The 115,343-nt window shown below is 45.7% G+C and carries 98 protein-coding genes; 61 read left to right on the top strand and 37 right to left on the bottom strand.

The features are described 5' to 3' along the window. Positions 1 to 377: 377 nt before the first annotated feature. Positions 378 to 1,589 carry a purple acid phosphatase family protein gene (locus tag BLV62_RS16155; RefSeq protein WP_089763004.1) on the bottom strand — a complete coding sequence of 404 codons (1,212 nt, stop codon included), beginning with the start codon at positions 1,587 to 1,589 and terminating at the stop codon, positions 378 to 380. A gap of 323 nt (positions 1,590 to 1,912) precedes the next feature. Between BLV62_RS16155 and atpD the strand changes: the two genes are divergently transcribed. Then, positions 1,913 to 3,415: a F0F1 ATP synthase subunit beta gene (gene atpD, locus BLV62_RS16150; RefSeq protein ID WP_089763003.1), complete on the top strand. Its 1,503-nt coding sequence runs from the start codon at positions 1,913 to 1,915 to the stop codon at positions 3,413 to 3,415. Between the two features lie 60 nt (positions 3,416 to 3,475). Beyond that, positions 3,476 to 3,733 (top strand): ATP synthase F1 subunit epsilon, encoded by a 258-nt coding sequence (atpC, locus tag BLV62_RS16145; RefSeq protein WP_089763002.1) that lies wholly within the window; start codon positions 3,476 to 3,478, stop codon positions 3,731 to 3,733. A gap of 477 nt (positions 3,734 to 4,210) precedes the next feature. Here the strand turns inward: atpC and BLV62_RS16140 are convergent, their stop codons facing one another. After that, entirely contained in the window at positions 4,211 to 4,762 is a 552-nt protein-coding gene (locus BLV62_RS16140; protein WP_089763049.1) for a YqgE/AlgH family protein, read from the bottom strand. Positions 4,763 to 5,195: 433 nt separating this feature from the next. Here BLV62_RS16140 and BLV62_RS16135 point away from each other — a divergent pair, with 433 nt between their 5' ends. Next, entirely contained in the window at positions 5,196 to 6,554 is a 1,359-nt protein-coding gene (locus BLV62_RS16135; RefSeq protein ID WP_089763001.1) for a sensor histidine kinase, read from the top strand. 10 nt (positions 6,555 to 6,564) lie between these two features. Then, entirely contained in the window at positions 6,565 to 7,377 is an 813-nt protein-coding gene (locus tag BLV62_RS16130) for a HesA/MoeB/ThiF family protein (RefSeq protein ID WP_089763000.1), read from the top strand. Here BLV62_RS16130 and BLV62_RS16125 read toward each other — a convergent pair whose 3' ends face one another. Continuing rightward, the gene (locus BLV62_RS16125; protein ID WP_225889610.1) at positions 7,378 to 8,265 is read right to left on the bottom strand and encodes a S66 peptidase family protein; all 888 of its coding nucleotides are present in this window, start codon (positions 8,263 to 8,265) and stop codon (positions 7,378 to 7,380) included. A 153-nt stretch (positions 8,266 to 8,418) separates the two neighbouring features. Here BLV62_RS16125 and metG point away from each other — a divergent pair, with 153 nt between their 5' ends. Beyond that, positions 8,419 to 10,542, top strand: a complete 2,124-nt coding sequence (gene metG, locus BLV62_RS16120; protein ID WP_089762998.1) for a methionine--tRNA ligase — start codon at positions 8,419 to 8,421, stop codon at positions 10,540 to 10,542. A 77-nt stretch (positions 10,543 to 10,619) separates the two neighbouring features. On the opposite strand, the gene BLV62_RS16115 is transcribed toward metG, so the two are convergent. The 5 genes from BLV62_RS16115 to BLV62_RS16095 form a co-directional block, all read right to left on the bottom strand. Beyond that, the gene (locus tag BLV62_RS16115; protein WP_089762997.1) at positions 10,620 to 11,576 is read right to left on the bottom strand and encodes a DUF5017 domain-containing protein; all 957 of its coding nucleotides are present in this window, start codon (positions 11,574 to 11,576) and stop codon (positions 10,620 to 10,622) included. Positions 11,577 to 11,598: 22 nt separating this feature from the next. Then, complete coding sequence (locus BLV62_RS16110) at positions 11,599 to 13,200, bottom strand: RagB/SusD family nutrient uptake outer membrane protein (RefSeq protein WP_089762996.1); 1,602 nt, start codon at positions 13,198 to 13,200, stop codon at positions 11,599 to 11,601. Between the two features lie 17 nt (positions 13,201 to 13,217). Next, positions 13,218 to 16,418, bottom strand: a complete 3,201-nt coding sequence (locus BLV62_RS16105) for a SusC/RagA family TonB-linked outer membrane protein (RefSeq protein ID WP_089762995.1) — start codon at positions 16,416 to 16,418, stop codon at positions 13,218 to 13,220. Between the two features lie 71 nt (positions 16,419 to 16,489). After that, a complete protein-coding gene (locus BLV62_RS16100) occupies positions 16,490 to 17,515 on the bottom strand; it encodes a FecR family protein (RefSeq protein WP_089762994.1) in 1,026 nt (341 codons plus the stop codon). Positions 17,516 to 17,602: 87 nt separating this feature from the next. Then, positions 17,603 to 18,160 carry an RNA polymerase sigma factor gene (locus BLV62_RS16095; RefSeq protein ID WP_089762993.1) on the bottom strand — a complete coding sequence of 186 codons (558 nt, stop codon included), beginning with the start codon at positions 18,158 to 18,160 and terminating at the stop codon, positions 17,603 to 17,605. A gap of 356 nt (positions 18,161 to 18,516) precedes the next feature. On the opposite strand from BLV62_RS16095, the gene BLV62_RS16090 reads away from it, so the two are divergent. The 7 genes from BLV62_RS16090 (at position 18,517) to lpxB (ending at position 27,492) form a co-directional block, all read left to right on the top strand. Continuing rightward, entirely contained in the window at positions 18,517 to 20,856 is a 2,340-nt protein-coding gene (locus tag BLV62_RS16090; protein ID WP_089762992.1) for a glycoside hydrolase family 95 protein, read from the top strand. A 162-nt stretch (positions 20,857 to 21,018) separates the two neighbouring features. After that, positions 21,019 to 23,421, top strand: coding sequence for a 3-hydroxyacyl-CoA dehydrogenase/enoyl-CoA hydratase family protein (locus tag BLV62_RS16085; RefSeq protein ID WP_089762991.1), 2,403 nt, complete (start codon positions 21,019 to 21,021; stop codon positions 23,419 to 23,421). A 93-nt stretch (positions 23,422 to 23,514) separates the two neighbouring features. Beyond that, the gene (locus BLV62_RS16080; protein WP_089762990.1) at positions 23,515 to 24,411 is read left to right on the top strand and encodes an ABC transporter ATP-binding protein; all 897 of its coding nucleotides are present in this window, start codon (positions 23,515 to 23,517) and stop codon (positions 24,409 to 24,411) included. Next, the gene (locus BLV62_RS16075; RefSeq protein WP_089762989.1) at positions 24,408 to 25,181 is read left to right on the top strand and encodes an ABC transporter permease; all 774 of its coding nucleotides are present in this window, start codon (positions 24,408 to 24,410) and stop codon (positions 25,179 to 25,181) included. Before BLV62_RS16080 ends, BLV62_RS16075 begins: the two co-directional genes overlap by 4 nt. Positions 25,182 to 25,264: 83 nt before the next feature. After that, positions 25,265 to 26,041, top strand: a complete 777-nt coding sequence (surE, locus tag BLV62_RS16070; RefSeq protein WP_089762988.1) for a 5'/3'-nucleotidase SurE — start codon at positions 25,265 to 25,267, stop codon at positions 26,039 to 26,041. A 28-nt stretch (positions 26,042 to 26,069) separates the two neighbouring features. Further along, the gene (locus BLV62_RS16065; RefSeq protein ID WP_139170201.1) at positions 26,070 to 26,372 is read left to right on the top strand and encodes a hypothetical protein; all 303 of its coding nucleotides are present in this window, start codon (positions 26,070 to 26,072) and stop codon (positions 26,370 to 26,372) included. 16 nt (positions 26,373 to 26,388) lie between these two features. Then, the gene (lpxB, locus tag BLV62_RS16060) at positions 26,389 to 27,492 is read left to right on the top strand and encodes a lipid-A-disaccharide synthase (protein WP_089762986.1); all 1,104 of its coding nucleotides are present in this window, start codon (positions 26,389 to 26,391) and stop codon (positions 27,490 to 27,492) included. On the opposite strand, the gene BLV62_RS28350 is transcribed toward lpxB, so the two are convergent. Beyond that, positions 27,489 to 27,659, bottom strand: coding sequence for a DUF6728 family protein (locus BLV62_RS28350; protein ID WP_168927874.1), 171 nt, complete (start codon positions 27,657 to 27,659; stop codon positions 27,489 to 27,491). The genes lpxB and BLV62_RS28350 overlap by 4 nt on opposite strands. Before the next feature lie 582 nt (positions 27,660 to 28,241). On the opposite strand from BLV62_RS28350, the gene BLV62_RS16055 reads away from it, so the two are divergent. The 5 genes from BLV62_RS16055 (at position 28,242) to BLV62_RS16035 (ending at position 34,674) form a co-directional block, all read left to right on the top strand. After that, positions 28,242 to 28,985 (top strand): response regulator transcription factor, encoded by a 744-nt coding sequence (locus BLV62_RS16055; RefSeq protein ID WP_089762985.1) that lies wholly within the window; start codon positions 28,242 to 28,244, stop codon positions 28,983 to 28,985. Positions 28,986 to 29,141: 156 nt separating this feature from the next. Beyond that, the gene (locus BLV62_RS16050) at positions 29,142 to 31,385 is read left to right on the top strand and encodes a RelA/SpoT family protein (RefSeq protein WP_089762984.1); all 2,244 of its coding nucleotides are present in this window, start codon (positions 29,142 to 29,144) and stop codon (positions 31,383 to 31,385) included. Between the two features lie 166 nt (positions 31,386 to 31,551). Next, entirely contained in the window at positions 31,552 to 32,823 is a 1,272-nt protein-coding gene (locus BLV62_RS16045) for an adenylosuccinate synthase (RefSeq protein WP_089762983.1), read from the top strand. 93 nt (positions 32,824 to 32,916) lie between these two features. After that, positions 32,917 to 33,357 (top strand): hypothetical protein, encoded by a 441-nt coding sequence (locus BLV62_RS28345; RefSeq protein WP_168927873.1) that lies wholly within the window; start codon positions 32,917 to 32,919, stop codon positions 33,355 to 33,357. A 111-nt stretch (positions 33,358 to 33,468) separates the two neighbouring features. Then, the gene (locus tag BLV62_RS16035; RefSeq protein ID WP_225889609.1) at positions 33,469 to 34,674 is read left to right on the top strand and encodes an anthranilate synthase component I family protein; all 1,206 of its coding nucleotides are present in this window, start codon (positions 33,469 to 33,471) and stop codon (positions 34,672 to 34,674) included. On the opposite strand, the gene BLV62_RS16030 is transcribed toward BLV62_RS16035, so the two are convergent. Beyond that, a complete protein-coding gene (locus BLV62_RS16030; RefSeq protein WP_089762981.1) occupies positions 34,660 to 35,574 on the bottom strand; it encodes a TIGR01777 family oxidoreductase in 915 nt (304 codons plus the stop codon). The genes BLV62_RS16035 and BLV62_RS16030 overlap by 15 nt on opposite strands. Before the next feature lie 176 nt (positions 35,575 to 35,750). Between BLV62_RS16030 and BLV62_RS16025 the strand changes: the two genes are divergently transcribed. The 5 genes from BLV62_RS16025 (at position 35,751) to BLV62_RS16005 (ending at position 41,749) form a co-directional block, all read left to right on the top strand. After that, the gene (locus BLV62_RS16025; protein WP_139170199.1) at positions 35,751 to 37,280 is read left to right on the top strand and encodes a hypothetical protein; all 1,530 of its coding nucleotides are present in this window, start codon (positions 35,751 to 35,753) and stop codon (positions 37,278 to 37,280) included. A gap of 15 nt (positions 37,281 to 37,295) precedes the next feature. Beyond that, positions 37,296 to 38,273, top strand: a complete 978-nt coding sequence (locus BLV62_RS16020) for a hypothetical protein (RefSeq protein WP_139170197.1) — start codon at positions 37,296 to 37,298, stop codon at positions 38,271 to 38,273. A 178-nt stretch (positions 38,274 to 38,451) separates the two neighbouring features. Further along, a complete protein-coding gene (purQ, locus tag BLV62_RS16015; protein WP_089762978.1) occupies positions 38,452 to 39,144 on the top strand; it encodes a phosphoribosylformylglycinamidine synthase subunit PurQ in 693 nt (230 codons plus the stop codon). A 36-nt stretch (positions 39,145 to 39,180) separates the two neighbouring features. Then, entirely contained in the window at positions 39,181 to 39,636 is a 456-nt protein-coding gene (locus tag BLV62_RS16010; RefSeq protein WP_089762977.1) for a protein-disulfide reductase DsbD domain-containing protein, read from the top strand. A 106-nt stretch (positions 39,637 to 39,742) separates the two neighbouring features. Then, on the top strand, positions 39,743 to 41,749 hold the full coding sequence (locus tag BLV62_RS16005) for a protein-disulfide reductase DsbD family protein (protein ID WP_089762976.1): 2,007 nt from the start codon (positions 39,743 to 39,745) through the stop codon (positions 41,747 to 41,749). Between the two features lie 205 nt (positions 41,750 to 41,954). On the opposite strand, the gene hisS is transcribed toward BLV62_RS16005, so the two are convergent. Then, positions 41,955 to 43,304 (bottom strand): histidine--tRNA ligase, encoded by a 1,350-nt coding sequence (gene hisS, locus BLV62_RS16000; RefSeq protein WP_089762975.1) that lies wholly within the window; start codon positions 43,302 to 43,304, stop codon positions 41,955 to 41,957. A gap of 21 nt (positions 43,305 to 43,325) precedes the next feature. Continuing rightward, positions 43,326 to 43,760 (bottom strand): low molecular weight protein-tyrosine-phosphatase, encoded by a 435-nt coding sequence (locus tag BLV62_RS15995; protein ID WP_089762974.1) that lies wholly within the window; start codon positions 43,758 to 43,760, stop codon positions 43,326 to 43,328. Positions 43,761 to 44,355: 595 nt separating this feature from the next. On the opposite strand from BLV62_RS15995, the gene BLV62_RS15980 reads away from it, so the two are divergent. The 18 genes from BLV62_RS15980 to BLV62_RS15895 all read left to right on the top strand — a co-directional run bounded on the left by BLV62_RS15980 (position 44,356) and on the right by BLV62_RS15895 (position 61,163). Further along, positions 44,356 to 45,270, top strand: a complete 915-nt coding sequence (locus BLV62_RS15980; RefSeq protein WP_089762971.1) for a substrate-binding domain-containing protein — start codon at positions 44,356 to 44,358, stop codon at positions 45,268 to 45,270. Between the two features lie 36 nt (positions 45,271 to 45,306). Continuing rightward, positions 45,307 to 47,055 carry a tetratricopeptide repeat protein gene (locus tag BLV62_RS15975; protein WP_089762970.1) on the top strand — a complete coding sequence of 583 codons (1,749 nt, stop codon included), beginning with the start codon at positions 45,307 to 45,309 and terminating at the stop codon, positions 47,053 to 47,055. Positions 47,056 to 47,220: 165 nt separating this feature from the next. After that, on the top strand, positions 47,221 to 47,616 hold the full coding sequence (locus BLV62_RS15970; protein WP_089763048.1) for an NADH-quinone oxidoreductase subunit A: 396 nt from the start codon (positions 47,221 to 47,223) through the stop codon (positions 47,614 to 47,616). 27 nt (positions 47,617 to 47,643) lie between these two features. After that, entirely contained in the window at positions 47,644 to 48,207 is a 564-nt protein-coding gene (locus BLV62_RS15965) for an NADH-quinone oxidoreductase subunit B (RefSeq protein ID WP_089762969.1), read from the top strand. A 43-nt stretch (positions 48,208 to 48,250) separates the two neighbouring features. Beyond that, positions 48,251 to 48,766 (top strand): NADH-quinone oxidoreductase subunit C, encoded by a 516-nt coding sequence (locus tag BLV62_RS15960; protein ID WP_089762968.1) that lies wholly within the window; start codon positions 48,251 to 48,253, stop codon positions 48,764 to 48,766. A gap of 12 nt (positions 48,767 to 48,778) precedes the next feature. Further along, complete coding sequence (locus BLV62_RS15955; RefSeq protein ID WP_089762967.1) at positions 48,779 to 49,999, top strand: NADH-quinone oxidoreductase subunit D; 1,221 nt, start codon at positions 48,779 to 48,781, stop codon at positions 49,997 to 49,999. A gap of 30 nt (positions 50,000 to 50,029) precedes the next feature. After that, a complete protein-coding gene (locus BLV62_RS15950; protein ID WP_089762966.1) occupies positions 50,030 to 50,533 on the top strand; it encodes an NADH-quinone oxidoreductase subunit NuoE family protein in 504 nt (167 codons plus the stop codon). Beyond that, positions 50,533 to 50,739 (top strand): hypothetical protein, encoded by a 207-nt coding sequence (locus BLV62_RS15945; RefSeq protein ID WP_089762965.1) that lies wholly within the window; start codon positions 50,533 to 50,535, stop codon positions 50,737 to 50,739. The genes BLV62_RS15950 and BLV62_RS15945 overlap by 1 nt, the downstream gene beginning before the upstream one ends. 66 nt (positions 50,740 to 50,805) lie before the next feature. Then, a complete protein-coding gene (gene nuoF, locus BLV62_RS15940) occupies positions 50,806 to 52,164 on the top strand; it encodes an NADH-quinone oxidoreductase subunit NuoF (RefSeq protein WP_089762964.1) in 1,359 nt (452 codons plus the stop codon). Positions 52,165 to 52,243: 79 nt separating this feature from the next. Next, positions 52,244 to 52,621, top strand: coding sequence for a GxxExxY protein (locus BLV62_RS15935; protein ID WP_089762963.1), 378 nt, complete (start codon positions 52,244 to 52,246; stop codon positions 52,619 to 52,621). 78 nt (positions 52,622 to 52,699) lie between these two features. Continuing rightward, positions 52,700 to 53,779: an NADH-quinone oxidoreductase subunit G gene (locus tag BLV62_RS15930; RefSeq protein ID WP_258522432.1), complete on the top strand. Its 1,080-nt coding sequence runs from the start codon at positions 52,700 to 52,702 to the stop codon at positions 53,777 to 53,779. 26 nt (positions 53,780 to 53,805) lie between these two features. After that, positions 53,806 to 54,849, top strand: coding sequence for an NADH-quinone oxidoreductase subunit NuoH (gene nuoH, locus BLV62_RS15925; protein ID WP_211117804.1), 1,044 nt, complete (start codon positions 53,806 to 53,808; stop codon positions 54,847 to 54,849). Positions 54,850 to 54,890: 41 nt separating this feature from the next. Next, positions 54,891 to 55,397: an NADH-quinone oxidoreductase subunit NuoI gene (gene nuoI, locus BLV62_RS15920; protein WP_089762961.1), complete on the top strand. Its 507-nt coding sequence runs from the start codon at positions 54,891 to 54,893 to the stop codon at positions 55,395 to 55,397. A gap of 40 nt (positions 55,398 to 55,437) precedes the next feature. Next, the gene (locus BLV62_RS15915; protein WP_089762960.1) at positions 55,438 to 55,938 is read left to right on the top strand and encodes an NADH-quinone oxidoreductase subunit J family protein; all 501 of its coding nucleotides are present in this window, start codon (positions 55,438 to 55,440) and stop codon (positions 55,936 to 55,938) included. A gap of 41 nt (positions 55,939 to 55,979) precedes the next feature. Continuing rightward, positions 55,980 to 56,297 carry an NADH-quinone oxidoreductase subunit NuoK gene (gene nuoK / locus BLV62_RS15910; protein WP_089762959.1) on the top strand — a complete coding sequence of 106 codons (318 nt, stop codon included), beginning with the start codon at positions 55,980 to 55,982 and terminating at the stop codon, positions 56,295 to 56,297. Between the two features lie 55 nt (positions 56,298 to 56,352). Next, complete coding sequence (gene nuoL / locus BLV62_RS15905; protein WP_089762958.1) at positions 56,353 to 58,248, top strand: NADH-quinone oxidoreductase subunit L; 1,896 nt, start codon at positions 56,353 to 56,355, stop codon at positions 58,246 to 58,248. Positions 58,249 to 58,281: 33 nt separating this feature from the next. Then, positions 58,282 to 59,718, top strand: a complete 1,437-nt coding sequence (locus BLV62_RS15900) for a complex I subunit 4 family protein (RefSeq protein ID WP_089762957.1) — start codon at positions 58,282 to 58,284, stop codon at positions 59,716 to 59,718. A 71-nt stretch (positions 59,719 to 59,789) separates the two neighbouring features. Continuing rightward, a complete protein-coding gene (locus tag BLV62_RS15895) occupies positions 59,790 to 61,163 on the top strand; it encodes an NADH-quinone oxidoreductase subunit N (RefSeq protein ID WP_089762956.1) in 1,374 nt (457 codons plus the stop codon). Between the two features lie 232 nt (positions 61,164 to 61,395). Here the strand turns inward: BLV62_RS15895 and BLV62_RS15890 are convergent, their stop codons facing one another. Beyond that, complete coding sequence (locus tag BLV62_RS15890; protein WP_089762955.1) at positions 61,396 to 61,785, bottom strand: hypothetical protein; 390 nt, start codon at positions 61,783 to 61,785, stop codon at positions 61,396 to 61,398. A 40-nt stretch (positions 61,786 to 61,825) separates the two neighbouring features. After that, on the bottom strand, positions 61,826 to 62,083 hold the full coding sequence (locus BLV62_RS15885; RefSeq protein ID WP_089762954.1) for a hypothetical protein: 258 nt from the start codon (positions 62,081 to 62,083) through the stop codon (positions 61,826 to 61,828). A gap of 224 nt (positions 62,084 to 62,307) precedes the next feature. On the opposite strand from BLV62_RS15885, the gene BLV62_RS15880 reads away from it, so the two are divergent. The 4 genes from BLV62_RS15880 (at position 62,308) to BLV62_RS15865 (ending at position 67,938) form a co-directional block, all read left to right on the top strand. After that, positions 62,308 to 64,002, top strand: a complete 1,695-nt coding sequence (locus tag BLV62_RS15880) for an RICIN domain-containing protein (protein WP_089762953.1) — start codon at positions 62,308 to 62,310, stop codon at positions 64,000 to 64,002. Positions 64,003 to 64,174: 172 nt separating this feature from the next. Beyond that, the gene (locus BLV62_RS15875; protein WP_089762952.1) at positions 64,175 to 65,452 is read left to right on the top strand and encodes an ABC transporter permease; all 1,278 of its coding nucleotides are present in this window, start codon (positions 64,175 to 64,177) and stop codon (positions 65,450 to 65,452) included. A gap of 58 nt (positions 65,453 to 65,510) precedes the next feature. Next, positions 65,511 to 66,824 carry a gluconate:H+ symporter gene (locus tag BLV62_RS15870; RefSeq protein WP_089762951.1) on the top strand — a complete coding sequence of 438 codons (1,314 nt, stop codon included), beginning with the start codon at positions 65,511 to 65,513 and terminating at the stop codon, positions 66,822 to 66,824. Between the two features lie 13 nt (positions 66,825 to 66,837). Beyond that, positions 66,838 to 67,938, top strand: a complete 1,101-nt coding sequence (locus BLV62_RS15865; protein ID WP_089762950.1) for a D-TA family PLP-dependent enzyme — start codon at positions 66,838 to 66,840, stop codon at positions 67,936 to 67,938. Here the strand turns inward: BLV62_RS15865 and BLV62_RS15860 are convergent. From BLV62_RS15860 to BLV62_RS15825, 8 genes are all read right to left on the bottom strand, one after another. Beyond that, positions 67,935 to 68,327, bottom strand: coding sequence for a hypothetical protein (locus BLV62_RS15860; protein ID WP_139170195.1), 393 nt, complete (start codon positions 68,325 to 68,327; stop codon positions 67,935 to 67,937). The two genes, BLV62_RS15865 and BLV62_RS15860, sit on opposite strands and share 4 nt — an antisense overlap. Before the next feature lie 38 nt (positions 68,328 to 68,365). Further along, positions 68,366 to 69,091 (bottom strand): hypothetical protein, encoded by a 726-nt coding sequence (locus BLV62_RS15855; RefSeq protein WP_089762948.1) that lies wholly within the window; start codon positions 69,089 to 69,091, stop codon positions 68,366 to 68,368. Positions 69,092 to 69,142: 51 nt separating this feature from the next. Beyond that, positions 69,143 to 69,766: a rhomboid family intramembrane serine protease gene (locus tag BLV62_RS15850; RefSeq protein WP_089762947.1), complete on the bottom strand. Its 624-nt coding sequence runs from the start codon at positions 69,764 to 69,766 to the stop codon at positions 69,143 to 69,145. A gap of 34 nt (positions 69,767 to 69,800) precedes the next feature. Then, complete coding sequence (locus BLV62_RS15845) at positions 69,801 to 70,670, bottom strand: hypothetical protein (protein WP_089762946.1); 870 nt, start codon at positions 70,668 to 70,670, stop codon at positions 69,801 to 69,803. Between the two features lie 128 nt (positions 70,671 to 70,798). Beyond that, on the bottom strand, positions 70,799 to 71,245 hold the full coding sequence (rplI, locus tag BLV62_RS15840; protein WP_089762945.1) for a 50S ribosomal protein L9: 447 nt from the start codon (positions 71,243 to 71,245) through the stop codon (positions 70,799 to 70,801). A gap of 6 nt (positions 71,246 to 71,251) precedes the next feature. Beyond that, entirely contained in the window at positions 71,252 to 71,524 is a 273-nt protein-coding gene (rpsR, locus tag BLV62_RS15835) for a 30S ribosomal protein S18 (RefSeq protein ID WP_073077706.1), read from the bottom strand. Positions 71,525 to 71,529: 5 nt separating this feature from the next. After that, positions 71,530 to 71,880: a 30S ribosomal protein S6 gene (gene rpsF / locus BLV62_RS15830; RefSeq protein WP_089762944.1), complete on the bottom strand. Its 351-nt coding sequence runs from the start codon at positions 71,878 to 71,880 to the stop codon at positions 71,530 to 71,532. Positions 71,881 to 72,087: 207 nt separating this feature from the next. Further along, positions 72,088 to 75,174 (bottom strand): choice-of-anchor J domain-containing protein, encoded by a 3,087-nt coding sequence (locus BLV62_RS15825; RefSeq protein ID WP_089762943.1) that lies wholly within the window; start codon positions 75,172 to 75,174, stop codon positions 72,088 to 72,090. A gap of 140 nt (positions 75,175 to 75,314) precedes the next feature. Here BLV62_RS15825 and htpG point away from each other — a divergent pair, with 140 nt between their 5' ends. Beyond that, entirely contained in the window at positions 75,315 to 77,147 is a 1,833-nt protein-coding gene (gene htpG / locus BLV62_RS15820) for a molecular chaperone HtpG (protein ID WP_089762942.1), read from the top strand. Positions 77,148 to 77,323: 176 nt separating this feature from the next. Beyond that, positions 77,324 to 78,112: a carboxylesterase family protein gene (locus BLV62_RS15815; protein ID WP_139170193.1), complete on the top strand. Its 789-nt coding sequence runs from the start codon at positions 77,324 to 77,326 to the stop codon at positions 78,110 to 78,112. Between the two features lies 1 nt (position 78,113). On the opposite strand, the gene recJ is transcribed toward BLV62_RS15815, so the two are convergent. Next, on the bottom strand, positions 78,114 to 79,823 hold the full coding sequence (gene recJ, locus BLV62_RS15810; protein WP_089762940.1) for a single-stranded-DNA-specific exonuclease RecJ: 1,710 nt from the start codon (positions 79,821 to 79,823) through the stop codon (positions 78,114 to 78,116). Positions 79,824 to 79,869: 46 nt separating this feature from the next. Further along, positions 79,870 to 80,835: a polyprenyl synthetase family protein gene (locus BLV62_RS15805; protein WP_089762939.1), complete on the bottom strand. Its 966-nt coding sequence runs from the start codon at positions 80,833 to 80,835 to the stop codon at positions 79,870 to 79,872. A 313-nt stretch (positions 80,836 to 81,148) separates the two neighbouring features. On the opposite strand from BLV62_RS15805, the gene BLV62_RS15800 reads away from it, so the two are divergent. The 3 genes from BLV62_RS15800 (at position 81,149) to BLV62_RS15790 (ending at position 86,843) form a co-directional block, all read left to right on the top strand. Further along, positions 81,149 to 82,693, top strand: a complete 1,545-nt coding sequence (locus tag BLV62_RS15800; RefSeq protein ID WP_089762938.1) for an OmpA family protein — start codon at positions 81,149 to 81,151, stop codon at positions 82,691 to 82,693. A gap of 154 nt (positions 82,694 to 82,847) precedes the next feature. Further along, complete coding sequence (locus BLV62_RS15795) at positions 82,848 to 84,800, top strand: KUP/HAK/KT family potassium transporter (RefSeq protein ID WP_089762937.1); 1,953 nt, start codon at positions 82,848 to 82,850, stop codon at positions 84,798 to 84,800. A 294-nt stretch (positions 84,801 to 85,094) separates the two neighbouring features. Continuing rightward, positions 85,095 to 86,843 (top strand): DUF4091 domain-containing protein, encoded by a 1,749-nt coding sequence (locus BLV62_RS15790; RefSeq protein ID WP_089762936.1) that lies wholly within the window; start codon positions 85,095 to 85,097, stop codon positions 86,841 to 86,843. Positions 86,844 to 86,910: 67 nt separating this feature from the next. Here BLV62_RS15790 and ftsZ read toward each other — a convergent pair whose 3' ends face one another. The 13 genes from ftsZ to mraZ all read right to left on the bottom strand — a co-directional run bounded on the left by ftsZ (position 86,911) and on the right by mraZ (position 103,478). Continuing rightward, complete coding sequence (gene ftsZ / locus BLV62_RS15785; protein ID WP_089762935.1) at positions 86,911 to 88,704, bottom strand: cell division protein FtsZ; 1,794 nt, start codon at positions 88,702 to 88,704, stop codon at positions 86,911 to 86,913. Between the two features lie 166 nt (positions 88,705 to 88,870). Continuing rightward, a complete protein-coding gene (gene ftsA, locus BLV62_RS15780; RefSeq protein ID WP_089762934.1) occupies positions 88,871 to 90,271 on the bottom strand; it encodes a cell division protein FtsA in 1,401 nt (466 codons plus the stop codon). After that, the gene (locus BLV62_RS15775; protein WP_089762933.1) at positions 90,268 to 91,362 is read right to left on the bottom strand and encodes a cell division protein FtsQ/DivIB; all 1,095 of its coding nucleotides are present in this window, start codon (positions 91,360 to 91,362) and stop codon (positions 90,268 to 90,270) included. Before BLV62_RS15775 ends, ftsA begins: the two co-directional genes overlap by 4 nt. 4 nt (positions 91,363 to 91,366) lie before the next feature. Then, complete coding sequence (gene murC, locus BLV62_RS15770) at positions 91,367 to 92,722, bottom strand: UDP-N-acetylmuramate--L-alanine ligase (RefSeq protein ID WP_225889607.1); 1,356 nt, start codon at positions 92,720 to 92,722, stop codon at positions 91,367 to 91,369. 17 nt (positions 92,723 to 92,739) lie between these two features. Continuing rightward, positions 92,740 to 93,834: an undecaprenyldiphospho-muramoylpentapeptide beta-N-acetylglucosaminyltransferase gene (gene murG / locus BLV62_RS15765; RefSeq protein WP_089762932.1), complete on the bottom strand. Its 1,095-nt coding sequence runs from the start codon at positions 93,832 to 93,834 to the stop codon at positions 92,740 to 92,742. Between the two features lie 27 nt (positions 93,835 to 93,861). After that, positions 93,862 to 95,058 carry an FtsW/RodA/SpoVE family cell cycle protein gene (locus BLV62_RS15760; RefSeq protein ID WP_089762931.1) on the bottom strand — a complete coding sequence of 399 codons (1,197 nt, stop codon included), beginning with the start codon at positions 95,056 to 95,058 and terminating at the stop codon, positions 93,862 to 93,864. Positions 95,059 to 95,097: 39 nt separating this feature from the next. Then, complete coding sequence (gene murD, locus BLV62_RS15755) at positions 95,098 to 96,438, bottom strand: UDP-N-acetylmuramoyl-L-alanine--D-glutamate ligase (protein ID WP_089762930.1); 1,341 nt, start codon at positions 96,436 to 96,438, stop codon at positions 95,098 to 95,100. A 33-nt stretch (positions 96,439 to 96,471) separates the two neighbouring features. After that, on the bottom strand, positions 96,472 to 97,731 hold the full coding sequence (gene mraY / locus BLV62_RS15750) for a phospho-N-acetylmuramoyl-pentapeptide-transferase (RefSeq protein ID WP_089762929.1): 1,260 nt from the start codon (positions 97,729 to 97,731) through the stop codon (positions 96,472 to 96,474). Positions 97,732 to 97,818: 87 nt separating this feature from the next. Further along, complete coding sequence (locus tag BLV62_RS15745; protein WP_089762928.1) at positions 97,819 to 99,285, bottom strand: UDP-N-acetylmuramoyl-L-alanyl-D-glutamate--2,6-diaminopimelate ligase; 1,467 nt, start codon at positions 99,283 to 99,285, stop codon at positions 97,819 to 97,821. Further along, positions 99,286 to 101,361, bottom strand: coding sequence for a penicillin-binding protein (locus BLV62_RS15740; RefSeq protein WP_258522433.1), 2,076 nt, complete (start codon positions 101,359 to 101,361; stop codon positions 99,286 to 99,288). A gap of 211 nt (positions 101,362 to 101,572) precedes the next feature. After that, on the bottom strand, positions 101,573 to 101,953 hold the full coding sequence (locus BLV62_RS15735; protein WP_225889606.1) for an FtsL-like putative cell division protein: 381 nt from the start codon (positions 101,951 to 101,953) through the stop codon (positions 101,573 to 101,575). A 96-nt stretch (positions 101,954 to 102,049) separates the two neighbouring features. Further along, a complete protein-coding gene (gene rsmH / locus BLV62_RS15730; RefSeq protein ID WP_089762926.1) occupies positions 102,050 to 102,961 on the bottom strand; it encodes a 16S rRNA (cytosine(1402)-N(4))-methyltransferase RsmH in 912 nt (303 codons plus the stop codon). A gap of 10 nt (positions 102,962 to 102,971) precedes the next feature. Next, positions 102,972 to 103,478 (bottom strand): division/cell wall cluster transcriptional repressor MraZ, encoded by a 507-nt coding sequence (mraZ, locus tag BLV62_RS15725; protein ID WP_225889605.1) that lies wholly within the window; start codon positions 103,476 to 103,478, stop codon positions 102,972 to 102,974. Positions 103,479 to 103,909: 431 nt separating this feature from the next. On the opposite strand from mraZ, the gene BLV62_RS15720 reads away from it, so the two are divergent. The 12 genes from BLV62_RS15720 (at position 103,910) to BLV62_RS15660 (ending at position 114,955) form a co-directional block, all read left to right on the top strand. Beyond that, positions 103,910 to 104,740 (top strand): outer membrane protein assembly factor BamD, encoded by an 831-nt coding sequence (locus BLV62_RS15720; protein WP_089762924.1) that lies wholly within the window; start codon positions 103,910 to 103,912, stop codon positions 104,738 to 104,740. Next, positions 104,709 to 105,050 (top strand): DNA-directed RNA polymerase subunit omega, encoded by a 342-nt coding sequence (locus BLV62_RS15715; RefSeq protein ID WP_089762923.1) that lies wholly within the window; start codon positions 104,709 to 104,711, stop codon positions 105,048 to 105,050. The genes BLV62_RS15720 and BLV62_RS15715 overlap by 32 nt, the downstream gene beginning before the upstream one ends. Positions 105,051 to 105,147: 97 nt before the next feature. Then, complete coding sequence (gene coaBC / locus BLV62_RS15710; RefSeq protein WP_089762922.1) at positions 105,148 to 106,362, top strand: bifunctional phosphopantothenoylcysteine decarboxylase/phosphopantothenate--cysteine ligase CoaBC; 1,215 nt, start codon at positions 105,148 to 105,150, stop codon at positions 106,360 to 106,362. Continuing rightward, a complete protein-coding gene (porD, locus tag BLV62_RS15705; protein WP_089762921.1) occupies positions 106,355 to 107,275 on the top strand; it encodes a type IX secretion system protein PorD in 921 nt (306 codons plus the stop codon). The genes coaBC and porD overlap by 8 nt, the downstream gene beginning before the upstream one ends. An 8-nt stretch (positions 107,276 to 107,283) precedes the next feature. Further along, entirely contained in the window at positions 107,284 to 107,775 is a 492-nt protein-coding gene (locus BLV62_RS15700) for a DUF4296 domain-containing protein (protein ID WP_089762920.1), read from the top strand. An 11-nt stretch (positions 107,776 to 107,786) separates the two neighbouring features. Continuing rightward, a complete protein-coding gene (locus BLV62_RS15695; RefSeq protein ID WP_089762919.1) occupies positions 107,787 to 108,479 on the top strand; it encodes a CoA transferase subunit A in 693 nt (230 codons plus the stop codon). A 34-nt stretch (positions 108,480 to 108,513) separates the two neighbouring features. Then, entirely contained in the window at positions 108,514 to 109,170 is a 657-nt protein-coding gene (locus BLV62_RS15690) for a 3-oxoacid CoA-transferase subunit B (protein ID WP_089762918.1), read from the top strand. Between the two features lie 173 nt (positions 109,171 to 109,343). Next, the gene (locus BLV62_RS15685; protein WP_089762917.1) at positions 109,344 to 110,726 is read left to right on the top strand and encodes a DUF5723 family protein; all 1,383 of its coding nucleotides are present in this window, start codon (positions 109,344 to 109,346) and stop codon (positions 110,724 to 110,726) included. A gap of 223 nt (positions 110,727 to 110,949) precedes the next feature. Beyond that, a complete protein-coding gene (locus BLV62_RS15680) occupies positions 110,950 to 111,789 on the top strand; it encodes an aminotransferase class IV (protein ID WP_168927872.1) in 840 nt (279 codons plus the stop codon). 23 nt (positions 111,790 to 111,812) lie between these two features. Continuing rightward, a complete protein-coding gene (locus BLV62_RS15675; protein WP_089762915.1) occupies positions 111,813 to 113,120 on the top strand; it encodes a cryptochrome/photolyase family protein in 1,308 nt (435 codons plus the stop codon). A 135-nt stretch (positions 113,121 to 113,255) separates the two neighbouring features. After that, positions 113,256 to 113,828: a TerD family protein gene (locus tag BLV62_RS15670; protein WP_089762914.1), complete on the top strand. Its 573-nt coding sequence runs from the start codon at positions 113,256 to 113,258 to the stop codon at positions 113,826 to 113,828. 302 nt (positions 113,829 to 114,130) lie between these two features. Continuing rightward, complete coding sequence (locus BLV62_RS15660; protein ID WP_089762912.1) at positions 114,131 to 114,955, top strand: DUF475 domain-containing protein; 825 nt, start codon at positions 114,131 to 114,133, stop codon at positions 114,953 to 114,955. Positions 114,956 to 115,343 lie beyond the last annotated feature (388 nt).

The following is a 115,343-nucleotide window of genomic DNA, read 5'->3' as shown; positions in this document are numbered from 1 at the left end:
AACAATTGAAGAAAGTATAGCTGGTGGCATAATTGAAAATGTTAAAGGATTATGTTAAAATTTTTATAACGTGCTTTAAATTCTAGCGTTGTATTAATATAGGCAAAAATGATTCCAAAAACTTTATCTGCTTATCCAGTAAGGGTTTTGGCGTTTGAGGCGCGACTGAGCCGCACTTCTTTTTTTCTGTACATTCTATTTGAAACCCGGGGGAAAAGACGTAAAAATTGCTGGTATGATCTGCTTAGTGTACGCTTTGGTGTTATACTTATTTTCGCGTGTAAAAATACGTCTTATATTTAGTTAGGAATGCTAATGAATGTTAAAATTGAGTACGGATCAATAAAAAAACGTCCCGGCGCCAACCGGGACGTTTTCTATCTCAATGTGTATTCTCCAACTTTCACTCCGTCATCTCTTAGCATTTCCAGTTTAAACTGCTGCTGATCCGCCTTTATCTTTATCAGCGTTCTTTTGCCCTCCTGTGGGCCGCCGCCGATGATGAGCGGGTAATCATGTTCTCCTTTTACCGGCTCATGTATGCCGTATTTATGGGTATGGCCGCAGATCAGTATATCGATCTTATGTTTGTTGAATAAAGGACCAAACAACTGGCGGCAATGCATCACCCCGTGCCAGTCGCCGGAGTGGTAGTGAGGGATATGCATCATCACAACCTTATACCGGGCTTTCCTGAACGCCTTGCTTTGAAGCTGTTGTTCCAGCCATACCGCCTGTTGCTGGCGGTAGTTATCGAAATCCACGATCCCGGCGTAAACAGGCGTGTTATCTTCCTTATCCTCACCCGTGTCGAGCACGATAGCTGCTACCGGCCCTACCTGGAAAGAGAAATAGTAAGGGTTATCGAAATAGTCGTGCCATTGCCTGGCGTATTTTCCCCTGGTTTCGTGGTTGCCTCTTACATACATGAAAGGTTGGCGGGTAGAAAAGGTATCGCCGCAGGGGTTGAGCAGGTGATCGATGATCTGCTGCTCACCCGACTGGTAATCGAACATATCCCCGTTCAGGAAAACGAAATCATAGGGATCTTTGCCGTTCAGGTTTATAAGATGGGGGATAGACGCAGGCCGGTCGTGGATATCATTCAGGATGAGCCACGACACTTCTTTAGCCTGCGGATTGATAGCAGTAAAGCTGTAAACCGGGCTTTCGATGGTTTCGCCATAGGTGAGTTTATATGGCTCAAACGAGAGAATATCTTTGGATAACACCTTATATTGGTAAGTCAGACCTGGTTCCAGGTTATCGAGCCTGACCCGGTGGAAGCGACTGTTGGCGTCTACCAGTCCGTTGGTGACGTGATGCGCTTTCAGGTTCAGTTGCCCGTTTGTACCGTATTCGACCCAGCTGTAGCATGGACGGGCTGTCAGCCAGTTGATGCTGATGCTGCCGGGTGCGGGGTATTGCAGGTAGGGCTTGCAGCTGAATGTATGAGAGGCGGCTGGTTGAACCTGTTCTGGCGGCGGCAGGATAGCCGGGGCTTTGAGTCCTGCCATTCCCAGGATGCCGGCTTTGGAGATCTGGCCCAGGAACCGGCGCCTGGACTGTTCACTGTTAGTGCTGTTCATATTATAATATTGTATATATAGATAGATAGTTGGCTAAAAATAAGGAAGGGGAATAAAGAAATTTGTTTTTTTGTATGAATGGTGTCTGCATTTTATAGATAATCTTTTTAGGTAATATTATAGGCTCCTATTCATATTGCGGGCATGGTAATGTTTCTTAAGTAAAAAGAGGGTTGAAATTGGTATGGGAAAAGGTTTTTTTTCGTCGTAAGCGTTTTGATATTCTCCCTTTTCCACTTACCTTTGCGGCAAATTTCAGAAACCGCCTTGCGAGGCAAAAGGATCTGGGATAATTTTTAGTATTTTATAAACCACTTTAAAATATGCCTAACACAGGTAAGATCAAACAAGTAATCGGTCCCGTAGTGGACGTGCATTTTGATGAAAAACTGCCCGAAATCTACAGCGCATTGGAAGTTACCCGCGAAAATGGTCAAAAGGTAGTATTGGAAGTACAACAGCACCTGGGTGAAGACAGTGTACGTACAGTAGCGATGGACTCTACTGACGGTATGGTTCGTGGAATGACGGTGGTTGATAAAGGCGCGCCTATTAAGATGCCGATTGGCGACCAGGTTAAAGGTCGTTTGTTTAATGTGGTAGGCGAGGCTATTGATGGTTTAGGAGATATTGATACTTCTAACGGTTATCCTATTCACCGTGAACCGCCTAAATTCGAAGACCTGGCAACAGAAACAGAAGTACTGTTCACAGGTATTAAAGTAATTGACCTGATCGAGCCATATGCAAAAGGTGGTAAGATCGGTTTGTTCGGTGGCGCCGGTGTAGGTAAAACTGTATTGATCCAGGAATTGATCAATAACATCGCGAAAGGTTACGAAGGTCTGTCTGTATTTGCCGGAGTAGGTGAGCGTACCCGTGAAGGTAATGACCTGATGCGTGAGATGATCGAAGCTAACATCGTAAAATACGGTGATAAGTTTAAAGAGTCTATGGAGCATGGCGACTGGAACGTAACAGCGGTAGATAAAGAATTACTGAAACAATCACAGGCAACTTTCGTGTTCGGTCAGATGAACGAGCCTCCTGGAGCACGTGCCCGCGTGGCGTTATCTGGTCTGACGCTGGCAGAATATTTCCGTGACGGAGATGGTTCTGCAGGTGGTGGTCGTGATATCCTCTTCTTCGTTGATAACATCTTCCGTTTCACCCAGGCTGGTTCTGAAGTATCCGCTCTGTTAGGCCGTATGCCTTCAGCGGTAGGTTACCAACCAACCCTGGCTACTGAAATGGGTCTGATGCAGGAACGTATCACTTCAACCAAGAACGGTTCCATTACTTCCGTACAGGCGGTATACGTACCGGCGGATGACTTGACCGACCCTGCTCCTGCTACTACCTTCTCCCACCTGGATGCTACCACCGTATTGGATCGTAAGATCTCCGACCTTGGTATCTACCCTGCAGTGAGCCCGCTGGATTCTACTTCCCGTATCTTAACTCCTGCCGTTGTAGGTGAAGCACACTACAACTGTGCTCAACGCGTGAAAATGATCCTGCAACGCTATAAAGAACTGCAGGATATCATCGCGATCCTCGGTCTGGATGAGTTGAGCGACGAAGATAAATTAACAGTTGCCCGCGCTCGTCGTGTACAACGTTTCCTGTCACAACCTTTCCACGTGGCAGAACAGTTTACCGGTCTGAAAGGCGTACTCGTTCCAATCGAAGAAACTATCCGTGGTTTTAACATGATCATGGACGGAGAAGTGGACGAATATCCTGAAGCAGCGTTCAACCTGGTAGGAACTATCGATCAGGCTATCGAAAAAGGTAAGAAATTACTGGAAGCAGCTAATAACTAATTCTTTATATCATGATCCCGGCCCAGGCCGGGATCATTCTTCACCATTTACGATCATAACATGCTATTAGAAGTATTAACACCAGAAAGAAAACTATACGCCGGCGAAGTGTACGGAGTACAACTGCCAGGCGTTGACGGTTCTTTTGAAATACTGGATAAACATGCGCCATTAATTGCAGCACTCGGAAATGGTAAAATGAAAGTCCTGAAAGATAAAGCACATAACGAGTTCTTTACTATCAGCGGCGGTTTCGTGGAAGTCCTGCGCAATAAGGTTACCGTGCTTGTTGAAGGCGCCGTAGCAGTGGAAAAATAAGCATTACCAGCTATAAAGATAATAACCAGAGGCCGGGTAAGATTACCCGGCCTTCGTTTTTGTCCTAACTATTCCAATCTTAGATGAACCCGAATAGACATGACTATCCGCACGGGTCGCCCTTGATATACAAAACGTTACTGGCACGACTACACGCAGCAGCCGCAGCACATTTGCATACCCCAATAAACAGCCATGTCAAGGCTGCTATATTACCTAATGAATAATGCCTTTAACGATAATAATTTATTGGTATCCAGGTAAATAATATTCTGTCTATAGAAGGATCAACGTGTATTTCATAGGTTTGGCCTTCATAGGTATATTCGCTCGGTTTTTTTCTTTCTTACCTGAAAACGGGTTATGTAACTGGTTGTTTTTACCAATTACTTTAGCAAGATATTTAATTTGTTTTAATAAATAGCATCCGGCCGGGTCTTTTTGAGATTAAATTCTCGCCAACTCCGGTCACACACGCTAATTCAAAGAAGGGTCTATCGGGTAATTAGCCATCATGGCAAACGAACTGCCTAAATTCCTTAACGATTGCTGCCAGATCTGCTGCTCCTCCGCGTCAAAGATCAACCCGGCTCCCGTTTGAGACACGATCCAGGACTTTTCCTTGACTTCTTCATCCAACTGCCCTTCTGTCCACCCGGCATATCCCAGGAAGAATTTGACTTGACTGGAGTCCAGCAATCCACGGTTCAGCGCACTGATCACATCTTCGAACTGCCCTCCCCAGAACACGCCGGGCAGGATCTCCTGTCCCCCGCTGATCAACTCAGGGGTCCGGTGGATAAAATGTATGGTATCCATCTGAACAGGCCCTCCATAATACACGGGAATGTTATTCAACAGAACTTCAGGGATCAACTCGTTAAGCGGCTGGTCAAATAACCGGTTGATAACAAAACCTAAACTACCTTTCTCCTGGTGGTCACATAACAATACTACCGTTCGGGAAAAGTTTGGATCTTTTAAGAAAGGATCAGCTATTAGCAAGAGGCCGGGCGACAACGTAACCATAAGCATACAGTTTTATAGCTACTCAAATTTAACTAATTGATTGAATATAAAGGAAAAAAGAAGAGAAGAGATAGAAAATAAAAAAAGGAGGCTAGAAAACCTCCTTACCATTTTATCAACCAAAATCTAAATCGCTTATGGAACGAATCCACATCGATGTATGTAGAAAGTTTAATTACTTTGTCATGATCCTTTAACTAATCAAATTTAGTACCAGGATGCTGAAGCAAAGGTAAGGAAAGATGAAATAATAAAAACAGCAGTCGCCAGTTAAAATTACGTTAAAGCGATGGTCTATTGCTGAAATTACCAATGGCTGCGACTTTCAGCCATAATTTTGTATCATTGCTGCAGTGAATTAACACTTATTTTAACATTATTTAATACTACCACCAGCTTATCTTTGGTAGATACTAAGCCTGATCGATTATACATGATACCTTTAAAGCGAATTTTTCCTGTAATTGTAGTCCTCATTTCCCTGTCCCTGCTCGGGATCATCTACATTCAGTACAACTGGATCAAAAACGCAGTGCTGATCAAAAAAGACCAGCTGCTCCAACGATCCATCAGTATGTCAAATGATGTCTACAATGACATGATGTACCGTCGCCAGGCTGCCATTTTGTACAAGCTTGATGGGAAGGACCCTATGAACAAAGGTTTCAATTTCGATATTAACAGGCTGAATGTCAATCCTCCCGTAAGCGACTTTTTCACCGTACAGGAAGTGAAGCGTTGCATCCAGACCAATTTGAGGAAAAATCACCTCGATTCAACAAAATTCGAATTCGCTATCCTGGGCGTACTCCCCGGCTCCAACCTCGCCAACATCAAAATGCAGTCTGCAGGCTTCGTAAAGATGTACGAAAAGAACGAGGAAGACAGCGCCAAAGGAAATAAGGATTATCTCATCCAGGTTATTCCCCTGGCCGAGCAAAACGATTTCAGCGCAAGGGCCGAAAAACTGGTGATCATCATGCCTACAGACGATTCCGTTACCAAACAACTGGGTATCATGATCTCCGGCGGCGTATTGTTCACAATGATCATCATTACCGCCTTCGCACTGACGGTAAGAACTATGCTCAACCAGAAAAAACTCTCTGAAATCAAGTCAGACTTCATCAATAATATGACCCACGAGCTGAAAACGCCGCTGGCCACTATTTCCCTGGCTATCGACGCTATCCGCAACGAAAAGGTCCTGGCCGAGCCTAAAAAGATCGAATACTTCTCAGGCATCATCAAGGAAGAAAATAAAAGGATGAATAAACAGGTAGAAAGCATCCTGCAATCTGCCCTCCTGGAGAAAGATGAAATAGGCCTCAAATTGCAGGCAACCGACGTACATGCTGTCATCCGCAACACGACCGATAACCTGAGTTTACAACTGGCCGGAAAGAATGGAGTAGTAGATCTGCAGCTGGATGCCATCAATCCCGTTATCATGGCCGATGATGTGCATTTCTCCAATCTCATCTTCAACCTCATGGATAACGCCATCAAGTACTCCAACGATAACCTGGAAATCGTTATCCAGACCTATAACACCCGTAAAAGCCTCTTTATCGTGATCACAGATAACGGTATAGGAATGAGCAGGGACACCATTTCCCGTATCTTTGAGAAATTTTATCGTGCACATACAGGGAATGTTCACAACGTAAAAGGTTTCGGACTGGGACTTACCTATGTGAAAGCCATCGTAGATGCGCATAAAGGAAAGATCAAGGTAGAAAGTACCCTGGGCAAGGGTTCTAAGTTCACATTAGAGTTTCCTCAAGAATAAATAAGCAAGCATGATACTGAGCGAAAAAGAATTACAGCATTTCAAATATCCTATTGCTGTTCCGGGGATGGGAGTGGCAATGCAGGAGAAATTAAAAGAATCAAGAGTTTTGGTAGTAGGCGCAGGTGGCTTGGGAAGCCCTGTTGTTCAATATCTCAGCGCCAGTGGCGTAGGAGTGATAGGAATCGCAGATTACGGCGTGATCAACGATGAAGATATGCACCGCCAGCCTGTGTTCCAGATGCAGGACATCCGCAAGCATAAAGCTAAAATGGCAGCCAGCCGCTTATGGGCGCTGAACCCATACACCAAGCATTATCCCATCCTGTTGCAGGCAAAGCCTGAAACCATTGCGATGATGCTGATAGGATTCGACCTGGTGATCGATTGCACTCAGCACCTGCCGACTCACCTGTTGCTGAACGACGCCTGCATTGTGCATAACAAACCTTTTATAAGCGGGGAAGTACATAACTGGGTTTCCTGGTATGCCGGCTTTAATATGCCGGTATCAGAGAACACCAACAGCGCATCTTACCGTTGCGCCCTTGAGCTGGCAGAAAGCTACCGCAATTTCGACGCAGGCGCCTTGGGTATCACCCACGGGCTTACAGGCATGCATATGGCCTGCGAAGCCATCAAGTACCTGGTAGGAATTAAAGAGGGAATTGCGGGGAAATTCTATGGCAATGATTACCTGCATAACGAATCCAAAGTCTTTAACCTGGAAGCTGATAATGCTGCCATAGAAAACATCCGTACAGCAGGAGTATTAACAGCCGAAGAATATGGCCTGGAAATAGTGCCTGACGTGGAAGACTGATTACAGCTCTTTTAACAGGGTTTTGGCGCCGATCTTCAATTCGTGCTTCATACCCAGCTTCAGCGAATAGTTCGCATCCTGGTGGCCGGATGGAAACCCGAAACAAACAGGGTAATCGTATTCTTTTACCATGTTGGCGATGATCTCGTATTCCGTCTGGCCAAAAGGAGTAGCGGTTTCTTTACCATCTGTGAACGCCCCTACTACTAATCCCGCCAGTTTATCCAACCAGCCGGCCCTTTTCAGGTTATACATCATCCTGTCTACATTATACCTGTATTCGCCTATGTCTTCCAGCAATAATATTTTGTCTTTGGTCTGGATCTGCGACGGCGTACCCGACAAATTAGCAAGGATCGACAAATTGCCGCCTACCAGCACGCCGGTAGCTTTGCCTTCCCTGTTCAGCGGATGCGGTTCAGTGGTATACCGGTAAGTGGATTTGCCTTTCAGTACGTTAGCCAGGCTTTGGACATACTCGTTGTCTACCGTTTCCGGGGTAATGCCGCTGCACATCACCGAATGGATAGTAGGAATGCCATAACGCTGATGTATATGCGAATGCAGCGTAGTTACGTCGCTATAGCCGCACAACCATTTAGGATGCTTGCGGAATACGGAAAAGTCCAGCTTATCGATGATGCAAACCATCCCGTAGCCCCCGCGGCCAAAAATGATCGCCTTGATCTCCGGGTCGTCCAGCATATCCTGCAATTCTTCGAGCCGAAGTTCATCGGGCGCCGAAAAATTATGGAAACTGGTGCCAACCGTGATCCCCAAATGCACCCGGTAGCCCCAGGAAGCCAGTACCCCGGCTGCATATTCAGCCGCCTGCAAGTCCATTTTACTGCTGGAACAGGTAATTCCGATCAAATCACCCTTTTTCAAATATGGCGGAATTTTTACCATAATACCTTTTGTTTACCTTTGCAGATTAGTGAGTAAATTTTCGATTTTACTGAACTAAGATGATAAATTGTGCTGGTGATACCAAAAACAATCGTCTGATTTAAAGTTTATTTAAGCATTCTTCAAGAGAATATGGGAAAATTTAATAGATATTTAATAACTGCGGCATTACCGTATGCCAATGGCCCGGTGCACATCGGTCACCTGGCCGGATGCTATATTCCCGCAGATATTTACGTGCGCTACCTGCGCGCTAAAAAGGCCGACGTAAAGTTTGTTTGCGGTACGGACGAACATGGTGTTCCAATCACCATCAAAGCAATGAAAGAAGGGGTTACTCCCCAGGATGTGGTAGATAAATACCACAAGATCATCGGCGACAGCTTCGCCGCTATGGGTATCTCTTTCGATATCTTTTCCCGGACCAGTAACCAGATCCATCATAAAACTTCCCAGGAATTCTTCCTGAAAATGTATAACGATGGCCTGTTCGAAGAAAAAGAAAGCGAACAGTACTTCGATCCTGAGAAAAATGTTTTCCTGGCCGACAGGTATATCATCGGTACCTGCCCTAAATGCGGTAACGATAAAGCCTATGGCGACCAGTGCGAACGTTGCGGTACTTCCCTCAGCCCCGATGAGCTGATCAACCCGCATTCTGCCCTCAGCAATGCCGTTCCTGTCAAGAAAAAGACCAAACACTGGTACATGCCTTTGCAGAACTATGAGCCATGGCTGAAACAATGGGTGCTGGAAGAACACAAGGACTGGAAGAATAACGTGTACGGCCAGTGCAAAAGCTGGTTAGACAGCGGCCTGCAAAGCCGTGCAATGACCCGCGACAGCAACTGGGGCATACAGGTGCCGTTGCCGGATGCGGAAGGAAAAGTATTGTACGTATGGTTTGACGCCCCCATTGGGTATATTTCTGCAACCAAAGAACTGACAGACAACTGGGCGGATTACTGGTGTAAGGAAGATACCAAACTGGTACACTTCATAGGAAAAGACAATATCGTTTTCCACTGCATTATTTTCCCTGCAATGTTGAAGGCGCACGGCAACTTCGTATTGCCAGACAATGTGCCGGCAAACGAATTCCTGAACCTGGAAGGCGAAAAGATCTCTACTTCCCGCAACTGGGCAGTATGGGTAGATGAATTTGTAGCCGACTTCCCTGATCAGCAGGATGTACTGCGCTATGTATTATGCAGCACAGCGCCTGAAACAAAAGACAACGATTTTACCTGGAAAGATTTCCAGGATCGTAATAACAATGAGCTGGTAGCTGTTTTCGGCAACTTCGTAAACCGCGCTTTAGTGCTGATGCATAAACTATGCGGCGGAAAAGTGCCTAAACTGCATCCTGCACATATCGAGGAAGGAGACAGGGAAATTATCAGCGAGTTTGCCACTACGAAAGAAAGAATAGAGAAGAGCATAGAAAGCTACCGCTTCAGGGAAGCGTTGGCGGAAGTAATAGATTTTGCCCGGAAAGGAAATATCTATCTTCAGAAGAATGAACCGTGGAAGCTTGCCAGCGCTATTGAAAAGATCAATAAAGGCGAAACCCACGAGAAGTTTACCGCTGCAGATCTTGAGCTGTTGCAGGCCCGTATAGATATCTGCCTGCACATCTGCCTGCAGATGTCGGCTAACCTCGCCATCTTCTGCAATCCTTTCCTGCCGTTCACAGCTAAAAAGATCTGCCATTTGCTGAAAGTGGTAGACAGGATGCTGGAATGGGAGAATGCAGGAAAAACAGACCTGCTGAAAGTAGGTTACAGCCTGCGGGCTCCTGAACTGCTGTTCAAGAAGATCGAAGATGACCAGATAAAAGCACAACTGGATAAATTAAACAATAGTCGTAAGAAGATGGAAGAAGCGGCAAAAGCAGCGGAACTGGCGGCTCAACCGGCAGCTCCGCCAAAACCGGAAATCCAGTACGAAGATTTCGCGAAACTGGACCTCCGCGTTGGTACTATCATTAAAGCTGAAAAAGTAGAAAAGGCAGATAAACTGTTGAAGCTCCTGGTAGATATCGGAACAGAACAACGTACCGTTGTTTCAGGCATTGCAATGCACTTTGCACCTGAAGATATCATAGGCAAACAGGTAACGCTGGTAGCTAACCTTGCTCCCCGTAAGATGAGGGGTATTGAAAGCCAGGGTATGATCCTGATGGCGGAAGATAAAGGCAAGCTTGTATTTGTGAATCCTAACGAGGCTGTAACGCCTGGTAGTGGGGTAAGTTGATATTTATTTGACCAGTATAAAAGCAGGAAGCCTTCTCTGGTAACAGGGAAGGCTTCCGCTTTTTTATCACATCCTGCCTACTCATTCACCGTTATCTTCACAGATTGCACTGCCGACTTAACTCCACCCGCATTGGCGTTGGAAGCCTCGAAAGTTGCTTCGTAGCTGCCTGCTGCGGGGTATTGATATTTAAATGGAAATTTCTCCATATTCTCTGAGATCATCTTGATAGGAAGGCCCAGGTCAGGCGTTACCTTTCTTAGATCTATAGGCCCTATGATAGCCCAATTCTCTGAATCGTCTGTTGCCGTTGCCGGGCTGGTTGCCCCGGTGATCACCAGCGATTTACCGGCAGATATAACCCACTTGTACGGTCCTGTTACGGTAGCAGCTACAAACCCGGGGCTGTAAGTAGATACGCCGTAATTCAGTATTTCAGTTGTAGGAGCAGCCATATTGGCTATAAGATAAGAGGTATTATCCGGCAGGTTATTGGTAACCTCGAATTCAGTGATCGTCCATTTGCTGTAAGCAGAACCTTTATAACCGTTATGCCTGAACGCGATATATACCGGTTTGCCTGAGCCGGCAAAATCAGAAAGATCTATTTCGCCGGAGGGCTTTGCGCTCCCGGTAGAAAGTATTGCCCGGGAAGTGATGTCGGTCCAGTTGCCGGCCTGGATGGCAGCAACAGTGGCTGCAGTATCCTCTGTTTTAACGCCGGTAAAGCCGGATGAGATCATCAATTGCAGGGAATTACTCTGGTTGCCGTTAGCCCTGGCGGATGTAAAACTCAGTACTGGTTTGCCTTCCGCAGTTGTCCTGTTGCGGTAAGCATAACGATGCCCTGTTTCTCCTGAATAGAACGATATAAAATCCGGTTCGCCGGTAAAATTAAAAATAGCAGTATCGCCCAGTTGAAGTGTAGTGTTTGTTGCCGCAGCGGTGAACGACAGCGACTTCACTGGCAGATCTTTGGAACAGGCAGACAACAAGGCCAGTGAAACGATGAATGCCGGGATATTTTTCTTCATAACTAATTTTTTTGAATTAAGATTACCAACCAGGATTCTGTGTAGCAGCTTTGTTTACTGACATTTCACTACTAGGTATAGGGAATAGGAGATGTTTTTGTGCTACGTTCAGTCCTGCCAGGCTACCGTACGAATAGCTGCCGCCGTTGGCTTTTATTTCTGCGCCTACAGAATTCATTGTCTGCACAAATACTCCCCAACGGATCAGGTCTGGCCTGCGCTGTGTTTCGAAACAGAGTTCCCTGCTTCTTTCGTCCTGGATAAACTGCTGGAAATCCTGTTTGCTCAATCCTGCCGGCGCATCCGTGGTCGCATCGGGTGCTGTAAGCGATTTACCATAGCCCCTGCGGCGCACCTGGTTCAATGCATCATACGCTGTCTGGGTTGGCCCATTCACCTGGTTCTCTGCTTCTGCGATCATCAGCAGCACGTCAGAATACCGCAACAGCGGGAAGTTGGCAGGGGTAAAGTTTTTATCCTTAGGTACCAGCGTTTCATAAGTTCTTCTCCATTTGGCAGGATTGCGGTTGTAGATCTGGCTGGCGGTGAAGTAAGACCGTTTGCCCTGGGCATTGTACGAAAATGGACCAATAGCCCAGTCGCGGCGCAGGTCGCCCTGTTTATACAGGTTATACAGCCTCGCCATGATCCTTACGGAACCATAACAATATCCTGAATCTGCATAGTTAGCAGCCGTATAGCCGATACCGATATCATTACCAACGCGGCCGTTGGATGTATACCCGTCGGCACGGTTGCCTTTTTCTTCTGCTTCCCACATAGACTCGCGTATATCGTATTTGTCCTGCATCATGTTCACAAATACCTGGCTGAATCCACTGTTATTGTCGCCATCCGGGTTCACCGCTTCGGTGATCAGCGTATGCTCGCCGGAAGCCTGCACTTTTTGCGCCCACATCAGCGCATCTTTATATTTCGACTCGTCGCGCAGCGGGTAGCCGGCCATCGTAAGACAAACGCGGGCCAGTATACCTTGTGCAACTGTTTTGCTTGCACGGCTGGCATAACCGAAATGCGTGGAAGTGAACAGCAGCGGCTCTGCGGTGGTCATATCTTTCAGGATCTGGTCATACACTTCTTTGATGGAAGCGCGGGGAACGGAGATATCGCTTGGCGACGGCGTTGGCGCAATGCGCAGCGGCACGCCTCCGAAGTTGGTAACCAGCATGAAATAATAGTAACCACGCAGGAATAACGCTTCGCCCAATATGGCATTGCGATTCTTTGCTTCCATAGGCGCTTTGTTGATGTTGGCAATCAGCAGGTTGGCGCGTTCTATTCCCTGGTAAAGCTGCGTCCACAAGCCATTTACATATGGCTCGGTATAATCAAAGTTATACACCCAAACGCCGGTAGTGCTGCTGGCAACCGAACGGAAATATTCGTCGGTATTAGCTCCCAACTGGAAGAAGAGCGCATCGCCATACATGGCGGTAGTGCCAAGCGGTTGGTACACGCCGGCCAGCGCTTTCAGCATGTTCTCTTCCGTATTGTAATAGAATTCCGGTGCAAGGAAATCCGTTGGCTTCGTATCCAGGAACTTGCTACATCCGCTGCCGGCGGCTATAACAAGCGAAAGTAACAGTATGATATATCTTTTCATGGTGATGATTTTGCAGTTTAGAAATTAACATTGGCGCCTATTACATAAGTGCGGCCACGGGGATAAGATGAAAAGTCGAAACCCGGTGTTAATACAGAATTATAGGTGCTCACTTCCGGATCTAATCCTTTATAATGCGTAAGCGTGAAAATATTCTGAGCAGATACATATACCCTTAAGCGATTGATACCCGCACGGGCCAGCGATTTGGCTGGCAATGTATAACCTATCACCGCTGTTTTTAAACGCAGGTAAGAACCGTCTTCTACGTTGCGGGACGAATAACCGCCCCCGTAGAAGCCCCCGGCGCGATACAGGTCTGTGTTGGTATGTGTCGGCGTCCAGCGATCTTTATAGGAAGCAAACTGGTTGAGGTAAGACCTGTTGAAAGCATTTCCTTCATATACCAGGCGGTTGATATTGTAGATATCATTGCCGTAAGACCACTGAAAGAAGAGGTTCAGGTCAAAGTTCCTGTACTGGAACGTGTTGTTGAAGCCGCCTGTATGAATTGGCAACCCACGGCCAATTACCGTATAGTCGCCGGAGTTAACAACGCCATCGCCATTCAGATCCTTGTATTTGATATCTCCGGGCCGTATGTTTCCTCTCGTTTTTCCGTTGCCGGGTACGTTATCTTTCAATACATATGTTCCATCTGTTGCTACATTGAAATCTTCTGCCTGGTATACGCCATCCCATACATAGCCATACATATTGCCGATAGGCATGCCGATCTTGGAGATATAAGCCGGTAAGGTGGCCCAGTTGTTATCCCAGTTCAGTGAAGTGGTGATAGACTCCTGTCCTTCCGTTAAAGACAATACCTTGCTTTGGTTAAATGCAATGTTGAAGTTGGCGCTCCAGGTAAAATCTTTCGTTTGAACAGGGATGCCCTGGATGGTAAGTTCCAGCCCCTGGTTGCGGATACTTCCTATGTTTTTGAAAGCCCAGGAATAACCTGTAGATGTTGGCATAGCTGCGTTCAGCAGCAGGTCGTATGTTTTCTTGCGGTAAACATCTGCGGTAACCTGCAACCTGTTTTTAAAGAAGCCGAGGTCGAGACCCATATCCAATTGCGAAGTGGTTTCCCATTTCAGCTCCGGGTTGCCGATGGTCTGCGGGATTACGCTTTGGATATAACCATTGTTGAAGATATAGGTGCTTTGGATAGGAAGGCTATAGGTTGCCAGGTAGCTGAAATCTGTTACCCGGTTGTTACCGGTAACGCCATAGCTTATACGTAGTTTACCTTCGGAGAAGATGTTGGATTTTTTGATGAAATCTTCTTCGCTGAAACGCCAGGCCAGCGCGCCTGAAGGAAAGTAGCCCCAGCGGTTCTGTTTGCCGAATTTCGACGAACCATCAGCCCTGTAAGAGAAGGTAGCGAAATATTTCGAACGGTAGTCGTAGTTGATGCGGCCCAGGAAAGAGGCCATTCTCCAGTCGGAGGTTGAAGCCTGCGTCCTGATCGGCAGCGGACTCCCTTCTTCCAGGCCGCTGAGGCCCAGCGATTCGTTCGGCAGGTTGAAAGAACCATATGCGTAGTTGGAAGTTTTGTTGCCCTGTTCCGTTACCCCGCCAACTACATTGATACTATGGCCGTCGAAATGTTTATTCCAGGTCAATGTATTTTCATTCACCCAATAAGTAGTTCCATTGAAACCTATTGTTCCGTTTACGCCGTAGCTGGAACCCCATACCGTACGCTTGCTTCCGTAAAGCGTATTGGAATTGTTGAAGGCTTCGTTCCTGACGGAATTGTCGTTAACGCCGGCGGTTACACGAAGTACCAGGTTGGGCAGGAAGGAATATTCTGCATAGGCGTTGGCGTTCAATACCTTTGACTTCTTTTTACGCAACAGGTTTTGTTGGTTGATGATAGGATTGATACGATAATCTGAAGTCAGGTCTACAGCCGGATCGAACAGATCGCTGTTGATGATCGATGAATCATTTATTCCCTGCACCGGCCTGGAGCCGTACAGGCTGTAAAGCAAAGTGGTAGCTACGTTACCGCCGGATTCGGATGGACTGATACCATTTTTTTCCAGGTAGCTGTACCCAACATTCAATCCTACCTTTAAACGGTTATTAACTGTTTGATCTAGTGAAATACGGCCCTGGTAGCGGGAATAACCCGAGTTGATGATGGTTCCCTCCTGGTCAAGCACCGAACCGCTTACTGCGTATTTGGTTTTTGCATTGCCGCCGGTAAGGGAAAGGTTATAGTTCTGCATGGGCGCCGTATGGAACATTTGCGATTGCCAGTCGATGGGTTTCATATTCTTATAATCGTCCAACGTTCTTTTATCGCCCAGGTAAACCAGGTATGGCGCAGCCGAATCTGTCATATTCGGATTCAGTTCCAGCTGGTATTTCACAAACTCGTAAGGGTCCATCAGGTCTGCTTTTTTCAGGTTGCTTTGCAGGCCGTAAGAAACATTCAGGGCAACCTGGGGTGGGCCATCTTTACCGCGGATGGTATTGATGATCACTACGCCGTTCGAGCCCCTGGCGCCGTAGATGGCAGTAGCGGAAGCATCTTTCAGTACGGTAATACTCTCTATTTCGGAAGGACTGAGCATGTTCAGATCAGGATTCTCAATCGGTAATCCATCTATGATATACAAGGGCGAATTGTCTTGCGAGATGGAGTTATTACCCCTGATCACAATGTTAATAGGCGAGCCCGGTTGCCCGTCTGTGGAGCTTACCACTACGCCGGCGAGGCGGCCTTGCAGCGCTTCATCTACCGATCTTACAGGCGCTTTGTTCAGGTCGTTCATGTCCGCTTTGGCAACGGAACCTGTAAGGTCTTTACGTTTTACTGCGCCATAGCCCAATACAACTACGTCGTTCAGCGAAGTGGAAGATGCTTTCATCTCTACTGTCAGGCTAAGCTGGTCGCCTTTGTGATACACGTAGTTGTTGATTGTTTTGGTGTCGTACCCCAGGAAAGTGAATACAAGCGTATACACGTTTTCATGCAGGTTACGGAAAGTGAAAACTCCATTGTCGTCCGATGTTGTTCCTGTAACGAGCTTTTTGTCTTTGTCCAGGAGTTTTACATTAACGCCGATCATTCGCGCTCCTTTTTCATCTGAAACGATACCCCGTATAGAAGGGTTGTCGGAAGCAGCTTGTTGTGCATAGGCGAAAGGAGCAAGCAGCAGCAGGTACAATAGGATAAGTACACCGCGCGGGAATTGTTTCATATCGATAAATTTTAGACAATACATATCCTCCTCCAAAATGATGGAAGTAATAAAGAGGATAAAAAAGGTTGTTATTTACTCTGTATATAATAGATGGAATCCTTCCTTACAACGCTTAGATCGTTCAGATCCGTCAATGTTTTCAGTATGCTTTCAAGAGATTGACTCTTTTTAATGTCGCCGGTATATTTCATTCTTCTGAAGCTTCGGCCTGTTGGTGTTTTTATGCTTTCTCCATACGTTTCCGCCAGCGTTTTAAATACCTCTAATAATGGTGTGTTGTGAAATGCCAGTCCTTCTTCCGTATATTCTATCCCGTTGCTGATCTCCGGTGCTGTTATCTTTTTTGGTTCAACAACAGGTTGCATTTTTCCCGTGTTGCTGTTAAAGCTGTATTCATTACCCGGTTTAAGGTAAATGGTATTTGATCTGTCGCTTTCTTTATGTACAAGGATCTTTCCTGATATTAATTTAACATTGCCAACCTGCAGGCTGTCGTAGGCGCTTACGCGGAAAACCGTACCCAGCGTGGATATTACGAATCCCTTTGCATGCACGGAGAACGGGCGGTGCTGATCTTTGGATGTTTCAAATAACGCTTCTCCCCTTAATTTGATAACACGACTGCCGTTGGCCCATGGCAGGGCAACAGTGGCGGTACTGCCTGGAGAAAGGGTGAATACCGAACCATCAGGTAATTGATGGCGAACAGGTTTCCCGCTGTTATTAACGATCGCCGAATCGGTTGCCGGCCGCCAGCTGCTGGCCGCTATCGGGGAAGCGGGTGCGGAAGATGGTTGCTTATGCAGCAGGAAATAAAGTCCTGCCACCAGGCCAACCGCAACTGCGGCTACCCGCCATGCTACCGGGAATCTCACTACTTTGCCAGGCTCTGCTGGCCCTTGTTGTATTAATAATAATTGTTGCTGCCAGATCTCTTCTTTTGCTGCCTGTTTTTTTTCTTCAAATTCAGGATTTTCAGGTAGCGGCGCATACCCTAACTCGTCCAGCCATTTATTCAGCAGGGCCATTTCCTGTGGTGTGCAGGTTCCTTTTTTATAAGCATCAAGCAGTTTATGAAGCGATCGGCGGCGCATGTATGGTCCTTGTTTGCTATTAAGTCGTTTGTGAGAACCAGTTTAACTATCCGGAGGGGGCAATTAACAATTTGGTAATAGAAGAAATTATAACATGGTAAGAAGATAGCTGTTGCGCAGTTGGGCGCGCAACCGGGTAGTGGCGGTATTTAATTGATTCCTGACGGTTTGGGGAGATTTAGAGAACTGCGTGGATATTTCGTCGATCGATAGTGCTTCAAAGTAATGAAGGCGGAAAACCAGCTTCAGTTGCTCGGGGAGCTGGGCTACCAGGTGATGCAGTTTCGCCAGTTCTTCCCTGAAAATAACCGACTGTGAAGGACTATCACTATCCACTTCATTCAATAATGAACTATATACATCTGTATGCTTGCGCCGCACATGTTTTTTCCGGATCACATCTATGATACGGAATTTGAGCAGCGATACGAGGAAACTTTCCGGGTTGTCGGGTATGGGCAGCGTTTCACGGTTCATCCACAGCTTTGTAAAGAAATCCTGCAACAGGTCTTTACAGTCGTCATAATCCTGCAACACCTGGAAACTGTAGTTATACAGCTTGTCATAATGTTGTTCATAGATTTCACGATAAGCATGCGTATGGCCGTCTTTAAATAAGCTCCAGCATTCGCGATCATTCCTCATACCCTTTTTGTATTAATTTTTTTATTATGCGTACACGGGAAGTACATAAAAGAACGGAAGCACAAATCTAACATACAGTCTGGTTTCCCTTTTTTATTTTATTGTTATGAAAACGTGGAAATAGCTAAGCCCATAAAGTAACGTAACTTTTTCGCTTTTACCAATAGTCCCATCATTCTGCTCCGGAATCATATAATATTATCCTTGTATTGAGTCATGGAAAGTAAATAAAGTCAAAATACTGCTCGTTTAAGTCAATTTCCTATGCGACCCCGGTTGGTAGAGCAACTAACTTTGAAACCGTTTATCCGTGGTCTCTTCCCGATCCACAACAGGCATTCATCAAAAAAAGAAAAATGATCCGAAAACAATTTTCCCTCCCGTATTGGCTCCTGGCAGTATTTGCCGTCTTCTTCCGGCCGGCAACAAGCCAGGCGCAGGATAAGGCTCTGAAGCTCTGGTTCGACAAACCTGCAAAAGTATGGGAGGAAACACTTCCCCTTGGTAACGGCCGTTTAGGCATGACGCCTGATGGCGGTTGGAACAGGGAGAAGATTGTATTGAACGATATTACCCTCTGGTCGGGCGCTCCGCAGGATGCGAACAACTACGAGGCCTACAAATTGTTACCGCAGATCCGGCAATTGATCAGGGAAGGAAAGAACGATGAAGCCCAGGCGCTGATGGATAAGTCGTTTGTTTGTACCGGCAAAGGCTCCGCAGATGTTCCGTTCGGCTGCTTCCAGATGCTGGGAGAGCTGCACCTGGATTATTCGTACCCCGCGCCTGGTACGCCAACCAACTATAAGCGGACTTTATCGCTCAACCACGCGATTGCAGCAACCAACTACCAGCTAAATGGAGTGAATTACAGCAGGGAGTATTTCACAGATTTCAATGGCGATGTAGCGGTTGTGCGCCTGGCAGCAGATAAACCAGGTATGCTCAATGTAAAAGTAGCGATCAGCCGGCCGGAGAATGCAGCCACAAATATCGTGGGCAAAGAATTGCAGATGTCGGGCCAGTTGAAAAGCGGTAACGAAAATCCAGGGATGAAATACCTGTCGCGCGTACAGGCAAAACTGAAAGGCGGAAGCTTATCGACCAACGGAGATACGCTGGTTATCAAAGATGCATCAGAAGCTGTCATTTATGTTTCCACCGCTACAGATTTCAGGAACCCCGGGTATAAAGAACAAACACAGCGCCTGATGACTGCTGCCCTGAAACAGGATTATGCGCAACAGAAAAACAAACACATAGCCGCCTATAAGCGTTTATTCGATCGCGTTAGTGTGGATATCGTTGGTCCTGCCATTGATGTGCCTACAGATCAACGCCTGCTCAACTTCCACAATGCGCCGGCCAGCGACAACGGGTTGCCGGTACTGTTCTACCAGTTTGGCCGTTATCTCAGCATCAGCAGCACCCGGCTTGGCTTATTGCCGCCCAACCTGCAAGGGTTGTGGGCCAACCAGATCCAGACGCCATGGAACGGCGATTACCACCTCGATGTGAATGTGCAAATGAACCACTGGCCGGTAGAAGTAAGCAATCTTTCTGAACTGAACCTGCCGCTGGCAGAACTGGTGAAAGGACTGGTAAAACCCGGCGAAAGAACTGCCAAAGCATATTACAATGCAGAGGGCTGGGTAGCCCATGTGATCACCAACGTATGGGGCTTTACAGAGCCGGGAGAAAGCGCCTCCTGGGGCGTTACCAAATCAGGTTCTGGATGGTTGTGCAATAACCTCTGGGAACATTATGCGTTCACGAACGACAAAAAATACCTGGCGGATATCTATCCTGTGCTGAAAGGCTCCGCAGCCTTTTATAACAGCATCCTGGTAAAAGATGATAAAACCGGCTGGCTGGTAACATCTCCTTCTTCATCTCCCGAAAACTCATTCTATTTACCCAACGGCAAACATGCCAGCATCTGCAGCGGGCCAACCATCGACAACCAGATCATTCGCGAATTATTCATGAATGTGATCACGGCAGCTAAAACACTGGGTAAAGACGCCGGCTTCGTGGCAACGCTGGAAGAAAGGTTGAAGCAATTACCCCCGGCCGGCGTAGTAGGGAAAGACGGAAGACTGATGGAATGGCTGGAAGAGTATAAAGAAACAGAACCGACACACCGGCATATTTCTCACTTGTATGGTTTGTATCCTGCCTCCCTTATTACGCCTGAAGCAACGCCGGACCTGGCCGAAGCCTGCAGGAAAACGCTGGAAGTCAGAGGCGATGATGGCCCCAGCTGGTCTATCGCCTACAAACAACTTTTCTGGGCAAGGTTACATGACGGCAACCGCGCCTTCAAACTGTTTTCCGGCCTGATCAAACCAACTTACAATACGGAAATAAACTACGGACCAGGCGGCGGCATTTATCCAAACATGTTCTCTGCCGGCCCACCTTTCCAGATCGACGGGAACTTTGGCGGGGCCGCAGCTATAGCAGAAATGCTGTTGCAAAGCCATGCAGGCTTTATTGACCTGTTGCCCGCCCTCCCGGATGCCTGGAAGGCCGGCGGTGAGATCAAAGGCCTGAAAGCAAGAGGCAACTATACAGTGGATCTGGCATGGAAAGATGGAATAGTGACCAGTTATAGGATCAAAGGCCCCGACAGGAAGAAGGTGAAAGTGAAAGTCAACGGAACAATAAAGGATATAACCCCGGAACTGAAATAAATTTCTACAGGATGGAGCGGTTACTTATGTAATAAAAAATGTATATAAATAGCCGCTCCCTTCCTGCCCACTTTGCTCCTTTGGAAGAAACTTTAACCCTTTCTTTACTCTTTGCGTAGAAAAAAGTCCTAAATTCAAGGATAGGCAAAAATTCAAAAAGCTATGCAAAGACACATCAACAAAGTAGCCGTTTTAGGTTCGGGCGTAATGGGATCAAGAATAGCCTGTCATTTTGCAGGTATTGGTGTTCAGGTTTTATTGCTAGACATAGCACCTAAAGAGCTGAACGAGGCAGAAAAGAAGAAGAACCTGACTTTAGACAGCCCTGTCGTGAAGAACCGGATAGTGAACGATGCGTTGCAGGCAGCAATTAAATCAAATCCATCTCCAGTATATACCAAAGATGTTGTTAACCGTATAAAAACAGGCAACTTCACCGACGACATGAAACGTATCGCGGAAGTTGACTGGATCATAGAGGTAGTAGTAGAAAACCTCGATATAAAGAAATCAGTGTTTGAGCAGGTGGAAAAGTTCAGGAAGCCGGGAACACTGATCACTTCCAACACCTCGGGTATTCCTATTCACCTGATGGCGGAAGGCAGAAGCGAAGATTTTCAAAAACATTTCTGCGGCACCCACTTCTTCAACCCGCCCCGTTACCTCCGGTTATTAGAGATCATTCCTACTCCGCATACTGATAAAAGCGTTATTGATTTCCTGATGCACTACGGCGACCTGTACCTGGGTAAAACAACCGTATTATGTAAAGATACCCCCGCGTTTATCGCTAACCGCGTAGGAGTGTTTTCTATCATGGCCATCTTCCATATTATGCAGGAAATGGGATTAGGGATAGATGAGATCGACTCGTTGACAGGACCTGTCATTGGCCGTCCTAAATCCGCTACCTTCAGAACGGCGGATGTAGTAGGTATAGATACGCTTGTAAGAGTGGCAAAAGGCGTGATGGAAAACTGTCCGCAGGATGAAGCCATCAGTATATTTAAGATACCTCCGTTCCTGCAGAAAGTAGTAGAGAATAACTGGTTGGGAGATAAGACCGGCCAGGGATTTTATAAGAAAACAACGGGAGAAGGAGGCAGTAAAGAGATCCTGACACTTAACCTGCAGACGATGGAATACGGGCCAAAACAAAAAGCCCGTTTTGCAAGTATAGACGCCGCAAAACCGGTCGAAGACCTGAAAAAGCGGATCAAAATGCTGGCTGCAGCTACAGATAAAGCAGGCGAATTTTACCGCAGTTTTCATGCGTACCTGTTTTCGTACGTCTCTCACCGTATCCCTGAGATAGCAGACGATCTCTATAAAGTGGACGATGCTATGAAAGCCGGCTTCGGATGGGAGATCGGGCCCTTCGAAACCTGGGATCTGCTGGGAGTGGAAGCCGCTGTAAAACAGGTAGAAGAAAAAGGACTGACGGTTGCGCAATGGGTGAAAGATATGCTGGCAAAAGGCATCACTTCTTTCTATAAGATCGATAATGGTAAAAAACTATACTACGATATTGCTACCCAAACCTACAAACCGTTACCAGGTGAAGGTGAATTCATCATCCTTGAAAACTTTTCCAATAATGTTGTCTGGAAGAACAATGCCTGCAGCCTGATCGATATTGGCGACGGCGTAGTATGCTTCGACTGGAAAACAAAGATGAATACCATCGGAGGCGAGGTGTTGGAAGGATTGAACAAGGCAGTGGAAAGAGCGGAAAAGGATTTCAGGGGATTGGTAGTAGCAAATGAAGGCGCTAACTTCTCTGCGGGCGCTAATGTGGGTATGATCTTCATGCTGGCGGCCGAGCAGGAGTTTGACGAACTGGATATGGCAGTAAGGATGTTCCAGCGTACCACTATGCGTTTGCGCTATTCTTCCATACCGGTTGTTGTAGCGCCTCACGCGCTGACATTGGGAGGAGGTTGCGAAATGGCCCTGCATGCAGATAAAGTACAGGCTTCTGCCGAATCTTATATAGGGCTGGTAGAGCTGGGAGTAGGGCTGATCCCCGGCGGCGGCGGTACCAAGGAAATGACGCTGCGCGCCAGCCTTGAGTTCAAACCTGGCAGGATCGAGGAAGAGCCATTGAAAGACTACTTCATGACCGTTGCTATGGCCAAAGTATCCACCAGCGGTTTTGAAGCTTACGACCTGGGTATCTTGCGTAAAGGACATGATGAAATAACTATGAACCCGGGCAGGCTGATCGCAGATGCGAAAAGAAGCGTGATCGCGATAGCAGACGAAGGATATACCCGGCCGGTAGAAAGAACAGATATAAAGGTAATGGGTCGCAGCGCCCTGGGAGCCTTGTTGGCCGGCGTATATGCCATGAGGTTTGGTAACTATATTTCCGATCATGATCAGAAAGTAGCGAACAAACTGGCCTACGTAATGTGCGGAGGCGATTTGACAGAACCATCTTTTGTAAGCGAACAATACCTGCTGGACCTGGAGCGTGAAGCATTCCTCAGTTTATGTGGAGAACGTAAAACACTGGAGCGTTTGCAAAGCGTGATTAAAACAGGAAAACCTGTCAGGAACTAAATATTAATAGTATCATTACAGGGGAAATGTAGGATGGTAGAAGATCATTGCTGCATTTCCCTTTTTCATGCATAAGAAAAAACAGATAACCCAATGCCCGTTTTAACTCTCCAACATATTTCCAAAAGATACGGTAGCGTTCAGGCATTGTCGGATGTTTCCTTTACAGTTCCTGAAGGCAGCGTGTTTGGTGTACTGGGGCCGAATGGCAGTGGTAAAACCACGTTGCTGGGAATAGTAATGGATGTACTGAAAGCCGATTCGGGCAACTTCCGGTTGTTCGACAAAAGCCCGACAGCCAAAGAAAGGCAGCAGATAGGCACCCTGCTGGAAACGCCGAATTTTTATCATTACCTCAGCGGGTATAAGAACCTGGAAATTTCAGCTTCCATTAAGAAGCGGGGAAAAGATGATATTAACCGGGTGCTGGAAGTTACAGGACTTTCGCACAGGAAAGACTATGCTTTCAAAACCTATTCGCTGGGTATGAAGCAGCGCCTGGCCCTCGCGGGAGTGCTGCTGGGCGACCCCGACGTGCTGATCCTCGACGAGCCTACTAACGGGCTTGACCCGGCAGGCATCGCGGAAGTAAGGGCGCTGATCAGGCAATTATCCGCCAGCGGAAAAACTATCATCCTGGCCAGTCACCTGCTCGATGAAGTAGAAAAAGTATGTACCCATGTCGCTATCCTGCAAACAGGTAAACTGCTGGTATCCGGCGCAGTGAACGAAGTGATCGTAAGAAGCGATTTCGTGGAAGCGGGGGCGGAAAACCTCGACCTGTTAAGCAGGTTGCTGAACGAATTTCCCGGTGCTACGCTGGTGGAAATAAAAGACGGTATGGTAAGAGCGCAGTTCGACACAGCTCCTGATCCTGCCGCCATCAACAGGTATTGTGCAGAGCGGGGCTGCTGGCTTACCTTCCTGCAGGTCCGTAAAAAGAGCCTTGAATCAGCTTTCCTGGAAATCACAAACAACGCTACTTCATGAAATCAATTATCTATACAGAGTGGCTGAAAGTAAAGACCTACCGCACTTTCTGGCTAATGGCCCTGCTGATGCTGGTAGTGATCCCGGCCGGGAACATGATCCTGGTAAATGTCATATCTAATAACCTGAAGCAGGTATCAACGATGTTAGGCAATCCATTCAACTTCCCGGATCTCTGGCAGACAATGGCGTCGTTCGATAGTTATGTTTCCCCGTTACCGGGTTTCCTGTTAATCATCCTTATTACAAATGAATACACCTATCGCACCAACCGGCAGAATATTATAGACGGATGGGAGAGGAAGGAGTTTGTTATATCGAAGCTCTTTTGGTTGTTCCTGCTGGCATTGGCGAACCTGCTGGTGGCAACCATAAGCGCCCTGGTGGTGGGACTAACCAGTGGGGATAAGCCGCTGAACTTTGCAGGATATGAATACATGATCTACTACGGGTTGCAGGTATTGGTAACCCTCACGATCGCAATGGTGATAGCTGTTTTCGCGAAACGGGCGGGATTGTCTATCATCATTTTTGCAGCCTACCTGATGATGGGCGACCAGTTATTATCGTTCCTGGGTAAAAAATACCTGGGTAAAGTAGGAGGGTTGCTGCCTATCCAGAGCGGCGACGAATTGCTGCCGTTCCCTTTGGTTGGTAAGTTGACCACGGTAGAAAAATATGAAAGCATTGTATATATCATTGCAATACTGGTATATATTTTTCTGGGTATCTGGTTGGTGTTCAGGAAGGTGCTGAAGTCAGACCTATAAAATCTTTAATATATTTTACATTCTTTTAAAGCGAAATCTCTGAACTAGCCCTTAAATTTGTGTAGAATCATAATATCAGAGCGATGGCAAAAAAGGAACCGGTAATATTGGTAACGAATGATGATGGGATAACAGCTCCGGGGATCCGGGCGTTGATAGAGGCCGTGAAACCGTTGGGAAAGGTGGTTGTGGTGGCCCCTGATAGTCCGCAGTCCGGTAAAGGACACGCAATTACGATTGGCATACCTTTGCGGTTGAACGAGGTGGATATTTTCGGGGGTATTGAGGCCTGGCAATGTTCAGGCACCCCGGTAGATTGCGTAAAACTGGCAAGGGACAAGATCCTGCACGGCAAACCTGATATTTGTGTGAGTGGGATCAACCATGGCGCCAATCACTCGATCAATGTGATCTATTCAGGTACGATGTCGGCCGCTATGGAAGCGGCGATAGAAGGGATCCCATCAGTTGGGTTCTCGTACCTGGAATATAGTTATGATGCGGATTTCTCTTTACCAAAGGAAATTGCGCATGAGGTGACCAGGAAAATGCTGGCATCTCAGCTGCCTGAGGGATCATTGCTGAATGTCAATATTCCAGTGGTCAGCAAAAAAGAGTATAAAGGATTAAGATTATGCCGGCAGGCCGATGCCAAATGGGTAGAAGAGTTTGACGAACGTCGGGATCCGCATGGGAAGAAGTATTACTGGCTCACCGGTGAATTTAAAAACCGCGATTCGGGAGAAGATACCGATGTTTGGGCGCTGGAAAACAACTATGCATCTGTTGTACCTGTGCAATTTGATTTAACGAACTATACATTGAAAAAGAGATTGGAGCAGGAGTGGAGTAACCTATAATTCAACCGTTTCGCCTTATCGTAGCAACATGTTAAAAAAAGACAATCTTCAATTGGGAATTGTGCTGGGGTTATTAACACCTTTAGTGATGTTTTTGGGATATTATTATTTCGTTATTAAGCCGCATAATAATGTGTCGTTTGTGCAGTTTTTGGGTATCCTCAAAGATAACCGCCAGATGATCCCCAAATTGGTAAGTATATGCCTGTTGTTAAATGGGGTGGTTTTCTATCTCTATACCCGGGAAAGGTTGGATGTTACTGCCAAAGGCATCTTCCTGGTAACTATGTTGTATGCGATCTGCATTCTGCTACTGAAATTGATCAATTAATTTAAGCGTAAAGATTTTGAAATATTATATTATCGCGGGAGAAGCATCGGGCGATTTGCACGGAAGCAATCTGGTAAAACAGATCAGGCAGGTAGATACCGGTGCGCAGATACGTGGATGGGGCGGTGATCTTATGTCGCAGGCCGGGGCCGGGATCGTAAAGCATTATAAAGACCTTGCTTTCATGGGCTTCGTGGAAGTTGTAATGAACCTGCGTACTATTCTGAAGAATATAGAATTCTGTAAGAAAGATATCAGTGAATACAAGCCGGATGTACTGGTGCTGGTCGATTACCCGGGTTTTAACATGCGGATAGCCGAATGGGGAAAACAGCAGGGATACAAGATCGTTTATTACATTTCTCCGCAGGTTTGGGCCTGGAAAGAGAACAGGGTGAAGAAGATCAAGCAATCGGTAGATAAGCTGCTTTGTATCCTGCCATTCGAGCAGGAGTTTTATCATAAATGGGAATACGAGGTAGCCTATGTAGGCCATCCGTTGGTAGAGGTGATTAAGGAAGTGAAAGAACAACCTGTTACCGCTCCCTTGTCAGATAAACCTATTATTGCCATCCTGCCAGGCAGCCGTAAGCAGGAAGTAAGCGTAAAGCTGCCTATTATGCTGACGATGGCCAAACATTTTCCTGATCACCAGTTTATTGTAGCGCAGGCTCCCGGCCTGGATGATCATTTCCTGGAAGGGTTGACAGGACAGCATCCTAACGTAAGCATGGTAAAAGGGCAGACCTATAATCTCCTGCGCCAGGCTACCGCGGCGCTGGTAACGTCTGGTACGGCTACATTAGAAACCGCGTTATTCGGAGTGCCGGAAGTGGTATGTTATAAAGGAAATCCTATTTCTTATTTCTTCGCAAAGCGGCTGATCAAGGTCAAATATATTTCCCTGGTAAACCTCGTGATGGATAAGCCCGTAGTAACGGAGCTGATCCAGCACGATCTGACCGAAGCAAACCTGCTGAAAGAGCTTACGTTGTTGCTGAAAGACGAGGGAGTGAGATCGAGGGTGAAGAAGGATTATGCAGACCTCTGGCATAAACTGGGCGAAAGGAATGCTTCCCGCAGGGCGGCAGAGATCATTTATGAATTTGCCATCAGTTAGTGGCGCCTTACCAGCCTGACAATCATTATAATTACAGCAATCACAAACAGGATAACAGAGATCCTGTTCATGCCGTGCATCATTTTCACATAGGAAGTTTGCGGGGCGTTAGGATCTTTTTTGCCTATGTAGAAGTAGCGTAGTATTTGTTTCCAGATGCTTTTCATGAGATAAAGATCGGTAAAAAGAGGAAGTTCTTAAAACCATTTCTTTCACAGGATGAGACGGCATTTTTTAAGGCCCCGCTTATGATCACTCCTTATTTTTCGACTACGTATATCCGTAACCGGTAGTCGCTTGCTTATGGGGCTGGTTCATCTTCTTTCATTTCGGATAGAAAATGGCCGCCTTTCTTTCTCTCAACATTGGCCAAACGGTGGATTGGCTTAATGTTAAAATGATTGCAGGAGTATTGAAATTTAAATAACTGGCGCCGATTGGGATTTACGGCAAAAAAATCAGAAGTCCTTAATTTATTATATAACTCCCGGGTCGTTTAGTCTTTGAAATAGAGTTATTAACACTATGTGGATAACTGTTCCTGTTCATTGTCTTCTTTCCTTGTATAATGCTTGATGATATTGAATTTTAGAGCTATTGGTGTTTATGTTCCTTTATGTGGAAAATCATGTTAATAATACTGGTATAATGTGAATTTATGTTAGTAACGAAAAAAAGTTGAATTTCATTTACCCCGGGCTGCTTTTTTTCAGGTTTATATATGATGGAAACTAACAAATGGCCCTAATATGAATAGGAATCCCAAAGTACTATTAGTGGAAGACGACAAGCTTCTTGGAGACACCATTAAAGCTTTCCTGGAGAAATCCGGATTTACTGTGGAACATACGTTGGACGGCAGCGAAGCATGGCAACTGTATAACAGGAATCGCTATGACATTTGCCTGGTCGACATTGTTATTCCCAAAATGAACGGGTATGAACTGGTTAGGGAGATCCGGACCAAGAATATGGTGACTCCTATCTTCTTTCTTTCATCCGAGAAAGTACAGGATGAAGACAGGATCACCGGGTTTCATGCCGGAGGAGACGGGTACCTTATAAAACCTTTCAGCTTTGAGGAACTGCTGAAAAGAATGCAGGTGATCCTGAAATGGACCCGCCCCAACAAAACCGAGCTCCTGATCGGTCATCAGGTAGGCGAATACACGTTCCATTACAGGAAACTGAAAATTTACGAAACCAAAACCAAGATCGTAAGCGGCAAACTGTCGCCCATCGAAGCAAGGATGCTCCGCCATTTCATGAGCCGGCCAAATGTGATCATACAAAAAGAAGAAGTGCTGCTCCGTGTATGGAACAAAGACGATTTCTTCGCCAGCCGGAGCATGGATGTCTTTATCGGCCGGATCAGGAAGCAATTGCGGCAAATTCTGCCAAGCGTAGAACTGGAAACCGTTTATAACGTTGGTCTGCGCCTGAATGTGCCACCGGAGCTGATGCCGATAAAGCTGACTATTCCTTTGACTTGATTTACAATACCTTATATTTTCGAACCACTACTTTTTAGCTGCCTGAACCGTAGCGCATCACCGCCTGTTCCCGCTCTGAACGCAAAACAGGCGGTTTTGCGCTTCCCTGCCTTCTTCCCTGTTATTCAGATTAGATAAAATCGTAACTTTATACCGATGGAAACAGTGGTTGTTCAAAAATATAACTTAGACGAAGAGCAGGAAAAGAAAGAAATCGTTCGGCACTATCGCGCTTTACTACGAGCATTAAAGCCCCGTTTGAAAAAAGGCGACAGAGAGTTGGTACGTACTGCATTCGAAATGGCAGCAGATGCTCACAAGGAAATGAGACGCAAATCAGGCGAACCATATATCCTGCATCCGCTGGCAGTTGCCCAGATATGCGTGGAAGAAATCGGCCTCGGCGTTCGCTCCGCCATCTGTGCACTCTTACATGATACCGTAGAAGATACCGAAGTAACCTTAGAGGACGTTACCCGCGAGTTCGGTTCTGAAATCGCCCATATCGTAGATGGTCTTACCAAAATATCTACCGTAATCGATTCCAGCACCAGCACCGCCCAGGCAGAAAACTTTAAGAAAATACTCCTTACACTGGCAGACGATCCCAGAGTGATCCTTATCAAACTGGCCGACAGGATGCACAATATGCGCACCCTCGACAGCATGAGCAGGGAAAAACAACTCAAGATCGCCTCCGAAACCGTATTCATCTACGCGCCATTGGCTCACCGGCTCGGATTATACAATATCAAATCCGAAATGGAAGACCTGGCAATGAAATACACCGAGGAACAGCAATACCGTGAAATCGCACGCCGCCTCAAAGAAACGAAGCGCGAACGTACCCGGTATATCAACGAATTTATCAAGCCGATCAAAGAAGTTCTGCAGGAAGAAGGATTCACTTTCGAGATCTACGGACGCCCGAAATCTATCCATTCTATCCATAACAAGATCAAAACCAAGAACGTAGCCTTCGAAGAAGTATACGACCTCTTTGCGATCCGGATCATCCTGGATTCACCGCTGGAAAAGGAAAAAGCCGACTGCTGGAAGGTATATTCCATCATTACCGACTTTTACCATCCAAGCCCGGAAAGAACACGCGACTGGCTCAGTAACCCGAAATCAAACGGTTACGAAGCCCTGCACGTAACAGTAATGGGTCCCCAGGGTAAATGGGTGGAAGTACAGATCCGTTCCAAAAGGATGAACGATTATGCCGAAAAAGGAGTAGCCGCCCACTGGCGATACAAAGAAGGCAGCGCTTCTCCACAGCAGGAGTCGAAATTCGACCAATGGTTCACCCAGATCAGGGAAATCCTCAGTAACCCGGATTCCAATACCCTCGACTTCCTGGCCGACTTTAAAAGCAATCTCTTTACTGAAGAGATCTATGTTTATACGCCAAAAGGCGACCTTAAAATACTGCCTGTCAACTCTACCGCCCTGGATTTCGCTTATGCCATCCACAGTGCGGTTGGTAACAAATGTATTGGCGCCAAGGTGAACTATAAACTGGTGCCACTTAGCCATAAGCTCAGGAGCGGCGACCAGGTGGAGATCATTACCTCTAACAAACAGAAACCATCTGAAGACTGGCTGAATTTCGTACTTACAGCCAAAGCCAAGTCGAAGATCAAAGACGCGCTGAAGGAAGAGAAACGCAAAATAGCGATGGACGGAAAAGCGGCCCTGGAACGTAAACTGGGCCATATGAACATCTCGGCCAGCACACATAACATCAATGAGCTGACCCAGTTCTATAAACAGTCGTCGCCCCTGGATCTCTACTACCAGATCGCTATCAAGAACATCGACCTGAAGGAACTGAAACAGTTCACCGTACTGGGAGATAAGCTGGAGCCGCCAAAACCGGTAAAACAGCCGGAACATGTGCCGGAAGAACAGGTAAGGCACCAGATACCCTCTAAAAAAGACGCGGAACTGATCATCTTCGGCGAGAGCTCAGACAAGATCGCTTATAAACTGGCTAACTGCTGCAGGCCTATCCCGGGCGATGACGTATTCGGTTTTATTACAGCCAGCGAAGGACTGAAGATCCATCGTACCAACTGCCCGAATGCCGCCCAGTTGCTGGCGAACTATGGCCACCGCGTTGTAAAGACAAAATGGGTGAAAAACCGCGAGATCTCCTTCCTTACAGGGATGCGGATCATCGGTATGGACGATGTGGGGGTTATCCACAAGATCACCAATATCATCTCCGGTGAGCTGAAGATCAATATTTCCGCGCTCAGCATAGAATCCAAGGAAGGCCTGTTCGAAGGCCTGATCAAGGTATACGTGCACGACAAGGAAGAGCTGGACGAGCTGGTAGAAAGGCTTAAAAAGCTGGATGGTATTCAAACCGTACAACGCCTGGAAGAAAGCTAAGACTATCAGGATATATGAATAATGTGGCGCTGCAGGACAATTACCTTGTTGCGCCACAGTTATTTAAAACCGCTTCCTTTAGGGCGAAAATTTGTATTTGTAATTATTCGCCTTAATTTTGCGACTCTTTTTAATGCAACAACCTCCGATAATTAATTAAATCATTATGGTAGACGTTTTGTTAGGCCTGCAATGGGGCGACGAAGGCAAAGGTAAAATTGTGGACTATTTTGCCGGAAAATACGACATTATAGCCCGTTTCCAAGGTGGCCCGAATGCCGGTCATACACTCTACGTAAACGGCCAAAAAGTAGTATTACGTACAATTCCTTCAGGAGTGTTCCACGATAAAACCATTAACCTCATTGGTAATGGCGTGGTATTAGACCCTGTGGCTTTCAAAAAAGAAAGTGAAGATATCGCCGCTCTCGGTGTAGATCTGACCAAAAAGCTGTTTATCGCAGAAAAAACGCATATCATCGTTCCTACCCATCGGGCGCTGGACAAAGCGTCTGAAATCGCAAAAGGCAATGATAAGATCGGTTCTACCTTAAAAGGTATCGGCCCTGCATATATGGATAAAACCGGCAGGAACGGTTTAAGGGTTGGAGATGTGCTGGCGCCGGATTTTAAAGAGCGCTATGAGAAACTGAAGAAAAAACACTTAGATTTACTGTGCCAGTACGATATCAGCGAATTTGAAGCGGATATCGCTGCCTGGGAAGCTGAATTCTTTGATGCAATTCCTTTCCTGCGCACCATGAATATCGTAAATGGCGAATACTGGATCAACAATAAACTGAAAAACGGCAGCAAGATCCTGGCGGAAGGCGCACAGGGAAGCATGCTGGATGTCGACTTTGGAACCTATCCATTCGTAACTTCTTCCAACACTATCTCCGCCGGCGTTTGCACCGGCTTGGGTATTGCTCCTAAATGGATCAAGGAAGTGATTGGCGTTACCAAAGCTTATTGTACACGTGTTGGTAGCGGTCCATTCCCTACCGAATTGCACGATGAAACAGGCGAAAAATTAAGAGCAGCCGGCCACGAATTCGGCGCTGTAACCGGCCGTCCACGCCGTTGCGGATGGATTGACCTGGTTGCACTGAACTATACCTGCATGTTGAGCGGCGTTACCCAACTGGTAATGACAAAAAGCGATGTACTGGACGAATTCGACCAGGTACTGGCTTGTACCGCATACGAAGTTGAAGGACAACAAACGAAAGAAATGCCATTCCAACTGAACGGACTGGACGTAAAACCTGTTTGGGAAACGTTTAACGGATGGTCAGAGAAAACAGCTACTTGCAAGCATTTCAATGAGTTACCAGTTGAAATGAAATCATTTGTTACTGCTGTGGAAACATACCTGGGCATTCCCGTGAAATACGTTTCCAACGGACCTGGACGCGATCAGATCCTGGATAAGTAGGAACAAAAAAGTAAGGAAAAAAAACGGCAAAAAAAATTTGGCGAATAAAAAAAACTATTAAAACTTTACGGCAAAGAAATAAGGTAACCTATTATGAAATCAAAATCTGATAAAGAGAAAGAGACCAAAAAAACTACTTCTCCCAAGCCCGCAAAAGACGCTCCAAAAGCCGCGGCCAAGCGTAAGAAAGAGGAGGATGATGACGATGATGATGAAGATAGTGAAGATCTGAAACCTTCTAAATCTTCAAAAAAATCAGATAAATCTGCATCAAAGTCTAAAAGTCGTGATGATGACGACGATGACGATTTCGATGACGAGGATGATGATATAGAAGACGCATGGGAAAAAGGAGAAGATGAGGATGACTATGATCCTGATTTTGAGGAATTTGATATGCCAAAATCTAAAGGGAAACGTGGTCGCCCAAGCAGCAAGAAAAGCGATGACGACGATGACCTGGGCCTGGACGATGAATTCAAAGATATGGATCTGTTCAATGATCGCTTTGATGACGACGATGACGATTTTTAAGCATTAAACTCGATTATTATCAGGATTTTTCACACTTTCCCGGTTGATGATCGGAGGATATTTAAACAGCAAATGTTGAATTGGGCTAACCAGTTCAACATTTGTTGTTTTTTGGACAATAACAACTATTCCTCTCAATGGCGCCAATACGAAGCGGTATTGGCCGTCAACGCCCTGCAAGCTATCAGCCTTCCCGCCGGAAATGCCCTCCAGGCATTGCATGACTTCCACCAAAACAATAACGATTGGCTTTTCGGACACCTGGCCTATGACCTGAAGAACGAAACCGCCTCTCTTGAATCCCGGCATTTCGATGGCGTGGGTTTTCCCGATCTTTTCTTTTTTAAGCCCGAATTTGTCCTGTTGCTGACTGAAACAGGGGTAGCCATAGGAGGAGTTGATTTGAGCCGGAATAACGCCCTGGAAATCTTTAATGCCTGCATGTCGGCGCCGGCATCTGATCCCGTCATCAGCCGCCAACCTTTGCCCGCCGTCCGGCACCGCCTCTCCAAACAGGAATACCTGGATGCCGTTGCCGCGCTGCAACATCACATACAACAAGGCGATTGCTACGAAGTTAATTTCTGCAGGGAGAATTTTATCCCCGGCGCAGTCGTATATCCGCCTGCGTTATTTCAGCGGCTGAACAGCTATTCTCCCGCTCCCTTCGCCGCCTATTACAGGCTGAACGACAAATACATGGCCTGCTCCAGCCCGGAACGTTACCTGCAGAAAAAAGGAGAACATGTCATCTCCCAGCCCATCAAAGGCACCAGCCGCAAAGATCCTGATCCGGTTGTTGATCAGCAATTGCAACAACAGCTATACAACGATCCCAAAGAAAGGGCGGAAAATGTAATGGTAGTGGACCTCGTACGCAACGACCTGGCACATACCGCCAGGCAGGGCTCTGTAGAAGTCAGCGAATTATTCGGGATCTATGGCTTCGCCCATGTGCATCACATGATCTCGACCATTTCTGCAAAAGTGCCGGCAAACGTGCCTTTTACTGAGATCATACGTACCACTTTCCCCATGGGGTCTATGACCGGGGCCCCAAAGCTGCGCGTAATGCAACTGATCGAACGATACGAGAAAACAAGGAGAGGGCTTTACTCCGGGGCGCTTGGTTACATTACCCCAGAAGGAGATTTTGATTTCAATGTGGTGATCCGGAGCATTCTTTATAACGCCACAGCGCAGTACCTGTCCTATTCTACAGGTTCTGCGATCACTTTCTACAGCGATCCGGAAAAGGAATATGAAGAATGCCTGTTAAAAGCCGCCGCGCTGCACAAGGTATTATCGGCTGAATAACTGCTGTATAGCCGCTTCAATGGTGGGATACGAAAACTGGAAACCAGACTGCATCAGCTTATTTGGAGATGCTTTTACGCTTTTCAGAACTTCTACGCTCATTTCTCCCAGTGCCGTTTTCAGCACAAATGCCGGTACGTGAGTGGTCATGAAACTACGGCCCTTCGCCACTTTTGCCATCGTGAGGATCAGTTCCTTGTTGGTAACAGGATTAGGGCTCACGGCATTGAAAGTCCCTTCCATCTTATCGTCTACAATGGCGCTGAAGTAAATACGCACCAGGTCATGTATGTGAATCCATGGCACAAACTGTTCTCCCGAACCCAGTATGGTCGCGAAACCAAATCTCAAAGGCTTATAAAATTCCTTCAACGCGCCGCCTTCCGTACTTAACACAATGCCTGTACGCAGTATCACCAGCTTTTTATCTAGTGAGGCAACTTTGGAAATATGCTGTTCCCATAACACCGTTGTATTGCCCAGGTAATCTGTGGCCGGCGGGTCTTTTTCTGTGAATGCATGATCAGTATATTCGCCATAGTAGCCCGTAGCCGAGGCGCTGATCACCTTTTTTACTTTATTGGGGATGGTCTTTAACGCGGTATAAATCAGTTCGCTGCTTTGGGTACGGCTCTCTACGATCTCGCGCTTTCTTGCCTCTGTCCATCGCTTTTCCCCAACATTTGCGCCAGCCAGGTGCACGATATAATCGGCCTGCTGAACAGCAGATTCGTCTATCGCCTGGGTCCTGAGGTCCCAATGCGCATATGTTACAGCTTTGTTCCTTCCGGCTTCCGGCTTGCGGGTCAATACGATCACCCTGTAACCACGTTCAAGCAGCAATGCTGTTAACGCTCTCCCTACAAGCCCCGTTCCGCCGGTTATAATGACAGTTTCCATCCTGATATCCTGCGATTAAAAAATTTTAATAAAAGTACACAATAAAACAGTCGTTTTGGAATTTAAGTAAAAGCAACAGGCAACTGATCCAAATTGACAAATTTTGATGTAAGTTTGAAAAAGGTCCATATTCTATGTGCCAACATTCTTCATAGCTCTGAAATTCATATTTATACATGCATATGCTATACCGTTTATCGCTGTCACTGTTCTTTTTGATGCTAATGGCAGGAACTGCGGCCACAGCGCAGAAAATAACTTATTCTGAGCCCGATAAAGACGATTATAAAAGCACCGAATTCGAAATTATTGGCAAGGTAGCAGGTAATATTTTGGTTTATAAGTCAGATAAAGGCGACTATGTTGTATCTGTATACGATAATAGCATGACAATGACCGACCGCGTAAAGCTCGACTTCCTTCCACGCAAGGTCATCTCTATGGATTTTGTAGCCTATCCCAACAAGGTGCTTATGTTCTACCAGTTCCAGCGTAAAGACGCCGTATTCAGCTTCTGCGCCACCATGACGCCGGATGCCAAGTTCTACGACGCCCCTGTTATGATAGACTCCACCCGCATCGGCATGTACACAAAAGAAAATAAAGTCTATTCCCTGGAAGTTTCAGAAGATAAGAACCGAATCATGGTTTACAAGATCAACCAGGATAAGGAAGATAATAACGTGTTTTATACTTTCCTCTACGACAGCTCAATGAACCTGGTGAACAACAGCCGCCTTTCACTGCCTATGCAGTCCAGGAAACAGTTCCTGAGCAATTTTAACCTGTCAAATGCCGGCGACCTGATCTTCAACAAACTGGAACGCACTTCAAACAAGGATTATGTTATAAGCGGCAATATGGTTGTAAAACGTCCGTTGGTCGACAGTTTTGAAATATCGCCAATGACCTTTAAATCCCAGCTGATCGACGAGGTGAAGATGAAACTGGATAACGCCCGGAATACTGCGTTGGTAACCGCTTTCTATTATAAACAGAAGAGAGGCAACGTGGATGGGTTATATCTCTATAAATACGATTACAGTACCCATACGCCTGTATACGAGAAATCGATTCCCTTTTCCGATGAGCTGAAAGGGAACGCCAAAGGAGAATCAAGCACCAGCGCGGCATTTAACGACTATTTTATCCGCAAGATCATAAATACCGCAAACGGGGGTTTCCTGCTCACGGCCGAATCTTTCTCCACTTCTTCCCGGTACCAGCCATGGAACCGCTGGAATTATATGTATGGAAGCCCATACGGCGGATTCTATTCTCCCTACTACTATTCCCCATATTCTTCCATGTACTACAACCCTTACTACTGGAATAATTCCCAGGGTTTGCGGTACCATTACGACAATGTAGCCGTATTGTCTTTCGATGATGAAGGCAATATGCAGTGGAGCAATTTTGTGCGCAAGAGCCAGTACGACGATAATGCCGATCTATACCTTTCTTATATGATGGTGAATGTAGGCAGCGAATTGCGTTTCCTGTTCAATGAGCTGGACAGGAGAAATTATATGCTTACCGATGTAAGCCTGGCCCCTGGCGGAAAAGTTAACCGCATGCCTACACTGCGAAACCTCGACAAAGGATTTACCTGGATGCCAAGATATGGAAAGCAAATCAGCAGCCGCACGGTAGTAGTGCCTTGTATTTACAGGAATTATATTTGCTTTGCTAAAATTGACTTTTAATCACACCTTTGCACTGTGATACGCTTTTTTCGTTCAGGCAATCCGTTAACGGTATTGCTGCTGTTATTATACACGCTGCTGGTTAAGTTTTTTTATCTCCTGCATCCATCTACCTTCCTGGCAGATGGATCGGAAGGTCTGTTATATCACCTGTTGGTACAATGGCTGCAATCAGTGGTAGGGCCAAGCCCTCTTTTCTTCACCTTCCTGGCAGTGTCGCTACTGTTGTTGCAATCGCTGTTCTTCACCCGGATCGTGAATCACCATCGCCTGTTTTCAAAGCCTACCTACCTGCCGGCTATGTGTTACCTGCTCTTTACTTCCATGTTGGGAAGCTGGAACATATTTTCTCCGGCCTTGCTGGTAAACCTGATCATGTTATGGGTATTTTCCAGTATAACTGAACTCTATACACGAACTTCAGCCAGGGATGTGGTATTTAATATCGGATTTGCCCTGGGCATCTGCGGGTTGATCTATTTCCCTGCCGTGATCTTCTGCCTGTTGCTGCTGATCTCTATGCTGATCATGAGGGCGTTCAGGCTGGCCGAATGGATCATTGCCATACTGGGACTGATCTGTCCTCTCTATCTTATGGGCACTTACCTGTTCCTTACCAACCAGACAGCGTTGTTGATAAAGATCCCGAACATAGGCTTTTCCCTGCCCCTGATAACCGATTATAAGGTGTGGGGGGCGATGATCGCCTGCATATTCTTTTTCGTGGTAGGATGGCTGTTGTTGCAAAGACCTTTGAAGAAGATGCTGATCCAGGGCAGAAAGATATGGGCGGCATTGATCATTTACGTACTGGTAGCCATATTGGTCCCGTTCTTCAATATTCATTTTTCACCTGCTTACTGGGTATTGGCAGTATTGCCGCTGAGTATGTTTGCAGGAAACGTGTTCTGGTCGATCACCAGCGATACATTTGCCAACATAATTCATTTTATTGCACTTGCATATGTAATTATTATGCAATATTTCAGCTGATACTCCTTTTTTAACCTGCTGATTACCAGTAAATTGTTAAAACAGGACAAACGGCACTGGAAAATTGCGAACGGCTAAGTAATTTTGTCCTTTCCCCGTAGCTTTGTCGGGCTTGTCAAATATGCGGGAAAAGATCAATTTAAAGCATTATTTACACACATAAACAAAACATTTTCAGATGAAATTTGGCGTTGTCACCTTTCCCGGTTCTAATTGTGATCATGATATGATTGATTCCCTGCGCAATGATCTGGGGCAGGAAGTAATAGAACTCTGGCATAAGGACAAAGACCTGAGCGCATTTAGCACAACCGACTGTATTGTATTGCCGGGAGGATTTTCATATGGCGATTACCTGCGTTGCGGCGCTATTGCCAGGTTTAGCCCAATGATGCAAAGCGTTATAGAATTTGCCAATAAAGGCGGCAGGGTGATAGGTGTATGTAATGGATTCCAGGTGCTGTGCGAAGCCGGTCTGTTACCGGGCGTATTATTACAGAACCGCCACCAGCAATTTATCTGCAAAAATGTTTACCTGAAAAGCGAAAACACTTCTGCTTCCCTGACAAAGGATGTAGTAGGCCGTCCGTTGATGATCCCGGTTGCGCATGGCGAAGGCCGTTATTATGCCGACGATGCCACCCTGGAAGAACTTTTCAATAACAACCAGATCCTCTTCCGCTATTGCGATGAGTTTGGCAATATTATTGAACCTGCTAACCCTAACGGCGCCATCCATAACATCGCAGGTATCTGCAACAAACAAAGAAACGTGTTTGGTATGATGCCTCACCCTGAACGTGCTACCAGCACAGCCCTGGGAAATACGGATGGACAGCTGATACTGCAAAGTCTTATTAATAACAATTAATAGATTAAATCAACCAACCAATTAAAAAAGAAAAGTATGAAAAGATTATTAACCGCGCTGGCTTTGTTCGCTCTGCCTATCCTGGCAAGTGCGCAGATAGAGAATCCGGTAAAATGGAGCTTTACTGCTAAGAAAGTGAATGCCACCACCTACGAAGTGCATGCCACTGCTACCATCGATAAAGGATGGCATCTGTACGCCCAGGAGGCTGGAGAAGGACCTGTTCCTACCTCGTTTAAATTCACTAAAAATCCCCTGGTCGTAACGCAGGGTAAAGTGGAAGAAGTAGGTAAACTGCATAAGAACTTCGACAAAAACTTCAATTCTGAACTGAAATACTACGAATCAACAGTTGATTTCGTACAAAAAGTGACTGTAAAAGGGAAAGCAGCTACGAAGGTGAAAGGTTCCGTTGAATTCATGGTTTGCGACGATCACCAATGCTTACCTCCAAAAGAAGTAGAGTTTGCGGTGAGCGTAGGAGGAAAGTAATTTTGAATCCGCAGCAAAATAACGATAATGGTAGAAACGAGTTCCTCCCGACAGGAACTCGTTTCTCTTTTACTCTTCATGATATTATTTAAAGCCTATTGACTTTATGAAGCATTTGCTTTCTTTTATAATAGCCGTCTTTGCCTGCTTTACCGTATCTGCACAGGCAACAGACAACAGCCCAAAGCCTGTGAAATGGCAGTTCTCCGCTGAAAAGAAAACTGATAAAGAATACATTTTACATCTTAAGGGAGCCGTAGATAAAGACTGGGTGCTTTTTTCCACTACCATGAGCGACGACGATCCCAACACCCGCGTAGTGTTAGACAGCGCCTCAGCCGCTGTGGCTCATATTACCGGCATTAAGGAAACCGGGAACCTGGAGCAAAGAAAAGAAGCGCTTTTCGATAACCTTGAGATCAGGTTTTTCCGGAACACGGTAGACCTGGAAGTTACAGTAGAGCTGACAGCTCCGCTGACCGGCGCTTTAAAGGGAAGCGTGAACTACATGGCCCTGAAAGGCGATGAAGTGGTTGGGCCGGAAGAAGAAGCCTTCAAATTCCAGCCGGATAATTCAGGTAACCTGGCCAGCGTAGCAGCCGGATTGCAGGAATCTTCCGACCAGGCTCAGTCTCTTAAAAGATCGTCTATCGATCTTAAACACCCGGTAAATGATTGCGGTACCAGCAGCGGTACGCAGGACGATAAAAAACAAAGCCTCTGGGGTCTGTTCATCCTCGGTATGCTGGGCGGTTTTATCGCTTTATTCACTCCGTGCGTATTCCCAATGATCCCGTTAACGGTATCATTCTTTACGAAGCAATCCAAAGACCGTAAGAAAGGAGTAGCAAACGCTATTCTTTACGGCTTCTTTATCTTCCTTATCTACGTATTATTAAGTTTGCCTTTCCATTTCCTGGATTCGATCAACCCGGAAATCCTTAATAATATTTCTACCAACGTATGGCTGAACCTTATCTTCTTTGCCATCTTCATTGTATTCGCTTTATCCTTCTTCGGGTTGTTTGAAATAACCCTCCCTGCAGGATTGGCCAACAGCGTGGATTCGAAGAGCAGTGTAAGCGGCCTGGTAGGTATCTTCTTTATGGCCCTCACGCTGGCGTTAGTGTCCTTCTCCTGTACTGGTCCTATTCTCGGATCCCTGCTGGCAGGATCGCTGTCGACCAATGGCGGCGCCATACAGTTAACAGTTGGTATGGCCGGTTTCGGTTTCGCGCTGGCATTACCATTCGCTATTTTTGCCCTTTTCCCAGGATGGCTGAATTCCCTGCCTAAATCAGGCGGCTGGCTCACTTCAGTGAAAGTAGTATTAGGCTTCCTGGAACTGGCGATGGCAATGAAATTCTTGTCAAACGCCGACCTGGTTATGCACTGGGGTATCCTGAAGAGAGAAGTTTTCTTTGCTGTATGGATCATCATCGGTATCTGCATCACGCTGTATCTCTTTGGTATACTGCGTTTCCCGCACGATTCCCCTATCAAGAAACTGAGTAAGGGAAGGATCGGGCTGGCGCTGTTTTTCCTGGCATTCACCCTTTACCTGGTGCCGGGCGTTACCAACACCAAATATGCTAACAGGGCGCTGATCAGCGGTTTTCCTCCGCCTTTGCACTACAGCATCTACGGAACGGATGCCGCTAAAGGTGTGGAAGCAAACGTGGTGAACGACTACGAGAAAGCGCTGAAAATGGCTAAGGAACAAAACAAACCGATCCTGATCGACTTTACAGGATGGGCCTGCGTTAACTGTCGTAAGATGGAAGAAAATGTTTGGCCTACTGAAGAAGTTAAAACTTTGATCGAGAAAGAATATATCCTGGTGTCTTTGTATGTAGATGACCGGAAACTGCTGCCTGAAAATGAGCAATTCCTGTTCACTACCGGCAATGGTTTCAAGAAAGAGATCAAAACTATCGGCGATAAATACGCTACCATGCAAACAGAGAATTTCAGTAACAACTCCCAGCCTTATTACGTATTAATAAGCCCTGACGAAAAATTACTGACCCATCCTGTTGGCTACACACCAAACGCCCACGAATACGCCGAATGGCTTAAATGCGGCCTGGAAGCCTTCAAAAAACTCAAGTAGGGTTCACGCAGAGAGGCATAAGAAGCAAAGCCCGCAAAGGATTTTTTTTAAGTGAAATAAGAAAGCAAAGGGAGCGAATATGTTATATAACATTATCGCTCCCTTTGCTTTCTTATTATTTTCTTAATAATCTTAATTCTTCTTAAAAAATTTCTTTGCGGGCTTTGCTTCTTATGCCTCTCTGCGTGAACCCTCTGCGTGCAATCTAAAAAGCGTAGTGCAGTAGCGCATCCAGGCTGATCTTCTCCTGTTTGCCGTTTTTAAGGTCTTTAATGCTGATGCTGTTCTCCGCCAGTTCGGATTCGCCCAGGATGGCCACAAACGGGATGCTGCGTTTATCAGCATATTTCATTTGTTTATCCATTTTGCTGCTTTCGTGGTAGAGTTCTGCCGGAATACCTTTCTGCCGCAGCTGCATTACGTAACTAAAAGCCTTTATAGAACTATCTAGTCCCAGGTTCAGGAACAATACGCGGGTGGATTGCTGGGCGGTTTCAGGGAAAAGGTTTAATTCTTCCAGCACATCGTAAATACGGTCTACCCCGAAAGAAATACCGACGCCTGAGATGCCCGGAAGACCAAACAGGCCGGTGAGGTCGTCGTATCTTCCTCCTCCGCCGATGCTGCCCATTTTCACGGTTGCCGGCGCTTTTACTTCCACGATCAGGCCGGTGTAATAGTTCAGACCCCTGGCCAGGGTAAGATCGAGAATTGGGGTGGTATTGTACGAAGTATACTCAGAATCGAGCACGAAATCAAGTTCCTCTATCCCTCTCAGGCCGGTGGCCGAGTCGGCGAAGAGTTCGCGGAGTTGCTCAAGAACGGATTGGTTATCGCCTTTGATATTGAGGAAGTTCTCAATTATTTTAATATCTCCTTCTGTCAGCCCTCTTTCCTGCAACTCTTTCCGAACGCCGTCTATACCGATCTTGTCCAGTTTGTCAATTGAAATGGTGATATCTGTCAATAATTCGGGTTTTCCTACTAAATCAGCAAGTGCCGCTAATATTTTACGGTTGTTGATACGCAATTCATAGCCTTGCATGCCCAATTTGGTGAAAACAGTATCGTAGATGAGGAGGAGTTCTACTTCGTTAAGCAGGGAATTGCTGCCTACCACATCGGCGTCGCATTGATAAAATTCCCGGTACCGGCCTTTTGCGGGTCTGTCGCCCCTCCAGACAGGTTGCATCTGGTAGCGTTTAAAAGGCAGTGCCAGTTCGTGTTGGTTCATCACCACGTAACGGGCAAAGGGGATGGTAAGATCGTACCTGAGGGCTTTTTCTGTGATGCTGTTCACCAGTTCGCGGTTATCTTTTGCTTCACGGGCGCGGTCGAAGATCTCGCCGTTATCCAGTATTCTGAATATGAGTTTATCGCCTTCTTCCCCGTATTTACCGGTAAGGGTACTCAGGTTCTCCATGGCTGGAGTTTCAAGTGGTTGGAAACCAAATACTTCGAAAGTTTCACGAATGGTTTGAAAGATATAATTCCGTTTTCTAACCACTACAGGGCCAAAATCACGTGTGCCTTTGGGAATGCTGGGCTTTATCATTTCGACAATTTTATGCTTTTTTTATTTTTTGTCTGCAATCTCTTTGCAGGCGTTATAGATCAGTTTGTATACAGGTGCAAATAAAGCGTCGTCGAACCATGGATCCGGTACTTCCTGGTCCTGGGGCAGCAGGAAGGCTACTTTAGCTTTATCGGCTTCATTCCGGGCCTGGCGGATGACATCCCTGTAATTATTACGGTCCATTACCAGGATTTTATCAAAGGCGTCAAAATCGGAAGGTTGGAACTGCCGGCCTCTGAGGCTGCTGATGTCTACGCCGTTCTTCCTGGCTTCTTTAATCGCCCTGTGGTCGGGGGCCTGGCCAACGTGCCAGTTGCCGGTGCCGGCAGAGTCGATCACCCAATCTAATCCCTTTTCTTCGGCCAGGTGCCTCATAATGCCTTCCGCGAGGGGAGAGCGGCAGATGTTACCCAGGCAGACCATCAAAATTTTCATGTGTCAGGTATATTTGAATCCGGGCGCAAACCTACAAGATATTATGGAAATCTGCACCCCTTTGCATCTTTATAGTGTTGATAAACTACGAAGAGTGTTCATAACCGGCCTGTTTCTCCCCTTTTGGAAATTAACATGGATTTACCGGTAAATGGCATGTTAAATGCAAATATGTCAAAATGCTGCAGTTGCGAATGAAATTTTTCGACAATGTTGAAAAAATACCTCAAATTGCGTCTGGTGGCGGAAAAAGACATGGTTTTGCCGTACTTTTTTAACATTCTTCTAAAAATCACATTTCCAGATTAAAAATATTTTTTTTGTATAATTGTAATTTAACAATGGAAACACACGACGAACACACGTATAGCAGAAGGGAGAATAGGTATCGGCCTATCAGCGAAGTGGTAAGGGGAGTATTATTTATTCTCTTTGGTTTATATGCGCTATTTGCAGAGAAACTGGGATTGGGGCAATTCCGCATATCTCACACAGCCATGTTGATAGTAGGAGTGGTTTTATTAATTTACGGCCTCTTTAGAGTAGTCAACGGTGTCAGAAAAATTTTTTTTCACAGGAACTAAAGAGGAGCTATATGTTTTTCACTTTTAGTAAGATGAATGCTGTATATTTAGCAGCAATTACTTTGTTGTTCGCCGCTTGTGGTACCAATCCTAATGCTAAGAAATTAGATACAGCAACTGAAGGAACAATTCGCATCAGCGTTGATGAAACCTATAAACCGCTGATAGATTCAGAGATCAAGGTTTTTGAATCATTGTATCCGAAGGCGCACATTATTCCGTCTTACAAACCGGAAGCAGAGTGTTTTAAAGATCTTTTAAACGATAGTGCCAGAATGATTATTGTGACTCGTGATCTCAATCAGGAGGAACGTGATTATATTAAAAAATCTACTGTCACACCCAATAGTTTATTGTTAGCCTGGGATGCTTTAGCATTAATAGTGAACAAAGCAAATCCGGATTCTATCTTAACAATGGACCAGGTGAGAGGGATCATGGCTGGTACAGATACGCAGAGAAAATGGCAACTGGTGTTTGATAATGCCAACTCAAGCACCGTGCGTTATATCATGGACTCCATCAATAAGGGTAAACCTTTGCCGGCCAATACCATGGCTGCCAAAACAAATCCTGAGGTGGTGGACTATGTGTCTAAGAACAAAGATGCGATCGGGGTAATAGGAGTCAGCTGGATCTCAGATCCTAACGATTCTTTATCCATCGCATTTACTGAGAAGGTATCGGTAGTGCGGTTAAGGGCCGATTATGGTTCTGACTTTGTGAAACCTTATCAGGCCTATATTGGCATTGGTTCTTATCCATTAAAACGTGGCTTCTATTTTTGCCTGAAAGAGCCTTATCACGGCTTGGGCACAGGATTTGCAACTTTCCTCGGCAGTTATGAAGGACAACTTGTTGTTAAACAGTTCCGTCTATTCCCTGCGAGATTGAATGTAGTATTCAGGGAAGCCAACCTTAAGTAAGAAAAAAACACAACTAAAACTAAAAAACCAGATTGCATGAACAAACGGAAAAGTTTAATCGTAGCATTGCTGTGCGCTGCTTCCAGCAGTGTGATGGCTCAATCTGTGGAAGACGGAGTGAAAGACCTGTATTATGGTAAATATCTGTCTGCCAAACAGAATTTAGAGAAAGTGATTGCAGCAAAACCTACTGATGACAAAGCTTACTACTATCTCGGTATAGCTCAACTGGCCCTGGAAGACGTGGCAGGTGCAACTGCAACTTTCCAGAAAGGCTTACAGTCAGTTCCTAATTCTGCATTACTGCAGGTAGCAATGGGCCGTATAGATCTGATCAACGGTAATGCTGCAGCCGCAAAACAAAAATTTGAAGCTGCCAGCACTGCTACTGAAGGCCGCAATGGCGATGTTGCCCGCGCAATCGCTGATGCGAACACCGAAGTGAAAGGTGGTGACCGTGCTTACGCGCTTTCTGTAATGGAAAAACTCCTGAACAACGAAGGACGTAAGAAAAAAGAAGTGTATACAGCTACGCCTGCCGACTATATCGAATTAGGTGATGCTTATCGCTTCCTCGGTGGTGAAAACGGTGGTAAAGCTATTTCCAGCTATGAAAAAGCTTTGGATCTCGACGCTAACAACGCCGAAGCTGTAATGAAACAAGGATTGGTGAACTATAACGCCCGCCTGAAAGCTGAAGCAGTAGCCGATTATGTGAAAGCTACCACAATGGACCCTAAATATGGTCCTGCGTATTTCGAGCTGTTTAACTTTTATATCACTCCTAAGAAAGATCAACTGTCTTGGGACGAAGCAGCTAAATACCTCCAGAAATACATGGAAGTAGCTGATCCGGCCGACAAAACCAAAAACGAATACCTCGCTGCTTATATCTCTTTCTTTAAGAAAGACTATGACGATGCGATCGCTAAAGGTAAAGCCGCATTGCCAGCTGCTAATGAGTTCTATGCCAACAAGTTAAACCTGCTGGTTGGGGATGCTTACCTGCAAAAAGGCGATTCCCTGAACGCGCAGAAAACTATGGATGAATATGTAGCTAAAGTGGGCGAAAGCAAACTGGACTCTAACGACTACAAACTGTTGAGTAATATCTACATGCGTTTGAAATCCAGCGATTCTGCCACCCAGGCGCAATATTCAGACAAAGCGCTGGATTACCTGCAGAAATACGCTAACTCTATCACGTCTAAAGATGCTGAAACTTACAGCCAGATCGCTGACGCATTGAAAAATGCCAAGAAATACGCTGCTGCAGGTGAATGGTATCAGAAAGCGATTGATATGATGATCGCGAATAAAGAACAGCCAAGCGCACTGGATTACTACAACGTAGGGCTGTACACCTATTACGGCGCTATCTCTTCCAAACCAGCCGACGAAGCTTTACTGACCAAAGCTGATTCAGCTTTCGCTAAAGTGATCGAAATTAAACCAGACCTGGGTAGCGGTTACTATTGGAGAGGTATGTCTAACTACGCAAAAGACCAACAGGCTCAAAACGGATTGGCTAAGCCTTATTTCGATAAATACATCGAGATCTCCGGCAACGATCCTAAAACGAGCAAAAACACCCTGGTAACTGCGTATACTTACGAATTGCTGTACTACTACTATAAGGAAGATAAAGAGAATATCAAGCTGTATGCTGATAAACTCGCAGCAATCGATCCTTCTAACATCACTGTTAAAGAGATCACCGAAAACATGGCAGCTCGTGAAAAAGCAGCTAAACCAGCAGCAAAACCTGCTCAGAATAAGAAATAGGTAATTTACTGTATTACAAATACATCAAAAACCTCCTGTACGCACAGGAGGTTTTTTAGTTTCCGGTTGGTAAAAAAAGATAATATTTTAACTTCTAATAGATTTGATATTTGGTTTACTTACAGTATTTTTGCGCATTCGGACAATGTTTTTATCGGGAAGCTTATGTATACAGAAACTGTATTTTTGTCAGCAACGACTACTCCTTTCAGCTATTTCCCTATAGTACTGCAATTAATTGCTGCGCTGGGTTTTGTGGGGATAACCATGCTAGCCACGCACTTTTTAGGGCCAAAACGCAAAACCAGCGATAAACTTATCAACTTCGAAAGTGGAATTGAACAACGAGGTAATGCCCGTCAGCCTGTCGCTATCAAGTACTTCCTGACTGCTATTCTTTTCGTGTTATTCGATGTGGAAGTGATCTTTTTCTACCCTTATGCAGTCAACTTCAGAGAATTGGGACCTGAAGGATTTGTTGCTGTTTTAATGTTTGTGGGCTTCTTTTTGTGTGGATTTATCTATATCCTGAAGAAAGGTGCATTGAAATGGGAAGACTAAACTTTTTAAACCTTTAAACTTAATCCAATGGCTCGTCCGGTTCAATATAATACAAAAGTGAAAATGGTGGAAATCCCAGAGGGATATTCCGGTGAAGGATTTTATGCCACTAACTTTGATAAAGCGATAGGCCTGGCGCGGAAGAATTCTATCTGGCCTTTGCCTTTTGCAACATCCTGCTGTGGTATTGAATTCATGGCTACAATGGCTGCAACCTACGACCTGGCGCGTTTCGGCGCTGAACGTATGGCATTTACACCCCGCCAGTGCGATCTGCTGATGGTAATGGGTACTATTTCCAAGAAAATGGGCCCTGTCGTCCGCCAGGTATACCTGCAAATGGCAGAACCTCGCTGGGTAATGGCCGTAGGCGCCTGCGCTTCCAGCGGCGGTATTTTCGATACTTATTCCGTATTACAGGGTATAGACCAGGTGATCCCGGTAGATGTTTATGTGCCAGGATGCCCGCCAAGACCAGAAGGAATTATCGACGGTTTCATGAAGATCCAGGAACTGGTTGGTAATGAAAGTCTCAGACGCCGCAACTCCGATAAGTACAAAGAACTGATGGAGTCTTACGGTATCAGGTAAGAAAGGGATTGGAGAATTGTAAACCGTAAATTTCAAATTGTTAATGTCTTTAACAAACGAACGCATACAGCAACGCCTGACAGAAAAGTTTGGAGATGTTTTAACTGGCTTTGAAGAGCCGTTCGGACTTCTAACTTTTACTGCGCAGAAAGATTATAACCTGAAAGTAATGCAATTCCTGTTCGATGATGAGGAATTGCGTTTTCGTTTTTTAACGGATATTACTGCGGTGCATTATCCTGACAGGAAAAATGAAGAATTAGCAGTGGTTTATCACCTGCATAATTTCCAGGATAATATCAGATTGCGAATGAAAGTATTTGTACCGGTAGCTTCACCAAAAGTATTTACTGCTACAAAACTTTTCGAATCTGCCAACTGGATGGAACGTGAAACATACGACTTCTTCGGAATTGAATTCGTTGGCCATCCAAACCTGATCCGGGTGCTGAATGTGGATGAAATGACTTATTTCCCCATGAGAAAGGAATTCCCACTGGAAGATAGTTCCCGTATAGATAAAGATGATGAAATGTTCGGAAGGGGAGGAACCTTTTAATACTACCAGGTTATGCTAGATCAGAAACAACACGTAAAACTGCCGGAAGGCTCTTTAGAGAAGGATACAACAACACTGAACCTGGGTCCTACCCACCCGGCCACCCATGGTGTATTCCAAAACATTCTTGAAATCGACGGTGAACGCATTGTCAGCGCAGTTCCTACCGTAGGATATATTCACAGGGCTTTTGAAAAGATCGCAGAACGCCGCCCTTATTACCAGATCACTCCACTTACCGACCGTCTTAACTATTGTTCCGCTCCTATCAACAACATGGGATGGCTGATGACCGTAGAAAAACTCCTGGGTATTGAAACGCCTAAAAGAGTCGACTACCTGCGCGTGATCATCATGGAACTGGCCAGGATCGCAGATCACCTGATCTGCAGCTCTGTAATGGGTGTTGATACCGGCGCATTAACCGGTTTCGTGTATGTGATGACCTACCGCGAACTGATCTACGAGATCTATGAAGAGATCTGCGGTTCCCGCCTGACTACCAACATCGGCAGGATCGGTGGTTTTGAAAGGAATTTCACTCCCGCCGCCTTCGCAAAAATTCAACGGTTCCTCGACGAATATCCTGCAGTTCTGAAAGAATTTGAAACCCTCCTTACCCGTAACCGCATCTTCATGGAACGTACACAGGGTATTGGCGGTATCAGCGCAGAAAGAGCCATGAGCTACGGCTTCACCGGTCCTAACCTGCGGGCAGCAGGAGTAGATTACGACCTGAGAGTAGCCAATCCTTACTGTTCATACGAAGATTTTGATTTCTCCATTCCTGTAGGTACCACCGGCGACTGTTACGACCGTTTCCAGGTAAGGAACGCAGAAATGTGGGAAAGTATCAGCATTATCCGCCAGGCCATGGAAAAGCTGAAAGGCTTGCCAGACGATGTATACCATGCTGATGTTCCGGCATACTACCTGCCCGACAAGAAGGATGTATACACGAAAATGGAAGCCCTCATCTATCACTTCAAGATAGTAATGGGAGAAGCAGATATTTTACCTGGAGAAGTGTATAACGCAGTGGAAGGCGCAAACGGGGAATTAGGCTTTTACCTGATCAGCGATGGTGGCCGTAGCCCTTATCGCCTGCATTTCCGTCGCCCTTGCTTTATCTATTACCAGGCATACCCTGAACTGATCCAGGGCGCTATGCTGAGCGACGCGATCATTGTGATGAGTAGCCTGAACCTGATTGCAGGGGAACTGGATGCGTAATTATTTGAGATTTAAGCTGATTAAAATATAATGGCTGTGGTTCAATTTTCTGAAGAGAAACTGAATAAAGTAAAAGAAATCGTTGCACGCTATCCCCAGGGAAAGCAGAAAAGTGCCCTGATCCCGGTGTTACACCTGGCCCAGGAGGCGTTTGGCGGATGGTTAAGCGCTGAAACGATGGATTATGTTGCTTCATTATTGCAACTGGAACCTATTGAAGTGTATGAAGTAGCTACTTTCTATAGCATGTTTAACTTAAAACCAGTGGGTACTTACATGTTTGAAGTATGCCAGACTGGCCCATGCATGGTGAGTGGCTCCGATCAGATCATTGAATATATTAAAAGCAAACTGGGTATAGGAGTAGGTGAAACCACCCCTGATGGACTCTTTACCCTGAAAACAGTTGAATGCCTGGGCGCTTGCGGGTATGCTCCTATGATGCAGTTAGGCAAGCATTACAGGGAACACCTTACCCCCGCTAAAGTAGATGAGATCATTGCTGAATGCAGGGCTAAAGCAAACGCTAACTAATGGTATTCAACATTCTCACCCGCTTGAAGGGAATGTATCAGCGCAATAAGCTTCAGGCAATAGAAGCTTTGCTGCTCATCGGATCACTCTCCGCTTTGTGGCGCATTGATAATTCTTTTGTTTCCTTTATCTGTGGAGTGAGTGCCGGAGTTTTATTCTATCGTTTGGCAGAAAGGATCTCTAAGCACGGCATTAGTAAGGCATAAAAGATATACACAAAAATCTGTTGGTAGTAAGGATTTCCCAAGCTGCTATACACCATAAGGAAGAAAATGGGACGAAAATTATTGTTAGATAAAGCTCATATCGAAGGTATCCGCTATTACGATACCTATCGGAGCAACGGCGGTTATACTGCCGCTGAAAAAGCGCTTAAAACGCTCGGCCCTGACGGCGTATTGGATGAAGTAAAGAAAAGTGGGCTGAGAGGCCGTGGTGGTGCAGGTTTCCCCACCGGTATGAAATGGAGCTTCATTGCCAAACCGGAAGGCGTACCTCGTTACCTTGTATGCAATGCCGACGAATCTGAACCAGGTACGTTCAAAGACCGCTACCTGATGGAACATATCCCTCACCTGCTGATAGAAGGCCTGCTTATCTCCAGCTTCGCCCTCGGCGCTAACAGTTGCTACATCTATATCCGCGGTGAATATGCCTGGATTCCTGAAATTCTCGAACAGGCCATTGCGGAAGCAAAAAATAAAGGCTGGTTAGGAAAGAACATCCTCGGAACCGGTTACGATCTAGAAATTTACGTTCAACGCGGCGCCGGCGCCTATATCTGCGGAGAAGAAACCGCGCTGATAGAATCGCTGGAAGGTAAACGCGGCAACCCCCGTATTAAACCTCCTTTCCCTGCAGTAAAAGGATTATGGCAATGCCCAACCGTTGTTAACAACGTGGAAACACTGGCTGCCGTAGTACCTATCATTAACATCGGGGGAGATGAATATATTAAATTCGGTACAGGCAAATCTACCGGTACCAAACTGATCTCCGCCTGCGGTAACATCAACAAACCAGGCGTCTACGAGATCGAAATGAACATCTCTGTAGAAGAATTTATTTTCTCTGACGAATATTGCGGCGGTATTAAGAATAACAAACGCCTGAAAGCCTGCATTCCGGGCGGATCTTCCGTTCCTGTACTGCCTGCTAACCTGCTGCTGAAAACAGCAAAAGGCGAAACCCGTATGATGACGTACGAAAGTTTGGCTGACGGCGGCTTCGCAACCGGTTCAATGCTGGGTTCCGGCGGTTTTATTGTCATGGATGAAGACCAGTGTATCGTTAGAAACACCCTCACCTTCGCCCGTTTCTATCACCACGAAAGCTGCGGCCAATGCAGCCCTTGCCGTGAAGGAACTGGCTGGATGAAAAAAGTATTGCACAATATCGAGTACGGAAAAGGAAAAATGAGTGATATCGACCTGCTGTGGGATATCCAACGCAAGATCGAAGGAAATACCATTTGCCCGCTGGGAGACGCTGCAGCATGGCCAGTTGCCGCTGCTATCCGTCACTTCCGCGACGAATTCGAGTGGCATGTGCTGAACCCGGATGAGTCTCAGAAACGGAATTACGGTATCGCGCATTACGCGGATCCGATCCCTGTTCCTGCCGGCGCGTAATTGCACGCAGAGGGGCAAAGAAGCAAAGAAGCAAAGATTTTTTATTTTCTAATATTGTTAACCTTATAAAATTTCATCCATGATAGAAAATGTTATCTCGAAGGAGATAGTTGATGCTTGCTATGCTATACATGTTAAATTTGGACCTGGGTTATTTGAATCAGTGTACGAAGAACTCTTAAGTTATGAGCTTATAAAAAGAGGACGTGAGGTTAAAAGACAGGAAGCTTTTAATGTTGTATACGATAACACAGTTCTTCAAAAGGTATTTAGAGCAGATCTTTTGGTAGACAATAAAGTGATCGTTGAAATAAAGTCAGTGGAAGAATTAAAGGATATGCATTTTAAACAAGTACGTACCTACTTAAAACTGACAAATATAAAGTTGGGATTACTGGTCAATTTCAACGTTTCGCTTATTAAAGACGGAATAAAAAGAATAGTAAATCAAATATAAAACATAAAACTTTGCTGCTTTGCTTCTTTGCGGCTTTGCGGGCAAAAGAAAACATATAATATGGCGGAGGATAAAAAAATGTTTAAGGTTAAAATCGATAACATCTCAGTAGAGGTGGAACCCGGTACAACCATATTGAATGCGGCCCGGTTGATTGGGGGAGAGGTAGTGCCGCCGGCCATGTGTTACTATTCCAAACTGGAAGGCAGCGGCGGTAAATGCCGTACCTGCCTGGTGAAAGTAACCAAAGGCTCTGAGGCTGATCCACGCCCGATGCCTAAACTGGTAGCCAGTTGCCGTACCACTGTAATGGATGGTATGGAAGTAGCTAACATCACTTCCCCGGAAGTATTGGATGCACGCAAAGGCGTAGTAGAATTCCTGTTGCTTAATCACCCGCTGGATTGCCCGATCTGCGACCAGGCGGGCGAATGTCACCTGCAGGACCTGAGCTATGAGCACGGCGCCGATGCAACCCGTTACGAATTTAAACGCAGAACTTTTGATAAAGTAGACCTGGGAGACAAGATCAAATTGCACATGACGCGTTGCATCCTTTGCTACCGTTGCGTGTTTACCGCTGATCAGCTGACCGAGAAAAGAGAACATGGCGTATTGGGAAGAGGAGACGCGGCGGAAATAGGTACTTATATCAAACAGTCTTTAGATAACGATTTCATAGGAAACGTAATTGATGTTTGCCCTGTAGGCGCTTTAACAGATAATACTTTCCGTTTCAAAAACAGGGTTTGGTTCCTGAAACCTGTGGATGCACACCGTAATTGCAGCAATCCTAAATGCTGTGGTAAAGTAGTATTGTGGATGCGTGGTGATGAAGTGTTCAGGGTTACTGCAAGAAAAGATAAATACGGCGAGGTGGAAAACTTCATCTGCGACGAATGCCGCTTCGAAAAGAAAGAGAAGAGCGATTGGACAATTGAAGGACCAAGGAAAATCGACCGCCATAGCGTTATCTCACAGGGCCATTACGTAAATACAGTGAAACCCAAAGATGCGCTGGTGGAAGTATTGGATGGAAGACAACCAAAACTCTTGTTTGATATTCACTCTGAAAGCCAGGTGAACAGGCCGGAAATAGATTTGTCGAAGATCGACGGACCTGCTCATTCTGATGATTTTATTATAAAGAAATCGTAATTCGTAATTGTAATTCGTAAAAGGAGATGACCTTATTAAGCATAGATTGGTTCTTTTTAATTGAGAAATTATTGCTGATTTCAGTAGTGCTGGTGCTTTCCCTGGTGGTAGCGATGTATGCTACCTGGGGCGAAAGGAAAGTGGCTGCCTGGATCCAGGATCGTTTAGGCCCTAACCGCGCCGGTCCGGCTGGTCTGCTGCAGCCGTTGGCAGATGGTGGTAAACTCTTCTTCAAGGAAGAGATCATTCCTACCAACTCCAACCGCTTCCTCTTCATTTTAGGTCCTTCCATTGCCATGGTGGTGGCTTGTATGACCAGCGCTGTAATTCCATGGGGCGACACCCTGACCATAGCCGGTCGCGAGATCTCTCTCCAGGTGGCAGATGTGAACATCGGTATCCTTTACATCTTCGCAGTTGTAAGTATGGGTGTTTACGGTATCATGCTGGGTGGATGGGCATCCAATAACAAATATTCCCTCCTGGCCTCTGTTCGTGCCGCTTCCCAGATCATCTCCTACGAGCTGCCTATGGGATTGGCCCTGATCGCATTGCTGATGCTGACAGGTACCCTGAGCCTGAAAGAGATCGTTGAACAGCAACGTCATGGTCTCTGGAACATTTGCTACCAACCTTTAGGCTTCTTCATTTTCCTGGTATGTGCGTTTGCAGAATGTAACCGTGCACCGTTCGACTTACCGGAAGCGGAGAACGAATTGAATGGTGGTTATCACCTGGAATATTCTTCCATGAAACTGGGTTTCTTCCTGTTTGCGGAATACATCAATATGTTTATCAGCTCGGCTTTAATGGCTACCATGTATTTCGGAGGTTATGCCTTCCCATGGATGGATAAACTGGGGCTATCTCCTAATATGGTAACTATACTGGGCTTTGTGGCATTGTTCATAAAAACGCTGCTCTTCATCTTCTTCTTTATGTGGGTGCGCTGGACAGTTCCGAGATTCCGTTACGACCAGCTGATGCGCCTGGGTTGGAGAGTGTTAATTCCATTGGCGTTGGTGAATATGCTGGGTACAGGAGCAGTAGAATTGTTCAAACATCATTAATTATTAATTCATTCCACTCAGGTGGTTTAAATAAAGCATTTATGCAAGCATTAACTAACAGGGCAAAACAGGTCGATCGCCGGCCGATGACTTTCGCAGAGAAGTTATACATTCCTGCTATTGCAAAAGGAATGGGTATCACTTTCAAGCACATCTTCCAGCGTAAGGCTACAGTGAGCTACCCGGATCAAAAACGTGAGTTTAGCCCGGTGTTCCGTGGATTACACATTCTGAACCGCGATGAAGAAGGACGTGAAAGATGTACAGCATGCGGTTTATGCGCCGTAGCTTGTCCGGCTGAAGCTATCACGATGGAGGCAGCTGAAAGAAAACCGGGAGAAGAGCATCTCTACAGGGAAGAAAAATATGCAGCAAGGTACGAGATCAACATGTTACGTTGCATTTTCTGCGGTTTCTGTGAAGAAGCCTGCCCTAAAGATGCAATTTACCTGTCAGAAACCTTTGCACCTGCAAACTATCAACGTAAAGGATTTATTTACGGGAAAGACGATTTGCTGATTCCAGATCCGAAAGCACAGAACAAATAAATTATTTATAGCACACATTAGCTAAAAAACAAAAGCAGAGATGGGAAGTATCCAACAAATAATTTTCATGGTGCTGTCGGTGATTGCGCTGGCTTCAGCGTTAGGGGTTGTGTTGAGTAAAAATCCTGTGACCAGCGTATTATGCCTGATCGTCACATTTTTTGCCATAGCAGGCCACTATGTAATGATGAATGCTCAATTCCTTGCTGTAGTACATATCATTGTTTATGCAGGCGCCATCATGGTATTGTTCCTGTATGTATTGATGCTGATGAACCTGAACGCAGAATTGGAGCCACAGAAACGTAACTGGCTGAAGTATGCGGGAGCCATCAGCGGAGGCGCGTTACTGGTTGTACTGGTAGCTGCATTGCGCGATGCAAGCATGCCTGCAATGAGTACAGCAAACAACGACATAGGTCTTGTACATAACCTGGGTATGGTGCTGTTCAGACAATATGTAGTTCCATTTGAAGTGAGCAGTATCCTGTTCCTGAGCGCCATGATCGGAGCTGTAGTAATCGGTAGGAAAGAAGACTAGCTTATACAGTCATTCGTAATTCGTAAATCGTAACTTATTTTATGCCTGTTCAATATTATATATTTCTGAGTATCGCCTTATTCTGTATAGGTGTGATGGGTGTATTGATGCGCAGAAATGCGATCATAATCTTTATGTGCATTGAGCTGATGCTGAATGCAGTAAACCTTTTAATGGTTGCTTTCTCAAAAATGTGGGCTGATGCCGGCAGAGTAGATGCTTCCTCAGCGCAACTGTTCGTATTTTTTATAATGGTGGTAGCCGCAGCTGAAGTTGCAATCGGCCTGGCTATTATTACTATGGTCTACAGAAACACACACTCAGTAGATATTAACATTCTTAACAGGTTGAAAAATTAATATTTCGGATTCCCTGATCTATTGAATTTTTCGTCGTCGTAAATAGAATTGATAAATGATTAATCTAGTTTGGCTGGTACCATTTTTACCATTATTAGGTTTCCTGGTGAATGGATTAGGACGCAGATCTTTATCCAAGTCCTTGGTTGGAATAGTTGGAAGTGGCGTTCTCCTGGCGTCCTTTGTGATTAGCTTATTAATATTCTTTGAGGTTAAAGCCCCGGGATTCTCTGCGCAGGTTGTGCAGTTGTTTGATTTTATTCATGTAGGTTCCCTGCATATTCCTTTTGCCTTCCAGGTAGATCAACTCAGTGCATTGTTCCTCCTGATCATCACTGGTGTTGGTTCTCTCATTCATATTTACTCTACTTCTTACATGCATGAAGAAAGCAGCGAAAGTTTCGCCAGGTATTTTGCATACCTGAACCTTTTCGTGTTCTCCATGCTGATCCTTGTTTTAGGCGCCAACTACGTGATGATGTTCATCGGTTGGGAAGGAGTAGGTTTGTGTTCTTACCTGCTGATCGGGTTCTGGTTTAAGAACAACGATTATACAAATGCAGCCAAGAAAGCGTTTGTTATGAACAGGATCGGCGACCTGGGTTTCCTGATCGCTATCTTCTTCATGATCACACAATTCGGCTCTGTTACCTTCCCTGAAGTTTTTGCAAAAGCAGCTTCCCTGGGTATGAACAACAGCGTGATCACTGCAATTGCTTTATTACTCTTTGTAGGCGCAACCGGTAAATCAGCCCAGTTGCCGCTCTATACCTGGTTGCCGGATGCGATGGCGGGTCCTACTCCTGTTTCTGCCCTCATCCACGCCGCTACAATGGTTACCGCCGGTATCTATATGATTGCAAGAAGCAATATCTTGTACACGCTGGCGCCGCATATTCAAACCGTAGTAGCTGTAATTGGCCTGGCAACTGCCCTGTTTGCAGCTTCCATTGCACTCAAACAGAACGATATTAAAAAAGTACTGGCTTATTCCACTGTAAGCCAGTTAGGTTATATGTTCCTGGCATTAGGTGTTGGCGCTTATGGCGCTGCCGTTTTCCACGTAATGACGCACGCTTTCTTCAAAGCGTTGTTGTTCCTTGGTTCCGGTTCCGTGATCCATGCAATGGGCGGCGAGCAGGATATCCGTAAAATGGGCGGCCTGAAAAAATATATGCCAACCACGAACTGGACTTTCCTCGTTGGATGCCTTGCAATTGCTGGTATTCCCGGCCTTTCAGGTTTCTTCTCCAAAGATGAGATCCTTGCTTCAGCTTTCGGGCATAACCCGGTATTCTATGTGTTAGGCCTGGCCGGCGCATTAATGACCGCTTTCTATATGTTCCGCTTGTATTACATCACGTTTGCCGGTAAGTTCCGTGGTACCCACGAACAGGAACATCATCTTCATGAAAGCCCGGCTGCTATTACCATTCCGCTGGTAATCCTGGCAGTGCTTTCCATCATCGGCGGGTATGTAGGCTTGCCGGAAGTATTTGGTAAAAACTTGCTGGCAGAATATCTCGCGCCTGTTTTTGCACCTTCTGTTCCATTTGCCGTTCCTCATCACCTTTCACATAGCCTCGAATGGATATTGATGGGTATCAGCAGCGCCCTCGTGATCGTTTTCATTTTACTGGCCCGTCAGAAATTTGCCAATTATGAAGATACCGGCAAAGAATCTACAGGTCTGGGCAAGGCGCTGGAAAACAAATGGTATGTAGATGAGATCTATGATGCGATCATTGTAAAACCATTATATGAGTTGTCACGTTTCTTCCGCGATACAATCGAAAAAGCGGGTATCGATCGCCTGGTAAACGGCATCGGACGTGGCGTTCAATGGGGAGGACAACAAGTTCGCCTGATCCAGAGCGGACAGGTAGGATTTTACATCTTCGCCATGGTGATCGGTATGATCGTTTTATTTGTGATCGGATTCTTATTATAAATCAATAGCTGAAGTTACAAGCGCAGATAAATTATGTTGACAGTTTTATTAATATTGATTCCTCTCATCGCGGGCCTTATTACATTTGGCCTGAAGGGATCCGGACCAAAAGTGCTAAGCATGATCTCATCGCTGGCAACAGTGGTGTTGGCAATCGGTGCCTGGTGCCGTTTTCGTACTGCTCCCGACAGTCTGAATGTTGTAGCTAACTGGATCCCGCAACTGGGAAGTCAGTTTCGCGTGGGGTTAGATGGAATGGGGGTGATGCTTTGCCTGCTTACAGCGATTGCCTCTCTGCTTGTTTTTATTACGATCAATGGTCGTAGTTTTGAAAAACCAGGTAGTTTCTATGGTTTGATGTTACTGGCGCAAGCCGGATTGACGGGCGTTTTTACCGCATTCGATGCCTTGCAGTTCTATATTTTCTGGGAACTGGCCCTCATCCCTGTTTATTTCCTCTGCTCTATCTGGGGGAATGAAAAACGTATAGCCGTTACCTTTAAGTTCTTCGTTTATACTTTCCTGGGTTCGCTGCTGATGATGGTAGGTATTATCTACCTTTATTTCCAGACGCCTGACCACTCTTTCAGCTGGGCATCTTTTTCAGCCCTGCAACTGTCGCAGGATCAGCAATCCTGGCTCTTCTGGTTATTCTTTGTAGCATTCGCTATCAAGATGCCGATCTTCCCATTCCATACCTGGCAGCCAGATACCTACGAACAATCTCCAACCCCTGTTACCATGATCCTTTCTGGCGTAATGGTTAAAATGGGTTTATTCGGGTTGTTGCGCTGGTTGCTGCCGGTACTGCCTCATGGCGTAATGGTATGGTCTGATGTTGCCATTGTACTGTGCATCATCGGTATCATCTACGGTTCCTGCATTGCTATGGTACAAAGCGATCTGAAACGGTTGATCGCTTACTCTTCCATCGCTCACATCGGCCTGATGGCTGCCGCTGTTTTCGCTAACAACGAACAAAGCTTACAGGGCGCCCTGATCCAGATGTTCAACCACGGTATCAACATCATTGGATTGTGGATCATTGTTGAAGTGATAGAACAACGCCTGGGTATCCGGAACATGGCGCAACTGGGAGGTATGGCACGCAAAGCCCCTCGTATGGCGATCTTCTTCGTTATTATCAGTATGGCTAACATCGGCTTACCACTCACCAACGGTTTCATTGGCGAGTTCCTGATGTTCAGCGGGCTGTTTCAATATAATCACTGGATGATGGCTTTCGCCGGATTAGGTATTATCCTTTCTGCAGTATATACCCTGGGTATGATCCAGAAAGTAATATTTGGTCAGGAAAATGAGCTGACAACAACTACTACAGATCTTAAAGCCGGTGAAATGCTGGCATTGAGCCTGATCGTGATCATGATCTTTGTGCTTGGTGTTTACCCGCAACCAATGTTGGAGCTGGTAAGCAATACCACTGAAGTAGTGAATAAATTATTTTGATCATCAGTTTAGTATCAAACCGGTCTGATCAAAACAAAAAAATTTGTAACGGGGTTTTGTAACGCAAAAATATGAATGCACTAATTTCTACTGCTTTGTCGGGCGTTGTAATGATGTTTGTTGGATTACTTGTACGCAATAAGCAGCATATTAAATTTTTTGCCATCGCGGCCATCATCATAGCATTTATTGCTAACCTGGCCTTATATCCTTCTGTTGAACATGGCGGATATATCCTTTATGGCATGATTGAAGTGACTAAATTCGGTGTAATATTCAATGCTGTAGCCATAGGCGCTACTTTGTTATATTTCCTCTTATCAGGTAGCGAGTTTGAAAAAGTGGGAGTGCATGTAGCAGATTATTTTGCATTGATATTTTTTATACTCGCAGGTATCACGCTGGCTTCCAGCTTCAGCAACCTCCTGATGCTGTTCCTGGCGATCGAGATCTTATCTATCCCGCAATACATCCTGGCGGGCGCAGATAAAAAGAACCTGAAGAGCAATGAAGCATCGCTGAAATACTTCCTCATGGGTTCTTTCTCTACAGGTATCCTCCTGATGGGAATCACCCTCATCTACGGTTCTGCAGGCTCTTTCAATATTTCTGAATTAGGCCTGGGCGCAGATCCGATCCATCCGCTGGCTCTCTGCGGTATCATCCTGCTGGTATTTGCATTGTCTTTCAAAGTATCTGCTGTACCATTCCACTTCTGGACACCGGATGTTTACGACGGTTCTCCTACCGTTTTCACTTCCTTCATGTCTACAGTTGTGAAGGCAGGTGGATTTATCGCGTTTCTCCGTTTGTTCCATGTAAGTTTTACCGGTGGCAACATCAGCGAGCATTGGACACTGATCCTTTCTATCATTACTGCGGCAACCCTCATCCTGGGTAACTTAAGCGCCGTATTCCAGCAAAGCGTTAAACGCATGCTGGCTTACTCCAGTATTGCACAAGCAGGTTTTATGCTGTTTGCAGTGATCTCACTGAACAACCTGGGCGCTCAGGGTATCGTGTTGTACGCAGCCGCTTATAGCATCGCTACTATCGGCATCTTCGCCGTATTAATGAAACTGAAAGACTATACCTTCGAAGGCTTCAACGGCCTGGCCCGCAAAGAACCATTACTCGCCTTCACTGTGGCAGTATGCCTGTTCTCTCTCGCCGGTATTCCTGTAACTGCAGGCTTCTTCGCAAAATACTTTGTATTGTCTGCCGCTATCCAGCACGGCCAGTTACTTTGGCTGGTGATCGTAGCAGTACTTTGCGCGGCGGTAAGCGTATACTATTATTTCAGGGTTATCATGGCCATGTACTTCAAACAAGGCGATCCGGAAGTAGTACCCGTATCCGGCGGCTTCAAAGCTGGCCTGATCCTGACCATCCTTCTCGTGCTGGCACTGGGCCTGGCGCCAAACTTCCTCCTCTGCTGGTTGTAGTTTCACGCAAAGGCGCAGAGGTGTGCAAAGAGGCATAAGGATTTTTTTAAGTGAAATAAGTAATCATAAGTGATCAAATAAGAAAACAGAGAGGCGAAGATTGTGTTATGCAGCAATCTTCGCCTCTCTGTTTTCTTATTATTTCCTTAAAAAAGATTTATGTCTTGGCTTTCTTACTATCTTAAAAAAAATCCTTATGCCTCTTTGCACACCTCTGCGCCTTTGCGTGAAACTACTGGTGTTTTTTTGTCTTATGCATCATTCGCTGTTTCTGTTCCTGGTAGGTAGTGTATTGTTCGTTTGTCAGTACTTTTTTTAATTCAGCATCGCGGTTTTCAGACAATGTCTTTACCTGTGCGCCTGCCGCAGTGCTGTCGGTAGCTGGAGTGTCTTTGAGTTTGGAGATACCATCAATAAAGTTCTGGTTGATGGCAAGCACTTTAGGGTATTGCTCGGCGGTAAGCGAGAGTCTTGTTTTCATGCTGTCGGTCAAGGATTTGGCATCTATTTTTTGGTGCATCTGGTGATGCATAGGCCGTTCATTATCCTGGGCCCGGGAAGTGGCTGAAAGCAGCAGAAGCGCCGATATCCAGCAAGCGGTAATAAAATGAGTCGCTTTCATAATAATTTAATTAAGGTTTGTACTAAGAAATTACAGCCTGTTACGGGTTCATTTTGTCGAGTATTTCCTGCCAGATGAGCCTAGCTATCTGTTCCTGCTCCACTGTTTTCAACCGTTCTTTTACCTGTATTGAGCCGTCTACATTAAACTCCAGGTGGTCGGGTATGAAATCAGCCGCTGCATTCGCTTCCTCTGCGGAAGAAACGGAATAAGTCGTGGAGTCATTTTCCTGGTCCACTTTTACATGGAACCGGTAGGGCTTGTTGTCGATGTAAATAGTAATGTCTGTTGTGTTCATATCCAAATGCTTGAGAAGTGAAATAGGGTAAGGGAATAACAGAACAAGGTTGCCGGGTTAAAGAAGAATATTTTTGTTTTTCTTCCTCTTGTTATCACAAATATTATGCGGTTTGTTAATGCCTCCCGGATACATTTGAAACTGATAAGACTGTTTGGGCCCTCTGTGCAAATTCCATTTTATGATCCGGTTGCAGGCCCCTGCAACTAATAAAACCCTTTTTCATGAAAAAAATATGGCTATCTGTTTTCTTTGTGGCGCTGATCGTTATCAGCAGTTGCTCCAAATCCCGGCAAAATTCCACGCTTGACCCACTCACTGGTCAGAAGAGCATGCATATTACTGCTGCTTTATCGCCTGATGGCGATGTGGTAGGCAAGGCGGTAGTAGGCTACCAGGGATGGTTTTCGGCGGCGGGCGACGGTTCCCCGTTAAATTCCTGGCAACATCAGAACCTGGAAATGTGGCCGGATGTAAGAGAGTATAAAACCACTTATGCCGGCAGCAACTTCAGCCAGGCTGCAGTTACACAACCAAATTTTTATGGCAATCTTGGGAATGGTCAGCCGGCAAAGATGTTCAGCAGTTATGATCAACAGGTGATGAACACGCATGTATTATGGATGAAGCAAAGCGGTATCGATTGTGCAGCCCTGCAGCGATTTGGCAGTAATGTAGTACCGGGAACGGTGTTAAAACAGCAACGGGATGGTATTTCATTGCTGATGATGAATGCTGCGCAGACCTATGGACTTAAATTCTACATCATGTACGATTGCAATGGGAACAGTCCTATGGAAGCCGACTGGACTAATACCATTGTTGGCGCACAGAATCTCATTTCTTCTCCTGCATATGCCAGGCAAAATGGCAAGCCGGTGGTTTGTTTCTGGGGAATCGGTTTCTCAGGTCGCGGGCCGGTAGCTGATTGGCTAGCAAAGATCAACTGGTTTAAATCGCAGGGCTGTTATGTGATCGGGGGAACTCCCGGAAACTTCAGTACAGATACTGTATACCGTGCTGCATATGAAGCATTGGATATGATCATGCCTTGGTTCGTGGGCAAACGCAGCAACTTCCAGGCATCGTATGTCAGCGACCTTGCCTGGTGCAGTGCCAGGAATATTGATTACCAGGCCTGCTGCTATCCCGGGTTTGCCTTTAATAACTCCAATACCGCCAAGCCTAAAAATGAAATTCCGCGCAACCACGGCGATTTCATGTGGTCTATGTTCGCCGGCATGCGCAACGCTGGCGTGCATAATCTCTACATCGCGATGTTTGATGAGCTGAATGAAGCCACTTCTATTTTCAAAACAGCGGAAGATGTATCAATGCAGCCGGCGGGAAATTATTTTCTGCCGCTGGATGCAGACGGAGTACATGTATCTTCCGATTTCTACCTGCGGCTGGTGAAAGACGGTATCCGGATGGTAAAACAACAGGCGTCTTACCAGGCTGCTCATACAACCCCTTTTACCCTTACCCTGCCGGCTAACGGTACTTATAAGATCATTAACCGGGGAAGCGGTCTGGCCCTGGACGCACAGAACCAGGGTACCGCTAATGGTACGCGCATCCAGCAATGGACCTACAGCGGTGGAAATAACCAACGCTGGATCCTTACCAATATTGGCAATAACCGGTATAAGATCGTTGGAGTGCAGAGTAACCGCAGCCTGGATGTTAAAGATAATTCCCTGCTTCATGGCGCCCCGGTTCAATTGTATGACTATACAGGAAATGATAACCAGACATGGATCATCGCACCCACTACAAACGGGTATTATACCATACAGGTTGCGAGGAGCGGCATGTTGATGGAGATCGCCGGCGCATCCACATCGGCCGGCGCTACTGTTCAGCAGGGCGGAAGCAACGGCGGAAATAACCAGCAATGGATCTTCCAGGCGCCCTGAAACAGCTTAACCAACAGTATTATCAAACTATACAGACCGGCCAGAGAGGGGGCCGGTCTTTTCTTTGTTGCAGTCGTAAAAATTTCTTCCTTCTGCAAAAAAACTTCTCATGCTCCCTCGCCAACTTTGCCGCTTTGCGAGAAATATTTACCTTTAGCAAGAACCCATTTATATGCAGAAAAAAGATATCTTCTCCCTGGCATACCGTTCTGTTTCCAGCAATAAACTGAGATCCGGGCTTACTGTTTCCATTATTGCCCTGGGTATCACTGTTCTGGTAGGCATTCTTACGGCTATCGACAGCATGAAGGGAAGCATCTACAGCAGTTTTGCAAGCATGGGCGTTAACAGCTTTTCTATCCGTAATAAGGCCATGCAGGTGAGAATGGATGATGGTGGAAACAAAGCATCCAAAGGGAATAAGAGGGACAAGAAAAAAGTAAGGCATTCTATCAGTAATAAACAGATCACTTACCAGGAAGCGCTGGCCTTTAAAGAACGTTTTAAGTTTCCGGCCATCGTCAGCCTTTCCCAACAGGCTACAGGTATTGCAACGGTGTATAAAGATGCAAAGAAGACCAATCCCAATGTGAGGGTTTATGGCGGAGATGAGAACTACCTGCAGTTCTCCAACTACGAGATTGCTGAAGGACGCAACTTTAATGCGCTTGATGTACAAAGCGGAAGAAATGTTGCGATACTGGGACAAGATGTTGCGGAAAAATTGTTTGGTAAAGACAAGAAGAATGTAGTAAACAATACTGTGAGAGTAGGCGATGTACGTTACCGTGTTATAGGTTTGCTCGCGTCTAAAGGCAGCAGCAAAATGATGAGCGCCGATAACGTGGTGATCACTACTGTGAATAACGTAAGAAGAATATTTAACAGGAATACCAGTTACCAGATAGGTATTGCTGTAAATGATGTAAAACAGATGGATGCGGCGCAGGGCGAAGCCACCGGCTTATTCAGGATTATCAGGGGACTTTCATTGAATGAAGCAGATAATTTCGAGATCAGCCGCAGCGATAGTATAGCAGAAATGCTTTTTGCCAGCCTTGGAAAGGTGAACCTGCTGGCTATTGTTATTGCCTTTATCACCCTCTTTGGTTCGGCCATTGGTTTAATGAACATTATGCTGGTATCTGTAGCCGAACGCACCAGGGAGATTGGCGTTACCAAAGCCCTTGGCGCCACTAAAAAAGTCATTCGCACCCAATTCCTATACGAGGCAACCATCATCAGTTTAATGGGCGGTATCGTTGGCATACTTGCCGGAATGCTGCTGGGCAATGTTGTTTCCCTGCTGCTTAGTTCCCCATTTATCATCCCCTGGGCCTGGATCTTTGTTGGCGTAACCCTTTGCGCAATGGTAGGGCTGGGATCGGGGCTTTATCCTGCCTATAAGGCTTCCAGGTTGGATCCTATTATTGCTTTAAGATACGAGTAAGATTACCGTTCCTTTTTATTATCTTGTTCTTTTCCATGTTTGTAAAACAGTCAGCCGTATGCCATTATTGATCGTAATCGCAGCTATATTACTATTGGTAATATTAGTCACCTGGTGCCGATTAAACACGTTTCTGTCCTTCCTGATCGTATCCCTGCTTATGGGATTGGCCCTGCATATGAAGATCACAGATATTACCAGGTCTATACAAACCGGTATAGGCAAAACCCTGGGTTCCCTGATCGTGATCATTGTTTTTGGCAGTATGTTAGGAAAACTGGTGGCCGAAAGCGGCGCCGGGCAACGTATTGCCACGGGGTTAATGAATCTTTTCGGGAGGAGGTATGTGCAATGGTCGCTGATGCTTACGGGCTTTATTGTAGGTATCCCCCTGTTTTATAATATTGGTTTTGTATTGATGGTACCCCTGATCTTTACCGTGGCTGCAAGAACTGGTTTACCTGTAGTTTACCTGGGTATCCCGATGTTAGCTTCTCTCTCCGTAACACACGGATATTTGCCTCCCCACCCTTCGCCTGCGGCCTTAGTAGAGCAATTTCACGCAAATATGGGATTAACTCTGGTATATGGGATTTGTATCGCAGTTCCGGCAATCGTGTTGGCTGGTCCTTTGTTTTCAAGGTTTTTAAGAGGGTATACCAATCCCCCGGGGAAGATGTTTGTTGCTGAACCTTTACCGGAGGAAGAACTACCGGGCATGTTCGTAAGTCTGTTTGCCGCCTTGCTGCCGGTGTTCTTACTGGCTATTACAGCCGGTATCAAGTCGTTCACTAATGCGGGCAACCTGTCTTATGAAGTGGCTTCATGGCTGGGCGATCCGCTTATTGTAATGCTGCTGGCAGTTTTAAACGGCATGTATTGGTTAGGATTGCGGCGTAAAATGCCTGTGAAAAAAGTTATGACCATCATGGATGATGCAGTGCGGGATATAGCTGTAATTATTCTCATCATTGGCGGTTCCGGAGCTTTTACGCAATTGCTGCACGATAGCCAGGTAAGCAGCTATATTGCAACCACTTTGCAGGGTATGCACCTGCATCCGCTGATCCTGGCGTGGGGCATAGCGGCCATCATCAGGGTTTGTATTGGATCTGCAACAGTGGCGGGTCTTACTACCGCGGGTATTGTTGCCCCGCTGATCGCCACTTCCGGCGTAAAGCCTGAACTGATGGTGCTGGCCACAGGCGCAGGAAGCCTGATGTTTTCCCACGTTAACGACGCCGGTTTCTGGATGTTCAAAGAATACTTTAACTTAACTGTGAAAGATACTATCAAAACCTGGTCTGTAATGGAAACCATAGTATCAGTTACCGGGTTGGTAGGATGTTTGTTATTAAGCCTTATCGCATAAAAACAAAACAAGGATGGAATGGTATCATCTCTCTAATATCGCGCAGATCGATTCTCCGGCGATCGTGTTATACCAGTCGCGGATCGAAGAAAATATTGCGCTGGTAAAAACAATGATAGATGACGTGCAACGGTTACGCCCACACGTTAAAACCCATAAGATTGCCGAAGTGGTTCACCTGATGCAACAGGCGGGGATCACCCGGTTCAAGTGTGCTACTATCGCGGAAGCGGAGATGTTAGGAATGGCGCAGGCGCCTGATGTTTTACTGGCTTACCAGCCGGTTGGCCCTAAGATCAACAGGTTGCTGGAGCTGGTACAGAAATACCCGCAAACCACGTTTTCCTGCCTGGTAGATCATCCTGCTGCCGCGCAGGCCATCAGCAGCGAATTTGCTGCGCAGGCCCGGAAACTCGACGTATACCTGGATCTGAATGTAGGGATGAACCGTACAGGCATTATTCCAATAAAAGGACTCGAATTATACCAATACGCTGCCTCACTGCCTGGTATTAACCCGGTAGGCTTGCACGTTTACGACGGGCATATCCACGACACGGATATGGGCGTGCGTATCGACCGCTGTGATGCTGCTTTTGCGCTGGTAGAGAACCTTGCAGGGCAGATCGCAGATGCCGGTTATGCAGAACCGGTGATCATTGCAGGAGGCACTCCTACCTTTCCCATCCACGCCCAGCGGGAAGGAGTACAATGCAGCCCCGGTACCTTTATATTCTGGGATTGGGGATATTCTGCCAACTTTCCTGAACAAACTTTCAATTGGGCTGCTGTAGTGATCAGCCGGGTGATCTCGGTTGTTGATCCGCAGCATATTTGCCTGGATCTTGGGCATAAATCAGTAGCCGCCGAAAACCCACAACCCCGCGTACATTTCATTAATGCGCCAACAGCCGTTCCTGTTGCCCAAAGCGAAGAACACCTGGTGCTGAAAGTTGATGACGCATCAGCCTTCCCTGTAGGAACTGTATTCTATGGTGTGCCCAGGCATATTTGTCCTACCGTTGCTCTATATGAAAAGGCATACGTAGCAGATAACAATGAAATTATTTCAAACTGGAAAATTATTGCCAGGGACAGGCAAATAATTGTTTAGTAAAAAAGGTGCGACAGTACGTTGGTTTCATCAAATGTTTTTGGTTTCAACGCCTGGTAATCTGCATATTGCTGCTGGGATAACACCGCTTTCAGCTTAGTCTGCAATCCATTCTGCATGCTGTTCAGCTTTGTTGCATATGCTTTCTCATTGCTTTGCTGCAGGGGTTGGATATTTACCTTTTGCCGCAGGTAGTTGGTGATAATGGTTAATAGCCTGGGCTTTTGCACGTCAGTAAGCGTTAAAGCCTTATCCAGTTTGCTGAGTATAGAATTGGAAGTACCTTCTATATTCATGGCTGGCGCCTGTGCATGGCTGACAGTCGAAAATACCAGCATCAAGGCGCTGAAAACGACGAAGAAGGTCCGGGAAAGAGAAAATGCTTTCATGACAGTGGAATTTACACCTGCGCTATTCAAAATTTTTTTTATTGCATAACCATTTTAACATACTGCACCTGCGTATCACCTTCTTCACTAATAGTAATATATTCTGAGATCAGGGTTTTGTTGTTGATCCACTGAACCAGGCCTGGTCCCCATTTTTCGAGGGTTACTTCACCCAGTTTCTTTATCTCGTTATTAGTGCCGATACTATACAGTTCAAAACCATTTGGATCAAAGGCTGCCACAAGGTCCATCGACGCTGTGATCATATACTTTTTATCAGGGGAGATGGCGGGAGCCGACCAGGTGATCATGGAATCGCCATTCTGTGTATTTACCAAAGCAAAACCGCTGCCTTCATAATAGGAAAGGTGAAAGCCTTTTCTTTTGATGGACGGGTAGTTGCCGGTATAAGTATAATCCAGGAAGTTTTCTTCATCGCCACCCAGGTTATTGGTCAGTATCCTTTCTTTCCCGTTATCCAGTCTTATCACCAGTTTATCGCCCTGGCGTTTTACAGAAGGGTCTTTCGCCAATGCAGCCGCTTCGCTGGTATCCGGAGAAGTGTAGGGATATTTATCAAAATCTGATTTTTCTATCAGGTAAACCAGGAATGTTTTATTGCCAATTATCACCGTATCATCGGGGGTGCTATGTATGGCAGGTGGTGTGGAATCGTTGGCGGCGCTGCCGGAACTGGCAGTTTTGTTCTTGCAGCTTAAAACCAATAAAGTAGCGCATAGTAAAAGCCATAACTTATTTAACATCTTATCCGTTGATTTAAGTGTGCAAATGTAAATATTCGGATTTTTTCGGGATTAATGAATGATTTTTTTCCCATCCTCTTTAGTTAGCATGAAATAACAGCCATAACCTAACAGGGCGCCCGCCAGGAAGCCGCCAAGGTGGGCTATATTATCCATATCTGCTGCCAGTATCGCTGTAACGACGTTTAGAACAACAAATAACCCTATGTAGGTCAGAAATGCTTTGCGAAAGGAGAGCGGGAACAGGCTGGTGGAAAGCAATGCGATAAAAGCCCCATAGATCCCGAATATTGCGCCCGATGCTCCTACGCCTATCGAAAGCTGTTGAAAATAGATGCTGGTAAAATTGGCAATAAGTCCTGTAACCAGGTATATAATGATAAAACGCCAGCTTCTTAACACAGGTTCCAGGAAGAAGCCGCCAATAAATAAACCTGTCATATTCGCTACCAGGTGGCCTAAGCCTGCATGCAGGAACATGCTTGTTGCCAGTCGCCAGTATTGATGTTGTTCGATGGTCAACGGCCAGTAATTGCCGCCGCTGAGCAGGAGTATTGTACCATTTCCTTTCCAGATGTCAGCACCTTTAAGGGTGGTGATCAAAAAAGCAATAGCATTAATACAGATAATGATCAGGGTACCCGGCAGCCCTTGTAATTTATTGCGTTGCTTCATTACCTAAAAGGTAACGAAAAAACAGGAGTTGAAATTATTCGTATTGATAGAACATAATAAAATCGGTATTCGTATCCAGATGGGTATTGCCCCGTTTCCTGACATGCACCCAGGCTTTGTCAGGGAAGGAATTGTTGTGGGCGTATGAATAGAAATACTGGTAGGTGGTATTGCATTCATATTCCTGGAAATACTGCCGGCATACGGCTTTTTCCTGTTCGGCGATCCTCACCAGGCTGGCAGGTTTATTACCGATCTGCAGGAAAATATCCGACAGTTTGCCAACCGGCGAAATGGTGGCAGGAGCGGCGGATTGGCTGGCGACCAGTTGGTTGACGAAGGGTTTCAGCGGGTTTACTGAATCCTCGTATTCGTACTGTGTTGTGCGTAAGGTCATAGAGCCCTCGTTTTCCGGTAGTTTAGAGCTATCAATGTATACGTCTTTCCTGGTTGGGGTATTGGATGCCAGGTTCCAGGTGCTGGCTATTGTAGAGTCTGAGAATTTCATGGCTACGGGCAGCCCGTCTTTCCAGCGGATGCAGGCCTTCCTCAGCGGTTGATCGCGGTCGTTGTAATAGGTGATATCAGTTATATTGCCTGTTTTATCCCAGCCGGTAACCCTGGCTTTGGCCTTTATCCTGGGTTTTTGCTTAGGAAGCTGGCTGGAAAAAGTGATGCCGGCAATACGGTTGGTATCATCGTATTCGAAGGTGGTGATATTGCTGTCTTGTTTATTATGCTGCGACAGTTCAACGAGGTTGCCTTTCTGATCGTAGCGGAAAGTGTATTGTGGTGTGTTTTCTCCCTGGATGCCAATTGCGGCGAGGCGGGGTACTGATCCTCTGCGGGTATTGCAGGCGGTTACAAGAATAGTTGCGAGTAAACAGAAAATTACATTTTTCATGGCGGACGAAAATATAGTCCTGAAAATACTAAATATCCCCATTTGTTGTAATAATCGTCGTAAAAGGCAAAAAAAATCCCGGGCTTGCGGCCCGGGAATATTTTGATCCAACGAGGTTGGAGGAAATACTACTCAGAAACAACTTCGAATTCCAGTTCGGTTTCGTTGCCTTTACCGAAATCGAGGCGAGCTTTGTAAGTACCCAGTTCTTTCACATCATCCAGGATGTGGATGCGGCGACGGTCAATTTCATAACCTTTTTGTTCTTTAATTGCGCGGGCAATCTGAACACCAGTTACGCTACCGAATATTTTACCAGAAGTACCGGTTTTAGCGCCGATTTTAACAGGAGAAGCTTTTAATACTTCTACCACTTTCGCAATTTCCGCCAGTAATTTCTCTTCTTTCACTTTTGCCACTTTCAGGCGCTCCTGGAGTTGCTTCAGGTTAGAAGGACTTGCTTCTACTGCAAACTTCTGAGGAATCAGGAAGTTTCTGGCGTAACCATTTTTCACGTTAACCAGTTCATTCTTCTGACCCAGGTTATCTACGTCTTGTATTAAGATAATTTGCATAACTTCTTACTTTAAAAGGTCAGTAACATAAGGCAATAAAGCCATTTGACGAGCTTTCTTAATAGCCTGGGCTACTTTACGCTGAAATTTCAGGGAGTTACCCGTAATACGACGTGGTAACATTTTACCTTGGTCGTTCAAAAATTTCTTCAAAAATTCCGCGTCTTTGTAATCTACGTACTTGATGCCCATTTTCTTGAAACGGCAGTATTTCTTCTGGCGTTTCTCAGTTTTTACGGCTGTTAAGTATTTGATTTCTTGTTTAGGTTTAACTGCCATAATTTTTAAGCTTCAGTGGTTTTAGACTCAGCATTTACACCATTTCTTTTACGGTTGTTGTAAGTAACAGCGTACTTATCCAACGCAGTAATCATGTGGCGCAATACATTTTCATCGCGATTCAGCTGAATTTTCAGCTTTTCATTGAGGTCGGATGGCGCACTGTATTCCAGAACAACATACATTCCTGTAGTTTTCTTCCGGATTGGATACGCCAGTGATCTTAATCCCCAGGGATTTTCGTGCGTTACTTCTCCGCCGTTATCTTTAATCAGATCAGCGAATTTTTTCTGAGCCGCTTTGAATTCGTCTTCAGAAAGCACAGGGGTAAAGATCACCATCAATTCATAGTTCATAAATTTCCCTGTTTAAATGGTTTTAAAAAATTAGGACCGCAAAGATACTGAACAATTCCTTATTTCCGCACCTTTTCCAGCCTTTTCCTTAAATATCTTGACTATTCTCTTCTTCTATATGTTATTCGTTGATATACAATATATTAAATAATAAAAACCGCCTCAATAAGAGGCGGTTCTCTCGTCTGCATGGTTTTTTCAAAAAGATCAGTGGTTAACGAGAATCTTCAGCACTAACAACCGCCCGGGAGCGCCTATCCGTAAAAAATACACGCCCATACTCAGCCGGCCTATAAACATTGTATTGTAATTGTACCCCCGATCCAGGGAAACCCTCCCCTGGCAAATAATCCGACCATGCAGGTCTATCAGTTGAATAGGAACTTCCTCCCGTTGCGACCAATTCAGCCAATAATGCAGTTGCCCGCCCGCTATATACCATATATTCCGTTCAGATCCCGGATTGAAAACATATACAGGCGCTGAATATTGAATTTTTTCATCTAACCCTGTTATTTTCAAACGATAACAGTTTAGTCCACTGCTTGCAAATGTGTCTTTCACTGCAAAAGTAATATTCTCTTTAGAACTTCCACCTGCTGGACCCGGTAGGATTGCTATCAATTTATTAACATTCTCCAAACGCTCTACTGCTATATCAGCGCAGTTTACAAGATATAACATCTCCCATCCTATATCGATATGAGCGCCGGATACTACCGCATGCAATCCCTTCACCGGGAACGGATTGCCTAAAACCTGCCAGGAATAAGAACTGGCTACCGGGTAATGGTCGGAGGTGGTGCTTCCGTAAGCCGGCACCCAGTCCTTTACCCAGGCCTGGATACCCGCCTCCGTATGCGCAACCATCATCCCGTTGGTGCCAACCACATGGTCTATAACCCCCGGAAAATGAAGCGTCGATCGCTCCCCGTCCCTGCTCAACGGCAACGTAAAAGGAACATACCTGGGATCATTGATCAACTCCGCCCAGGAACTGATGGTATCCGCCCGGCTACGGACAACGGTCCGTGTGAGGTCATCATTAAAATCTCCCAATACCAACAGGTTAACATGAGAGAAATATTTATCCAGGGTATCTTTTAATTCTTTCACCCCCTCCTGCCTCCGCTCCCAGGCCAGTTCCTGCTCCCCGCTATCTCCTGTATTCGCTTTCGCATGTACCAGCACCAGCGTTATCCTGCAGGTATCCCCGCCCTTATCATTCGCCTCCAGCTCCGCAAGGAATGGATACCGGCCACCCGACCAGTTAAACCTGGTTCGGGGATTGCTGCTGTATTGCAGCAGCAACCGGGTATGCAATACTTTAACCCTGCTTCGGTCATATACCAGCGCCGGTTTTTGAGCCCTGGCATAAGAAATGCCCGACAAACTGTCGGTTCCGGAAACCACGAAATCATAACCTGGCAGGCCGTTTACCACGCTCCTTAACCTGTTTGTATCCACTATCTCAACCAGCCCATATATCGCCGCCTTCAATCTTTTCAAAACCTTCAGCACATTTGCCTCCTGCAAACTGTCATCCGCCGGCATAGCCGCCGGACTGCCGAACCAACTCACATTCCAGTTCACGATCTTCAATGCAGGGATGGTATTTCCTTTTAAAATTACCTGGCCTAACAACTGCTGGTCATTGCTGATCGTTAATGCTCCTTCATAACGGTGCTGACTAAACGACGGGAGAAATTTAAGATACAACTTGCCCGAAAACCTCAAGCTGTCATCCATTTCCCTGTAATAGTTCTCCCCATCCGCAGATACGAGGAAACCTGCAGGCGCCGAAAAACGGACCTTGGTATTAACATCATTGAACCAATAACTGACGGAGTCGGTCAGCAGTTCGTCTGCATACCCGAAATCCAATACGCCTGGTGTAACCGTTAACTGAAGCGGTGGTGCATCACTGGTATCAGTAATGTATACCTGGCTTACAGTCCATTTGGCCGCCTGCTGTATTTTATCAGAGATATATACCAATGCGATATGCACATTACTGTCCCGGAAGGGCGAAAGATTGATCCCATTTACTTCATACCAATCTGCCTGGCCGGTAAAATTTCCCGGGATCTCTGTCCAGCTGGCGCTTCCGGGATCATTGTGTCCCTGATAATTGCGCGAGATTTTTACACGTAGCGCCGGTCCTTCAAACTCTTTCTTAACCCTGTAATTCAATAACGGGAATTGAAAACTTCTCAGATCCAGCGATGGAGAGATCAGCCAATCTTCATTTTCTGTTGGACCGTTATTATACCCATTAATTTCCAGCCCGGGATTTGCGCAACTCCAGGCAGCGGCGCCTTTGCGGCTAAAGGCGGTAAATCCCCCGCCCGGCCAGTTGCTGCCTTTAATACAATCATCGAACGAAAACCGGTAATCGTATTGCGTTACATCCACAAACCAGTTATCCTGCGCCGGTATGCCCTTAAACAGGTTGCCATACCGGTCTTTAAATGCCGTACTGTCGATGGTTATGAAATACCGTTGTCCCGGAAGTAATAGCTGCCGGATGATCACCATTCTGCCGGAAACAGTAACAGCAGGGTCTCCGACGCTTAGCGTATCTGTATTGAAGTAAATATTGCCGGCGCCTTTAACAACTTCTTCATCAAACCTTAGTTGCAATACAGTTGCCTGGCTGGTTGCCTGCTGAAAAGGCAACAGTTGCCGTACAACCGGTTTGCCGGTATCTTTTCCCCGGCTGAAAATAGAAATATCGTCTATCGCCAGCGAAGGACGGGCGCCGGTTCCATCGTAGTCCCTCGATACCCAGCGCAGGTCTACAACCGGTTGATTATCGCACTCCGGGGGCAGGATGATTTCCTGTACCGTATCCGGGAAACAGCGGCTCGCTATAATATTTTTAAAGCTGCCATTCCCGTTAGTCCTGTATTGTAAAATTGATTCGCATATTTTGTTAGTTTTCCTCACTGTTTTAACCTGGTACCGGACAGCGATATTTTCTAATGAGCTGGCAGATATAGAGAACATCACTGCATAGTTGCTTGCGGCGGTGTTTAACCAGCCAAGACACCCGCTGAAATTATAAACTCCCCCGGCTGTAGTGCCGGCATTGCCGCTGCTGAGCGGTACTGGAATTGAAAAAGCTGCAGTATCAAAAACTGAGACATTATTTCCATCAAGCAGCACTCCTTGCCAGCCGGGAGGGTAATTACCGGATAAGGTGGCAAAATCCTGTTGATAGGGTAGCGATAACTGGGAAAAACAGCTGTTAACTGCAAACAGCAGCAGGGCCGTTAGAACGGTTTTTTTCATACTTCCTGGGTTAACAAAGTTGAGATATGGTTGTATTGTCTGAAGTTATTGATAAATTGGGAACAATTGATTGACAACTTGTCAGCTAATTGTCTGCTGGCATACACTTTGAAAACAACCGGAAAAAAATCAGATTACCAATGCAAAAAGGAGCCATTCGTGTTCAGACGGAGAATATATTTCCTATCATTAAAAAGTTTTTATATTCCGACCATGAAATCTTCATCCGGGAGCTGGTAAGTAACGCGGTAGATGCTACCCAGAAGCTGAAGACCCTGGCCAGCGCCGGCGAATTCAACGGGGAACTGGGCGATCTGTCGATCGAGGTGAGTGTAGATAAGGAGAAGAAAACAATTACCATTGCAGACCATGGTATTGGTATGACTGGAGAAGAAGTAGATAAATACATCAACCAGGTCGCATTTTCAGGCGCTGAAGAGTTCCTGAAAAAATACAAAGGCCAGGAGAACGGAACCAATATCATCGGGCACTTTGGTTTAGGTTTCTACTCTTCTTTCATGGTGAGCAGCAAAGTAGAGATCTTCAGCCGCTCCTGGAAGCCGGATGCAGAAGCGGTACGTTGGGAATGTGATGGCAGCCCTGAATATACTATTGAAACTACAGAAAAAGCAGAACGGGGTACTTCCATCGTTATGCACATCAACGAAGAAAGTGAAGAATTCCTCGAAGATGGCCGTATCCGCAACATTCTTGAAAAATTCTGTAAGTTCCTGCCGATACCTATTAAATTCGAAGGCAACCAGATCAACAATACTTCCCCGGCCTGGACGAAGAAGCCAAGCGATTTAACAAACGAAGATTACCAGAATTTCTATAAAGAACTTTATCCATTTGCCGAAGCTCCTTTATTCTGGATTCACCTGAACGTAGATTACCCATTCAACTTAACAGGTATCCTTTACTTCCCCAAGATCACGAAGAGTTACGAATTACAGAAAGATAAGATCAACCTCTACTCCAACCAGGTATATGTTACAGACGAGGTAAAAGATATCGTTCCTGAATTCCTGATGTTGCTGCATGGGGTGATCGATAGCCCGGATATCCCGCTGAACGTGAGCCGCAGCTACCTGCAGGGCGATCCGAACGTTAAGAAGATCAACGGTTATATCACCAGGAAAGTGGCAGATAAACTGGATGAGATCTTCCGTAACGACAGGAAATCGTTCGAAGAAAAATGGGATTCTATCGGCCTGTTTGTGAAGTATGGAATGATGACAGACGATAAGTTCCTGGAAAAAGCCAACAAGTTTATTGTATTGGAAGATGTGGATGGCGGACAGTTCTACACCTTGCAGGAATACCGCGATGCTGCGTCAGCACTGCAAACCAACAAGGATAATAAACTGGTGATCTTATACGCTACCAACCCTGTACAGCAGGATAGTTATATCCAGGCAGCGAAAGCCAAGGGTTATAAAGTGATCAAAATGGAAACCCTGGTAGATGCAGCGTTTATCAACAACATGGAAATGAAGTGGGAAAACACTGCGTTTACCCGTGTAGACGCTGATATTGCCGATAACCTGATAGATAAGAATGAAAACGATACAACTGTACTTTCCAAAGAGCAGGAAGGTGCGTTGAAAGAGCTTTTCACTTCGCAGGTGACCCAGCCTAATATTAAAGTGGAGCTGAAAGGTTTAACGGCAGATGCGCAACCTGTGATCGTTACCCGTCCGGAGTTTATGCGTCGTATGAAAGATATGGCGGCTATGGGTGGCGGAGCAATGAACTGGTATGCAAATATGCCGGACGAGATCAATATGACAGTGAATGCCAACCACCCTGTTTACACGCAAATCCTGAAAGAAGGGAACCAGGAATTGCAGCAGAAGCAGATCCGCAACCTTGCAGACCTGGCGCTGCTTTCCCAGAACCTTTTGACAGGAGCAGATTTGACTGCTTTCGTAAACAGAAGCGTGGAGCTGATGGGTGCGCAAAAACAGTAACCGGTAATTATATAAAGTTGTCGCCCTCCGGATTTATTTCCGGGGGGCTTTTTATTTGAAGGATATTTTGTTTGCTGTTAAAATATCTGTGCTTATCTTACGTTCTGAAGCAAGGAAAACCGTATAAAACCATCCCCCGGCGTGTTGCCGGGGGATTTTTAATTTTAACCATTTATATGAAAAAAAGTAGAAGTAAGAAAATTGTTTATGTATTTGTGGCTTTGTTTTTTGCCATTGTGAGCTGTTCCAAAACGGAATCGAAAAGTATTGTGCCAGATCCGGAAACCGGGACGCCTTCCAAGCCCGGGCAGGAGGATATATTTACACCGCAGACTGTTGGATTCAGCAATAAAAAACTGGTTAAGCCTACAGATATCATTACGGATTACGTGGTGTATATTCCCGAAGGGTATAATGAGAAGAAAGATTATAAATGGCCGGTAGTTTTTTTCCTGCATGGGATAGGAGAGCGTGGGAAAGATATATCCGCTGTACGCCAGGTAGGTTTGTCGCGGGTGATGAAAGGAAAGCAATTTATAATGGTTGCGCCTTTATGCAATAACGATTGGTGGAATAGCGCAGCGCTGGAGGTTTTATACAAGGAAGTGATGGATTCATTGCATGTGGATAAGACAAAAGTCTATCTCACCGGTTTAAGTATGGGAGGATATGGAACCTGGGACTGGGGTAGTTTGCATTCGGAACATTTTGCTGCCCTGGTGCCGATTTGCGGTGCAGGAACAGTGTCGAGGATGTCGAGGTTGCAGCATACGCCGGTTTGGGTTTTTCACAGCGCAGATGATCCAACGGTTAATGTAAATGAATCGAGAACGCTGGTGAATGAGTTGAAGAGACTGGGAGCAGATGTACAGTATACAGAATATCCTGATGGCGGGCATGACGCGTGGACCCGTGCATACAATACCCCTGAATTATATACCTGGTTACTGAAACAACATAAATAGTTTAGCTTTTACTGGCCCGTACATCGATCACTTTCATCTGGATACTTGTTTGGCCATTCCATTCATTTTCATCGAGCGTAAATGCCAGGTCAAAAGGTTGTTTGCTGTTGACAAGATGGAATTTATCTGCCATATAAAAACCAATACCGGTAAGGGTAGGACCGTATTTGCCCTGTTTTACCGAAAACCGGATATGTTCGTCTTTTACGATTTTGGAGAAGCCGGTGTCTGTGAGGTATCGCGCAAGGAAAACAGGTCTTTGGTTTTCCGGGCCCAGTGGCTCGAATTGTTTAAGAATATTGTAGAAAGCGGGAGTGATATCAGTTAACCTGATCTCTGAATCAATCACGATCTCAGGGGTAAGCTGGTCGGGCTGAATAGTACTGGCAACAACCTGTTCAAAACGTTCCTGGAATGCGGGAACGTTTTCTGCTTTCAGGGTCATGCCTGCAGCATAAAAATGGCCCCCGTAATTTTCCAGCAGGTCCTTGCATTGGTGTATAGCCTCGTATACATTGAATCCCATTACTGAGCGCGCCGACCCGGCAACAATATCGTTGGATTGTGTCAGGATTATTGTTGGGCGGTAATAGTATTTGTCGATCAGCCTGGAAGCCACGATACCAACCACTCCTTTATGCCAGTGCGCCTGGTAAAGGACTGTTGATTTCCTGGTGGCTATATCTGCATCGTTTTGCAGGATGGAAATAGCTTCCTGGGTGATGGTATTGTCGATCTCTTTCCTGTCGAAGTTATCGGCGTGGAGGATGGCGGCAATAGCGGCGGCTTTTTCCTCATCTGTTTCTATGAAGAGGTTGACGGCTTTGCGGGCATCATCCATTCTGCCGGCTGCGTTTACACGGGGAGCGATAACGAAAACCAGGTTGGAGATAGTTAGTTGTTCTTTCAGCGCACTGAGGGTGATCAGCGCTTTAATGCCAGGGAGGGGATCGGAATTGACTTTGATCAGTCCATGGAATGCCAGAATCCTGTTTTCGCCTGTCATCGGCACTATGTCGGCGGCAATGCTGGTTGCCACCAGGTCCAGGTATTTATTGGCTTCCGAAATGGGTAGACCACGTTTTTGCGCGAAGGCAGTAATAAGTTTGTATCCTATTCCACAGCCGGAAAGTTCTTTGAACGGGTAAGGGCAATCTTTTTGTTTAGGATTGAGGATTGCAACAGCAGGAGGGAGGACAGCATCTGGCAGGTGATGATCGCAAACGATAAAATCTATTCCCCATTCTTTGGCTGTTGTGATCAGGTCTATGGATTTGATGCCGCAATCCAATGCTATCACCAGGCTGAAACCATTATCCCTGGCATATTCTATTCCCTGCCGGGAGACGCCATAGCCTTCGCGGTAGCGGTGCGGGATATAGAACTCAATATTGCTGTAGATTTTTTGTAGAAAAGCATACACAGTGGCAACGGCGGTGGTGCCGTCTACATCGTAATCGCCATATACTAGTATTTTCTCTTGCTGGAAGAAGGCCAGTTCAATCCTGGAAATGGCTTTGTCCATATCTTTCATGGTCCAGGGATCATGTAAGTCTTCCAGTGAAGGTCTGAAAAACTGCCGGGCGTTATCGAAGGTTGTTACATTCCGTTGTACTAATAATCTACAAAGTAAGGGATGTATACGTAGCGACGATTGCAGGAGTTGTTCCTGGTTTGGTTGATATGCCTTGACTGACCAGCGTTTTTGCATCATGAGATTTTATGGCTATTGCATATTACATTATTTTTTATTTTTTCTAAAATGTTCTGTCGGTTGTAAAACGAACCAGTGATTCAAGTCCCTTCCTGAAATCATTGTCAGGAAATTTTTTCAGGATGGCCAGGGCGTCGTCACGGTATTCAAACATTTTTTGCCTGGTATAGTCAATACCTCCGGAGGCTTTCACCATTTCAATCACTTCTGCCACTTTTTCCTTATCCGTGTTATGGTTTTTTACGATGTTGATAATTTTCCGGCGGTTTTCGTTGGAGGCATGGTCCAGGGTATAGATAAGGGGTAGGGTCATCTTTTTCTCCCGGATGTCGATACCTGTAGGTTTGCCTATTTTGGCAGAACCGTAATCGAACAGGTCATCTTTTATCTGGAAGGCGATGCCTACTTTTTCGCCGAAGAGGCGCATTTGTTCCGTGATCTCTTCGTTTTCACTGCTGCTCCATGCGCCGGCGGCGCAGGCGGAGGCTAATAATGAAGCTGTTTTACGGCGTATAATTTCGAAGTATATATCTTCTTTTATATTTAATTTTCTTGTTTTCTCTATCTGCAGTAATTCTCCTTCACTCATTTCCTTTACGGCAACGGAGAGAAGTTGCAAGGTTCTGAAGTCGTTGTTGTTAAGCGAGAGCAGCAGGCCTTTCGACAGGAGGTAGTCGCCTACCAGTACTGCGATCTTATTTTTCCATAAAGCATTGATAGAAAACAATCCTCTTCTTTCATTGGCATCATCTACCACATCGTCATGCACCAGGGTGGCAGTGTGGAGCAGTTCTACCAGTGCGGCAGCCCTGTATGTACTTTCGTTGACATTGGCATTAAATAATTTAGCTGATAAGAATACAAACATCGGGCGGATCTGCTTTCCCTTGCGTTTAACGATATAATGCATGATCCTGTCCAGTAAGGGTACATGACTTTTTACTGAATCTGCAAATTTGTGCTCAAAATCTTTTAATTCTTTACTTATCAGGTGTTTAATCTCGTCCATGTCTGAAATAAAAAGGATTGCTAAGCTAGGTTTTATAACTCATATTTTAACATTTTGGCCTTTAATTTGTATTAGGAGTATAACATTCTTTTAACAGCAGTTAAAGGATCTGTTAACAAAGCATACACATAACCTTAACGTAACTAAAATTAAGGTATATAAATAGTTTCATTTAAGCTCTAATAGTGAAGGACTTATCAATGAAAATAATATTGCAAGAAAAATTTGTATATTCATTAATGATATTTACCTTTGCTAGGTAAAAAACGGGTTATTAGTAAATTTTTAACAGTTTTTAATAAAAAAAACAATTATGGCAAGCAAAAAGTACTTATTACTGGCAGGCGCTGTGGGTTTACTGGCAGCATCTACTAGTTTTGCACAGGTTACACCAACCGGCTATGATGCTCTGGACTCTTCCAAAGTTGGGCGCGGCCGTATGGTACAACAAACCAACTTCCTGAACCATCAGTCGAATTTCCCGGCTAAGCCGAGAGATATGTGGGAATTAGGTCTTCACGGTGGTCTTCACCTGATTAGCGGAACTGTTCCTCCTCAACCTGGTTTTGGTGGTGGTATTTCCCTGAGAAAAGCACTGGGTCATACTTTCTCTTTAAGAGCTGAGTACATCGGTTCTATCGACAAAGGTCAGGACTACAAGCTGCGTCCAACCATTGCTGCAAACGGCAATCCTTGGGCTAAAACCGCAGCTTTAAATGGTGGTATGATCGTACCTAACTACAAATCACAGAACCACCAGCTGTCTTTAGACATGATCGCTTCTCTCAGCAACATCCTGTTCTACAGAGCTGAGCCTAAAGTAAACTGGTATGCATTAGCTGGTTACTCTGTTGTAGTTGCTGACGTAGACGTTGACGCATTGGATGCTAACGGAAATGGTTACAACTACTCTGGTATTAACTTCGGCGCTAAACGCAGCGATATCAGAAAACAACTGAACGACCTGAGAGACAAAAAATACGAGCAAAACGCTCCTTCTCAAGGTAACAGGATCTCTATCGGTCGTCACAACGACAACCAGCTGATCCGTCACGCACTTGACCTCGGTACTGGTATCGCGTTCAAAGTGTCTAAACGTTTCAACATCGGCGTTGAAGAAAAAATCACCATGCCATTTGATGCTTACTTAGATGGTTATCCTGGTCCAGGTGGTTCTACCAAAGATTTCTATTCTTACACTTCATTACGCCTGAACTTCAACCTGGGTAACGCTTCTAAACGCGTTCAACCATTATGGTGGATCAACCCATTGGAGTACGCTTACAGCGAGTTGAGCAGCCCTCGTCACATGAAACTGCCAGCTCCAGTATTACCAGATGCTGATGGTGATGGTGTAACTGACCAATTCGATCGCGAACCTAACACTCCTGCTGGCGCGCCTGTTGATTCTCACGGTGTTGCTAAAGATACAGACGGTGATGGCGTTCCTGATTACAAAGACAAACAACTGATCACTCCTACTTACTGCCAACCAGTTGATGCTGATGGCGTTGGTAAATGCCCAGATCCAGAATGCTGCAAAACTCCAGTAGTAACTTGCGGTTCCCTGGTTCTGCCTAGCGTTTCCTTCAAAGGTGCTACCACTAAAGTAGGTAAAGATCAAGAAGCTATCCTCGCTTCAGTTGCTTCTACTCTGAAAGCTAATCCTTCTTGCAACGTGCTGGTTACCGGCCACGCTGGTGCTAAAGGTAAAAAAGGTGGTGTTGACCTGAGCAGCCGCCGTGTAGATGCAGTTATCGACTACCTGGCTGACAAACAAGGTATCGATCGCGGTCGCTTCATCAAACAAAACACTCCTGGTGAGTCTGGTACTGTTGACTTAGCTCCTGCTAACTAATCAATACCACTCTTATCGAGTAAATAACTAAAAACCTCTCCCGATCAACCGGGAGAGGTTTTTTCTTTCCCCCCGTTAGCTCCCTCCAAGATTAATATTGGAGAATCAAGATTTACCCCTAATTTTGTGGGCTTTTTAACCAACTTTTTATTACGTGGGCATTAACATTAACAAGGTTACACTGGCAGGACTGGTTGTAGCTCTTGGAATTATCTACGGAGATATTGGTACTTCTCCTCTCTACGTTTTTAAAGCCATAGTAGGAGGTAATCCTATCAGCGATCTGCTGGTAATTGGAGGGATATCCTGTATAATATGGACCCTCACCCTACAAACCACTGTTAAATACGTTATTCTCACCCTCCGGGCAGATAATAAAGGAGAAGGAGGTATTTTCTCACTCTACGCCCTGGTACGACGACACGCCAAATGGACCGTTATATTCGGTATGATCGGTGGCGCCGCCCTGCTGGCCGATGGCATTATTACTCCTCCTATCACTGTAACCTCCGCCATTGAAGGTCTCAGAACCCTCGAAGTCTTCAAAGACCTCGGGCAATGGACAATCGTAAAAATCGTTCTGGCAATTATAACCGGGCTGTTCATTATGCAGCAATTCGGTACCGTCTCCATTGGCCGTATGTTCGGCCCTATCATGGTCCTTTGGTTCTCAATGCTGGGAGTGCTCGGAATCTCGCATATTGCCGACGATTTAAGCATTTTAAAGGCTTTCAGCCCTCATTATGCTATTGAACTCTTAACTATCTATCCGAGCGGTTTCCTGATCCTCGGAGCCGTTTTCCTGTGTACTACCGGGGCAGAAGCTTTGTATTCCGACCTGGGGCACTGCGGTAAAGGAAATATCCGCATCTCCTGGATCTTTGTAAAAACCTGCCTCATCCTTAACTATCTTGGCCAGGGCGCATGGTTACTTACGCAAAAAGGTCAGATCCTGCCAAAAGATCAGAACCCGTTCTTCACCATTATGCCGGAATGGTTCGTGATCTTTGGCGTACTCATCGCTACCATGGCCTCTATCATAGCCAGCCAGGCGCTGATATCCGGATCTTTTACCCTGATCGCTGAAGCTATGAGACTGAACCTCTGGCCTAAAATGAGGGTGAACTACCCTACAGAAATGCGTGGACAATTGTATATCCCGGGTATCAATACCATGCTGTTCGTAGGTTGCGTATCCATCGTTCTCCTGTTCCAGGAATCAGGTAATATGGAGGCGGCATACGGCCTGTCGATCACGATCTGTATGCTGATGACCTCCTGCCTTTTTGCCTTTTACCTATATACAAGGCGAGTCTGGATAGGCTGGATATTATTATATATGGTGGTATACTTTACCATCGAATTCTCTTTCCTCTTTGCCAATATTGTCAAATTTGCACATGGAGGTTATGTAACAGTAATCGTAGCCGGAGCCCTGTTCCTGGTGATGATCGTCTGGTTCAAATCCAGGAAGATCAAGAACCGCTACGTGGAATTTGTAAGGCTGGAAGATTATCTGCCAATTATCCAGGAGCTGAGCAATGATACTTCTATTCCAAAATATGCTACTCACCTGGTATATATGAGCAGCGCCGATAATCCGAAGGAAATTGAGCATAAGATCATTTACAGCATCCTGAACAAAAAACCTAAACGGGCCGATATATATTGGTTTGTACATGTGGACGTTGTAGATGAACCATACCTGAGCGAATATTCTGTTCAAACCATCATACCAAACGAGGTGATCCGTGTTGAATTCCGCCTTGGATTCAAAGTGGAACAACGCATTAACCTGATGTTCAGAATGGTAGTGGAAGATATGGTAAGAAATAAAGAAGTGAATATCACCAGCCGTTACGAATCTTTGAGTAAAAACAATGTAGTGGGCGATTTCCAGTTCATTGTAATGGAGAAATTCCTTTCGCATGATAATGACCTGCCGCTCTATGAGCGTATGGTTATGAAGATGTATTTCTTCCTCAAGAAAATATCCCTTTCAGAAGAAAGAGGTTTCGGATTGGATTCCAGCTATGTTACAATTGAAAAATATCCTTTAGTGGTAGCGCCGGTAACCAACCTGCAGTTACGACGCATTATACATTAGTTGAAGTTTCCCGCAGAGGGGTTTCCCGCAGAGACGCAAAAAGGAGCAAAGAAGCAAAAGATTTTGGACCGAAGCGGATTTTAAGAGGCAAAGGGAGCGATGATCGTGTTATATAACATAACATTTTTCGCTCCCTTTGCTTTCTTATTTTCCTTAAAAATATTTCTTATGCCTCTTTGCTTTCCTTTGCCTCTCTGCGTGAAATTTCTTTTTCCGCGAAAAATTTTTGATCTTCAGGTCTTCGGTAAACAGGGAGCAGCCTCCCTGCAATGAAAACATCTATAAAATGTAGCAATGGTGAACAAATTTTTTGGCATGCTGGTATTGCTGGCATTGCAACAAAACTTATTAGCTCAATCTCCGGCCCGCGATTACACTGAACTTCCCGATCCTAAACCCGTTAACCAGGCAACCTGGAATGCTGTAAAGGATAACAAACTACACGCGGCTTTTGGATCTGCTGACCTCCGTTATGAAAAAAGAAATGCTCCGGGAACAGATGCATTATTTCCTGCCTGGGCCGCCAAAGCCTGGAAAAACGAAAAAGTTCATACACAGCTGGTACTCTGGTCAACAACTGCACAACCAGGCGTAAAAATCGATGTAACGCCACTGGTAAACCCCAACGGAGGAGTGATCCCGGCTAACGCGGTATCTACCGGTTTTGTGAGGTATGTAATGACAGACGGACTGAATAAAGAAGGCGGCGGCTGTGGCGTACATCCGCCGGGCGTGTATGATTCGTCGCTGGTTGCCGATGGTATCGATATCATCAGGAAGAAAGACATGGCAGCCAAAACCACGCAACCTGTCTGGTTAAGCGTAAAGGTGCCTGCAACCGTTCCCGCCGGTACTTATAAAGGCTCCGTAACCATATCGGCCGCTGCGCAAAAGATCACGCTGCCATATGAAATAACAGTATTAAATCACGTATTGCCTGACCCTAAAGACTGGCAATTTCATTTAGACCTTTGGCAAAGCCCCGACGCGGTGGCAAGAATGTATAACGTAAAACCCTGGAGCGAAGCGCATTTCAAGGCAATGAAGCCTTATACGCAGATGCTGGCCAATGCCGGTCAGAAGATGATCACGGCAACTATTATCTACGACCCATGGAACAGCCAGACACAGGATGTTTATGGCTCAATGGTGAAATGGACAAAAAAGAAAAACGGCGACTGGGAATACGACTACACCATCTTTGATAAATGGGTGCAATACATGATGGATCTTGGCATCAGCAAAGGCATTAACTGTTACAGCATGATCCCATGGAACCTGAAGTTTTACTACTACGACGAAGCAGCAAAGAAAGATACGTTTATCGTGGCCAAACCGGGAAGTCCCGAATATGCTGCCCACTGGCAACCAATGCTGAAAGATTTTGTAAAGCATCTGAAAGCTAAGGGGTGGTTCGAGAAAACCATGATCGCAATGGACGAGCGTCCTGAAGAAGCAATGAAAGCGGCTATGCAGCTTATTAAAAATGCGGATAAAGATTTCAAGCTTTCCCTGGCTGGCAGCTACCATGCACCATTGGGGCTGGAGCTCTATGACTACAGTATCGCATTCAGGGAATCGTATCCTGCGGATGTTTTAAAAGCCAGGCTGGATAAAGGTTTGCCAACTACCTTCTATACCTGTTGTACAGAAGGATATCCTAATACCTTTAGCTTTTCGCCTACCGGTGAAGCAACATTTATGGGTTGGTATGCAGCCAATAAAGGCTACAACGGGTACCTGAGATGGGCTTATAATTGTTGGGTACTGGACCCGCTGAGAGATTCGAGGTTCCGCACCTGGTCGGCCGGCGATACCTATTTCGTATACCCGGGACCGAGATCTTCCATCCGGTTCGAAAGGCTGGTGGAAGGCATCCAGGATTATGAAAAGATCCGTATCCTGCGAAAGGAACTGGCGGGTGATCCTGCGGCACTATCGAAGCTGGAAAACATCCTGAAACCTTTCAAGGAAGAAACGCTGAAAACCACTCCTGTAGCCACGATACTGGAGAAAGCCAAAAAAGAACTGAATGCTCTTTAAATAAAAAATCCTCCGGAGAACCGGAGGATTTTTCTTAACACAACTAAAAAACAATCAAATGTGTTCATCAATCGGGCTTTTTCCCATCTAAAAAGGTATTGATTGTGTTGATTTCAGGATGGAAATTCTGACCCTGGTCACCAACTGTATAATTTGAATAGAACTGTTCAGCAGAGCCGGCGCCGTTTTCGAGATTGATATTGCGGCGCAGGTAAGCCGGAACATTTTCCAGTTCAGCATTATTTTCCATGTTCTTCACATTGAAGCTGATGCTGCGCAATTTTGCCACTCTTTCCGCTTGTTTGCGTTTTTGCTCTTCCAGGTCCTCTAATGCTTGCTGCATGGGCACTTCCGGCGGAGCAGGCGGCGTATTTACATTGCTGTTTTCTTCCTCTTCCTTGAACACCATTTTCATTTCAGGCGCTGGCGTTGCTCCAGGCTCTACGTAGATCTGGGCTGGCCTGCTTTGGAACCCGGCTGCCGGGTTGCCTGCCTGCGGCTGGATCACGTTGATGTTCTGCTGCGGTATATTGTTAGGCTGCGTTACCGGGTGCTGATATACAGGTTGCTGCATCGCAGGCTGGGAATACATCTGAGCGGAAGGCTGAGGCGTTGTTTCCTGAACCGGCTGTGTTGCAGGCGGTACCTGTTGTACATTCAGCACATAGTTCTGACGTGATGGTGCAATAGGAGTTTGCTGATGCGGCTGAGATGGGATATTCACAGGTTCCATCAGGCGCGGAGCCATCAGGTCTTGTGGTTCCTGCTGGAATAAAACGCCCTGGGCTTGTTGAATATTCATCTTTTTCTCATCGCCATCTTTACCTAACTGCATTACAATTTTAGGTTCAACTTTCTCCTGGTTAGAAGGAGCGACTTTATGTTGAGTGATCGGTTTCTGTTCAAAACCTGTAGCGATAATAGTAACGCTTAACTGGCGGTCGAGGCTTTGATCGTAGCCCACACCGAGGATAACATCGCAATCCTCACCGGCCTGGCTTTGTACATAAGCCTGGATAACATCCATTTCGTCGAGGGTGTGTTCGAATTCACCTTCGGAGGAAGAGATGTTGATAAGGATCCATTTAGCGCCACGGATATCGTTGTCATTCAGCAATGGAGAAGACAGCGCGTCTTCGATCGCTCTTTGAGCGCGGTTTTCACCTTCAGCCACTGCAGAACCAAGGATAGCCACGCCACCGTCTCTCATTACGGTGCAAACATCGGCGAAGTCGACGTTGATCTGACCGGTAGAGTTGATCACATCAGTGATACATTTTGCAGCGGTAGCCAACACGTTATCAGCTTTTTCGAAGGCAGCCTTAAATTTCAGGTCCCCGAATTTCTGACGTAATTTATCGTTAGAGATGATCAGCAGGGTATCTACATACTCTTTCAGCCTTGTGATCCCTTCATCTGCCTGCAACATCCTTTTCTTTCCTTCGTAAGAGAATGGAGTGGTAACGATACCTACTGTGAGGATACCCAGTTCCTTACAAATACGCGCAATGATAGGAGCGCCACCGGTTCCGGTTCCGCCGCCCATACCGGCAGTAATGAAGGCCATTTTGGTGTTTACCTCCAGTATTTTTTTGATTTCTTCAAAGGACTCTTCTGTCGCCTGCTTCCCTATTTCAGGATTTGCACCGGCTCCAAGCCCTTGTGTTAGATGAGGTCCCAACTGTATTTTGTTGGGAACTGGGCTGTTAGCAATAGCTTGAGCATCGGTATTGCAAATAATGAAATTTACCCCTTCAATGCGTTGGCTATACATATGATTCACAGCGTTGCTACCACCACCGCCAATTCCAATGACTTTGATGATAGAAGACTTTTCCTTAGGGAGATCAAAATGTATCATGACTCTATACTTTTATGGGTTAGTACGAATAATTAATAATGAGCTATAAAGCGTAGGTGCTGTTGATCGATTCTTACTATGGTTTTTATGTCCTTTCATTATTAATTACTGTGCTTAATTCTTATTTATTAAACGTTCGGTTTTTGCAACAATTGCGCCATTTACGTTAAAGTTTTGCATCTTCTTCTTCCGTGAACATATCAATGATCTTCGTTTTCATTTTGTCAAGGAAGTTTTTAAGAGATGCATTTCTTTCTTTTGCTTTACGCTCCTGTATTTCCTGGGTGCTTGGATTGTCTTCTATCCATTCTTCCTGTGCTGCTACAGATTGTGAAGCCTGTTCTTTCGCAAAATAGCTTGTATTAATTTTTACATAGTTTTCTTCCAGTGCTTTCCTGTCATTTTCAAAATCGTTATAGCCTTTCAATATCAGCCCTACGCAGGTCGCATACATTGGTTTTGTCAATTCGTCGATATGCCCGCTTGCCAGGTGCTCATTGGGGAAACCTATACGTGCGCTTGCGCCGGTAGTATATTCTGTTAACTGGATCAGGTGTTTCAGCTGCGAACCTCCGCCTGTAAGGATAATACCGCCATTCAGCATTTTATTGTCCATGCCGATCTGTTTCAGATGGTATACTACGAAGTCGAGGATCTCGCTCATCCGTGCCTGGATAATATGGGCCAGGTTTTTCACTGATATCTCTTTGGGGCTCTGGCCTCTTAATCCAGGTATGGTAATATATGCGTTACTTTTAGCTTCGTCTGCCAGTGCGTATCCGAACTGCACTTTCATCTGTTCTGCCTGTGTTTTTAACACACCCAGACCATTTTTAATGTCGTTGGTGATATTTTCGCCACCGTAAGGAATAACAGCAGTATGTTTCAGGATTCCTTCATAGAACACAGCCAGGTCTGTTGTTCCGCCGCCGATGTCTACTATCGCTACGCCCGCTTCAAAGTCCATATCGCACATTACCGCCGCTGCAGAAGCCAAAGGCTGCAGTACCAGGTCGCGGATCTTCAGTCCCGACTTTTCCACGCTCCGGTTAATATTGCGGATAGCGTTCTTGTCGCCGGTGATGATATGAAAGTTTGCACCTACCTTGACCCCTGACATACCGATAGGGTAGGTGATGTTCTGCAAACTATCCACAATGTATTGTTGAGGGATCACATCAATGATCTGATCACTTGCGGGAATAACTGTTTTGTACTGATCGTTGATCAGCTGGTCAATATCTTTCTGGGATATTTCTGCATCAGTGTCGCTGCGTACAATATCTCCGCGGGTTTGCAAACTTTTGATATGATGGCCTGCGATGCCAACATACACTTCATTTATTTCCAGGTTGGGGTTGGACGCATAACAATTTTCGAGCGCTTGCCTGATAGCTTTGATGGTTTGGTCAATATTCAGCACCATTCCGTGTTGTACACCAAACGATGTAGCTTTACCGAATCCCAGAATTTCCAGTTTCCCGTATTCATTCTTCCTTCCTGCTATGGCAGCAATCTTCGTAGTACCTATGTCGAGTCCTACAATGATGGGAGCTTCCTGATTCATGGCGTTGTTTGTTTTTTTGATGTGTTAACAGATTTATTCCCTGGTTTATACACTGCCTTTGGCTGTTGTTTTGCCGGCGCTGCCTCATTCTCTTTCCTGCTCTTTTTAACTGGTTGCGCTTTGGCTTTTGGTTTTGCTGCAACTTCCTTTGGTTTTTCTTTTACCGGAGCTGCAGGCTTGGGCGCAGGTGTAGCAACTACCGGAGCTGCTGCAACTGCTGATGCATCTTCTTCGTCTGAAATCGGTTTTTCATCTACTACAGGCAGGTTGATGCTGTCTTTTGCGATGATAGGCTGCAAAGGAGGCACTCCGTCCTTTCTTGTACAAACCACCTCATTTTCAAATGCGATGTTGATGCGACTATATTTATTCCATCCTACTTTGTTCAATCCTTCTTTATAGAAGGCAAGCAGTTTGGTGAATTTTTTTTCAATGTCTGTTCCCTCACCGAATACGATCACCTGGTCGCCCAGCTTTGGAACAAATTCGAACTTGCGGTCGGGAGTGATCATCAGTTGTTCTACCTGCGCCATCCAGAAAGGATCTTTGCCGATATAAGTTCCCAGCTCCACGATCTGCCTGTTCAGTAAACTGTCGGCCGGCTGAAGTTTTGCTGCATCTGTAGGAAACCCTGTAAATACAGGCACTCTTGCAGCATAACGACTGGAAACGGGAATATGTTCTCCTGTAACATCCAGGTAATAACTATTTCCTGAAAAAGTGAACACCCTTGCTACCGGTTCCCGCTGCGCTACTTTGATGTTCAGTCGTTGCCCGTTATCAATGTAGATCTCCGAATTCTTCACCCATGGCTCTTTATCAACAATTGCTTCCAGCTCCCGGATATTGATCTCGCTGATCGGCTTACCTATCGGGTTTGTTCTTTTATCCCTGGTGATCAGTGATTTGATATCTTTTGAGCCTATGAAGAAATTATCGTCTTCGCCTTCGAACTTCACAACGATGCTTTTACACTTCCTCGCATCTGTATCCTGAACAGCCGCCACCAACAATACTACAAAGCCGATCACGCCTGCAGCCCAGAGGCTTACAGTAACGATGCGTTTAAGTATGTTAGCGGTTTTACCCATAATTTTATTTTTTCAGCAGGGCGGCGATCGGTTCTTTCAACTGATCTATATCTCCTGCCCCTGCAGTTATTAACAATGGCGTTTCCTGTGTTTGCAGGAACTCCAGCAGTTTATCTTTAGCAATGATCTTTACCGGCACCGTGATCTTACCGGCGATCATCTCACTGGTCACCCCTTCTATCGGCAACTCCCTTGCGGGGTAGATAGGAAGAAGGATCACTTCGTCGGCCAGCGAAAGACTTTCGGCAAAACCATCTGCGAGGTCCCTTGTCCTGGTAAAAAGATGCGGCTGGAATATAACGGTTGCTTTTCTTCCCGGGAACAATGCTTTGGCGCTGGTGATCAGGGCTCTCAGTTCTTCAGGATGATGGGCGTAATCATCGATATATACCTGGTCGTCTCTTTTAACAACATATTCAAACCTGCGTTTGATACCTTTGAAAGTACCTACGGCAGCTTTTATTTTTTCACCGTCTATTCCAAGGATTTGCGCTACTGTAATTGCAGCTACTGCATTTTCTACGTTGTGCATTCCTCCGAGATGAAGCGATACCTGCTCTAATTTCCAATCCTGCTGTACAACATCAAACACATAACCACCATTGTTCATCCGGATATTTTCGGCATAGGCGTTGGCAACATCATTTTGTAAACTGTATAACAATTTATTGGTAGCTGTTAACTCTTTACTTCGATGCAAGCCGAACTTAGCAATCAGTGTGCCATTAGGCTTAATATTGTGCGTATATTGAATAAAAGCTTCTTCCATTGCTTCCGGAGTACCGTAGATATCCAGGTGATCTGCATCCATGGCAGTTAAGACGGCGATATCCGGACTTAATTTCAGGAAAGATCTGTCGTACTCGTCTGCCTCGATAACCGCTACTGCTTTACTGCTGCTCCAGAAGTTTTTGTTATAGTTGACGCTGATCCCTCCCAGGAATGCGTTGCAGCCATAACCTGTTTCTGTTAGTATATACGCAATCATTGTTGATACGGTTGTTTTACCGTGAGTTCCGGCCACAGTTATTGCAAAAAGTGAGCGGGTGATCTCCTGTAAAACATCGCTGCGTTTCACTACTTCATAACCATTTTCACGGAACCAGGTCAGTTCAGTATGCGCAGCAGGTATAGCCGGCGTATATACGACCAGGTTAGCTTCCTTGTCTGCCAGGGTTATGTCATCAGTGTAATGGATCTTCATTCCTTCTTCTTCCAGTTGCCTGGTCAAAGGAGTTGCTGTACGGTCGTAGCCACTTACCTTTACGCCTTTTTCATTGAAAAAGCGGGCAATAGCACTCATCCCGATACCGCCGATACCGATGAAATAAACGTTCTTTATGTTATTCAGATCCATCATTTTTTATTCGATGCCGCTTATTTTATAAGCGTTAATACTTCCCTGGCAATCGTCTCGTCTGCGTTCGGATTGCCGAGTTTTGCAATATTGTTTTCCAGTTGTTCCATCAATGCTTTGTTCTGAAGCAGGCTAAACAAGGTATTGCCTAATTGTGCGCCTACTTCCGAATCCCTGATGATCAGACCTGCCTGTTTATTGACCAGGTTCATGGCATTGGAAGTCTGGTGATCTTCCGCTGCATAAGGATATGGAACAAAGATCACCGGTTTCTTCACCACGCAGAGTTCTGCAATGGCTAAAGCCCCGGCCCTCGACAATACCACGTCTGCTGCTTTGTATGCGGCATCCATAGTATTGATGAACTCATATACTTTGATATGCTCGCCATAGGGCGCCGCCGCTGCCAATGCAGTTTCGTAATACGGCTTCCCTGTTTGCCAGATCAGCTGGATATTTTTTTCTGCAAAAGAACTTAACAGGGGAGTCAGACCTTCGTTGATAGACTTCGCGCCCAAACTTCCTCCTACTGCGAATACCGTTTGCCTGTCTGTTCTCAGCCCGAACTGCTGCAAGGCCTCCGGTTTTGGGATCACAGACTGTGAAATGCTGCTTCTTACCGGGTTGCCTGTCATTACCAGTTTGGATGCCGGGAAGAATTTTTCCATTCCATCGTATGCTACGCAGATCTTTGCCGCCTTCTTTCCCAGGATCATATTCGCTTTTCCTGCAAAGGAATTTTGTTCCTGGATCAATGTCGGGATACCGGATTTCTGCGCCCTGTTCAGGATAGGAAAACTGGCATAACCGCCTACTCCGATTGCTACATCCGGTTGAAAGGTGCGGAGTATTTTCTTTGACTGCCGCAGGCTTTTCCAGAGTTTAAACGGGAGCAATATGTTTTTGAAAATATTGCTGCGGTTTAATCCTGCTATTTCAAGTCCCTCGATCGGGTAACCTGCCTGTGGCACTTTCTCCATCTCCATTTTACCTTTGGCTCCCACAAACAGTATTTCCGTATCCGGGTGTATCTTCTTCAACGCATTGGCAATCGCTATTGCAGGGAAGATATGTCCTCCCGTTCCGCCACCTGCTATGATCACTTTGCGTTGCATGTTCCTGGTAATTGTTATACTTACGTTTTAGGCTACTGCAGCGTTTTCTGCATTTGCCATCACTTTTTCTATTCTTTCTCTTTCTGCACGTTTGCCTTCCATTTCTTCCACGTTCCTGGAAACGCTCAGTATGATGCCGATAGCCATACTGGTGAACAAAACAGAAGATCCTCCCATACTAACCATTGGCAACGTTACCCCGGTTACAGGGAACAACTGCACGTTCACCGCCATGTTGGTCAACGCCTGTATAACCAGCGTGACGCTTAGCCCTACTGCCAGGAATGCTCCGAAAGCGTAGGGACACCGTCGGTAGATCCGTATGCACCTCAGCAGTAACAGCATATACGCCGCCAGGATAAGGAATGCGCCTACCATTCCATATTCTTCTATGATGGTTGCATAGATATAATCTGAATAGGCATGCGGCAGGAAGTTCCTTTGGGTACTGTTTCCCGGTCCTTTACCTAAAATACCTCCACCTGCAATAGCGATGTTGGCCTGCTGTACCTGGTAAGGAGTTTCTGTATGATCGCCGTGTAAAAAGTTATCTATACGTTTCTGCCAGGTTTTGGTACGCATTTCAAGTCCTGTTACGCTGGCGATCAGGAACAACATGGCTACCATTACTACGCCGGCTGCTACCATAGAGGCCAGGAACCTTACAGGCACCCTGCCTATGAAACAAAGCAACATGCAGCTTGCTCCCAAAAGCAGCGCTGTACTCATATTCGCCGGCATGATCAGGATGCAGATAATGCCTACCGGTATAATGATCGGTAAAAAGCCTTTTTTGAAATCGTTGATCAGGTGTTGTCTCCTCGATAACTGCCTGCTTACATACATGAAGATGGCCAGTTTGGCAACATCCGATGTCTGGAAGGTCAGGTTGATCAACGGTAAACGTATCCACCTGGCGGCCTCGTTGATATTTGATCCGAATGCCAATGTATACATCAGCAGGGGGATGGATACCAGGAAACCTATTTGCGCTACCCTTGAGTAAATAGTGTAATTCACCCTGTGGGCAAAATAGATGATCACCAGGCCCATTACCAACACGAAAAGTTGTTTGAGCAGGTAATACTCCGTATGCCCTCCTCTTTCGCGATACGCGAGGGAGCCGGTAGCGCTATAAACAGCGAGCAGGCTCACGAGCGATAGAAATAATACTATCGTCCAGATCACTTTGTCGCCTTTTGTCTTATAGAGCAGTTCTGCCATACGTTATAATTTGTTATTTATTCAGCACCCGGTTAACCCTTACAATCCTTTTACCTCTTCCTTGAATTTTCTTCCCCTGTCTTCGTAGTTCTTGAAAAGATCGAAGCTTGCACAGGCGGGCGATAATAAAACGATATCTCCTTTGGTGGCCTGGTTGAAAGCTTCTGTTACAGCATCGTGCATGCTGGCGGTGCTGATCATTACAGGCGTATCTTTCGATAACGCGTTGATGATCGGGGTATTATCCACTCCCATGCAAATGATGGCTTTCACCTTTTCTTTTACCAGGTCCCTGATCGCGCTGTAATCATTTCCTTTATCAATTCCTCCCATGATCAGTACGATAGGTTTCTCGAAACTTTCGAGGGCAAACCACACCGAATTCACATTGGTAGCTTTGCTATCGTTGATAAAGTCGACTCCCTTCACCGTAGCCACGTACTCCATGCGGTGTTCCAGGCTCTCGAAAGAGGTCAGGCTCTCCCTGATCTTCTCCTTGCGGATATCCATGGTTCTTGCAGCAATGGCGGCTGCCATGGAGTTATACAGGTTATGTTTTCCTTTTAAAGACAGGTCGTACATTGACATGATCACCGGTTCTCCGTTGACATCAATATGCAACTGGTCCTTGTCGACAAAGCCGCCTTCTTTAAGTGGTTTCATGATGGTAAAAGGTATTGATGCTGAATAAATGGGTTGCTTAGCCAGGTGTTGCATGATCTCCGGATCATCCATGCAGTAAACGAAAGCATCTTCCGCTGTCTGGTTCATGGCAATCCTGAATTTGGATGCTACATAATTTTCCATCTTGTAGTCGTAGCGATCCAGGTGATCAGGCGTAATGTTCAGTAAAATGGCCACATTCGGTTTGAATGTTTTAATGTCATCTAACTGAAAGCTGCTGATTTCAATCACATAATACTCTGCCGGTTCAGTTGCTACCTGCCTGGCCCAGCTTACGCCAATATTTCCAACCATCGCTACATCCAGTCCCGCATTCTTAAAAATGTGGTAGGTGAGCGCAGTAGTGGTACTTTTGCCGTTGCTGCCGGTAATAGCAATAATCTTTTTACCTGTCGAAAAACGGTAGGCCAGCTCTATTTCAGAAATCACTGGTACGCCTGCTTCGCGTACTTTTTTCATCAAGTCTGATTTTTCAGGGATGCCGGGACTTTTTACAATCTCGTCGGCTCCTAAAACTTTATCCCAGGAATGATGTCCTTCTTCAAAAGAGATCTGGTTTACCGCCAGTTCCTGTTTATAGTTGTCTTTTATTGTTCCGCCGTCCGACACAAATACATCATACCCTTGCTTCTTTCCAAGCAAAGCCGCTCCGATCCCGCTTTCTCCTGCGCCTAATATGATGAGTTTGTGTGACATTCTTTTATTCTCCTGTTTTTATTAATAATTATTTTATCTCATTTTCAATGTGGCGATCGCTGTAACCACACACATAATTGTTACGATCCAGAAACGCACGGATATTTTACTTTCATGATATCCCAGCTTCTGGTAGTGGTGATGGAGCGGCGACATTTTCAGCAAACGACGGCCTTCTCCGTATTTCTTCTTCGTGTATTTGAAGTAAGAAACCTGTACCATCACAGATACCGATTCTACCAGGAATACGCCGCAGAAAATAGGTATCAGCAGTTCTTTACGAACGATGATAGACAATGCTGCAATGATCCCTCCCAACGCCAGGCTTCCGGTATCTCCCATAAATACCTGGGCCGGGTAAGCATTATACCAGAGGAACCCGACACATCCTCCTACGAATGCCGCAATGAAAATGGACAATTCACCCAGATTGGGGATGTACATGATATTGAGGTATTCTGCAAACTGGATGTTACCGGATACATAGGCAAAGATGCCAAGGCCAATTCCTATGATCCCTGATACCCCCGTTGCCAGTCCATCGAGCCCGTCTGTCAGGTTAGCCCCGTTGGATACGGCAGTAATAATGAATATTACGATCAGGATGTAGAGGATGAAAGTGTATTTTTCTGCACCTGGTATCCAGGAGATCAGTTTTGAATAATTGAACTCATGGTTTTTAACAAAAGGGATCGTGGTGATAGGTGTTTTTACATCTACGAACCTGTGCCCGTCTTTTGTTACCCTTTCAGGATGCGTGCTGATCTGCCTTTCATACGGAGCCAGTTTCTTGGCGCCGATCACTTCACGGGATACCACTACATCGTTGTTGAAATAAAGGGTGGTGCCGATGATGAGTCCCAGTCCTACCTGCCCCATGATCTTGAACCGGCCGGCCAATCCTTCTTTATTCTTTTTAAATACTTTTATATAATCATCCAGGAACCCTATCAATCCTAACCAAACGGTAGATAATAAGATGAGCCAGATGTAGACGTTTGCTAATTGTGCAAAAAGCAGGGTAGGGATAACGATGGCAGAAAGGATGATGAGTCCGCCCATGGTAGGAGTGCCTTTTTTGCTGTTTTCTCCCTGTAATCCAAGGTCCCTGATTGTTTCACCTATCTGTTTGCGTTGAAGAAACCTGATAATCCATTTACCAAACAGCAAGGAGATCACGAGCGACAGCAAAAGCGCCATCGTTACACGGAAGGTGATAAACTGGAACATACCACCACCAATGATGCTGATCTTGAATTCTGTTTTTAGGTAATTTAAAAAATAATATAACATATGTTTTAGTCGTAACCTGCTTGGCGCCAGGGGCTCCGGCAGGCATTTAAGTCATTGGATTATACTTCGTTTTAGTTTCTTCTTCTTTTATTTGTCCATCAGTTTCATCATCTCTGTCACTACCTCTTTATCATCGAAGTGATGTTTTACTCCTTTGATCTCCTGGTATTTCTCATGTCCTTTACCTGCTATAAGAATGATGTCTTCTTTCTTAGCAAGAGAGATGGCGGTTTTGATAGCTTCCTTCCTGTCGGTGATCGAAAGGACCTTCTTTTTCAGATGCACCGGGATGCCGGCTTCCATTTCATGGATGATGGCTACCGGGTCTTCCGACCTTGGGTTATCTGAAGTCAGGATCACGCGGTCGCTGTTTTCAGCGGCTACATCGCCCATTACGGGGCGTTTGGTAGTATCCCTGTCACCTCCGCAGCCTACAACGGTGATCACCTGTTCATGTCCTTTACGCAGGTTTTTGATAGTAGCCAGTACATTTTTCAATGCGTCGGGCGTGTGCGCGTAATCGACAATGGCGATGATGCGGTCGTTGGTGGAAACGATATAATCGAATCTTCCTTCTGCACCGGGCGTATCGCTGAGGGCCTGCAGCACCTTTGCCTTGTCCATTCCCAGGAGTATGGCGGCGCCGAATACGGCCAGCAGGTTATATGCGTTGAACTCGCCGATCAGGCGGAAATGTACTTCCGTATCATTTACCAGCATGACCAGTCCTGTCAGGTTGTTTTCCAGGATCTTTCCCTTGAAATCGGCCATTGCCCGGAGGCTGTAGGTCGCTTTCTTTGCTTTGGTGTTCTGCAGCATGATCATACCGCGTTTATCGTCGATATTGGTCAGGGCAAATGCACCGGAAGGGAGGTTGTCAAAGAACGATTTCTTCACGCGGATGTACTCATCGAATGTTTTATGGTAATCCAGGTGATCGTGTGTGATATTGCTGAAAATGCCGCCGGCGAATTTCAGTCCTGCTATCCTTTCCTGGTGTATAGCGTGGGAGCTTACTTCCATGAAAACATAGAGGCATCCTTCTTCTACCATCTTTGCCAGCAGGGCGTTAAGACTGATAGGGTCGGGAGTGGTATGCGTAGATGGTATTACTGTGTCGCCTATCTGGTTTTGCACAGTAGATAACAGGCCGCATTGGTATCCTAATTTGCTGAACAGGCGGAAGAGCAGGGTGGCAATGGTAGTTTTACCGTTGGTACCTGTTACGCCTACCAGTTGAACTTTATTGGATGGGTTGTCGTAAAAATTGCCTGCCATAATGCCGGTAGCGGCAGCGCTGTTGGCAACTTTTACGAAACATACTGTTTCAGGCAACTGAGCTGGCAATTCTTCGCAGATGATGGCTGTGGCGCCCTGGGCAACAGCTTTTTCGATGTAGGCGTGTCCGTCTACATGTACACCTTTGACAGCAATGAAAGCATCCCCGGGTTTTACGGCCCTGGAGTCGGTGGTCAGCGCATTAACGGAAATATCATTATTTCCATGAATGGACTGGATGCTTACATTATACAATATGTCTCTCAACGTCTTCATCTAGCTCAGTTCTATTACGATAGTTTGTTCGTTACCTATTTTAGTTCCGCCGGGCAGTGATTGTGTTTTCACTTTACCGGCTCCTTTGATCACTACCCGCAGTCCTGCGTTTTCGAGCAGGTAGAGTGCATCTTTGAGTCCCATTCCTGTTACATCCGGCACAGCGCCTTTTTCCTGGGCGACGGTATTCAGGTTTATTTTTTTGTCGGCCACTTTTGCGCTTACCCAGCTGTTATTGGCGGGGGTAGCGCCTACCGGCAACCTGAGGGTGGTAAGGATCTCTTTCCATTCGTTGCTTCTGCCGTTTTTAAGGGCGAGCAGGGTATCCAGTTGTAAAGTAGCCTGCATGGGTTTTTGTTTTTCAACAGCCATTGCATACAGTTTGTCTGCTACTTCCCTAAACACCGGACCCGCAATGCTGGCGCCGTAAAAGCGCAAAGCATGCGGTTTGTTCTTTATCACTACTACACAGGTATACTGTGGATCTTTAGCCGGGAAATAGCCGGCGAAAGACGACTGGTATATTTTATCAGCATACCCTCTGTTGCCATTGGCGACGAGGGCGGTACCTGTTTTAGCGGCGATGCTATAGTAGGGAGTGCGCAGCTTTTTGCCGGTTCCGTCTATCATTACGCCTTCCAGCATTGCCTGCACTTGTTTGAGCGTACTTTGAGAGCAGATGCTGTCTATAAGTACGGTAGGCTCAAACTTTTTAACTACCTGGCCGAATTCCTGGATGGAATTGACGAGGTAGGGTTTCATCATTTTACCGTTGTTAGCCACTGCATTGTACAGCATACAGGTTTGCAGCGGGCTGACAAGTACTTCGTAACCGAAGGCCATCCATGGGAGTGTGGTATTACTCCATGTTTTGGAAGCAGTGGTTTTGATCACTGGTTTGCCTTCGCCTACGAGATCGATACCTGTACTTTGATCCAGCCTGAGTTTTTTCAGGTGGTTTACAAAGTTGTTAGGTTGGCGACCATAATACTGATAGGCCAGTTTAGCCATGCCTACATTGGAACTGAGTTCGAATGCATGTTTGATGGTAACCAGCTGAGGGCCGGGATGCGGTTCGGAATCGAAAACGGTTCTTCTTCCAACCTGCCAGCGGCCATTTTCCATATTCACCATGGTGTTCATGGTGGCATATTTATCTTCCAGTACTGTAATAACAGTAGCCAGTTTAAAAGTTGATCCCGGTTCGCCTACCTGGAGAGCATAGTTCATGTCTTCCCAGTAGCTGCCATCGGGTTGCCTTCCGAGGTTAGCGATGGCTTTGATCTTGCCGGTTTTTACTTCCATCAGGATACAGGTGCCGTGTTCGGCTTCGTTGGCGACCATCATTTTATAGAGGGCCGATTCAACGATATCCTGCATGTTTACGTCCAGGGTGGTAACGATATCCCGTCCGTTTTCGGGTTCGATATCGTAACCATCAACGGGTACATAGGTACCGCCGGCGATGCGGCGCATTAGCCGTTTACCGGTAACGCCTTTCAGGTACTCGTTATATGTTCTTTCCAGTCCAACGCTCTGGGAGTTTTCGCGGGCCAGCCCAATGGTACGGTTAGCCAGCAGTTTAAAGGGGTTGATGCGTTTACTTTTAGGTTCAGCGATCATTCCGCCTTTGTTTTTTCCCAACCTGAACATGGGAAAGGAGCGTAAAGCCTGGTATTGATTGAAGGGTACATCTCTTTTAAGCAGGAAATACCGGTCTTTCGATTTATAGCCTTCTCTCAACAGGGTTTTGTATTCATTTTTAGTACGGTCGTTGAACGTATTGGCGAGGCAAAGGGAAAGAGAGTCGAGATTTTCTTCGAATACTTTTCCTTTTTTGTCTCTCAGTCCATCTGCCGCGAAATCGATACGGATATCGAAATAGGGGATGGAGGTGGAGAGCATTCTACCTTCTTCGGAGAAGATGGTGCCTCTTTCGGCATCGAGTGCAACATAGCTGGTATGGAGGCTATCGGCCATGCTGCGCCAGTAGTTTCCTTTCACTTGCTGGATGTAAAAGACTTTTACGAGGATAGCCACGCCGAAAAGCGCCATGCCTATCAGGCACAGATACACTCTCCACAATATGTCCTTTTTTACATCCACGATGTTATGCCGCTTTAGCTACTGCAATAACCAGTTATGATCTGTCACAACTGGTTGATTTTATATATTAGGTAAGATACCTGACACTGGCTGCTTTTGTTATTGAGATGCTTGCCAGATTATTTACCAGCATCCCCGACCTGATAAGGTGGTCAGGCGGGCAGCGTCAGGCATCTATATGCTAATTCTTCTCGTTAGTATTTTTCAGCTCAATTTTCTGCGGGGGCGAGCTAAGTTGTTTGAGACCCAGCGGTTCCACAGCTTTGCTGACTTCACTCATTTTGCTTCTGAACATGAGTTCACTTTTCACGTTCAGGTATTCCCATTTCAGTTCTTTGATTTCTTTGCCCAGTTTGTTGATTCGTCTGATCCTTTTTTCAGCGAGGTGGCTGTTAGCGATGTAAATGAGCGCCAGTACGGCAAGGAAACCGATGAATGGCATGTTGGTCACCAACACCCTGTAGTTGATGCGTAGCCGCCATTCTCTGCGTGGTTCCGGGGAATGAACGGGTTCATTGGCCGGATCGTCCTGGATCGTATCTAATGCTTCTTCCTGCAACACGCGTATGCCTTTTTAAAAACGTGACAAAATATCTGACAGTAAAATGAGCAGATAGAGTTTTAGGATAGGGTAGGATCAATAAAGCTGGTTAGAGCTTTATATTAATTTTTCGGCTACCCGCAGTTTAGCGCTCCTGGATCTTCCGTTGCGTTTCAATTCAGCTTCACTGGCGGTGACCGGTTTTTTTGTGATTAATTTGAACACTTTCGGGGGTACTTCTTTTGCGAAAGGATCTTCGGGCGCTTCATCAAAACTGCCTGTCTTCATAAAGTTTTTCACCATCCTGTCTTCCAGCGAATGAAAGGTGATAATGGCCAGACGTCCTCCCGGTTTAAGCACATTCGCAGATTGTTCCAATAGATCTTTTAGTGCACCTAATTCATCGTTAACGGCAATACGCAAAGCCTGGAAAACCTGGGCGAAATATTTTTGCGGGTTGCCCTTTACAATGGGTTGGATCACAGATTTGAAGGCTGTGATAGTGCGCATGGGGTGTGTTTTACGTTGCTTGACAATTGTTTGGGCCAGCGTTTTAGCATTGGTTACTTCTCCATATTCCTGGAAGATCAGTTGCAACCTGGCTTCACTGTAGGTAGCGAGCAATTGTGCTGCTGTAAAATCAGTTCTCGTATCCATTCGCATATCGAGATCGCCTTCGAAGCGGGTGCTAAACCCCCTTTCGGCGGTATCGAACTGGTGGGAGGATACTCCCAGATCAGCTAATATACCATCCACCTGTTCGGCTTTATGTAATTTCAGAAAGCGTTGCAGGTGGCGAAAATTTTGTTGTACAAAAGTTACACGATCATCAATGATCCTATTGCGGTAAGCATCTTCATCTTGATCAAATACTATCAGTCTTCCTTTTTCACCCAGTTGCTCCAGAACGGCGCGAGAATGTCCCCCTCCTCCAAAAGTAGCGTCTACATATATCCCCGACGGGTTTATATCCAGCAGCTCGATGGTTTCCTGAAGCAGCACGGGTAAATGGTATTCTTGTTCGCCCATATGCTTCCGTTTAGATTGAAATGTTGTTGTCTCCTCCCCCCATTACCTGTTGTGCCAAATCACTATAAGCTCCTGGTGAGAAATTTTCAAAGAACTCCTGGTATTTACCTTTATCCCAGATCTCGATTTTATTTGTTGCTGCTGCCAGCACAATATCTTTTTCCAAACTGGCGTACGATAACAGGTTTTTGGGAATCAATAATCTTCCCGCACTGTCTAACTCCAGAATAGTGGCTCCATTTAAGAAGTAACGCCTGAATTCCCGTACTTTCGGGTCAAAATCATTCAACTTGCTGATACGTTCAAAAATGGGTTGCCATTCGTTCATGGGATACAGGGACAAGCATTTTTCAAACCCTCGGTTAATGACAAACTGTCCTCCGGCGCCGTCTGACAGCTGCTTTTTAAAGCCAGCTGGTAACAGAAAGCGTCCTTTTGCGTCCAGCGTTGACTCATATTCGCCGAGAAATCCTGTCATACCATGGGGCAAAGTCCTTGAAAATCCATTTTCTAACACAAAATAACACTTTTTCCCACTTTTTAACGAAAAAATACTTTATAAATTTTTTCCACAGGTGAAATACCCTGATTGAGTGCCTGTTAAGGCCTGTTTATACAGGCTTAATGTGCATATTTGTAAATATGGTGTTTATAAAATGTTTATAAATAGTTATTGTGTGTGTATAACGTGTGAAAATAGCGACAGCAGCAGATTACAAACATTACCAACCTAAATAAAAAATTCCGCCAAAGGAAATTTATGTGTCCGTTTTTTTCCTAATTTGTCCCTATGCTGAAAGCTTATCTTGTAAAAGGAATTTTAAAACCCGCCAAAAGAGAAAAACCTCTCTTTCAGCGATTTAATAGGCCATTTTGCAAAATTTTAACAGCTTTCATCATATCTCTGCCTTACATTTACATTTAATTCTTAATTTTGCCATTCTTTTTATGCGGAAATTTCTATTGTACATCAGTGTACTGGCACTTATCATTTCTACCTCCTGTAACAACGAACTAAGGAGAATAGAAAAAAGCAACAACTTCGAAAAGAAGTTGGCCTATGCCGATAAGCTGTATCAGAAAAAAAAATACAACACAGCACAGTCGCTCTACAGCGACCTGCTCCAAGTGTATAAAGGAACCGATAAGTTCGAAGCACTGTACTACAATTACGCATATTGCTCTTACTACGTGAAAGATTATGTTCAGGCAGCGTTTCACTTTAAAAACTACCTGGATATCTTCCCAAACAGCCCCAGGGCACTGGAGATAGATTATATGCAGGCATACTGCTACTATAAACAATCTCCCAAAGTATCGCTGGATCAGACCAATACCATGAAGGCCATTGCTGCCATGCAAACCTTCGTTAACAACTACCCTACCTCCGATAAGGTAGCAGAAGCGAACCTGGTAATTGAACTCTGCAGACGAAAACTGGAAATGAAAGAATTTTCCGCCGCCGAACTTTACTATAACCTCGGTTATTATAAAGCTGCCGGTATTGCCTTCAAAAACCTGATGCGCAACTACCCGGATTCAGATAAAAGCGACGGGTATAAAGTAAAAGCCATCCGGGCTTACTTTAACTACGCAAAAAACAGCATCCCTGAAAGGCAGAAAGAAAGGTATGCGACTGTACTGGAAGAGTATCTCGACTTCGCAGATCACTACCCCAACAGTAAATTGAAGCCTGAAGCTGAAAAATTGTATAACTTAGCACAAAACAATATAAAATCATTGGATAATGAGCAAACTAAAGCGCAGTCTAACCAGTAGCCTTAATCCATGGGTAGAGACCAAAAACACTACCGATATTAAGAACAGAACTGGTAATTTATATGAATCTATTGCCGTGATCGCAAAACGCGCCAATCAGATCAATATCTCCGTGAAAGAGGAGCTCCATTCCAAACTGGAAGAGTTTGCCAGCCATACGGACAACCTCGAGGAAGTGCACGAGAACAAGGAGCAGATCGAAATTTCCCGTTTCTACGAGAGAATGGCTAATCCAGCTATTCAGGCAACGCAGGAATTCCTGGATAACAAGATCTACTTCCGCAAGAACGACGATGATCTGTTCAGCTAATTGTTCACATTTTTATTTGTGAGCTTAGCCTTTGCGACACAAAAAATATTAATTTCATGGCGGCAGAATAATATTTCTGCCGCTTTTTTATTGTCAAATGGCTGATAACATTCTACAAGGCAGGAAAATCCTCTTAGGCGTTTCCGGTAGCATCGCTGCCTATAAAGCCGCGACCCTCGTACGCCTCCTCGTCAAAGCCGGCGCCCAGGTAAAGGTGATCATGACCCCAGCCGCCGAAGCTTTTATCACTCCGCTTACCCTGGCCACCCTCTCCAAAAACGAGGTAATGGTCCAGATAAGCAACCATAACAGCTGGAACAACCACGTAGAACTGGGCCGATGGGCCGACGTAATGCTCATTGCTCCCGCTTCTGCCAATACCATTGCTAAAATGGCCAACGGCCTTTGCGATAACCTCCTCCTCGCCGCTTACCTGTCGGCCACCTGCCCCGTTATGTTCGCTCCCGCAATGGACGAAGACATGTGGCATCACCCGGCTACCCGCAGCAACGTGGATAAACTACTGTCGTATGGCCACCAGCAGATCCCTGTAGCCACCGGCGAACTGGCCAGCGGCCTGTTCGGGGAAGGCAGGATGGCCGAACCTGAAGATATCGTGAAATGGCTGGAACAACATTTCATCGCCGCTACCGCCAATAAACCGCTGTCCGGCAAAACAGCCATCGTTACCGCCGGCCCTACCATCGAACATATAGATCCCGTTCGTTACATCACTAACCACTCAAGCGGTAAAATGGGGATCGCCATCGCCAACGCACTGGCCGATGCCGGCGCCGCAGTCAAACTGGTACTGGGTCCAACGAACCAGTCTACCACTCATCCCGGCGTTACTACATTCGCGGTCCAAACCGCGCAGGAAATGTTCGACCAGGTAACCTCCCTCTACCCCCAGGCAAACCTGGTAGTTGCCGCCGCAGCAGTGGCAGACTACAGGCCGGCCAACATCGCCGACAAAAAGATCAAAAAAGGACAGGCCCAGTTACATATCGACCTGGAAAAAACGCCTGACATCCTTCGTTACCTGGGCGAGCACAAAGCGCATCAGCTGCTGATCGGCTTCTCCCTGGAAACAGACAACGAAAAAGAATACGCACTCAAAAAACTAAAGGATAAAAACCTGGATATGATCGTAATGAACTCCCTGGCCGACGCCGGCGCAGGATTTAATTACGACACCAATAAAGTGACTTTATTCAGTAAGAACGGCGACGGACGCAGCCTGCCTTTGAAATCAAAACTGGAAGTCGCCAGGGATATTGTTTCCGCTATAATTGATCTGCAACATGCATAAACGTTTTCAGTTCATCCTGGTAGTAGGACTACTGGTTAGCCAGGTTGCCGCAGCCCAGGAGCTCAGGGCTACCGTATCTGTGATAGCTAACCAGGTACAGGGCGTCGACAGGAAAGTATTCGTAACCCTGCAGAACTCTATCAAGGAATTCCTCAATAACCGCCACTGGGCTAAAGACGCCTTTACGCCTGCCGAAAGGATAGAATGCAGCTTCCTGCTTAATATCACCGGTACCGGCGGAACAGGCGATACCTATAAAGCTTCGCTTACCGTTCAGGCGACCCGCCCCGTGTACAACAGCAGCTATGCTACCAGTATCCTGAACATCCAGGATAACAACGTAGCATTCAGGTATGTAGAATACCAGCAACTGGAATTCAACGATACCAGGGTAGCAGGAAACGATCCTATGGCCGCTAATCTTACCGCCATCCTGGCTTATTATGTAAATATCATACTCGGTCTGGATTACGATTCATTTGCGCCCAGAGGGGGCGACGAATATTTCAAACGGGCGTTGAATATTGTGAACAATGCCCCTGAAGGAAAGGATATTTCAGGATGGAAAGCATTTGAAGGTAACCGTAACCGTTACTGGTTGCAGGATAACCTGCTGAACGCGAAATTCCTGCAGTTCCATGACGTGATGTACCAGTATCACAGGCAGGGACTGGATGTAATGTATGAAGATGTGAATAAGGGAAGAGCCGCTGTGCTGAACTGCGTAAACATGCTGTATTCCATTCATCAGAGCATTCCTAATTCTATGTTAATGCAGGTCTTTTTCAGCGCAAAGGCAAATGAATTGCAGAAGCTTTTTGCAAAGGCAATGCCCCAGGAAAAGAGCAGGGCTGCTGAATTATTGGCGCAGATGGATATTCCGAATGCGCAGAAGTATCAACAGATGAAGTAAAAGTTATAATGAAGAATATATTGAAATATGCCATCGTGGCTTTAGCAGGAGTATTGCTGTTCGCATGCGGAGACGGGGAGAATGTGCCTAAAAAATATATGTCTAAAGAAGAGATGAGCGCAATCCTGAGAGATATGTCTATTGCCGATTCCTACGGCAATGAGCAGATCATGAATAACTTTCACATCATTAACGATTCTCTTCGCCAGAACACCCAGAAAGTATATTATAAACAGGTACTGGACCTGCATAAAGTGACCGTACCGCAGTTTATGGAGAGTTACCAGTACTATGAAGCGCATCCTAACAGGCTGAAAGAAGTGCTGCAAATGGTGCAGGCCGACCTGGAAGCAAGGAAGCAACGCCTGGGCGATCCGGTAGATGAAAATGCGCCTGTACGTTTCAGGCTTAGAAATATATTCCCCAATGCAGACAGTGTAATGCTGCTGCCTAAATCAGATACTGTAATACCCTTTGTTAAAAGGCATCCAAATATCTAAAACACCAAAACATGAACAAAGTAGTATCAAATGCCGATGATGCCATACAAGATATACAGGATGGAGCAGTGCTGATGCTGGGAGGGTTTGGATTATGTGGTATTCCTGAGAATTGTATTGCCGCTTTGGTAAGAAAAGGAGTTAAAGGCCTCACCTGTATTTCAAACAATGCAGGGGTAGATGATTTTGGCCTGGGCCTGTTGCTGAAAACCAGGCAGATTAAAAAGATGATGTCGTCTTATGTTGGCGAAAATGCAGAATTTGAACGCCAGCTGTTGGCAGGCGAATTGGAAGTTGACCTGATCCCGCAAGGTACCCTGGCTACCCGTATACAAATGGCCGGCATGGGTATTCCTGCATTTTTCACACCAGCCGGTTATGGAACTGAAGTAGCGGAAGGAAAAGAAGTAAGAGTGTTTGACGGAAAGCCACACCTCATGGAGTTGGCCCTGCATGCCGATTTCGCTATTGTTAAAGCCTGGAAAGGCGATACAATGGGCAACCTGGTATTCCGCAAAACTACCCGCAACTTCAGCACTTCTATGGCCAGGGCCGGACAGATCACGATCGCTGAAGTGGAAGAACTGGTGCAACCCGGAGAGCTGGACCCTGATAATATCCATGTTCCGGGCATCTACGTACACCGCATTTTCCAGGGCGGTAATTATGAAAAACGGATTGAACGCAGAACTGTAAAGATCTAATTCAATCGCTTCCTCACTTTCAAACCTGACTGATATGCCTTTAGATAAATTCGGCATCGCCAAACGAATTGCACAGGAATTAAAAGACGGTATGTATGTTAATCTCGGTATTGGCATACCTACGCTTGTTTCCAATTATATCCCCGCAGGAGTTTCTATTATGCTCCAATCCGAAAACGGGATACTGGGAATGGGTCCTTATCCTGCAGATACAGAAATAGATCCCGACCTGATCAACGCCGGTAAAGAAACCGTAACCCTGCTGCCGGGCGGCAGCTTTTTCGACTCTGCTGAAAGCTTTGGAATGATTAGGGCCGGGAAGGTAGATCTCACAGTATTAGGCGCTATGGAAGTAGCAGATAACGGGGATATTGCCAACTGGAAGATCCCTGGTAAAATGGTGAAAGGAATGGGAGGAGCAATGGACCTCGTTGCTTCCGCCAGGAATATTATAGTAGCCATGATGCATACCAATCCCAAAGGCGAAAGCAAATTGCTGCCTGCCTGTACGCTGCCTTTAACAGGCGTTAATTGCGTGAAGAAAATAGTAACGGAACTGGCAGTGCTGGACGTGACGCCTGAAGGCTTCAAATTATTGGAAAGAGCGCCCGGCGTAACGGTAGAAGAGATCAAAAGCAAAACAGCCGGACGTTTGGTGATTCCTGCCGAAGTACCAGAAATGAAACTATAACTAGATAAATTTGCAGTGTCTGCAACGTGTCATGTTGCCCAATACCAGGGCGGCATGGCATTTTTATTTTAAGAAAAAACTGTTTATACTTGGTAAATAATTTAAATATTCTAACCTTGTGTCATAACGTTGATTCCCCAAAACGTTAATATTTCCAAATCTTCAAAGTATCTATGAAAAGAATCATTACAGGCCTACTGCTGTCATGCTGCACTACCTATGTTCATGCCCAGGATCTCGCCGGTTTTCGCACCAGCAACTACGCCGGGGTAAACAGTGTGTTTTACAATCCTGCAAGCATTGCTAACAGCCGCTATCGTTTCGATGTCAACGTTTTTGCGGTGAATGTTGGGGTATCCAACAACCAGTTGAAATACAAATTGAGTGACATCGGTTCTTCTTTCAATGAAGATACGCTTAAAAACCAACTGTTCGGGCAAAATGCCGGTCTCACCAAGGCCTTGGTAAACCTGGGTGTTCATGCGCCTTCTGTGATGTTCAATGTTGGCAAATTCTCTTTTGCGGTAACATCCCGCGTCCGGATGGTTACCAATGTTACCGACCTGGATGGAAAACTGGCAGACAAAGTGATCAACGATTTCTCTAACGATCCTAATCTCCCTTACAAAATTGCCTCTGACAACAACATGCGTGTAAGCATGAACGGATGGGCTGAAATCGGCGCTTCCGTTGCAAGAGAAGTGCTGGCGGTAGGGCCGCATCACCTGAAAGCCGGTATCACCCTGAAATACCTGGCCGGCGCAGGAAATGGCACTATCAACATCGATAAGCTGCATGCCACCCTGGATGTAGACCAGGTGAAGGAGGACGCATACCTTACAGACGCCAAAGGCGCAATAGGTATGAACTTCGCAGGTTTCAGCGTATCTGATTTTGATGTCAACGACCTGACCAAATTCACTGGCCGCGGCTTCGGCATTGACCTGGGCGCTGTATATGAATATTGCTCGGGCGCTGATCAGAATTATAAATACCGCGTAGGCCTGTCGCTGTTAGATGCAGGTAAGATCAAATACGAACGCGATGTTACCCGCAGCGGTACTTTTGCTATCAATATTCCAGCAGGACAGCAATTCGCCTTCAGCAACCTGGATGGCGTCAGCCTGGATAATTACAAAGCAGAGCTGACCAAGTACCCGCAATACTTCCAGGCTTCAAAAGATAACGACAGGGATAAATACTCCGTAAGTTTGCCAACTACATTGAGGATAGATGGCGACTATCATATTCATAATGCATTTTACGTAAACCTGGATGTTCAGTTTGCATTAAGCAGCGGCAAGAACAAGCCTTACAATGCGCAGTATTTCAATGCATTCAGCATAACGCCGCGCTACGACGGAAAGATTTTCGGGTTCTTCCTGCCGATCTCCTATAACGAGCTCTCTAAACTGAATGCCGGCGCCAGCTTCAGGGTTGGTCCGTTGTTCGTTGGTTCAGGCAGCGTGTTGACTGCTTTAATGGGATCGTCTCACCAGGTAGACGGATTCATAGGCATTCATATAGGCGGCCTGGCCCGTAAAGCGGCCAAATAGCCAGGAGTAAAAAGGATCTTAAGAAATAGAGTAAAAGGGTAAAGATTGACCGTACACTAATGTGCTGTTAATCTTTACCTTTTTTAATTTTGTTGTGATTCGTAAACTGCTGGATGTAAGACAATAAGCGCCTGGGATATTCGCGCTGAGCCTTATGCGGCCTCACTTCCTTTGCGGCTTTGCGAGAAAAATTTGGTAACTTGTATATATAAAACTGTTTGAGGTGCAAGCTGGATTTCTTTGTTATAACGGTAGATACATTCCTGCAGCAGACCCTATTTTTACTGCTGATAATCGTTCATTCAGGTACGGTGATGGATTTTTTGAGACCTTAAAAGTTTACCAGGGTCAGGTGTTGCTGGCCGATCTGCATTTTGAAAGATTGCTGGCAACCATGCATCTGTTGCATTTTGATATTCCTCCTACTTTTACCAAAGAATTTTTTGTCAGGGAGATTATTGACCTCTGCAATAAGAATAATTTCCTTCACCTTGCGAGGGTCAGGTTTGCTGTATTCCGCTCCGATGGCGGGTTGTACGATCCTATTAACAATCGGCCGAATTACGTGATCCAATGCTGGGAATTATCCAGGTCGGTGTTGGAATTGAATACAGAAGGACTGGTGATCGATATATTTCCTGATGTCCAGAAAACCTGCGACAAACTATCTACCATCAAATCCAATAACTGTCTGCCATATGTAATGGCGGCGATGTATGCAAAAGAGCATCGTCTTAATGAAGCTGTGTTGTTGAATCAATACGGCAGAATAGCAGACAGTACGATTGCGAATGTATTTGTTGTGAATAAGGGCAGGATCTTTACTCCGCCGATCACGGAAGGCGGCGTGTGCGGGGTCATGCGCAAATATATCCTGAATAACGAATTTCCATTTCCCATTAAGGAAAAAACATTGACCATCGCCGATTTTGAAGGCGCAAACGAAATATTCCTGACAAACGCGATCTATGGGATCCGCTGGGTAGGCAGGTTTCGTAACTCTGTTTACAGCAACTCAGTGGCCGCTATAATGCATGAAGTGCTGCACGAAAATATTTTATAGGACTTTCTGAAACTCCGTCTTCAATGGCTCAACAAGTAGTGTTATGTTGGTTGCGCAGGGATCTGCGCCTGGATGACAACGCGGCATTATATCATGCACTGAAATCAGGATACCCTGTTGTGCCTGTTTTTGTTTTTGATACAAATATCCTGGATGAACTGGAAGATAAACAGGACAGGCGCGTTAACTTCATTTACCAGGCGCTTGAGGCATTAAATGCAACGTTGGCCAGGCGGGGCGCTACACTGGAAGCATATCACGGCACACCGATGAATGCCTTTAAGCATTGGCTTCACCAATACGACGTACAGGGAGTATTCACCAACCACGATTATGAACCTTATGCAAAGGAAAGAGATAAGTCAGTTGGCGCATTACTGAAGGAAAGCGGCGTTTCATTTCATACGTATAAAGACCAGGTAATATTTGAGAAGGATGAAGTGTTGAAAGATAACGGTGAACCATATACGATTTTTACGCCATATAGCCGCCGGTGGAGCGATACATTAACCGCCTTTCATTTAAAGCCTTATCCTGTTGAAAAATACCTGGCCAACCTTTACAGGCAACCAGCCATTAATCTTCCTGCCCTGGAACAATTAGGTTTTAAGAAGAATGGAGAACATTTTCCTCCGGCATTATTGAACGAAGCGTTAATAAGGCATTATAGCGAAACCCGTGATACGCCCGGCATTGAAGGTACCTCAAAACTGGGCGTACACCTTCGATTCGGAACTATCAGTATCCGTAAATTGATGAAGCAGGCATTGGAGTGGAGTGATACTTTCGCGAAAGAGCTGGTATGGCGCGAGTTTTACCAGATGATCCTCTATCATTTTCCAAGGGTGGTTTCGGAGTCGTTCAAACGTGAGTATGATAAAATTCCCTGGCGGAATAATGAGAAGGAATTTGAAAGATGGTGCAATGGTACTACAGGTTATCCGATAGTGGATGCAGGCATGCGGGAGCTGAATGCAACCGGTTTTATGCACAACAGGTTGCGTATGATCACGGCCAGTTTTTTAACCAAGCATTTGTTGATAGACTGGAGATGGGGAGAAGCTTATTTTGCAGGAAAGTTATTGGATTATGACCTGGCTGCCAACAACGGCGGCTGGCAATGGGCAGCGGGATCGGGCTGCGATGCAGTGCCTTATTTCAGGGTTTTTAATCCTTCGCTTCAAACCCAAAAATTCGATAAAGATCTGAAGTATACAAGGAAATGGGTACCGGAACTGGACTCGTTTGATTACCCCGTACCCATCGTATCGCATGAGGAGGCAAGGAAACGTGCGCTGGAAGTTTACAGCAATGCGCTCAGGCAACGCTGACAAGGCAGTCAGGATGGCGAATGATCTGCCGGCCTTGAAATTAAAATCAGATTAAATCGGGGGAAATTTCGTCATGCAGTACTATACGTTCATCTAAAATATTATCTTACTGGTAGAACAAATTAAAGTAACTGTATGGCTATCAACTTACAAAAAGGACAAAGGATCGATATTGGATTAGCGGATATCAGCGTAGGCCTGGGATGGGAGCCCAACGAGAGCGGGGCCTCATTTGACCTGGATGCTTCGGCTTTCATGATAGATGCGAACAGGTTGATCCCGGGAGAACAGTTCTTCGTATTTTATGGAAACGCTGATTCGCCGGATGGCGCCCTGCATCACTCAGGCGACGATCCTACAGGCGGGAATAGCGACGGGGGCGATGATGAAATTATCAAGGTGGATTTAACGAAGATAGATCCCCGCGTGAAGGAAATACTCTTCGTAGTGACCATTCACGATGCCTTCTCAAAAAAGCAGAATTTCGGACAGGTGAGGGATTCCTATATCCGGATAGTAGATAACGCTACTGCAAAGGAAATTGCCAGATATGAGCTGGGAGAAGATTTTTCTATAGAAACAGGGGTAGAATTTGGCCGCCTGTATGTAAAGGACGGCAAGTGGAAATTTGAAGCTTCCGGCCGGGGCTATAAAGAAGACCTGGCATTTTTCCTTAGCAAATACTTCAAAGGACAGATCATCAAGTAGTTTTTTCGCCTGTTAGCCGGCCAGGTTTGCAGATGAGCCGGAAAATATATATAAAGAGTGAAATCCAAAATATTTTAACCGCCAGTAACAGAATCTGGAAACCGCGCTTATATTTGCGTATTGAAAAACACGTTTTGTGAGATAGAACGTATTCCGGCAGGCTGTAGAACATTGATTGGCGAATTAAAGAGACAAAGAAAATTGACGGTTGAACCCAGAGAATCACTATGCCAGAGCGCTCCGCAACACTATTTCAAAGCTGTTTGGTTTCAAAGAAAATGCATCAATAAACAATACACTAAATGAACATTTCTGAGTTATTACAACAAATTATCGACAATCCTATTCCTTCATTGATCGTAGTCGGGAACCTGATCATCATTGAAAGTTTGCTGTCTGTGGATAACGCTGCAGTACTGGCTACAATGGTTATGGACCTGCCTGAAAAACAACGCGACCGCGCATTGAAATACGGTATCGTTGGCGCTTATGCATTCCGTGGATTGGCCATGTTGTTCGCTTCTTTCCTGATCCAGTTCTGGTGGCTGAAAGCATTGGGCGGACTTTACCTGCTTTACCTGACCTTTTCATGGGTAAAAGAGCAACGGGCTAAACGCAAAGCTTCAGAAGAGAACGACGAAGAAGAAACTATTGACAAGGAAAAAAGCAAGCTGTATAAGATGACCGTAGGCGCTTTAGGCCCTTTCTGGGCAACGGTTGCGCTGGTAGAGGTAATGGATATGGCGTTTTCTATCGACAACATCTTTGCTGCAGTGGCATTTACTGATAATATCCTGTTGGTTTGCTTAGGGGTGTTTATTGGTATCCTGGCGATGCGTTTCGTGGCGCAGGCATTTGTTCGCCTGATGTCTAAATACACTTTCCTGGAAGGCGCGGCTTATATAGTGATCGGTATCCTGGGGCTCAAGCTCTCCCTGTCGCTGTATGAGCATTACAACCCGGAAGCTCCTATTACCCGGTTCCTGGAAAGCCATACAGCCGATATCCTGACTTCTATCCTGACAGTAGGCGTATTTGTGATCCCTATTATCACTTCAACCCTGTTCAATATACCTAAGAAAGGTGTGCCGCAGGCAGATGCAGTAGTGGAAAAAGAGAAAGTATAATATAAAAATCTCGTTATAGAACATGCATCGGCGTCTTTGGCGCCGGTGCATTTTTATGTGTGCCAGGCATGTGTTATATCTCTAGGGTGCAAGTCCCGAATGCGCTTTGTAGTAGGAAGCATTAGCCAATAGCAAGGGTGTCCACTGTAAAGTGGAATCTGAAGGAAGCTGGCGGCAAACATCCGGGCCGACGAACAGAAACTGTATACAAGGCGGGGTTACAAGGGTGATGTTGCATAAGAAACAAAAACCCGATACTACACAGATTGTAACAACGTAAATGCAGCGGCTACATGGATGGAAAGCGATAACACTTACCCTGGGAGGCCCTGTTTTTTTTACAGGGAGTCAGCCGAGGTCATAGTAGGCAGGGAAACGAGCCATCTCC

Origin of the sequence: Chitinophaga terrae (ex Kim and Jung 2007) (assembly GCF_900107795.1) — a bacterium.
Taxonomy (GTDB): domain Bacteria; phylum Bacteroidota; class Bacteroidia; order Chitinophagales; family Chitinophagaceae; genus Chitinophaga; species Chitinophaga terrae.
The sequence above is the reverse complement of the archived record's forward strand: the minus strand, read 5'-3'. Positions and strand labels throughout refer to the sequence as shown.

What these genes read in the sequence shown, in the direction of transcription:
- BLV62_RS16155 (WP_089763004.1), bottom strand. Translation starts at nt 1,589, where the DNA reads ATGAACAGCACTAACAGTGAACAGTCCAGGCGCCGGTTCCTGGGCCAG.
- atpD (WP_089763003.1), top strand. Translation starts at nt 1,913, where the DNA reads ATGCCTAACACAGGTAAGATCAAACAAGTAATCGGTCCCGTAGTGGAC.
- atpC (WP_089763002.1), top strand. Translation starts at nt 3,476, where the DNA reads ATGCTATTAGAAGTATTAACACCAGAAAGAAAACTATACGCCGGCGAA.
- BLV62_RS16140 (WP_089763049.1), bottom strand. Translation starts at nt 4,762, where the DNA reads ATGGTTACGTTGTCGCCCGGCCTCTTGCTAATAGCTGATCCTTTCTTA.
- BLV62_RS16135 (WP_089763001.1), top strand. Translation starts at nt 5,196, where the DNA reads ATGATACCTTTAAAGCGAATTTTTCCTGTAATTGTAGTCCTCATTTCC.
- BLV62_RS16130 (WP_089763000.1), top strand. Translation starts at nt 6,565, where the DNA reads ATGATACTGAGCGAAAAAGAATTACAGCATTTCAAATATCCTATTGCT.
- metG (WP_089762998.1), top strand. Translation starts at nt 8,419, where the DNA reads ATGGGAAAATTTAATAGATATTTAATAACTGCGGCATTACCGTATGCC.
- BLV62_RS16115 (WP_089762997.1), bottom strand. Translation starts at nt 11,576, where the DNA reads ATGAAGAAAAATATCCCGGCATTCATCGTTTCACTGGCCTTGTTGTCT.
- BLV62_RS16110 (WP_089762996.1), bottom strand. Translation starts at nt 13,200, where the DNA reads ATGAAAAGATATATCATACTGTTACTTTCGCTTGTTATAGCCGCCGGC.
- BLV62_RS16105 (WP_089762995.1), bottom strand. Translation starts at nt 16,418, where the DNA reads ATGAAACAATTCCCGCGCGGTGTACTTATCCTATTGTACCTGCTGCTG.
- BLV62_RS16100 (WP_089762994.1), bottom strand. Translation starts at nt 17,515, where the DNA reads ATGCGCCGCCGATCGCTTCATAAACTGCTTGATGCTTATAAAAAAGGA.
- BLV62_RS16095 (WP_089762993.1), bottom strand. Translation starts at nt 18,160, where the DNA reads ATGAGGAATGATCGCGAATGCTGGAGCTTATTTAAAGACGGCCATACG.
- BLV62_RS16090 (WP_089762992.1), top strand. Translation starts at nt 18,517, where the DNA reads ATGATCCGAAAACAATTTTCCCTCCCGTATTGGCTCCTGGCAGTATTT.
- BLV62_RS16085 (WP_089762991.1), top strand. Translation starts at nt 21,019, where the DNA reads ATGCAAAGACACATCAACAAAGTAGCCGTTTTAGGTTCGGGCGTAATG.
- BLV62_RS16080 (WP_089762990.1), top strand. Translation starts at nt 23,515, where the DNA reads ATGCCCGTTTTAACTCTCCAACATATTTCCAAAAGATACGGTAGCGTT.
- BLV62_RS16075 (WP_089762989.1), top strand. Translation starts at nt 24,408, where the DNA reads ATGAAATCAATTATCTATACAGAGTGGCTGAAAGTAAAGACCTACCGC.
- surE (WP_089762988.1), top strand. Translation starts at nt 25,265, where the DNA reads ATGGCAAAAAAGGAACCGGTAATATTGGTAACGAATGATGATGGGATA.
- BLV62_RS16065 (WP_139170201.1), top strand. Translation starts at nt 26,070, where the DNA reads ATGTTAAAAAAAGACAATCTTCAATTGGGAATTGTGCTGGGGTTATTA.
- BLV62_RS28350 (WP_168927874.1), bottom strand. Translation starts at nt 27,659, where the DNA reads ATGAAAAGCATCTGGAAACAAATACTACGCTACTTCTACATAGGCAAA.
- BLV62_RS16055 (WP_089762985.1), top strand. Translation starts at nt 28,242, where the DNA reads ATGAATAGGAATCCCAAAGTACTATTAGTGGAAGACGACAAGCTTCTT.
- BLV62_RS16050 (WP_089762984.1), top strand. Translation starts at nt 29,142, where the DNA reads ATGGAAACAGTGGTTGTTCAAAAATATAACTTAGACGAAGAGCAGGAA.
- BLV62_RS16045 (WP_089762983.1), top strand. Translation starts at nt 31,552, where the DNA reads ATGGTAGACGTTTTGTTAGGCCTGCAATGGGGCGACGAAGGCAAAGGT.
- BLV62_RS28345 (WP_168927873.1), top strand. Translation starts at nt 32,917, where the DNA reads ATGAAATCAAAATCTGATAAAGAGAAAGAGACCAAAAAAACTACTTCT.
- BLV62_RS16030 (WP_089762981.1), bottom strand. Translation starts at nt 35,574, where the DNA reads ATGGAAACTGTCATTATAACCGGCGGAACGGGGCTTGTAGGGAGAGCG.
- BLV62_RS16025 (WP_139170199.1), top strand. Translation starts at nt 35,751, where the DNA reads ATGCATATGCTATACCGTTTATCGCTGTCACTGTTCTTTTTGATGCTA.
- purQ (WP_089762978.1), top strand. Translation starts at nt 38,452, where the DNA reads ATGAAATTTGGCGTTGTCACCTTTCCCGGTTCTAATTGTGATCATGAT.
- BLV62_RS16010 (WP_089762977.1), top strand. Translation starts at nt 39,181, where the DNA reads ATGAAAAGATTATTAACCGCGCTGGCTTTGTTCGCTCTGCCTATCCTG.
- BLV62_RS16005 (WP_089762976.1), top strand. Translation starts at nt 39,743, where the DNA reads ATGAAGCATTTGCTTTCTTTTATAATAGCCGTCTTTGCCTGCTTTACC.
- hisS (WP_089762975.1), bottom strand. Translation starts at nt 43,304, where the DNA reads ATGATAAAGCCCAGCATTCCCAAAGGCACACGTGATTTTGGCCCTGTA.
- BLV62_RS15995 (WP_089762974.1), bottom strand. Translation starts at nt 43,760, where the DNA reads ATGAAAATTTTGATGGTCTGCCTGGGTAACATCTGCCGCTCTCCCCTC.
- BLV62_RS15980 (WP_089762971.1), top strand. Translation starts at nt 44,356, where the DNA reads ATGTTTTTCACTTTTAGTAAGATGAATGCTGTATATTTAGCAGCAATT.
- BLV62_RS15975 (WP_089762970.1), top strand. Translation starts at nt 45,307, where the DNA reads ATGAACAAACGGAAAAGTTTAATCGTAGCATTGCTGTGCGCTGCTTCC.
- BLV62_RS15970 (WP_089763048.1), top strand. Translation starts at nt 47,221, where the DNA reads ATGTATACAGAAACTGTATTTTTGTCAGCAACGACTACTCCTTTCAGC.
- BLV62_RS15965 (WP_089762969.1), top strand. Translation starts at nt 47,644, where the DNA reads ATGGCTCGTCCGGTTCAATATAATACAAAAGTGAAAATGGTGGAAATC.
- BLV62_RS15960 (WP_089762968.1), top strand. Translation starts at nt 48,251, where the DNA reads ATGTCTTTAACAAACGAACGCATACAGCAACGCCTGACAGAAAAGTTT.
- BLV62_RS15955 (WP_089762967.1), top strand. Translation starts at nt 48,779, where the DNA reads ATGCTAGATCAGAAACAACACGTAAAACTGCCGGAAGGCTCTTTAGAG.
- BLV62_RS15950 (WP_089762966.1), top strand. Translation starts at nt 50,030, where the DNA reads ATGGCTGTGGTTCAATTTTCTGAAGAGAAACTGAATAAAGTAAAAGAA.
- BLV62_RS15945 (WP_089762965.1), top strand. Translation starts at nt 50,533, where the DNA reads ATGGTATTCAACATTCTCACCCGCTTGAAGGGAATGTATCAGCGCAAT.
- nuoF (WP_089762964.1), top strand. Translation starts at nt 50,806, where the DNA reads ATGGGACGAAAATTATTGTTAGATAAAGCTCATATCGAAGGTATCCGC.
- BLV62_RS15935 (WP_089762963.1), top strand. Translation starts at nt 52,244, where the DNA reads ATGATAGAAAATGTTATCTCGAAGGAGATAGTTGATGCTTGCTATGCT.
- BLV62_RS15930 (WP_258522432.1), top strand. Translation starts at nt 52,700, where the DNA reads ATGTTTAAGGTTAAAATCGATAACATCTCAGTAGAGGTGGAACCCGGT.
- nuoH (WP_211117804.1), top strand. Translation starts at nt 53,806, where the DNA reads ATGACCTTATTAAGCATAGATTGGTTCTTTTTAATTGAGAAATTATTG.
- nuoI (WP_089762961.1), top strand. Translation starts at nt 54,891, where the DNA reads ATGCAAGCATTAACTAACAGGGCAAAACAGGTCGATCGCCGGCCGATG.
- BLV62_RS15915 (WP_089762960.1), top strand. Translation starts at nt 55,438, where the DNA reads ATGGGAAGTATCCAACAAATAATTTTCATGGTGCTGTCGGTGATTGCG.
- nuoK (WP_089762959.1), top strand. Translation starts at nt 55,980, where the DNA reads ATGCCTGTTCAATATTATATATTTCTGAGTATCGCCTTATTCTGTATA.
- nuoL (WP_089762958.1), top strand. Translation starts at nt 56,353, where the DNA reads ATGATTAATCTAGTTTGGCTGGTACCATTTTTACCATTATTAGGTTTC.
- BLV62_RS15900 (WP_089762957.1), top strand. Translation starts at nt 58,282, where the DNA reads ATGTTGACAGTTTTATTAATATTGATTCCTCTCATCGCGGGCCTTATT.
- BLV62_RS15895 (WP_089762956.1), top strand. Translation starts at nt 59,790, where the DNA reads ATGAATGCACTAATTTCTACTGCTTTGTCGGGCGTTGTAATGATGTTT.
- BLV62_RS15890 (WP_089762955.1), bottom strand. Translation starts at nt 61,785, where the DNA reads ATGAAAGCGACTCATTTTATTACCGCTTGCTGGATATCGGCGCTTCTG.
- BLV62_RS15885 (WP_089762954.1), bottom strand. Translation starts at nt 62,083, where the DNA reads ATGAACACAACAGACATTACTATTTACATCGACAACAAGCCCTACCGG.
- BLV62_RS15880 (WP_089762953.1), top strand. Translation starts at nt 62,308, where the DNA reads ATGAAAAAAATATGGCTATCTGTTTTCTTTGTGGCGCTGATCGTTATC.
- BLV62_RS15875 (WP_089762952.1), top strand. Translation starts at nt 64,175, where the DNA reads ATGCAGAAAAAAGATATCTTCTCCCTGGCATACCGTTCTGTTTCCAGC.
- BLV62_RS15870 (WP_089762951.1), top strand. Translation starts at nt 65,511, where the DNA reads ATGCCATTATTGATCGTAATCGCAGCTATATTACTATTGGTAATATTA.
- BLV62_RS15865 (WP_089762950.1), top strand. Translation starts at nt 66,838, where the DNA reads ATGGAATGGTATCATCTCTCTAATATCGCGCAGATCGATTCTCCGGCG.
- BLV62_RS15860 (WP_139170195.1), bottom strand. Translation starts at nt 68,327, where the DNA reads ATGAAAGCATTTTCTCTTTCCCGGACCTTCTTCGTCGTTTTCAGCGCC.
- BLV62_RS15855 (WP_089762948.1), bottom strand. Translation starts at nt 69,091, where the DNA reads ATGTTAAATAAGTTATGGCTTTTACTATGCGCTACTTTATTGGTTTTA.
- BLV62_RS15850 (WP_089762947.1), bottom strand. Translation starts at nt 69,766, where the DNA reads ATGAAGCAACGCAATAAATTACAAGGGCTGCCGGGTACCCTGATCATT.
- BLV62_RS15845 (WP_089762946.1), bottom strand. Translation starts at nt 70,670, where the DNA reads ATGAAAAATGTAATTTTCTGTTTACTCGCAACTATTCTTGTAACCGCC.
- rplI (WP_089762945.1), bottom strand. Translation starts at nt 71,245, where the DNA reads ATGCAAATTATCTTAATACAAGACGTAGATAACCTGGGTCAGAAGAAT.
- rpsR (WP_073077706.1), bottom strand. Translation starts at nt 71,524, where the DNA reads ATGGCAGTTAAACCTAAACAAGAAATCAAATACTTAACAGCCGTAAAA.
- rpsF (WP_089762944.1), bottom strand. Translation starts at nt 71,880, where the DNA reads ATGAACTATGAATTGATGGTGATCTTTACCCCTGTGCTTTCTGAAGAC.
- BLV62_RS15825 (WP_089762943.1), bottom strand. Translation starts at nt 75,174, where the DNA reads ATGAAAAAAACCGTTCTAACGGCCCTGCTGCTGTTTGCAGTTAACAGC.
- htpG (WP_089762942.1), top strand. Translation starts at nt 75,315, where the DNA reads ATGCAAAAAGGAGCCATTCGTGTTCAGACGGAGAATATATTTCCTATC.
- BLV62_RS15815 (WP_139170193.1), top strand. Translation starts at nt 77,324, where the DNA reads ATGAAAAAAAGTAGAAGTAAGAAAATTGTTTATGTATTTGTGGCTTTG.
- recJ (WP_089762940.1), bottom strand. Translation starts at nt 79,823, where the DNA reads ATGCAAAAACGCTGGTCAGTCAAGGCATATCAACCAAACCAGGAACAA.
- BLV62_RS15805 (WP_089762939.1), bottom strand. Translation starts at nt 80,835, where the DNA reads ATGGACGAGATTAAACACCTGATAAGTAAAGAATTAAAAGATTTTGAG.
- BLV62_RS15800 (WP_089762938.1), top strand. Translation starts at nt 81,149, where the DNA reads ATGGCAAGCAAAAAGTACTTATTACTGGCAGGCGCTGTGGGTTTACTG.
- BLV62_RS15790 (WP_089762936.1), top strand. Translation starts at nt 85,095, where the DNA reads ATGGTGAACAAATTTTTTGGCATGCTGGTATTGCTGGCATTGCAACAA.
- ftsZ (WP_089762935.1), bottom strand. Translation starts at nt 88,704, where the DNA reads ATGATACATTTTGATCTCCCTAAGGAAAAGTCTTCTATCATCAAAGTC.
- ftsA (WP_089762934.1), bottom strand. Translation starts at nt 90,271, where the DNA reads ATGAATCAGGAAGCTCCCATCATTGTAGGACTCGACATAGGTACTACG.
- BLV62_RS15775 (WP_089762933.1), bottom strand. Translation starts at nt 91,362, where the DNA reads ATGGGTAAAACCGCTAACATACTTAAACGCATCGTTACTGTAAGCCTC.
- murC (WP_225889607.1), bottom strand. Translation starts at nt 92,722, where the DNA reads ATGATGGATCTGAATAACATAAAGAACGTTTATTTCATCGGTATCGGC.
- murG (WP_089762932.1), bottom strand. Translation starts at nt 93,834, where the DNA reads ATGCAACGCAAAGTGATCATAGCAGGTGGCGGAACGGGAGGACATATC.
- BLV62_RS15760 (WP_089762931.1), bottom strand. Translation starts at nt 95,058, where the DNA reads ATGGCAGAACTGCTCTATAAGACAAAAGGCGACAAAGTGATCTGGACG.
- murD (WP_089762930.1), bottom strand. Translation starts at nt 96,438, where the DNA reads ATGTCACACAAACTCATCATATTAGGCGCAGGAGAAAGCGGGATCGGA.
- mraY (WP_089762929.1), bottom strand. Translation starts at nt 97,731, where the DNA reads ATGTTATATTATTTTTTAAATTACCTAAAAACAGAATTCAAGATCAGC.
- BLV62_RS15745 (WP_089762928.1), bottom strand. Translation starts at nt 99,285, where the DNA reads ATGAAGACGTTGAGAGACATATTGTATAATGTAAGCATCCAGTCCATT.
- rsmH (WP_089762926.1), bottom strand. Translation starts at nt 102,961, where the DNA reads ATGGGCGAACAAGAATACCATTTACCCGTGCTGCTTCAGGAAACCATC.
- BLV62_RS15720 (WP_089762924.1), top strand. Translation starts at nt 103,910, where the DNA reads ATGCGGAAATTTCTATTGTACATCAGTGTACTGGCACTTATCATTTCT.
- BLV62_RS15715 (WP_089762923.1), top strand. Translation starts at nt 104,709, where the DNA reads ATGAGCAAACTAAAGCGCAGTCTAACCAGTAGCCTTAATCCATGGGTA.
- coaBC (WP_089762922.1), top strand. Translation starts at nt 105,148, where the DNA reads ATGGCTGATAACATTCTACAAGGCAGGAAAATCCTCTTAGGCGTTTCC.
- porD (WP_089762921.1), top strand. Translation starts at nt 106,355, where the DNA reads ATGCATAAACGTTTTCAGTTCATCCTGGTAGTAGGACTACTGGTTAGC.
- BLV62_RS15700 (WP_089762920.1), top strand. Translation starts at nt 107,284, where the DNA reads ATGAAGAATATATTGAAATATGCCATCGTGGCTTTAGCAGGAGTATTG.
- BLV62_RS15695 (WP_089762919.1), top strand. Translation starts at nt 107,787, where the DNA reads ATGAACAAAGTAGTATCAAATGCCGATGATGCCATACAAGATATACAG.
- BLV62_RS15690 (WP_089762918.1), top strand. Translation starts at nt 108,514, where the DNA reads ATGCCTTTAGATAAATTCGGCATCGCCAAACGAATTGCACAGGAATTA.
- BLV62_RS15685 (WP_089762917.1), top strand. Translation starts at nt 109,344, where the DNA reads ATGAAAAGAATCATTACAGGCCTACTGCTGTCATGCTGCACTACCTAT.
- BLV62_RS15675 (WP_089762915.1), top strand. Translation starts at nt 111,813, where the DNA reads ATGGCTCAACAAGTAGTGTTATGTTGGTTGCGCAGGGATCTGCGCCTG.
- BLV62_RS15670 (WP_089762914.1), top strand. Translation starts at nt 113,256, where the DNA reads ATGGCTATCAACTTACAAAAAGGACAAAGGATCGATATTGGATTAGCG.
- BLV62_RS15660 (WP_089762912.1), top strand. Translation starts at nt 114,131, where the DNA reads ATGAACATTTCTGAGTTATTACAACAAATTATCGACAATCCTATTCCT.